Genomic DNA, 113,801 nt, shown 5'->3' with positions numbered 1-113,801 from the left:
CGATTGCGACGCGCTCGAGCCGGCTGGTGGACGCCCATTCGACCACCGTGCTCCGCATCGTCGGCGACATGGTGGAAGTGGCCGCTTTCACGTCCATGGGTGCGGAAGCGGACAAGGCGTTGCTCGGATCGTTTCCGCGACCGGTCGCGACCGATCCACTCCTCGAACTCGTTCGCGACGGTCAAGTGATGGAAATTTCCGACAGCGATTCCTCGTTGGGAATCAGGGCGGGGGTGAGGGCTATCGGCCGCGCTCGCGGATTCCGCAGTATCTTGTTGACGCCGCTGAACAGCGAGGAGGGGCTCATCGGTCTGATCAGCATCACCCGCAGGGAGCCGGGAGCGTTTGCCGAACATCACGTGCAGTTGCTGCGAACGTTTGCGGATCAAGCGGTCATAGCGATCAAGAATGTCCGCCTGTTCGATCAGGTGCAGGCGCGGACCCAGGAACTGTCGGCCTCGCTTGAAGGACTGCGCGCCGCCCAGGGTCGCCTGGTGCAGACCGAGAAGCTGGCGTCTCTTGGGCAACTCACCGCGGGAATCGCTCATGAAATCAAGAATCCGCTAAATTTCGTCAACAATTTCTCCGCGCTCTCGTCGGACTTGGTCGATGAGTTGAACGATACGCTGCAGGACGTGGCGCTCTCTGACACGGCCCGGGACGAAATCGACGAACTCACATCGATGCTCAAGGGCAATCTCGCGAAGGTGGTTCAGCACGGCCAGCGCGCGGATTCCATCGTGAAGAACATGTTGCTGCATTCGCGTGAAGGAGAAGGCGAACTGCGACCCACCGATATCAACGCGATGGTCGAGGAGAGCCTAAATCTCGCCTATCACGGGGCGCGTGGGGAAAGCCCCTCATTCAATATTACCCTGCGGCGCCATCTCGATCCAAATGCCGGTATGGCCGAGGTTTACCCACAGGAGATCACGCGTGTGCTTCTCAACCTCCTCTCCAACGGCTTCTATGCCGCCGCCAGGCGCAAGGAGGCCGACGGCGGTGAGGGCTTCGAACCGTTGCTGGACGCGACCACGAAGAGCCTAGGTGACCATGTCGAAATCCGGGTTCGCGACAACGGTGCTGGCATTCCGCCGAATGTCATGGAGAAGATGTTCAATCCGTTTTTCACCACCAAACCCGCCGGGGAAGGCACCGGTCTGGGCCTGTCGATGAGCCACGACATCGTGGTGAAACAGCATGGCGGAAAAATCGACGTCGCAACCGAACCGAACGGATTTACCGAATTCATCGTCACTCTGCCGAGGACGTTCGCATCCAGGTCCGGCGACCGGAATTGAGCATCTATGGCTTGTTTTCGACGCTGCCAAAAGTCGGGCACGTCAACCCGACGTACTGAGACACTCTCTGTCCCTATCGCTAGGGACAGACGTCGGCACCTGAGTTCGCTAGTCTGGCCTGGATCACACGAGAATCCAGGGAGCCTGCTGTGAGCACCGCGCCGCGCATCGATATCGACCCGGCCTCGTTCTGGGCCGATCCCTATCCGATGCTCGCGAAGCTGCGGAAAGAAGCGCCGATCGCCTTCGTGCCGCAGCTCGGCTCGACGCTGCTCAGCTGCCGCGACGACATCTCGATCTCGGAGAAGCAGATCGACGTGTTCTCCTCGCACCAGCCGGCAGGGCTGATGAACCGGCTGATGGGCCACAACATGATGCGCAAGGATGGCGAGGCGCATCAAATCGAGCGGCGCGCGATGTTTTCGACGGTGTCGCCGAAGACGGTGAAGGCGCACTGGACCGCGCTGTTCCAGGCCCACGCCGACCGCATCATCGATCGCATCGAACCGGGCGCGCGGATCGACTTCATGCGCGACTTCGCGCTGCCGTTCTCCGGCGAGTGCCTGAAGTCGATCACCGGCCTCACCAATATCAGTTTCCACGACATGGATGCGTGGTCGCAGGGCATGATCGAGGGCATCGCCAATTACGGTGGCGATCCCGCGGTCGAAGCGCGCTGCCATGCGGCGACATCCGGCATTGATGCTGCGATCGACGACATCCTGCCGGTGATACGCAAGAATCCCGATCAGAGCATCCTGGGCGTGCTCGTTGCCTCCGGCATGCCGATGGAGAACGTGCGCGCGAATGTCAAACTCGCGATCTCGGGCGGTCAGAACGAGCCGCGCAAGGCGATCGCCGGGACGGTGTGGGCGCTGCTGAGCCATCCCGAGCAGCTCGATCTCGTGCGCAAGGGCGAAGTGTCCTGGCTCCAGGCGTTCGAGGAATACGCCCGCTGGATCTCGCCGATCGGCATGTCGCCGCGGCGGATCGCCAAGCCGTGGTCGATCCGCGACGTCACCTTCGAAACCGACGAGCGCGTGTTCCTGATGTTCGGCTCGGCCAACCGCGACGAGAAGCATTTTGAGCGGGCCGACCAGTTCGACGTACGTCGCGACACCTCCAAGAGCGTGGCCTTCGGCGCCGGCCCGCATTTCTGCGCCGGTGCCTGGGCCTCGCGCGCCATGATTGCCGACGTCGCGCTGCCCACCGTGCTCGCCCGCGCCAAGGAGCTCGAGATTGCCGACGACGAGCCGGTGCGGATCGGCGGCTGGGCCTTTCGTGGGCTGCTCAATTTGCCGGTGAGATGGCTGCAATAGTTCGTAGCGTTTCTGTGCTTCGCACCAAGGCGATTGAGGCGCGCGCTTTCCTCAGTTCCGGCGTCATCGCCCGCGAAGGCGGACGATCCAGTACGCCGCGGCAGTCGTGTGACGCATCGACGTCTCTGGGATACTGGATTCCCCGCCTTCGCGGGGAATGACAGCGAGGCGGTGGAGAGAGCTTCGCGCCACAGCAGCTCCCACTCCGCCATCATGCCATCATGCCCCTGTTTTGCCCGACGGGGCAAACGACGACGGGTCAAACGACTTAGCCTCTCACCTAAGCCATTGATCCGGCTATCGTCGGCTACTGTGCATGGGGTTGTTTTTCACCTTTTACGTTCGGCCTGGGAGCATTGGCCCAAATCCGCGCGACTCTCACATTCGCGTGCGGAAAAAAATCCCTCTGCAGGAGCGCGGGCGCTTGAAAGATTAATCATGCGCTTGTCGCAAGCGCAGTGCTCGCATCGCTATTTTTCCGCCTGTCTCGACACCTCCGACAACCCGCACCATCATTCTCCAAACCTGAATGATGACGGCCGGGTGCGGCTGGGAGCTTGGAATGCAGCGTCGGGACTTTCTGAGACTGTCCGTTGGAACCGCAGCCGCGGCTGCTTTTGCGACGCGCGCAACCGCGCAGGGCGCGGTGAAGGAAATTCGTATCGGCTACCAGAAGACCGGCGTGCTGGTTATCACGCGCCAGCAGGCGACCTTGGAAAAACATTTCACCCCGCAAGGCATCGAGGTCAAATGGGTCGAGTTCTCATCGGGTCCGCCGATGATGGAAGCGATGAATGTCAGCAGCATCGATTATGGTGCGGTCGGTGATTCCCCGCCGGTGTTCGCCCAGGCCGCAGGCGCCGCGATCGTCTATGCCGCTGGCCAGCCCATCACTAACGGCCAGGGCATCCTGGTGCCGAAGGATTCGCCGATCCATGCGATCGCCGATCTGAAGGGCAAGCGCGTCGGCTTCACCAAGGGGTCCAGCGCCCATAACGTGGTGGTGCAGACGCTGGAGAAGGCTGGTCTCACCTATGCCGACATCACCCCGGTCTATCTGACGCCGCCGGACGCCGGCCCTGCGTTTGCCAATGGCAGCGTCGACGCCTGGGCGATCTGGGATCCGTATTTTGCGATCGGCGAGACCAAGCAGGGCGGCCGCATCCTGATCAATGCGCGCGAAGTGACCAAGACCAATTCCTTCTACATCGCCAACCGCGATTTCGCCAGGAACCACGGCCCCATCCTGCAACAGATCGTCGACGTGACGACCGCGACCGGTCAATGGGCCGAACAGCACCGCGACGAGGTTGCCAAATCGCTGGCCGCGGTGACCGGCGTCCCGCTGGACATCCAGACCGTCGCCGCCAACCGCTCGAACTTCGTGATCGGTCCCGTCACCGACGACATCGTTGCGACCCAGCAGGGCGTCGCCGATCGCTTCTACAAGCTCGGCCTGATCCCGAAGCCGGTCGTCATTCGCGACATCGTCTGGCGCAGCGCGGCGACCTGATCGTGCCGACCAATCTCCCCATATCAAAAGGTCTAGACATGAGGCGCATCGTTCAACGTCTGATCGCAGCCATCGTCCTGTCGATCGGCATCGTCGCCGCGGCGGTCGGCACGTCCTACGGCTAGTCATCGGAGTACATCCATGAGCCAATCCAAAAGCAACATCCTCTGGTTCCTGCCGACCCACGGTGACGGCCGCTATCTCGGCACCGGCATCGGCGGCCGCGAGGTCAACTTCAACTATCTGCGCCAGGTCGCGCAGGCCGCCGACCAGCTCGGCTATTACGGCGTGCTGCTGCCGACGGGGCGATCTTGCGAGGATTCCTGGGTCGTTGCCTCCAGCGTTGCGCCGTTCACCGAGCGGCTGCGCTATCTCGTGGCGGTCAGGCCCGGTCTGCAATCGCCGACCGTTGCCGCGCGCATGACGGCGACGCTCGACCGCATCACCAATGGGCGGCTGCTGGTCAACGTCGTTACTGGCGGCGATCCCGTCGAGAACAAGGGCGACGGCATTTTCCTCGGCCATGACGAGCGCTACGAAGTCACCCGCGAGTTCCTCAACGTCTATAGCGACCTGCTCGCGGGCAAGACGGTGAACGTCGAGGGCAAGCACATCCACATCGAGGATGGCAAGCTCCTGTTCCCGCCCGTGCAGTCGCCGCGGCCGCCGCTCTATTTCGGCGGCTCCTCGGATGCCGGCATCGATGTCGCCGTCGACGCTGTCGACAAATATCTCACCTGGGGCGAGCCGCCGGCTCTGGTCGCCGAGAAGGTCGCGAAGGTGCGTGAAGTCGCAGCCGCCCGCGGCCGCAAGCTCTCCTTCGGCATCCGGCTTCACGTGATTGTCCGCGAGACCAACGAAGAAGCCTGGAGCGCCGCCAACGAGCTGATCAAGCATGTCAGCGACGACACGATCGCCACCGCGCAGAAGAACTTTGCGCGCATGGACTCCGTCGGCCAGCAGCGCATGGCGCAGCTCCATGGCGGCAAGCGTGACAAGCTCGAGATCGCTCCCAACCTCTGGGCCGGCGTCGGCCTGGTGCGCGGCGGTGCCGGCACGGCGCTGGTCGGCGATGCCCAGACCGTCGCGGCCCGCATCAAGGAGTATCAGGATATCGGCATCGATACCTTCATCATGTCCGGTTACCCGCATCTCGAGGAAGCCTATCGCTTCGCCGAGCTGGTGTTCCCGCTGCTCTCGCTGGAGCAGCCCAGCAACGTGACCAAGCTCCACTTCAATGGTGGTCCCTTCGGCGAGACGGTCGGCAGCGATTACCGTCCGCAGCACCGGGTGTCGCAATCATGAGCCTCATCGACAGCATTTCGCTTCCGCGCAACTTCCGTCTGCCGCGCGTCGACGGGCTGATCCAGTGGATCGTGCCGCTCGGCATCGTCGTGGTCTGGCAGATCGCCTGCGTCACCGGCTTCGTGCCGACCCGCGTGCTGCCCGCGCCGAGCGACGTTGCGCTGGCCGGCTGGAAGCTGCTTCTCTCCGGCGAGCTCATCCGCAACATCTGGGTCTCGTTCTGGCGCGCCTCGATCGGCTTTCTGATCGGCGGCAGCATCGGCTTCGCGTTTGGCCTTGCCAACGGCCTGTCGCAGCTCTCGGCCAAGCTGACCGACACCACGCTCCAGATGGTGCGCAACGTGCCGCATCTGGCGCTGATCCCGCTGGTCATCTTGTGGTTCGGCATCGACGAGAGCGCAAAGCTGTTTCTGGTGGCGCTCGGCGTCTTCTTCCCGATCTACCTCAACACGCTGCACGGCATCCGCACCGTCGATCCGCAGTTGATCGAGATGGGCCGGATCTACGGCATGAGCAACAGCGAACTGTTCCGCCGGGTGATCTTCCCGGGCGCGCTGCCCTCGATCTTCGTCGGCATCCGTTTTGCGCTCGGCATCATGTGGCTGACCCTGATCGTCGCCGAGACCATCGCGGCCTCCTCGGGCCTCGGTTACATGGCGATGCAGGCGCGCGAGTTCATGCTGATCGACGTCGTCGTGCTCTCGATCCTGATCTACGCCCTGCTCGGCAAGCTCGCCGACAGCGCTTCCCGTGTGCTGGAGCGGGCGACGCTCTCCTGGCACCCCGCCTTCCAGAAACGTTGAGCAGAAATACTGGGAATCACATGCAGACAGCCCTTCGTACCTCCCTTCCGGAAGCCGAGCTCGCCAGCCGCGCCAATTTCGCGCCGACGGCCCGTGTGGTGCGCGAGGAGCGCCAAGAACGCCAAGGGCACCAGGTGCAGAGCAGCGGCCTGCCGCTCAGCATCCGCGGCCTGCGCAAATCCTTCGGCGACAACGAGGTGCTGCGCGGCATCGATTTGCACATTCCCGCCGGCCAGTTCGTGGCGATCGTCGGAAAAAGCGGCTGCGGCAAGAGCACGCTGCTGCGCCTGATTGCGGGCCTCGAGAAGATCGATGCCGGCAGCATCAGCTTCGGCGATGCGACGGTTCAGCCCGAGGACATCCGCGTGATGTTCCAGGAGCCGCGGCTGCTGCCCTGGGCGCGGGTGCTCTCCAATGTCGAGGTCGGTCTCGGCCGCGACCGTTCATCCAGCGATGCGCATGCACGCGCCGAGAAGGCGCTTGCCGAGGTCGGATTGACCGACAAGCGCGACCAGTGGCCCTCGGTGCTGTCAGGCGGACAGAAGCAGCGCGTCGCGCTCGCCCGCGCGCTGGTCTCCCACCCGCGCGTGCTCGCTTTCGACGAGCCGCTCGGTGCGCTGGACGCGCTGACCCGGATCTCGATGCAGCGGCTGCTGGAGCGGGTCTGGCGCGACCAGGGCTTTACCGCGATCCTGGTGACCCACGACGTCGCCGAGGCGGTGGCGCTGGCCGACCGGGTGCTGGTGATCGACGAGGGCCGTATTGCCCACGATGTCATGGTTAACACGGTCCGGCCACGCGAGCGCGGCTCGGTCGAACTCGCAGGCCTCGAAGGCTCGATCCTGAGCCATCTTTTGTCGGCGGAAGATCGTACCTAAATAGAGAGGAACCCCGCTTTCGGGGGTGCATGCCATGAATGTAGTCCCCCGCGATCTCATGACCGAAATTCCCGTCTCGTCTGCCGATTTCCGCGGCGCCATGCGCCACCTCACCGGCGGCGTCAGCGTCATCACTGCCGGGCGGGGCAGGGACATTACCGGCATGACGGTGACCTCGGTGACCTCGCTGTCGGTCGATCCGCCGACGCTGCTGGTCAGCATCAACCGCGACGCCTCGTCCTTCCCGCTGATCCGCCGCCACGGCGCCTTCGGCGTGAACATCCTCGCGGCCGACCAGCTCGACATCGCCGAGCGCTTTGCCGGCAAGGGCGGGCTGAAAGGCGCCGATCGCTTTGCAGGCAGCCAGTGGGTGACGGCGGTCTCGGGCGTTCCGCTGCTGGTCGGTGCATTGTCGGCGGTCGATTGCGAGGTCGAGGAGATCGTCGAGCGGCATTCGCATGGCATCGTCATCGGCCGTGTCAGGGACATCAAGAATTCGACCCGCAACGCGGCGCTGGCCTATTGGCACGGCCAGTATGTGGCAGTCGACCAGGACGAGGACGCCGCAAAGCTCGCGGACGTCAGCGTTCCCGCGCGCAGCCGGCGCGGCGTTTGAGCGGCTGCGCCACAGGCGGCGGAGGCTGGCCTTTTCTTCATCATCGCTCTAGAAGCGCTGGCTGAGCCTTTCCGTCCGGGAAGGCAATGGAGCGGAACGATGAAGCGCGTCGGGACCTGGGCCTTCTACGCCGTCGGCGCGCTGGCAATCGCCTATCTCGCGCTCTACGCCTATGCGATGTTTCGCGGCCAGCCGTTCGTGCCGGGCGACCCCATCCACATTTTTCGTAGGCCGGATGCGCCGAGTTATTCGTAAAGTTTTGCTCGGTCTCGTAGGGTGGGCAAAGCGAAGCGTGCCCACCACTTCTATCCAACGAAGATAAACGGTGGGCACGGCGCAAGTGCGCCTTTGCCCACCCTACGGCACCTACGCAGTCCGCGAATTCACCCCCGCAAAATCGCCAGCGCCAGCGCCTGCGCGCGCGGCACGATGCTGTCGAGCTCGAGATATTCCTCCGGCGAATGTGCGAGGCCACCGACCGGCCCGACGCCGCAGATGGTCGGCGTGCCGACCGCGGCGGTGAAGCCGGAATCGGCGCAGCCGCCGGAGAATTCGCCCTGGAGCGTGGTGAGGCCGGCCTGCTTTGCGGCCGCCTGATAGCCTTCGAACAGCGCCTTCGAGCTCTCGCTCTGCACGACCGGCACGAACTCGCCCTTGATGGTCAGCACAGCGCTTGTGCCGGGCACGGAAGGCGTGGCGACGATCCGTTCGATCTCGGCCATCACCGTGGCGCGATCGGCGGGATTGACGTAGCGCATGTCGATCTGGCCCTCGGCTGAGGGCGCCGTCGTGTTGACGGACTGGCCGCCCGCGACCAGGCCGACATTGAGCGTGATACCCTTGGTGAGATCGGTCAACGCGTGGATCTGGATGATCTTGTGCGCGAGCTCGCCGATCGCGCTGATTCCGGCGGCGAAATTGGCGCCGGAATGTGCGGCTTTGCCGGTGATGGCCATGTGCATGAAGATGCCGCCCTTGCGGCTGGTGACGACGTTGCCGGTCGGGCGGCCCGGCTCGGAATTGAACACCGCGCGCGCGGTGCGCCCCTCGCGCTCGATCACCGGCCGCGACGAGGGCGAGCCGATTTCCTCGTCCGAGGTGATCAGCAGCTTGATCGGGTGCGGGTTGCCGCCGAATTTGTGGAAGGCGGTGGCCACGAACACGTTCATGACGAGGCCGGCCTTCATGTCGGCGACGCCGGGCCCATAGGCGCGCTTGTCTTTGATCGTGAACGGACGGCGGGTGGCCTCGCCCTTTCCGAACACGGTGTCGCGATGTCCCATCAACAGCACCGGCTTCTCGTTGCTGCCGGGCTTTGCGACCTCGGCATGGAGGGCGTCGCCAAAGGTACCGTGGCTCTCCCGCCGGGAGGGAATGCCGTGCTCGGAAAAATGCCGCTCGAACCGCGCACCGACCGCATCGACGCCTTCCTTGTCATAGGACCCGGAATCGATGTCCACGACGTCGCGCAACAGATCGATCATCGCCTGCCGCTGCGACGCCAGCCAATCGGTGATTTGAGCTTCAGACATGTTCATCCTCGCGTGGTCCTCGGTGGCGCTTATAGGGCTTTGCGCGGGCGCGACCTAGTCGCCGGATGCGGTGCGGCCATGTGTTCAGTCCCGTAGCCCGGATGGAGCGAAGCGAAATCCGGGAATCCCGATCGCGAAGCGAACCCCGGATTGCGCTTCGCTCCATCCGGGCTACGAGACCTTTCCCCGTCACCCTGAGGTGCTCGCCTCTTCGGCGAGCCTCGAAGGGCGACGGCCCGGCTGCGTCAGTGGCCGTTCGTCCTTCGAGGGTCGGCATGCGCTGCATGCCGAGCACCTCAGGATGACGGGGTGGGCATGTACGTCGCGGCAGCAAAAGAAATGCCCGGGACCAGCCCGGGCATTCGTATCCTCATTATTTGCAGAAGCTCTACGCCCCCACCATCGGCATGCGCGGATACTCGCCGGGCGTGCCGGCGGGGGTGATCGGGATGCCGCCGTCGGAATATTCGTTGAGCTTGTTGCGCAGGGTGCGGATCGAGATGCCCAAGATGTTGGCGGCGTGGGTCCGGTTGCCGAGGCAGTGCTTCAGTGTTTCCAGGATCAGGTCGCGCTCGACGTCCGCGACGGTGCGGCCGACCAGGGCGCGGGTCACCTGCTCGGCGGCGAACGTGGCATGCGCCACTGCCGGCACGGTCTTGGCGAGATCGAGGCGGTCGCCATCCGGCGTGAGGATGGCGTCGGGTCCGATCTCGTCGCCCTGCGCCATCAGCACCGAGCGGTGCATGGTGTTTTCGAGCTCGCGGACGTTACCTTGCCAGCGGTTGGTGGACAGCACGCGGCGGGCGTCCGCCGAGATCGGGCGTACCGGCACGCCGTTGGCGTCGGCATATTTCTTCACGAAGTGCTGAGCGAGTTCGAGAATGTCGGCAGGGCGCTCGCGCAGCGGCGGGATCTTCAGGTTCACGACGTTGAGGCGGAACAGCAGATCCTCGCGGAACGTGCCTTCGCGCACGGCTTCCGCCAGATTGCGGTTCGAGGTCGCGATGATGCGGATGTCGACCGGAACCGGCTTGGTGCCGCCGACGCGATCGATCACGCGCTCCTGGATGGCGCGCAGAAGTTTCGATTGCAGTCGGACGTCCATCTCCGAGATTTCGTCGAGCAGCAGCGTGCCGCCGGTCGCTTCCTCGAACTTACCGATGCGGCGGGCGATCGCGCCGGTGAAGGCGCCCTTCTCATGGCCGAACAGCTCGGACTCCAGGAGATGCTCGGGGATTGCGGCGCAGTTGATCGAGATGAACGGCCGCTTGGCGCGTTGCGAGCGGGTATGGACATAGCGCGCCAGCACTTCCTTGCCGGTGCCGGATTCGCCGGTGACCATCACCGAGGCGTCGGAACCCGCGATCTGCTGGGCGAGCTTGACGACCTTCGCCATCGCTTCGTCGCGATAGATCAGCTCGCGGGAATCGTTGGCCACTGCGGCCAGTACGGCTGCGATCAGCTCCGGATCCGGCGGCAGCGGGATGTATTCCTTGGCGCCGGCATGGATCGCGGCGACCGCGGCGCGGGCATCGTTGGTGATGCCGCAGGCGACGATCGGGGCGTGGATGTGCTCGGCCTCGAGCCGCATCACGAGGTCGCGGATGTCGAGGGCGACATCGACCAGCAAGAGGTCGGCGCCCTTGCCGCCGCGCAGCACGCGCATCGCCTGATCGAGATCCTCGGCGTGGGTCACGGTGGCGCCGTTCTCCATCGCGATCTTGGTGGCGGTGGTGAGCTGGCCCTTGAGTGTGCCAACGATGAGAAGCCGCATGTCAGTCTCCTGTCCGTCTGTTCGCGCTGCCGCGCGTCATTCCCTGTATGGCGCTAGCCGCGTTCAGTTTTGATGATTTCCGTCATGGTGACGCCGAGCTTGTCCTCGACCAGCACCACCTCGCCGCGAGCGACGAGCTTGTTGTTGACGTAGATGTCGATGGCCTCGCCGACGCGCCGGTCGAGCTCGAGCACGGTGCCGGGTCCGAGCTTCAACAGCTCGCCGACATCCATCTTGGAGCGGCCGAGCACCGCCGAGACCTGCACGGGCACGTCGAACACGGCTTCGAGGTCGGCGGCGACGCGGGCCGCATATTCTTCCTCATTGTAGCTGACGTCGTTGCCGGTCGGCGGCATCGGGCCGTTGAGATCGGGCAGCGGGACCTGTCCATCGGTGTCACTCATGGCTTAATTCCCCCTGCGGGACGCGACATAGCGTCCGACCAATTCGTCCACCTTGGCCGCGATGGCGGTGCGCTCCAGCACGACGCCGCCATCGGCCCATTCGATCCGGCAGTCGCCGGTCGCAATCTCGGGCTCGGCCAGGATCACCAGCCGTCCTTCGAAGCCGCTCTGCTTGGCGAGCCGCTCGATCTTCTCGCGCGCGCTGTCATAGAGCGCGTCATTGATGCGGACGACGAGATGCGGCGTCGCGACCAGATGCGAGAAGCAGTCCTTGACCAGCGCCATGATCTCGCCGAGCGGCTCGGCGGCGACCAGGTCGGCGCAGAGTTTGCGCGCCACCGCGACCGCGACATCGACCGCCTCGGTCTCCATCTTGCTCTCGATATTGCCGATGCCCGCCGCAATGCCCCGGATGCCGATGTTGATTTCTTCCATGGCAAGCGCGACGCGGCGGTCGCTCTCCGCCTTGGCCTCGCGCTGGCCGGCGGCAAAGCCGTCCTGATAGGCACGCGCTTCGGCTTCCGCGACCTTCTGCGCGATCTCGGCCGCGGTCGCGGCCTTCTCGCGCGTCCGGTCGGGCGCGGCGAAGTCGGTATCGAACAGGAATTTTGCGGGCGCGCCCATCAATACACCAGCTCGTCGTCAGCGCGGTTCTTGGTCAGCATGATCTCGCCCTTGGCGGCGAGGTCCTTGGCGAGGTTGACCAGCAGCGCCTGGGCCTCGTCGACGTCGCGCAGCCGCACCGGGCCCATCGCCGCCATGTCGTCCTGGAGCATCTTGGCCGCGCGCGAAGACATGTTGCCGAAGAAGAAGTTGCGGACGTCCTCGTTGGCGCTCTTCAGCGCCACGCCGAGCTTGTCCTTGTCGACGTTGCGCATCAGGGTCTGGGCCGAGCCGGAATCGAGCTTCACGAGGTCATCGAAGGTGAACATCAGCGCCTTGATGCGCTCGGCGGATTCGCGATTGTCCTCTTCCAGCGAGGTGATGAAGCGGGTTTCGGTCTGGCGGTCGAAATTGTTGAAGATTTCCGCCATCACCTCGTGGGCGTCGCGGCGGCGGGTCTGCGAGAGATTGGACATGAATTCGGTGCGCAGCGTCTTCTCCACACTCTCGATCACCTCCTTCTGCACCGCTTCCATCTTCAACATGCGGTTGACGACGTCGAGCGCGAGGTCCTCGGGGAAGATTCCAAGCACGCGGGCGGCATGCTCCGGCTTCAGCTTCGACAGCACCACCGCGATGGTCTGCGGATATTCGTTCTTGAGGTAGTTGGCGAGGACCTCTTCCTGCACGTTGGAAAGCTTCTCCCACATGTTGCGCCCCGCAGGGCCGCGGATCTCGTCCATGATGCCGTTGACGCGCTCGGGCGCCAGATATTGCTGGAGCAGCCGCTCGGTGGCGTCGAAATTGCCCATCAGCGCGCCGGAGGCCGACATGCGCGAGACGAATTCGAGCAGCATGTCCTCCACCGTGTCGACCTCGACGGTGCCGAGCGTCGACATTTCCAGCGAGAGCTGGCGCACCTCGTCGTCGTCGAGCAGCGACCAGATCTTGCCGCCATATTGCTCGCCGAGCGCCAGCATCAGGATGGCGGCGCGCTTCGGCCCCGCCACCGCTTCGGTCTTGGCGCTGCCCACGCGGCTGCCGGCACGCTGACCGAGCGTGGAGATCACGCTGGTGATGTCGTTCGAGTTGGCGTTTTGCAGGTTGCCGGCCATGTCAGTTCACTTCTCGAATCATTTCGCGGGTTCGGTCAGCCATTGACGGATGATGGCGACGGTTTCGTTGGGGTTGCGCTCGGCGAGCTCGCCGACGCGATGAACGGACTGGGCGTGGACCTGGCCCTGAACGGTGGCGACGTCGATCGCGCTGGCGGCACCGCTCGGCAGCAGCGCCTGGCCGGCCGGCGTGTCCTCGTCCGAGGCGGCGGGGCCGGTGAGGGCGCCGGAAATGGCGGCGGCAACCTCCTCGGAGGCCAGGATGCGCTTGACCAGCGGCCGGATCACCATGAACAGCACGACCAGGCCGAGCAGCATCATCACGCCGAGCTCGACGAAGTACATGACATCGTCTTTGGTGAACTGGAGCATGCCGAGGAACCCGCTCGGCTCTGCGATCGGGGCGGTGGCGGGGGCATCGGCAAAGCGCAGATTGACGACCTCGACCTGGTCGCCGCGCTTCTGGTCGAAGCCGATCGCCGAGCGCACCAGGGTGGCGATGCGGTCGAGCTGCTCCTTGGTGCGGTCGGTGTAGGCGAGCTCGCCCTTGTCGTTCTTGGTGTAGATGCCGTCGACCAGGACCGCGACCGAGATGCGGTTGACCCGGCCGACCTCGGTCACCTCGGTCTTGGTGGTGCGGGAGATCTCGTAATTGTTGGTCTCTTCGGTCTTCTTGCTCTGGTCCTTGGCCGCCGCGCCGCTGTTCTGCTGGTTGCCGGGCAGCTCGTTGTTGACCGTGACCTGGCCGTTATTGTCGGCGGTCATGCTCTGCTCTTCGCGGGTCTGGCTCGAGCGCAGCACGCGGCCCTCGGGATCGAACTTGTCGGAGGTCTGGGTGACCTTGTTGAAGTCGAAATCCGCGGAGAGCTGGACGCGGGCGCGGCCGGAGCCGACCACGGAGGAGACGATGTCCTCGACCTGCTTGCGGATCCGCTTCTCGTAGGCGGTGCGACGCTCGTCGCCGACCGCCTGCTCCGGATCGGTCGCAGCACCATCGGCGAGCAAGGTGCCGGCCTCGTCGACAATCGAGACCCGCTGTGGCTTCAACCCGTTGACGGCAGAGGCGACGAGGTGGCGGATGGCACGGATCTGCTGCGCTTCCAGCGAGCCGCGGACCCGCACCACGATCGAGGCCGACGGCTCCGGCGCCTCACGCGAGAACAGCGGGCGCTCGGGCAGCACGAGATGGACGCGGGCGGCCTGGATGCGGTCGATGGCGCGGATGGTGCGGGCGAGCTCGCCTTCCAGCGCGCGCAGATGATTGATGTTCTGGACGAAAGAGGTGGTGCCGAGCGCGTCCGACTTGTCGAACACCTCGTAGCCGACCCCGCCGCCCTTGGGCAGGCCGCCCTCGGCGAGCTTCATCCGCAGCCGGGTGACCTTGTCCTTCGGCACCATGATGACGCTGCCTTCATTGCGCAGCTCGAACTGGATGCCTTGGCGCTCCAAGTCTTTGATAATTCCGGAAGAATCTTCGACGCTGAGGTCGGTGAACAGCGTCGTCATCTGCGGCGTGGTGACGCGCATGATGACAAAGGCAAAGAAGCCGATGAGCGCGGCGGTGACCGCGATCATCGCCCCGAACCGGGCGGCGCCGATACCCTTCAAAAATTCCGCAAGACCTTGCAAGCAACCGCCCCAACAGATTCGGCTGCTTTCCCTGGAAAGGCCGACTGGGCAATTATTGCCTAGGTGATGGTTTCGATATGGTTAACGAAGGTTAAGAGCTCGGACAAAAGTCGCGCCAAAAAGAAACATGAAAAAAATCGGCCTCGCATCGCGAGACCGATTTTCGTCAAAAGCCGCAGATTTCCGGATCGCTTACTGGCGATATTGCTGGATGCGGGTGGTGCGAAGACCCGCCAGACCGTGCTGGTCAATGGAAAACTGCCAGGAGAGGAATTCGTCGACCGTCAGGGTGTAACGGCTGCAGGCCTCCTCGAGCGAGAGGAGTCCGCCACGAACGGCGGCGACGACTTCAGCCTTGCGGCGGATGACCCAGCGTTTGGTGCCGGGTGCGGGCAGATCTGCAATCGTCAGCGGACTGCCGTCCGGCCCGATGACGTATTTTACCCTCGGGCGATGGGGTTCTGTCATGGCGTACTCACAAACTCTCAACCACTGAACTCACGCCATAACCGTACCCACGCCGGCTTAAAAATCCGCTAAGCCTAAGGCTTCAATACAATTCTCGTTGAAACTTGCGGGAACGCGACCGGCCGGCGGGCTGAACACATGGTTTCAGCCGGCCGGGCGGGGTCTTCGTAAATACTTTACTAACTTTCGCTGTCGTCCCGGCGTAGGCCGGGAGGCCATAACCACAGGGAGAAATTTGGCGAAGACTCGCAGTGGAGGAGTCTTTCGCGGTACTGCTACCTGCGTCTCATAGATACATCACGCGGTATGGGTCCCGGCCTTCGCCGGGACGACACTTACCTTAGCTGCCGGTGCTGCTGCTGGTGGCGACGATGCTCTTCACCTGGCTCAGCGTGTAGCTGTTGCCGTCGATCGTGAGCAGCGGCGGCGACTGGGTCAGGTCGACGGACGACACCGTGCCCTGCACCTGGGCCGCGATGCCGACGTTGTTGCCCGAGACATCCTTGCCCGTCGCCGTGATCGTATATTTTCCGTCCGGCCACTGCGTGCCGTCATTGCCCTGGCCGTTCCAGGTGAAGGGAACGTCGGAGGCCGCACCGGCAGTATATTTTCCGGTGAACACGGTCTGGCCGCTGGAATTGGCGATGGAAATATCGACGGTCGCGTCGGTCGGCACGTTGAGATGCCAGGTCGCCGACGAACTCGTCATGGTCGCGGTGGTGCCGTCGACCACGGCGGTCTTGCCGACGAAGCCCAGCGCCTGGGTTGCCTGCGTGGTCTGTTGCAGGGTGACGAGCTGGGACAGCGAATCGTTGGTCTTGAGCTGTTGCTCGACGCCGGCGAACTGCACCAGCTGCTGGGTGAACTGGTTGGTGTCGAGCGGATCGAGCGGGTTCTGGTTCTGGAGCTGCGTCGTCAGCAGCGTCAGGAAGGTCTGGAAATTGCCGGCGAGCGTTGCGCCGGTGGTCGAGCCCAGGCTCGAGCTCGACGAGGATGACGACGATGACGTCGAGGTCGTGCCGGAGACGACGGCAGGTGCGGTGGCGGAATTCGTGGTGGTCATTGGCGAATACTCCTCACACTCTGATGTCGACGCCGCTGCTCGATCCGAGCATGCGGCCGTAGCTGCGGCTCACGGGCGCCGCGGGAGTTGCATCTTCGTCGCTGATGATCAGCCGGCGGGCATTGCCGTTATTGTCGTTGTTGTTGCCGGAGTTCTGCCCCGACGAATTCTGGTCGCGCAGGCTGAACGAGAGCCCGTTGCTGCCGGTCTTCAGCCCGGCATCGTCGAGCGCGCGCTGCAATTGCGGCGCGTCCTGCTTCAGCAGCGACAGCGTCTCCGGCTTCTCGACGGTGAGATGCGAGGTGACCTGGCCGTTGCGGTCGACATTGATGCGGACGTCGATGCGGCCGAGATCGACCGGATCGAGGCTGATGTCGAAGCGGGTCTTGCCGGCGCGCGCGGCGGCTGCGATCTCGACCGGGATGCCGCTGATCGGCACCGCCGTCGATGTCGCCGCGGTCGCGGTGAGCGTCGCGGTGGAAGCGGTGGCAGTCGATGTCGTATTGGTCAGCGGCGCCTGCACGGCGTTGGCCGCCTGCGCGCTGCTGTCCGTCGCGCTAGCGGTAGCCTGCGCGTCGGCATGGACGTGCGTGGTGGGTGCGGCCGGCGTGGCATCGACAGTACGGTCGGCGGCACCGGCCTTTGCGTCGGTCGCATCGGCGTCGGCCTGCGGTTTTGCGGTCTGCGGATGCGCGGCGGCGTTGGTGGTCGCAGTCGCCGCGGCAGTCTGCGTAGTGGTTGAAGCTGCGGTCTTGCCCGCATCCTGGCCGATATTGGAGACGTCGCTCGCGCCCTGCCCCGTCGCGGCGGCCTTGAACGAGGTATTCGGCGTGCCCTGGTCGACCGCGACAAGCTGTGCGGCGTTCGCCTTGGCATCGGTTGCGGTGGCGTCGGTGGCCGTTGCGGCGGCATCGCCAAGCGCGGTCTTCGCATCGGTGGTCTTGGCATCACCGGTCTTGCCGGTCTTGGCGCCGGTGGCGGTCGCATCAAGCTTGGTGCCGGCGATCTGCGCCGCGGTCGAGGCGCTGGCGGCGATGCCGGCAGCCGCGATCGTCAGCGGCGAAGAGGCAGCGGAGGTAGCCTGGTTGGCGGCCGCGTTCGGATCGATCGGCACGACGGGCGCGGCAACGACAATCGCGTTCGGATCGGGCACGGCTTGCGTCGCCGTGGTCTGGGCGTTGGCCGAAGCATCGACCGCGGCGGCGAGGCCATCGGTGCCGTCGGTCTTGTCACTCTTCGAGCTGTCGGATTTGTCGCCCGACTTGGTGGCGGAGGCGTCGGACTTGTCCTTGGTCTTCCCGCTCGCCTTGGCCGGATCGGTCGTGGTGTCGGTGCTGGCCTGCGTCGTGGAATCGGTGCTGTCGCTCGCCTGGCTCTGCGAGGATTGATCATCGGTCGAGGAGCTGTCGCGCGTGCTCCGGTCGGACGAGGAGGAGGACGACGATGACGATGAGGAATCACTGCGTCGCGGAGCGGTGTCTTGGGTCGAGGACGACGCGCTGTTGCTGATCGCCTGGGTGTTGCTGTCGACCAGCGCACCGAAGGAATCGTTTGGGGAGCTGTTCGAGCTCTGCGATCGGGCAGGCTTCTGCTGCACGCTCGAAACCTGCGTGCTTGCAGCTACGTCTGACGTGACACCAACCACAGGCGATCCCTCAAAAACATCTTCGGACCAGGAGGTTAGCAAGGAGCGGGCCAGCTCCGCGCGAAGCCATTTTATATAGTAAAATCAATATCTTGATGAATCGGCGCCAGCGCCGCGAGGCCCCCTTCGGCCCCGCCATTTCTGCCGCCCCGGCAAGAATTGCCCTAAGCTTTGGGCCCGCGCGATTGCTTCACCGGAAGGCCGCCTATATTAAAGGGTGCTCTCAGCCGCTTTCGACCGGGCAAGTCAGCCCCCCGGGGGAACCGAAGTTCCCGGGGACCGCCGATGTCCCGGCTCAAGGCATCAGGAACCCATGCTCAACAGTCTGGATCTCGAAGGCCGTCCGCAGGACACCAGGGTCGTCGTCGCCATGTCGGGCGGCGTCGATTCCTCGACGACGGCTGCGCTGTTGAAGGCCGAAGGCTATGACGTCGTCGGCATCACGCTCCAGCTCTACGACCACGGTGCGGCGACCCATCGCAAGGGCGCCTGCTGCGCCGGCCAGGACATCCACGACGCCCGCGACGTCGCCGCAAAACTCGGCATTCCCCATTACGTGCTCGACTACGAGGACCGCTTCCGCGAGTCCGTCATCGATAATTTTGCCGACAGCTACGCGCTCGGCGAGACGCCGGTGCCGTGCATCGAGTGCAACCGCTCGGTCAAGTTTCGCGACCTCTTGAAGACTGCCCGCGAGCTGGGCGCCACTGCGCTTGCCACCGGCCATTACGTCGCCTCGCGCCGTCGCGACGACGGCTCGCGCGCGCTGGTGTGCGCTGCCGATGCCGATCGCGACCAGAGCTATTTCCTGTTCGCGACCACGCAGGAGCAGCTCGACTACTTACGCTTTCCGCTCGGCGACATGACCAAGCCCGAGACGCGCGAGCTCGCGCGTCGCTTCGGCCTCTCCGTCGCCGACAAGCACGACAGCCAGGACATCTGCTTCGTGCCGACCGGCCGCTACACCGACATCATCACCCGGCTGCGGCCGAATGCGATGGACCCCGGCGACATCGTCGATCTCGACGGTCGCGTGCTCGGCCAGCATCACGGCATCGCCAATTTCACCATCGGCCAGCGCCGCGGCCTCGGCATCGCGGCAGCCGCGCCGCTGTTCGTGGTGCGGCTGGACGCGGCCAACCGCCGCGTCATCGTTGGCCCGCGCGAGGCGCTGAGGATGCACCGCATCAGCTTGCGCGACGTCAACTGGATCGGCGACGGCGACATCGACCGCGCCATCGGCAATGGCCTCGAGATGTTCGTGCGCGTGCGCTCGACCCGCAGCCCCCAGCCAGCCTGGCTGCGCGGCAGCAACGGTCATTACGAAGTCGAGCTCATCGCCGGCGAGGAGGGCGTCTCGCCCGGCCAGGCCTGCGTGTTCTACGACGCGCCCACCGGCCAGGCCCGCGTGCTCGGCGGCGGCTTCATTCAGAGCGCCGCGGCAAAGGTCGCGAGCAGCACAGCGCGGCCACTCGCTGAAGCGGTTCGCGGGTAATCATGAGTTCGGATCGCGCTGCCGCAGCACCGGAAGTGCGCTCCCTCTCCCGCTTGCGGGGGAGGGTTGGGGAGGGGGCTCTCTCTACACGCGATATCTCGCGAGCGGAAAGAACCCTCACCCGGCGCTACGCGCCGACCTCTACCGCAAGCGGGAGAGGCCCAGACCGCGCCCGGGGCTGGCTTTGATCTCACCAATTAAACTCTAGAAACGCGCAGGGCAGGGGGCATGGCAGCAGACATCTCGCGGGCCGGGGTCGAGAAGGCCTATGGCCGCTGGGCTCCGGTCTATGATCTCGTGTTCGGCAAGGTGTTTGACGCCGGCCGGCAGTCGACCATCGCGGAGGCCGACCGCATCGGCGGCCGCATCCTCGACGTCGGCGTCGGCACCGGTCTCTCGCTGTCCGACTATGCGCGCACCACAAAAATCTGCGGCGTTGACATCTCCGAGCCGATGCTGCGCAAGGCGCAGGAGCGCGTGCGCGCGATGCGGCTGTCCAATGTCGAAGTGCTCTCGGTGATGGACGCCAAGAATCTCGCCTTCCACGATGGCTATTTCGACGCGGTGGTCGCGCAATATGTCATCACCGCCGTGCCCGATCCCGAAGGCACGCTCGACGAGTTCGTGCGCGTGCTCAAACCCGGCGGCGAGCTGATCCTCGTCAACCACATCGGCGCCGAGAGTGGTCTTCGCAAACTCTCCGAGCTCGCCTTCGCGCCGCTCGCCCGCCGCCTCGGCTGGCGCCCGGAATTCCCGTGGCAGCGCCTGGTCGATTGGGCCGCCAGGCACGGCGGCATCACGCTGGCCGAGCGCCGCCCGATGCCGCCGATGGGGCACTTTTCGCTGATCAGGTACGTCAAATCGTAATGTTGCAGGCCGGGAACATCGGGCCTGACCCGCGCGTTTCCCCTCCATGAACAAGACATCAAACCTCATCCTTGCGGGCTTCCTGATCGCCGCCTCAGGCGCCGCGATCGCGCAGGCCCCGCCCGCCTCGGCAACGCCGCCGCAAGCGACCGCGCCGCAATCCCCGCAACGCGCCGCCGACTGCGCGCCCCAGGACCGCCCGAACCGCGCCACCGCGCCCGACGGCACCACCACCGGCCAGTCCCGGGAACCGCTCGGCGACAAGCTCGCCAAAACCGACGGCGTGCTCTGCCCGCCCTCCGGCGTGGACCCCGAAATGCACGCCCCCGCGCCCTCGACCGACGGCGCCATGCCCGTGATCCCGCCCCCCGGCAGCCCCGGCGGCGACCCGACGGTCCGGCCGAAATAACGGTTCTTCCTTCGCCTCTCCCCGCGAGCGGGGAGAGGCCGAAATCCGCGCAAAAGCACGGATTTCGGGTGAGGGGGACTCTCCGCGAGTCTGGGGCCTGAGGGGCGCGATTCCGCCGCCAAAATCAGCCCCCAGCCACGCCCCACTTTGCTTGACAGCCCGCCGCCCCCTTCCTTATATGCCGCGCGTTCGCGAGATCGGCCTGTTTCGGCCCCCGCGTACCCTGTGGCGGGGTAGCTCAGCTGGTTAGAGCACGGGAATCATAATCCTGGGGTCGGGGGTTCGAGTCCCTCTCCCGCTACCAAAATGCCTCCCGCTCAGTCCCTGAAGTCATTGGCGAACCGAGCGATTCCAGTCCGCAAGGCTGGGTGAGGCACTGTCCGGCGAAGAGCCTGGAAATTCGCTGCGATAGTTCATTTCGTCAGATCAGGTCGTCGACCGTGAGCTTCAGGACCGTGGCGAGCTTTTTGAGCGTCGCTGCGGTGCCCGGCTTGTTCCCGGCCTCGATCTCGGAAATGAAGCCCTGCGCGACGCCGCTCGCCTTGGACAACGCGCCCTGCGTCAGGCCGCGCTTGTTCCTCCAGAAAGCAAGCGGGCTCTTGGTGGCCAACAGCTCCTTCGCCTCGGCGGAGGTTAAGGTCTCTATCTCGCCTCGCTCGATTGCCTTCCGGGAGCGCTCGGCAATTTCGCTGTCCCTCTGATCCTCGGCCGCCTCCACCAAGCGCTCATAATCTGCGGCCGATAGCACAACCATGTCCTCGCCGCTGGGACTCTTGATGCGCTGTACCTTGTTCATGGTGCTTTCCTTCAATCGTAGATCCCGCCGCGTGGTCCGACATCGTGAATGGTGACGGTGTCTTTCGTTTCCGAGAAGATCACCCGGAAGTCGCCGACCCGCAATCGGTAGTCCGGACGGCCCTTCAGCTTCTTGACGTTGTTTGCCTGCGCCGCCGGATTCTTTGCATAGGCGTCGATCTTCGCCATGATGGCGGCCTTGCGGTTCGAATGTTGCCGCAAGGCCCGAACCGCTTCGACGCTGTAAATGACGTCCTTCATGGAAGCATCAATCCCATGCCGCAACAATGCGGTCAATCCCAATAGAGATAATTAGTCAATCCCAATAGAGATGAAGCGAGATCCGGGCGCCCTTGCCAACAGATCGCTTTCTTCAGGCAACAGGCCGCCCCATTGGCTGACCATGTCAGGGAAAGGTCTCCGATCGCACCTTCCACCTATCGTGCCCAGGCGGCATGCGGTGCCGGCTTTTCATATGCGTCAGCAGCTTCGTAAGCTGTGAATTGTTTGGAATGGGCTCAGGCCCCGTAGGATGGGTAGAGCACTTGCGAAACCCATCATGCCTCACCGCGGTCAGAAGCGTGATCGGCCTCGCTTCGCTCTACCATCCTACGGGTTATCGACACGACACAGAGTCACCTGCAAGCAATTTCCAACTCGTCAGCGTCGCGAAGTGATTCATCCTTGTCGTTCGCCTTGGCGCTAACGAACTTCATGTTCACCCGAGGCGGTATCGCGAAATCCGCGTCCAGGTACGCCGTTCCCAAGCGCATAGTGCTCTGGATACGCTTTGCCGTCGCCGCGCTCGTGATGAGGGCGGAAATCAGTACGCCGCCGCTCGTTGCCTTTGCCGCGATTGCGTTCACTTTTTGAACGTCCGGATTACCGGTTGATTTCAAACGCAACCGAGCTTTCGGCGGCAGACCCCAGGTGATTTTGAGCGTGGTGACCTCATAACCCATCTGTTCGAGGATCGGCAGCGCGTCGCCGACTTGCTGAGTAAATGTGTTGAACTCCGTCATGACTCTGCCGGTCGCATCTGAAAGGTCTGGTAACGAGAGGTCGGGCATCGACGGAAGGGATACGGACGGCATTGAAGGCATGGCGGGTATCATGTCACGCGCTGACTTGGTTATTCCGTCGATCCGGCTAGGAGCGGAAGTCTCCTCACACCGGGCGCTGCAAGTGGCGACGGCCAACAAGACGAGTATCAATATTGCTCTCATCTCAAATTTCCTTGGCTAAATCGTTCGCAGACACTATAGAAATCTCTACAATTTTAGAAAGCAATCATGTTCGATGCAATTACAGAGGGCATCAGAAGGTGGCTGGTTGGCCGTTTTGCTTCGGCTATCAAGCATACGACGCGGGCTGAAGATCGGGTGCTCGCCATACAATGGCTCAACGAGTCGCGCGCTATCGTTGCCAGTGATCTGCGTCCTGTCGAAAAATTCAAGGAGCTGAATTCGCTGATCAACTCACGAACGGCTATCGTAGCGATTGCGAAGAGTGTTTCTGAAGCGGTTTCAAATTACCGGAAATCTGACCTTCCGTTGTCGATGAAGATCGCTCTGCCCGCGACATTGGCTGCTATTCCGTTGGTCGGCGGACATGCCGCCGGCATCGCAGCATTCGGCGGTGCGCTCGGGGTGCCGGTGCTGTTGCTGATTTTTCTCGGCACCGCGGGCATCACATCGATAATCGAAGCTGTCATTACAAACCCTGAGGTACGGCCTCATATTGCGGAGATCATAGAGGTCATAATCCAAGACGAACGGTTGCGCCGCACCAGTGCGCGAATGAAGGCTGCGATGAAGGAGCAGCCGATGGACCCAACTCGGTTCGCCGTGCCGGTCGAAGAGTTGGCCCTTCGGAAACATCTGCTCGGTATGGATCCTTTCAAGTTCGAGCGCCACACCATGAGCTTCTTCGAAGCCGCAGGCTTTGAGGCATGGGCGACGCGAAAATCGAACGACTTCGGTGCCGACGGCTTTGCTGTTCATCCTGATGGTTTGATGGTCATACAGTGCAAGCGGAATTCGACTGACAATAAGGTCGGACGGCCCACCATTCAGCAATTCAAGGGCGTCATCGAAGAGCAGGGTGCTTTCCGGGGCTACATCGTCACCACAGCCGCGTTTACTGAGGAGGCTATAGAATCGGCCGAGCTGTCGGATAGAATAGCGCTGGTTGATATGGACGCCCTGGTGCGGTGGCACGCCGAAGCGCCGACCTTCCAGTGACGTTTAAGAAATACAAGGATAGGTAGAGCTCTTGCGAAACCCATCAGGCTTCGTCGTTGTCTACATCAAAGTATGCGGTCCCAAGTCGCCGGCGCGTTAAAGCCGCTCCTGCAAGCTCGAGTCGTGCAGCTGCTCGTGCGGGTTCACTCGCTCTTCGTCTTGGATTTCTTCGTCTTGGGTTGCTTTTTTGGCACCGGGCCCGCGGCGGCTTCCCGCGCCAGCCGCTCTGCCTTCAGCCGCTCTCGATTCTGAGCGAAAGCCTTCTCGGCGACCGCGTGCTCGGACATTGCCTTCTCCGCATCGACCTGGCGGAAGGCCTTGCGTGCTTCACGCTCCGCTTTGCTGATGGGCTGCGGCGGTTGGTATTCACTAACTTCTTTTGTCATCTTTTCTCGATCCAAATGCTTCTCGAAAGTCGGGTCAATTCTTGCCTGTCGGCCCGGCATCTCGCGCCAGGCGCTCCGCCCTGAGACGCTTATGGTTTTCCTGGAACTCCGGATCGGCGTGGCTGTCCGCGATCGTTTGCCGCGCCCCGATTGGATTTTGCGCCTTTCGGTCCGCTTCATCCGCGACCTGCTGCTCGGCGGAGCGCTTCCGTTTAGTCATTGCTCGATCCTTGCACCTGCGATTGGTCCAGAAACCATGATTCCCGGGAACAATAGACGTTTGTCGCGCAGGCGGCGACCTCAAAAGTGCGGGGCGTCCGGCTCAACGGTCCCAGCGCACCGGCGAAACTGCCACATGAACGCTTCTGGTGGGGAGACTGCAAAGGGCGATAGACCCGCCCGAAACCTGAGGACATCGCCGGACACGGTCGGACCGCGCAGCGCTGTTTCTGCTTCCAGGAGCCTGAGCCGGAGGGCAATGGTTACATTGCGTCACAGCATGCTCTGCGCTAGAGGAATGGGAGATGACTTCAGAGGTAAGCACATGGCATATGCCTATAAGCTGAATGACGACGTTCGCCACCAGCCCCAAGGTCCACAAGGACGTGCAGCACTTGATCCAGCCATGATTTACACCATCGTTCAATGTATGCCGATCGAGGCAGATGGACGTCTTCGCTACCGTATCAAGAGCAAGTCGGAGAATGTCGAGCGGGTCGTAACGGAAGATCAGCTATCGTACTTTCAGTGATCTTGCGCGCTTGTTGGTAGGAGGAGTTTCGTCGTGCTGAATGATCGAGAAAATATCCTGAATGCGCTTCGCGAGAAGCCGCTCAAAGTCTACGAAGTCATGAAACGCGCCAATGTCGCGAACGAGGAGGCTTGCCAGTCCCTCCTGTTGAAAATGCGAGACGAAGGCTCGGTGAAGTTCGATATTCACAAAGGGCGATGGCTCATCGGATGAGCCGTGAATTGCGGCGACGGTCCAGGCATGTCGTCCTTTTCAACATGCCTTGCTTTTCAGCACGCCTTCCTTTTCAGAATCTCGTCCTCGTGGCTTAAGTCCTTTGCTTGGCCCGGCTGCCGGGCCACCGGAAGCGCAGCCGGCTGCTCGCCCGTCGGGCAAAATCCTGGCCTGTTTCGCCGCCCCGTCAATCCTTCCTCATAAAAATATTCCACTTTACCGAAATTCGGAAACGGCGTATCTCTCGGCCATCCCGGCTCATCCTTGAGGGGCGATCTTGTGTCGTCATTTTCGCGAGCCGGGCTTGCGGTGGACGCGGCAGCGTTGGGCGCGAAAGGTTAAGGGCAGGGCGGATTGCTCTCCGTGAGCCCAAAACTTCGTGCTGGATGAGCGGCGCTGTCAGGTTCGTCTCGTCTGTAAGTTTCGGGCTCCGTCGACAGGGCTGGGAAAACTGCGGCGAAATGGCGAGCCGTGCGTACGGCAAAACCGTGTGGTCCTGGCCGTCGTTGCTACGGCCAAGCTCTTGCGGATGCGGCAGTCGCGTCAACCGGCGCGGTGCCGGTGAATTTCGCTGGAGTGAGGGAGGCCAGAACGAACTCGGCTCCCGGGAGAGCACGGCATAAGCCGTCCAACCATCGCGCAGGGAAGGCCGAGTGATTGGCTACACCTGTATGCTGCTGTGCGGTCTCTTCTGCGCTACCTTTCGCGCAGCAGACCGCGGGTGCCAGCCGGCACCCGGCCTTCCCTGCGCCCTCTTGGCTCAAGTGGGTGGAGTGTCGAAGCAAAGCTCGGGCGAAATGCGCCGCGAGAACGCGAAGGCGTGTCGGCAAGTTGGAGTGAGCGTGGAGGATGGCCGACAGTGCCCCTGGCTCCGTCATTGCGAGCGGAGCGAAGCAATCCAGACTGCCGCCGCTGAGGAATTCTGGATTGCTTCGCTCCGCTCGCAATGACGATGTTGAGGCCAGGAGCCGGGCCTTCACCCTTCGAGACGCGCGTTCCGCGCTCCTCAGAATGAGGAGCCGGGAGAGTGCTCGGCCCACCCTATGCGCTACCTCAACACTCGACTTCACGGCAGATCGAGCTAGTTTCCCGTGGTCATTCCGACGCGCCGTGCAAGGAGACCTGCGAGTGCTCGATCATATTCTCAAATTCATGACGCTTGGGACCGTCATCGTTGGCAGTATCGCGATCTACACGGCGCTGCACACCAACAACCGGCGTCTGGGTGCCGATATCTTCCTGAGATATTCCGACCGGATCTCCGACTTGCGGCGTCGCCTCCCGGTCACCGCGTTCCTCGAACGCGGGGCGCCTGGCAGCACCGAGATCACTGCGGAAGAGCGGCGGGTCGTGCATGAAATCATCCACTCGATCTGCGAGCTCTATGAACTCAGGGTCCACGGCTTCTTTCCATCGCCGATCTGGAAGATCAGGGAGCCCGATATTGAGAGGCTGCTTTCGCTGCCACTCTTCCAGCAGGAATTGGCGAGCCTGGAAGACAGATTCAGGGGGCATCCACGCTTGGCGGATTGGCTGAAGTCAATCAGGCAGCGCAAGATGTAATGCGCGGGATGGGTGGAGCACTTGCATCATGCTCGTCGTTGCACTTCGTCCAACCATCACGTCCGGATCACGAACCCCTTCGCCAGATGATTTCTCACAAAATAGATCATCGCAATTCCGGGAACGAGCGCGAGAACAGTCATGGCCATGACGAGGCCGACATCCGTTCGGAAGCCGAATAGCGCGTTGATGGCCATGGTGATGGGTTTGCCGCCGGTCGTCGTCAGAATGCGGGCGAGCACCACCTCGACCCAGGAGAAGATGAAGCAGAAGAACGCGGTGACGCCGATGCCCGGTGCCACCGCTGGAATGAGATGGCGGAAGACAAAGCTGACGAGAGAGTGGCCATCCAGAAATGCCGTCTCGTCGAACTCGCGCGGCACGGCTGCGATGAATCCCTCCAAGATCCAGATCGATATCGGGATGTTGAAAACACAATGCACGAGAGCGATGCCGATCGGGGTGTTCTCCAGGCCGACCTGCGAGAACAGGACAAAGATCGGCAGTGACAGCACGACAGTCGGCGTGATGCGGAAGACCAGCAGCAGGAAAAAGATCTGCCGATCGCCGACGAAGCTGTAGCGTGCGAACGCGTAAGCCGCGGGCAAGCCGACGGCGAGGCACAGCGTGACGTTCAACACGACGTATATGATCGAGTTCTGAATCGCCTCTTTCAGAACAGGCGAATGGAGAATGTTCTGGTAGTTGACGAGGCTGAAATGCCCCTCAGTGATCCCGTCTCGTGGCAGGGTCGACACAAAGCTGATGATGATCGTCTGCGCCAGCGGCACGAGGACGAAGGCCCCCACCAGTGCGAATACGACAATCCGCCCCACCCATGACAGCGACTTCACCCGGCGGGCTCCATGGCGACCGGCTTCGGAGCGCTGGTTGCCGCCTTGAAGGTCCACGCGACCGTCATGACGATCAGGAAGTAGACAATCGAGCGGGCGGCGGCCGGTCCGTAGTTGAAAGCCTGGATTTCCTCGCCGAGGTCGAGGCTCAAAAATGCGGTGGCGCCATTCGGTCCTCCGGCATTGATGCGGAAGGCCTCGATATAGATCATGAAGCTATCCATGAAGCGGAGCAGAAGCGCCATCGACAGCACGGTCTTCATCTTCGGCAGCTGGATGAAACGAAAGATGTGCCATTGCGATGCGCCGTCGATGGCCGCCGCCTGGTAGTAGGCGGGCGGAATGCTGGAGATGCCGGCATAGGACAGTACGACGACCAGCCCCAGCCAATGCCATGTATCCATCACGACAAGCACGATCCAGGTGTGCAGGGCATTGAACTTGTAGTCGAAGCCGATGCCCAGCCATCCCAAACTCCGGCCGGCGAGACCGACATTGGGATTGATGAAGTTGAGCCAGATCATCGGAATCATGTTCCAGGGCACCACGAGCGGGATCGTGATCAGAACAAGGACGGTGCTGACGATGAATCGAGGCGATCGTTGCAGCAGCAGCGCGATCCAGATGCCGAGCGGCAGCTGGATCGACAGCACGATGGCCGAGAACAGAAAGCTTCGCCCCAGGCTGCTGTAGAAACGCTCCGAGGAGACGATGTTCCGGTACCAATCGACGCCGACCCAATAGGGATTGTTCAGGCTGAAGAGGTCCTGGAAGGAGTAATTCGTGACAGCGATGAGAGGGATGATTCCGACGAAGGTCATGATGACCAAAGCGGGAAGCAGCAGGAACCAGGCTCTGTTGTCGTATGGCTTCATTATCGAACGATTGCGATGGGCAAGAACGGTTAGCCCCAGAATGACGGAAGGAGCAGACGGCAGGACGCGCCCCGGGCATGCAAAAAGGCCCGATGGCTTAATTCCGTGCGACGGCGATCTCTTGTAGCCCGGATGGAGCGCAGCGAAATCCGGGACCTTCGCAAATTGGCTGCAATCGACCCGGATTGCGCTGTGCTCCATCCGGGCTACGAGCCATTGCCCGTCGATCCTGCTTCTCCCTCAGCTCCGATACCAGCTTCCCAGATTCCATGTCGTCACGTCCCACCCCGAGATGTCGGCCATCAGGCTATTGACGGCACCGCCGACGATGTTGCGCGAGAGGAGCGGCACGAGCACGTTGGCCTCGCAGAAGATCTCGTTGACCCTGATCAGCAGCGCGGCGCGCTTGACCGGATCGAGCTCCTTCTGCGCGGCCTTGTAGGCCTTGTCGGCCTCGGGATCGGACCAGCGCGAGACGTTGCGGCCGAGCCATTTGTTATCCTTGCTCGATATCTCCCAGGAGACGCACTGGTTGAGGAATCGCTCCGGATCAGGCTGCGGCTGCGTCGCGTTGTACATCTCCATGTCGCAATAGAATTTCGAGTAGGTGTCGGGGTTGCCGGCGTCCGACGAGAAGAACACCGAGGCGGTGACCGCTTTGATCTCGATGTCGATGCCGGCCTTCTGGCAGGATTGCTTGATGATGGCCTGTGTCTTCTGGCGTGGCGCGTTGATCGAGGTCTGGAAGACGTATTTGAGCTTGTTGCCGTTCTTCTCGCGGACGCCGTCCGCGCCCATCTTCCAGCCGGCATCGTCGAGGATCTTGTTCGCCTTCTCGACGCTGAACTCGTAGGTCAGCTTGCTCGACCTGAACTGCGAGGGCTGGTTGACGAAGCTTGCGGTAGCGATGCCGCCGCGGCCGTAGATGTATTTCTGGATCGCCTCGCGATCGATCAGCAGGTTGATCGCCTGGCGAACGGCCGGATCGGACAGGGTCGGGTGTTTGGTCTTGACGCTGGAACGCTCGCCGTCGACCTCGGTCCACGGGTCCGTCGTGTTGAGGATGATGAACTCGAGGCCGCCGGAGGTCGTGAACTCCACCTTGCCTTTGCCGCTGGCCTCCATGCGCTTGAGGACCTCGTCCTCCACCAGCAGGTTCCAGGCATAGTCGTATTCGGCGGTCTGGAGCACAGCGCGGGCGGCGGAGACCGCGTCGCCGCCACCCTTGATTTCGAGCGTGTCGAAATGCGGCTGGTTCTTGACGTGATAGTCGGGATTACGTTCGGCTCTGACCAGGTCACCCGGCTTGAACTCGACGAACTTGTAGGGACCGGTGCCGACCGGCTTCAGATTGCCCGGCGCGTCGCGCGACTTTGCACCGACATAGTCGCCGAAATGATGCTTTGGCAGGATCTGGCCGACCGAGCCGACGAAGGGGTCGGCCCAGAACGGCGTCGGGTCCTTGAAGATCACCTTGACGGTGTGGTCGTCGATCTTCTCGACCTTGATATTCTGGTAGGACCCCGTGGTGTACGCCGCGGTCGCGATATCCGCGGCGTAGGTCCAGGTGAAGACGACGTCATCGGCGGTGAAGGGCTTGCCGTCATGCCATGACACGCCCTGCTTCAGCTTCCAGGTGACGTTCATGCCGTCCGCCGCGAGGCCGCCGTTCGCCTTGGTCGGGACCTCGGCGGCGAGGCAGGGGATGAGGTTGCCTTCCTTGTCCCAGCCGGCGAGCGGCTCGAAGAAGATGCGCGAGGCGACCTGGTCCTTGGTGCCGAGCGCAAAATGCGGATTGAGCAAAGTGGGCGCCTGCCAGAGCAGCATCTTGAGCGGGCCGCCGCCGCCGGCCTTGGTCGGCTTGTAGGCAAGCGTGGCGTCCGCCATCGCCACGTCGTTCCAGATCAGGATCTGGCTCGCGACTGGCGCCGCGATCCCGACCGCAGCCAGTGTCTGGATGAACGAGCGGCGCGACAGCGTGCCTTGCTTCACCTCCGCGATGGCCTTGCGGATGTCGTTTTCGTTCATCAGATGAGCTCCACCTTCGCAAAGAAAAGTCGTCGCCGGCCGCAACTGACATGCACTCTAACGCGGGTCGTCGGGCCGCGTGGAGTCAAAGATGAGGCAGTTGGCGTGAAATGGTGCGCTTGCGATGAAAGGCCGCAATGACAATGTTGAAGCTGCTTGCCCTAAAGGGCTGCGATCTCCGCGAGGCCGCTATGCTCCGAGCCGCGGCCATGGTTAGGCCGTTGCCCTTAACGGGGCCGCCTCATTATAGTGTCCCCCGGAGCAGCCTGCGCGGCGCTCCGCGATGAGGACCACGCGATGGATGATACGATTGGCTTCCCCGACCCCGGCCTCGATTTGTCGGACGGTTTCAAGCCGCACACCTCGCATTGGGGCGTGTTCTCGGCCCGTAACAGCGCCACCGGGCTCGAGGTCCGGGCCTATGCCGGCGATCCCGATCCGAACGGTATCATCGACAATTTTCCGGGCGCCTTGCGCCACCAGGCACGCATCGCGCAGCCGGCGATTCGCCGCGGCTGGCTCGAACGCGGACCCGGTCCCGACGATCGGCGCGGCCGCGACGAATTCGTCTCGGTCAGCTGGGAGAAGGCGCTCGACCTGCTCGGCGATGAACTGGCGCGCATCCGCGACACGCGTGGCCCGGGCGCCGTCTTCGGCGGTTCCTATGGCTGGTCGAGTGCGGGCCGCCTGCATCACGCGCAGAGCCAGGTGCACCGCTTCCTCAACGTCGCGCTGGGCGGCTATGTGCGCTCGGTGAATTCCTATTCCTCGGGCGCGTCCTCGGTGCTGCTGCCGCAGATCCTGGCGGGCTATGAAGACATCACGAAGCGCAACGTCACCTGGGAGCAGATCGCGACTGAGACCGACATCGTGCTCGCATTCGGCGGCATGGCGCTGAAGAACTCGATGGTGGCCGGCGGCTCGATCAGCAAGCATGTCGAGCGCGGCGCCATGGAAGCGGCGCGCAAGCGCGGCTGCGAGTTCATCCTGATGAGCCCGCTGCGCGAAGATCTGCCCGTCGAGGCCGGCGCCGAATGGATGAGTTGCACGCCCGGCACCGACACTGCGTTGATGCTCGGCATCGTCCACACGCTCGTGAACGAGAACCTGCACGATCAGGCCTTCCTCGATCGCTACACCGAAGGCTGGCCGGTGTTCCTGCGCTACCTCACCGGCGAGAGCGATGGCCAGGCCAAGGATGCCGCATGGGCCGCCGCGATCTGCGGTGTCGATGCGGAGACGATCCGCGCGCTCGCGCGTCGCCTTGCCGGCAAGCGCGCGCTGATCACCGTCTCGCATTCGCTCCAGCGCGCCGAGCATGGCGAGCAGCCGGTGTGGATGGGCATGGTGCTGGCGGCAGCGCTCGGCCAGATCGGTCTTGCGGGCGGCGGCTACGGCTATTCGCTCGGCGCGATCGGCTATTACGGCCGCCGCGTCAACGACGTGCCGGGACCGACGCTGGGGCAGGGCCGCAATGCTGTCCGGGATTTTATTCCGGTGGCGCGCATCGCCGATATGCTGCTCAATCCCGGCACCACCTATCGCTACAATGGCGAGACGCGCACCTATCCGGACATCCGCATGGTCTACTGGGCCGGCGGCAATCCCTTCCATCACCACCAGGACATCAACCGCCTGCGCAAGGCATTCGCGAAGGTCGACACGCTGGTCGTGCACGAGCTCGCCTGGACCGCGACGGCGCGGCACGCCGATATCGTGCTGCCCTCGACCATGACGCTCGAGCGCGAGGACATCGGCTATTCCACCAACGATCCGCTGATGGTCGCGATGCACCGCATCGCCGAGCCGTTTGGTCTTGCGCGCGACGACTACGAGATTTTTGCCGATCTCGCCGATCGTCTCGGCGCCCGCGAACCCTTCACTGAAGGCCGCACATCAAGGGAATGGCTCGAACATCTCTACGAGCCGACCCGGGCCTCGCTCGCCAAGCGCGGCCTCGAGGCTCCGAGCTTCGACGAATTCTGGCAGCGCGGCAGCCTGGTCGTGCCGCAACAGCCCGACGATGGCGGCCGGCTGCGCAGCTTCCGCGAGGATCCGGTCGCCCATCCTCTGCCGACGCCGAGCGGACGCATCGAGATCTTTTCGGCGAAGATCGCAGGGCATGGCGATGCGGATTGTCCGGGCCATCCGGTCTGGCTCGCGAAGTCCGATATGCCGAAGCCCGGCGCGCCGTGCTTCCTCGTCGCCAACCAGCCGGTGACGCGCCTGCACAGCCAGCTCGACTTCGGCGGGCATTCGCTCGCCGCAAAACATCGCGGCCGCGAGGTCGCACGGATGAATCCGCGCGACGCTAATGTCCGCGGTATCAAGGATGGCGACATCATCCGCCTGTTCAACGAACGCGGCGCTTGTCTCGCCGCGGTGAACGTCACCGACGGCATCGCGCCCGGCGTGGTGCAACTGCCGACCGGTGCCTGGTACGATCCGATGGATCCCGAGGACGAAGCGCCGCTCTGCGTTCACGGCAATCCGAACGTGCTCACCCGCGACATCGGCACCTCGTCCTTCGCGCAAGGCTGCACCGGTCAGCTCACGACGGTGGAGGTGGAGAAGTTCACCGGCAATTTGCCGCCGATCCGCGCGTTCGATCCGGTTTAGGCTAACCGCGCGCGACCCGCTTCATCTCCGCGCGATACCAGTCGCCGATCTCGCTCGCGGTCATCAGCGCGACGCCGTCGTGGCCGATGACGTAATCGAGCAGCTGTTCGAGGTATTTGATCCGGTGCGGCACACCGGTGATGTAGGGATGGATCGAGATCGCCATCACGCGCGCATTGTCGGCGCCCTCGAGATACAGCCGATCGAACTGATCGATACCACGCTGCAAAAATTGGTCGGACGGCAGATGCTGGAGCGCGTGGACGACGATGTCGTTGGTCTCGACCGTATAGGGGATCGTCGTGATGGTGCCGTGCGGCGTCGCGATGTCCTGCGGCAGGTCGTCGATCACCCAGTCCGCGACATATTCGATGCCGTTGAGGCGCAACAGATCGAGCGTCTCTTCGGTCTCGGTCAGGCCCGGAGACTCCCACGAGCGCGGCGCGCGACCGGTGAACTTCGCGATCGTCTCGACCGATCGCTTGATCGCGTCGGCCTGGTCGGGAAGCCTGTGCATCGGGCCCTGCATGAAGCCATGGCCCATGAACTCGAAGCCGGCCTCGCGCGCGGCCGAGGCGACGCGGGGATAAGCGTTGCAGACATCGGCATTTGCAGCCAGCGTGACCTTCATATTGCGATCCGTCAGCGCCTTGAACTGTCGCCAGAAGCCCGCGCGCATGCCGTATTCATGCCACGACCAGTTCGGGACATCAGGCAGCAGTGGTTGTCCCATCGGCGGGCTCAGCACGACGCGCGGCATCGCGTTCTCGATCCGCCATTCCTCGACATTGAGGATCACCCACACAGCAAGCCGCTTGCCGTTCGGCAGCTTCAGCTTCGGCCGGTCGATCAAGGCCTGATAGGGAATGCGGTCACTGAGGGCCATCGCGAGCCTCCTGTCCTGCTAACGGCTGAAATTATCGTGTGCCGGCGGTGACGCGCGGCATCACCTGCTCGGCCATCAGAATCATCGAGCGGCGCGCGAGCTCGCGGTCGCTCCAGTCCTTGCCGGCGTAGAGCAGCGTGCCGAATTGCCCGACCTCCTCCTGAAGCCCCAGGATCTGGTCGGCGACGCTGTCGGGCGTGCCCCAGATGATCAGCTTGTCGCAGACGGATTCGAGCGTGATTTCGTCATCCCGCTGATCACTCCGCGTCTTGAACAGCTCGATGCGCCCGTTGCGCTTCAGCTTGGTGAAGAGGGAGCGATAGTAGTACACGTAAGGACTATCCGGATCGGTGGCATAGGCCTTCGCGGTCGCCATGTCGTTGGCGACGAACACGCTCTTGGCCACGCGCCAGTTGTTGGAATCAACGGTCCGGCCGACGCGCTTGCAGCCCTCGACATATCTGGGCCAGTGGCTTCTCACCCAGACCGGCATCAGGAAGTTGGCGGAGATCGGATCCCAGCCGCGTGCTGCGGCTTCCGTGACGCCCTTCGAGAACGGCGCGACGGCGGTGACCACGATCGGCGGATGCGGCCGTTGCAAGGGGCGGCCGATGAAGCCCTGGCCGATATCGGCCATCAGCGTCTTCTGCGTCGTGATGTTCCAGAATTTTCCCTCGATATTGTAGGGCGGCTCGCTCGCCCAGATTTGCAGGACCTGGTTGATCGCCTCGAGGAATATTGCGTTGCGATCGCGCTCGAGCGTGCCGAACAGCTCGGCGTCCGAGAGCAGGCCGCCCGGGCTGATGCCGAAGATCAGCCGCCCGTCCAGCATGTGATCCAGCATCGCGATGGTGGCGGCGACGGTTGCCGGATGGACGTTCGGCATGTTGACGGTGCCGGTGCCGAGCTTGATCTGTTTCGTCGCAGCTGCAATCCAGGCCAGGAACGCGATGCAGGAGGTGATGTTCTCGGCGCGGTCGGTGACGTGCTCGCCGACATAGGCCTCGCTGAAACCGAGTTCATCGGCGAGCAGGAACGCTTCGCGATCCTCCTGCAAGGACTGTTTCCAGTCCTTGTCCAGCGGATGGATCGGCATCGTGAAGAAGCCCAGTTTCATGGCCGGCACCTTATTGGTTTTGTCGGGGAATTCAGGCCTGCGTTCCCATCAGCTTGTCCACGGTGGTCCTCAGATGCCGCCGCATTGCTTCCATCGCCCGGATGCGATCGCGCTGCTCGATCGCGTCGATTAGCGCGTCGTGTTCGGCAAACGACGAATAATCCTCGGGCGGACGTTCTGGCCTGGTGTCGAGCCATCGCCAGACCACGGCGCGCCTGACGTCGTCGACTGTTTGATGGATCGCCGACAGCAGCGGATTGCCAGTCGCCTCCGCAATCAGACGATGCAGCCGTCCGTCCAGCGTCTCGTAGTCTTTCCACGTCTCGGCTTCGCGCATCTGCCGCGCCAGCACGCGCATCCCTTCGATCTGCTTGAAAGTGGCGTTGACCGCGGCAAGGCTTGCGATCTCCGGCTCGAGCACGAGCCTCGCCTCCATCGCATTGCGCGGGCTGGTGCTGTCGCGCAGCGCGTCGAGATTCGAAGTCGCAGCTTCCGCAGGCGCGCGAATGAAGGTGCCGCGACCGACCTCGCGAGAGAGGCGGCCGTCCAATTCCAGCCGCGCCAGCGCCTTGCGGATCTCGTTGCGCGAAACTCCGAACTGCGCCGCGAGTTGTCGCTCCGGAGGAAGGCGCGTGCCGGGACCGTCTTCCGTCAATCGAGCCAACAAATCGAACACCGGTCCAATCCTCTGTCGCAACCAATATCAACCAATCTCTATTTCACGCGCATTGTGTTCACGAATGCAAGACCAAAACGACAGCGCTGAAATTTTGGCGTTGACAGCAGCAGCTTTGAAAGCGAGGCTTCAACCAATCAAAAGGCCAATTGTCAAAATTGGTTGACCAATGGGTGAGGATCGTTGCGATGGTCGAGGCCTCTGGCGTTCGCACGTCAACCGACATGCCGATTCCTGAGACGATGAAGGCCTGGGTGCTGGGTGACCCCGGCCAATTGCGTTTGGCCGAAAAGCCCGTGCCGATGCCGAAGCGCGCCGAGGTGCTCGTGCGCATCGATGCGGTTGCGATTTGCGCCACGGATCTGGAGATCATCGAGCATGGCACGCCGGCACTGATCCAGGGCGGGCCGCCGTTCAACAAGAATTTCACGCCCGGCCACGAGTACATGGGCACGGTCGCGGCACTCGGCCCCGGCGTCGATGAATACAAAATCGGCGAGCGCGTCACGGTCGAGATCCATGCCGGCTGCGGCCAGTGCAAGCGTTGCCGGCAGGGCATGTACACCTCCTGCCACAACTACGGCCTGAACTACGGCAACGTCGACAAGGGCCATCGCGCCAACGGGTTTACGACGGATGGTGGCTTTGCCGAATACGCTGTCAACCACATCAACACGCTGTCGCGCGTGCCTGATGACATGAGCGATGAGGAGGCGACGCTGGTCGTGACCGCGGGCACCTCCATGTACGGCCTCACCGAGCTCGGTGGCCTCGTTGCCGGCGAGAGCGTGGTCGTCACCGGGCCGGGTCCGATTGGGCTTCTCGCGGTGGCCGTTGCCAAGGCGCTCGGAGCGAGCCCAGTGATCCTGTCGGGCACCCGCGATGCCCGGCTCGCCATCGGGACCAAGCTCGGCGCTGATCGCGTCGTCAACGTGCGCAACGAGGATCTCGTTGCCGTCGTGAAGGAGATGACCGGCCGCGGCGCCGATTATGTCGTCGAATGTGCCGGCACAGACACGGCGATCAACGAAGCCGCGAAGATGGTCAATCGCGGCGGAAGGATCTGCCTCGCGGCGTTTCCGCACGAGCCGGTGCTTGCCGATATCGGCGCGCTGGTGAAGAACAATGTCTACGTCTACGGCATTCGCGGTGAAGGCAAGAGCGCGACACACCGCGCCATGGCGCTGATGGCGGCCAAGCGTTTCGATGCCACGCTCATCCACACCCACACATTCCCGCTCACGGATCTGCCGATGGCGCTGCATTACGCGCGCAACCGCATTGATGACGCCATCAAGGTCGTCATCAAGACCCGCGGGGTGGTGACTCAGACCAAGAAGGAAGTGGCGTGACGACGCCGCCTGATCGGCGTCGCCAAAATAGCTCCGACAACGGCTAGCATCTGGAAGGAACCGGCTCATGTCTGACTCAAATCCCCGCGCGCACTGGCCCGTCGAAGTGCAGCGCGAATACGAGGAGGGGCGCAACAGTGGCTGTGTCGGCAGCGTGCTGGTGTCGGAGACCGATCGCGTCCGCGTCTGGCACCTGTCGATCGCGCCGGGAAAGCGCTGCGGCTTCCATCGCCACGTGCTGACCTATTTCTGGACGGCGCACAACGCGGGCAAGGCGCGCGGCTATTTCGAGGACGGCCGCATCGTCGACGTCGAGCACTACAAGGGCGAGACCAAGCATCTCGCATTTGGTGCGGGCGAGTATATGGTGCATGCGGTCGAAAACATCGGGACCACGGACCTCCTGTTCGCCACGGTCGAGTTCCTCGACAGTGCCAACCAGCCCCTAACGATCCCCGACAGCGTGCGGCTGAAGATTCCGCAGGGCGCCGACATCAAGATGGCATCCTAATAGACCAGGATCGGCACACAGGAATTCTTGTATGGGTATGAAAGCCAAGGCAATTCGCATGGCCGCGCAGGGCGGCCCGGATGTCCTGAAACTGGAGGCGGTCGAACTCGCCGCGCCCGGCAAGGGCGAGGTGCTGATGCGGCAGACTGCGATCGGCCTCAACTTCATCGACATCTATTTTCGCGACGGCTCCTATGCGCTCGATCTGCCGGCAGGCTTAGGTGCGGAAGCGGCCGGCGTGGTCGAGGCCGTCGGCGAGGGCGTGACCGACTTCAAGGTTGGCGACCGCGTCGCTTACGGCGGCTCGGCGCCGGGCGCCTATGCGACCCACCGACTGATGCCGGCTGCACGTCTCGTTCCCATTCCGCAATCCGTCAGCGACGAGGCTGCCGCGGCCGTGCTGATGAAGGGGATGACCGCGGAGTATCTCTTGAGCCGGTGTGTTCCGGTCAAGCCGGGGCAGCAGGTGCTGTTCTATGCGGCCTCGGGCGGCGTCGGCCTGATTGCCGGTCAATGGGGCAAGCATCTCGGCGCCCGCATGATCGGCGTGACCAGCGGCGGGGAGAAGGCGGCTTTGGCACTCGCGCACGGCTATGACGCCGTGATCGATCGCAAGACCGAGCAGATCCCCGAGCGCGTGAAGGCCCTGACCGGCGGCAAGGGTGTCGCGATCGCCTACGATTCCGTCGGCAAGGATAGTTTTGAAGCCACGCTCGCCTCACTCGCCCCGCGCGGGTTCTTCGTCACCTTCGGTGCGACCACGGGCGCGCCGCCGCCGCTCGAGGCGGCGTTGCTCCAGAAGAACGGATCTCTCTATTATACCCGCCCGACGCTTGCGACCTACATCGCTACGCGCGACGATCTGCTAGCATCGGCAGCCGCCGTGTTCGATCTGGTCGGCAAAGGCGTTATCAAGCCGATGATTGGGCACCGCTATACCCTGTCCGAGGCGGCAACTGCCCACCGTGATCTTGAGGCCGGATCAACTCGAGGGTCGTCGCTGCTGATACCCTGATGCTACCGATGGCGGCGGAAAAGTCCCGCCTCCATGCCACCGCCGAAACAAGAACAACAATTTCCATTGCGTGCGCAAACAGGAGGAGGCCGGGAGCGGATGGGACAAGTCGCGGGATTGTTGCTCGATTCCATCGTGTCCGGGATTCTCGTCGGTGGCTTCTACGCGGCCATGGCGGTCGGCATTTCGATCGCCTTCGGCATGCTCGGCATCAGCAACATCGCCCATCCGGCGCTCATCCTGCTCGGATCGTTCATCGTCTATGTGCTGAATTCCAAGTTTGGATGGGATCCGATCCTGGTCGGTGTGCTCGCGACCGTTCCGTTCTACTTCCTCGGCACGCTGCTCTATAGCGCCTATGAATTCGCATTCGAGCGGCGCGGAACGCAGTTGATCCGCGGCCTGGCGTTCTTCTTCGGCCTCCTCTTCATCACCGAGGTCGGGCTTCAGCTGATTTTCGGCGTCGATTATCGCCTGGTCGAGGCGCCCTATATCGGGCCGTCCTACAATTTCGGACCGATCTCGCTGCCGGTCCGGATGCTGATCCCGTTCCTGGCCTCGGTCCTGCTCCTGATTGGCCTGCAAATCTTCTTCACGCGCACCTTCACCGGGCGCGCCATCATGGCGGTGGCGCAGGACAAGTTCGCGCTTCAGCTCATGGGGGCCTCACCCGTTCGCGTCAAGCGCATTGCCTTTGGTCTCTCCACGGCCACGGCCGCGATGGCCGGCGCCTTCCTCATCATTCTCCAGCCGGTCGAGCCGTCGATGGGGCGCGACTATATCGGCAGGATCTTTGCGATCTGCGTTCTCGGTGGTGTCGGCTCGCTGCCGGGCACCTTCATCGCGGCCGTGATCGTCGGTGTCGCGGAGAGCATCACGGCGACATTCTACGGCCCGTCATGGTCACCCGCGATCGCATTCGGCTTTCTGCTGATCGCGCTGGTGGTCAGGCCGGCCGGCCTGTTCGGGAGAGCTTGATGTCCAATGGACGGTTCATCGCTCTCGCCTGTTTGGTCGGTATCGCGCTGGTCGCCGGCAGCATGTTCGTGACCAACGAGTACTACGTGTTCGCGGCCTATTTCGTGCTGCAATATGTCGTGCTGGCGACGGCCTGGAACATCCTCGGCGGCTATGTCGGCTACGTCAATTTCGGCACGACGGCGTTCCTGGCCATCGGCCTCTACAGCGCGGCGGCCCTGAATAAATGGCTCGATCTGCCGATCCCCGTGCTCATTCTCATTGCGGGCGTGCTGTGCGGAGGCGTTGGTCTTGCGATGGGCTATTTGACGATCCGCTTGCGCGGCGTCTACTTCACCATCGCGACGCTTGCGCTTTCGGTCGTCGTCCAGACCTTCATCACCAACTGGGACTATGTGGGCGGCTCGCGTGGCATCTACATCATGCGGCCGAGCGAGGTTCCGGTGTTCGGCAGCTATGTCGCCTATCTCTTCTTCCTGATGACGGTGCTTGCGGTCGCAGCCGTCGTGACCGCGCGCGTGATCGAGCGCTCGACCTTCGGCTTCGGCCTTGCCGCTATTCGCGACGATGAGATCGCGGCGGCTGCATCCGGCGTTCCGGTGTTGCGGCTCAAGCTGGTCGCCGCGGCCATCAGCGGGGCCCTGATGGGAATGGCCGGCGCGCCGCTGCCGTTCTATCTGACCTATGTCGAGCCGACCTCCTCGTTTAGCCTCGCCTACACCGTGAACAGCGTCGCGATGCCGCTGGTCGGAGGCACCACGAGCTGGCTCGGCCCGGTGATCGGCGCGGTCCTGCTCGGCACCATGCAGCAGGCCATGACCGTGTTGATCTCGTCATCGGTCAATCTGCTCGTGGTCGGCGTGTTGCTCGTGATCTTCGTGATCGCCGCGCCGAATGGAATCTTGGGATTGATCCGCTCCATGGGCGGAAAGAAGCCCGACCCCGAGACAAACCCTCTCGCCGCGATGCTGGTTGCCGAGAAGCGGAGCGGTCAATGACGATGATCGACGCGAACGCGACGGCAAGCGATCTGCTTCTGGACGCAAGGGGCATCACCAAACGCTTCGGCGGCTTCGTGGCGCTGAACAAGATCGATCTCGCGGTCCGGCCCGGCGAGCGGCTTGGTCTGATTGGTCCGAACGGTTCAGGCAAGAGCACGCTGACCAACTGCCTGTGCGGCGCGCTCCAGACCGATGGTGGTTCGATCTCGTTTGCCGGCAGGAGCATCGACAGGCTGTCGTCCTACCAGCGTGCGCGGCTCGGGCTCGGCCGCAGCTTCCAGCTGCCGCGTCCGTTCCACAGCCTGTCGCTGCTCGACAATCTCCGCATCCCGCTGGTCTATGCCGTCAATGCGCGGAGTGGCACCCATCTGACCGAGCAGCAGATCCGGACCCGCAGCACGGACTTGCTCGGCGAGTTCGGCCTCGGCGGCAAGCTGCACCGTCTGCCCGGCGATCTGACCCAGGTCGAGATGCGCAAGCTGGAGCTGGCGCGTGCGATGGCGACGGATCCGACGCTGCTGGTCTCGGACGAGGCGCTCGCTGGCCTCTCGCATTCGGAGGTCAACGAGATTTTGGCGCTGCTGCTCGCGCTCAACAAGCGCGGCGTCGCCGTGATCTTCATCGAGCACATCATGCGCGCGGTGATGGCGTTCTCAGAGCGGCTGGTGGTGCTCGTGGCCGGCGAGAAGATTGCCGACGGTGCGCCGAAGGACGTCATCGCCGATGAGCGGGTGATAGGGGCGTATCTTGGCCAGTAGCATTCGCATCGACAATATCCATGCCGGCTACGGTTCGGTTCGCGTCCTCCACAACGTGTCAATGAACGTCGCCGCGCGGGAGACGGTGACGCTGCTCGGCACCAACGGCAACGGCAAGAGCACGCTGATCAAGACCATCATGGGGGTGGTGCGCCCGACCTCGGGGCGCATTGTCGCGACCATCGACGGCAAGGAGCACGACCTCATCGGCAAGGAGACCGAGGAGATCATCGACCTCGGCGTGGCACTTGTCCCGGAAGGCCGCCGGCTGTTTCCACGCCTGACGGTCGAGGAGAATCTCCTGCTCGGTGCCTATCGTCCGACGGCGCGGGCGCGGCTGAAGGACAACATGGCCTATTGCTATGAGGCGTTCCCGCGACTTGCCGAGCGCCGCGCGCAGCTGGCTGGCACAATGAGCGGCGGCGAGCAGCAGATGCTGGCACTGGCGCGGGCGCTGATGTCGGCGCCGAGCATCCTGATTGTCGATGAGCCTTCGGTGGGCTTAGCCCCGCTGTTCGTCAGCCGCACCATCGACATGATCGCGCAGCTCAAAGAGCGCTATCATCTGACTGTGCTGATGGCGGAGCAGAATTTTACGCAGGCGATGCGGATCGCCGACAAGGGTTATGTGATCGTCCACGGGGAAATCGCGTTCCGCGGCGAGAGCGCCGAAGAAATGCAGCAAAGCGATCTGATACGACAGCATTACCTCGGCACGTAGAACGCGAAACAACAAACAAGGGAGGAAGGCATGAGGATGTTTCGGCTGAAAGCTTTAAGGGGCGTCACACTGGCGCTCTCGACAATGATTGCCGCGTATGCGTTCACCGACGCAGCGCGCGCGGCGGATCCGATCAAGATCGGCTTCGGCATGCAATTGACCGGGCCGCTCGCCGGCAACGGCAAGGCGGCGCTGCTCGGTGCGCAGATCTGGGCCGACGAGGTCAACAAGGCCGGCGGCCTGCTTGGCCGGCAGGTCGAGCTCGTGGCCTACGACGACCAGAGCAATCCCGGGCTCGTGCCCGGCATCTATTCGAAGCTGCTCGATGTCGACAAGGTCGACCTGCTGCTGTCGAACAACACCAACCAGACCGCGCCGGCAATGCCCATGATCATCCAGCACAAGCGGTTGATCATGGGAATGTTCGCGCTGGCGATCAACGAGCAGTTCAAATACCCGGGCTATTTCCAGATCCAGCCCTATGGACCGAACGGCAAGGATTCGCTGACCCGCGGTTTCTTCGACAACGCGATCGCGATGGACCCGAAGCCCACGACAGTGGCGCTGGTCGGAGCGGACGCGGAATTCGCCAAGAACGCGCTCGAAGGCGCCCGCGCGCAGGCCAAGCGGCTCGGTCTCACCGTCGTCTATGACAAGGTCTATCCGCCGACGACGGTGAACTTCACGCCGGTGCTGAAGGCCCTCCAGGCGACGTCGCCGGACCTGGTGTTCGTCGCGTCCTATCCGTCGGATACGGTCGGCATCATCCGGACCGCGCACGAGATCAATCTCGAGCCGAAAGTGTTCGGCGGCGCCATGGTCGGCACCCAATATGCCGCGATCAAGCAGCAGCTCGGCGAGGCCCTCAACGGCGTCGTCAGCTTCGAGCAGTATATCCCCGAGCCCACCGTCAAATTCCCGGGCATCGAGGACATGCTCAAGAAGTATCAGGCCAAGGCAGCGGAGGTTGGCGTCGACGCGCTAGGATACTACGTGCCGGCGTTCGTCTACTCGGCGCTTCAGATCCTCGGTGAAGCCGTGACCAAGACCGGCGGCGTCGATCAGCAGAAGCTGATCAATTACATCCACGGCAACACGTTCCAGACCGTGGTCGGCGATATCACCTTCGGTCCGGACGGCGAGTGGGTCGAGCCTCGCATGTTCGCGGTCCAGTTCCGCAACATCAAGGGCAATGACATCCAGCAATTCACCCAACCCGGCAAAGAGGTGATCATCTTCCCGCCGAAGTACAAGTCGGGCGACCTGATCTACCCCTTCACGAATGCGCAGAAGAACGCACAGAACTGACGCGTCGCCGGAATGGCGCGGGCATGCGCCATTCCGGACACCGTTCAGAACAAGAAACGAGACGTCATGACTGGAACGATCGGCATGCTCGGCATCGGGATCATGGGCTCCGCCATCGCGCGGAACCTGATCAAGGCTGGCTTTGCCGTTGTCGGATACGATCCCGTGCCGGCGGCACGGGATCGACTTTCCGAGATGGGTGGCGAAGCGCTAGCTTCGCCGAGGGATGTTGTGGAAGCTGCCGTGATCAGTTTTGCCTCGTTGCCGAGCGGAGTCGCGCTAGCCGAGGTCATCGAGGGTGCTGCCGGTGTCGTCCGCACAGGCGGCTCCGGGCAGATTCTGATCGAGTGTTCGACGCTCCCTCTCTCTGCAAAACGCGCGGCGCTCGTCGCGATGGAGGGCGCAGGAAAGACCCTGCTCGATTGCCCTGTGAGCGGGACCGGAGCGCAGGCGGCGACCGGCGATCTGGTGATCCTCGGAAGCGGCGACGAACAGGCTTTCGCGCGCTGCGGGCCGGCGTTCGCGGCGATGTCGCGGCGGCAGGTCTATCTCGGCCGCTTCGGCACTGGCAGCATCATGAAATACATCGCCAATCATCTCGTGACGATCCACAATGCTGCCGCGGCTGAGGCGATGCTGCTTGGCATGAAGGCTGGGATCGCCCCTGGCCTGATCTACGATACGCTCGCCGACAGTGCGGCGACGTCACGCATGTTCCAGATGCGCGGACCTCTGATGCGCGACGAAAATTACGACACGCCGACGGCCACCATGCGCACCCACCTCAAGGATCTCTCCATCATTTCGAGCTTCGCGGCCGAACTCGGCTGCGCGCTGCCGGTCTATGCCGCCGCGGAGCAGCTCTATCGCGCGGGCGAGGGGCTGGGCTTTGCGGCGCGCGACACCGCGTCGATCTGCGCTGTGCTCGAACGTATGAACGGCTTCGACCGTCACGGTGGCGCGAGCGCGTCCACAACTTCGTACCCTCAATCGTAAAGGAAGATCCATGTCCGCCTATTGGTGCGCACGCGTTCACGTGACCGATCCAGAGACCTACGGGAAGTACGCCGCGCCCGCGGGACCGGCGATCGAAAAACATGGCGGCGTGTTTCTCGCGCGCGGCGGAAAGCAGGTGATCCTCGAGGGAGGCAATTACGAGCGCAGCATCGTTGCGCGCTTCCCGAGCCTCGATGCTGCGGTCAAATGCTACAATTCGCCCGAATACAGCGAGGCGCTCAAGTACACGATCGGCTCGTCCGAGCGCCACATGGTGGCTGTCGAAGGCATTGAATAGCTCGGCGAAGAAAATTGTTTCGTGGCGTTTCTCTCTTGCGGTAGGAAACGTCGCGTTGCGAAGGCGCGCGGGCTAGCCGCAGTGCAGTTCAACTCGATCGGGACGCCCGCTCCAAGCTGCGCGTGTCGAAATGACGGAAACGACGCATCGCCCAAGGGCGGGAGAAAAAGGCGGAGCCGCGTCACCCGAGAAAGGTGGAACTGGACCGCCGCCTGACGGCAGGGTCAGGCGGCGATCCAGTGCGAGCTAGACGAACTTGGGGAAGTTGTAAGGCCGCACGCAACGCTAACCCGGCCTATGCAACCACATCAAGTTTCGCTGTGTTGCTCCGGCTAGAGATTCATTGCGGCCGCCGCAAAACGGCCACGAGATAGCTGCTTCAGATTGAATTGCTTCCACGCGCTTCGGCGAACGGTATGGTCAACGAAAACTGATTACTTGTTATCTTACTGGAATCCCGCATTGACCCGCGATGCGGCTGGCGTGAATGCGCGTGCCCCTTATGCGCGCTCGTCCGGTCCTGTTCCCGAAAAAGTGAACCCACTCCCTCTGAATCGATGTCCGCGCTCGCGCGCGCCTGCGGCGGCGGACTATTGCGTCCGCGCCGACGGTTTGCGACCATGTCGGCCGGTTCGGACTTAGGTCACTACGGCGCAACTGACCCGCGCGGGCGCCGGCGTCAGGTGCAAGACGGTGGGCTCGAGGAAGTGAGCGTGCTGAAGATGACGATCAATCGGACGGTCGGTGCTATCGTGATTGGAGTGGCATCGCTCGGTGCGTTCAGCCCGGCGAAGGCGCAGACAGGCCAGGCCGGTCCGCCGGCGGTCGGCGTGATGGAGACGGTCAAGCGGCCCATTACCGAGTCGAACGAGTTTTTGGGACGCATCGAATCTCCCAATCGCGTCAGCGTGGTCGCTCGCGTGACGGCTTTCCTGGAGAAGCGTAATTTCGTCGAAGGCGCCGAGGTGAAGACCGGCGATTTGCTGTACGAGCTCGAGCGGGGCCCCTTCGAAGCGGACCTTGCGGCCAAGAAGGCCCAGGTCGCGCAGTTGCAGGCAACGCTCGTGAACGCCAAGCTGACCACCGACCGCGCAAGAACTCTTCTGAGCGGCCCGGCCGGCCAGCAGTCGACCTACGATGCGGCCGTCGCCAATCAGCAAAGTCTCGAAGCCCAAGTGCAGGGTGCGCAGGCGCAGGTCGATCAGTCGCAGATCAACCTCGACTACACCCAGATTCGTTCGCCGATCGACGGGATGATCGGCCGCACGGCGGTGACGCAGGGCAACGTCGTTTCTCCGAGTTCCGGCGTCCTGACCACGATCGTCAGTCAGGACCCGATGTATGTCGTCTTCCCCGTGTCCGTGCGCGAGGCCCTGATCTTGCGCGAGCGCTATGTCACGCGCGGCGGCTTCAAGGCGGTCATAATCCGGATCCGCTTGTCAGACGGCCGGCTTTACGAGCAGACGGGTCAGCTCAATTTCGTCAACAACACCATTGCCCAGAATACCGATACGATCACGCTGCGCGGCACGATCCCGAATCCGCCGCTCTATGAGCGGTCTGCGACCCAGGGCGCGGTACGCGAGCTGACCGACAGTGAATTCGTGACCGTGCTTCTGGAAGGCGTTGAGCCGGTCGAGGTTTTGGCGATCCCCAGGGCGGCGGTGCTGTCGGACCAGCAAGGCGAATATGTCTATGTGGTCGGCGACGACAACAAGGCCGAGCAGCGGCGCATCCAGCTCGGACAGTCCACATCGACCGTGGCCTCGATTACGAGTGGTCTCAAGCTTGGCGAAAAGGTCATCGTCGAAGGCCTTCAGCGGGTACGGCCGGGGCAGCCCGTATCGCCTGGGCCGGCGAGCGCATTGTTGCAGTCCAGCATGAAGACGACGGCGGATGATACTGGCACCCAAAAGAGCCGCGATGGCATTGGACCAAAGCCCGCGGGTACGTCTCCATGATCTCGTCCGTCTTCGTCGACCGCCCGCGGCTTGCAATCGTCATCGCGTTCGTCATCACGATCGCGGGTGCGCTTGCGCTGTTGCAGATCCCGGTGGCTCAGTTCCCGGATATCGTGCCGCCGCAGGTGACGGTCAGCGCCACTTTTCCTGGCGCGTCGGCCGAGGTCGTGGAGTCCAGCGTCGCGCAGCCGCTGGAGGCGCAAGTCGTCGGCGTCGACAAGATGCTCTATATGAAGTCGACCAGCGGAAATGACGGCAGCTATACCCTGACCGTGTCGTTCGCGCTCGGCAGCAATCCCGACATCAATACGGTCAACGTCAACAACCGCGTGCAGAGCGCGCTCGCGCAGCTCCCGACGGAGGTGCAGGCACAGGGCCTGACCGTGCAGAAGAAATCCTCCGCCGTGCTGCAGTTCATCGTGCTCTACAGCAAGAGCGGCGCGCAGGATCCGCTGTTCATCACCAATTATGCCATCATCAACGTGCTGGACGCGATTTCCCGCACGCCGGGCGTCGGCCAGGCGACGCTGTTCGCCAAGCTGAACTATTCGATGCGAATCTGGTTCGACACCCAGCGCCTGACCAGCCTCAACCTGGCGCCTTCGGACGTGATCGCGGCAATTCGCGCGCAGAGCGTCCAGGCTCCGGTCGGCCGCATCGGGGCGCGCCCGATCAGTGATGAGCAGCAGTTCCAGTTCAACGTGCAGACGCAGGGGCGCCTGACGACCTCGACCCAGTTCGGCAACATCGTGCTGCGCGCCAATACGGACGGATCGGTGCTGCGCATCAAGGACGTCGCCCGGGTCGAGATCGGTGCCCAGAACATGGACAGCGAGTCGCGCATCGACGGCAATCCCGGTGTGCCGATCGGCATTTATCTGGCTCCCGGCGCCAATGCGGTGACGACGGCAAAGGCGGTGCAGGACACGCTCACCAGGCTGTCGGAGCGGTTTCCGCCGGGTCTCGCCTATCTCGTCCAGTACGACTCCACGACCTTCGTGTCCGATACGATCAAGGAAGTGCTGAAGACTCTCGGCGAAGCCTTCATTCTTGTCGTGATCGTCGTGTTCCTGTTTCTCGGCAATCTGCGCGCCACGATCATTCCCGCGGTCGCGGTTCCGGTCAGCCTGATCGGCGCCTTCGCCGTGCTGCTTGCGCTCGGCTACTCGGCCAACACCGTGTCGCTGCTCGCCATGGTGCTCGCGATCGGCATCGTGGTCGACGACGCCATCGTCGTGGTCGAGAACGTCGAGCGTGTGATGGAGGAGGAGCCTGATCTTTCGCCGGCGGACGCAACCAAGAAGGCGATGACGCAGATCACGGCGCCGATCATCGCGATCTCGCTGGTCCTGCTGTCGGTGTTCGTCCCGATCGCCTTCATCCCCGGCATTTCCGGAACGCTGTTCCGGCAGTTTGCGGTGACGATCAGCGCGGCGATGGTGATTTCCGCGCTGAACGCATTGACCCTGTCTCCGGCACTTTGCGCAGTGTTCCTGCGGCATACCGGCCCGCGGCGCGGCATCATGGGACGCGTGCTTGGTGGCATCGACTGGATTCGCGACCGCTATGCCGGTGGCGTGCGCCGGCTGTTGCGGATGGCTGCGCTGTCGCTCGTTGCGGTGCTGGTGTTCGCCGGCGGCATTTTCGGCGTATCGAAGATCACGCCGACTGGATTCCTGCCCGAAGAGGATCAGGGCGCGTTCTTCATCGCCGTGCAATTGCCCGACGGTGCCTCCGTGGCGCGGACCAGTGCGGTCACCAAACAGGTCGAGGCGCTCCTGAAGAAGATGCCGCAGATCGACCACGTGCTTGCGATCATCGGCTTCTCGCTGCTTGACGGCGGCAACGAGCCGAATGCCGCCTTTATCGTCGCGCGCATGAAGCCGTTCGCCGATCGCCAGACGGCGGCGGACTCGGTGCAGGCGACGATCCGGCGGACGTTCGGCGAGGGTGCGCAGATTCGCCAGGCCAACGTCCTTCCGTTCAACCTGCCTCCGATCATCGGTCTGTCGACGTCGGGTGGATTCGAATATCAGCTCGACGCGCTGGAAGGACAGGATCCGGCCGCGCTTGGCAGCGTGATGGGCGGGCTGATCGGCGCAGCCAACCGCGATCCCCGGCTGGCCCGCGTGTTCTCGACCTTCACCGCGACCAATCCGTCGATCTTTCTCGACATCGATCGGGCAAAGGCTCAGGCGCTCGGGCTCAACATGAGCGATGTCTTCACCGCGCTACAGGCGACGCTCGGCGGCATCTACGTCAACAACTTCAACCTGTTCGGCCGTACCTGGCAGGTCAACGTGCAGGGCGAGGCCGCCAATCGTGGCGACATCCCCGATATCTGGCAGATCTATGTGCGCAACGCGACCGGAGACATGGTGCCGATCCGTTCGATCGCGAGCCTGCGGATCGTGACCGGACCGCAAGTCATCACCCGCTACAACAACTTCCGTTCGGTGACGGTCAACGGTGGACCCGCGCCCGGCGTGTCGTCGGGAACGGCCATTGCGGCCATGGAGGAGTTGTCGAAGTCGACACTGCCGGCCGGCTACTCCTTTGAATGGACCGGAACCGCCTACCAGGAGCAGGCCGCCTCCGGGCAGACCGGAATCATTCTCGGCCTCGCGGTGCTGTTCGCCTATCTGTTCTTGGTGGCGCTCTACGAGAGCTGGACCATTCCAGTGCCGGTGCTGCTGGCGGTCACGGTCGGCGTGCTCGGCTCCTATCTCGCCATCAAGATTGCCGGCCTTAATCTCGACCTCTATGGCCAGATCGGCCTTGTGGTGCTGATTGCGCTGGCGGCCAAGAACGGCATCCTGATCGTCGAATTCGCCAAGGAGCAGCGCGAAGCGGGCCGTTCAGTAGTGGACGCGGCAATCCTGGGATCGCAGATGCGCTTTCGTGCCGTGATGATGACCTCGATTGCCTTCATCCTCGGTCTGGTGCCGCTGGTGGTTGCCACTGGCGCCGCCGAGATCAGCCGCAGGGCCGTCGGCACGGCGGTGTTCGGAGGCATGCTCGCAGCGAGCTCGATCGGTATTTTCCTGGTGCCGATGCTCTACGTGACATTCCAGAACTGGCGTGAAGCGGCAAAACGGCTATCGCGCAAGAAGCAGGCGCCGGAACAAGTTTAGCAATCTGGCCCGCGTCTGAAGCTATTGTCCGTTTGCGAGGGCGACGGCCGCCTCCACAGCATTCTCCAAAATCTCCTCGGACAATTGTCTATCGTTGACCGCGCGCGCCAATTGCAGCGCGCCGACCATGGTCGCATAGATCGTGATCGCCTTGCGCCGTCTGTCCGCTGAGGAGCCGAGCCTGATTTGCTCCGCCATTAGCATGATGATGTCGGAGACTTTCCCTGTGAACGCATCACGCGTCGGTTTCGGATGCCGCGCGATCTCGGCGACGAGCGCGGCGGTCGGGCAGCCGGTTCCGGCACGATCACGGTGTTGCGTCGAGAGGTAGTCGCGGATCGTGGTCTCGAGCGCGGCACCGCTCTCGAGATTGGCCTTGTGCCGCTCTTCACGCCGGGTGAGCGAATCCATGAGCACCTCCCGCACCAATTCCTCCTTGGAGGAGAAGTGCGTGTAGAAGGCGCCATTGGTCAGGCCCGCCTCCGACATGATCCCGGCAAGGCCGACCGCGGCGATGCCGCTCTCACGGAACTGCGCCGAGGCGACATCGAGAATGTGCCGGCGGGTTTCGTCCTTGTGTCCCTTTTCGTAGCGCATGGGCCTTGACTCCCTCCTGTGAAGCCCGGCTTGAGGCCAACGCCACAGGATCGTGAGCGATTTATCTATTGCATTATGATCATAATAATGAATTATGAACGTAATGCAATAGTCGCCTGATGGGCGCCGACCTCCAGGGAACAACAGGACTACAACGAATGTCAGTCGAGGACGTCGCCGCATCGCCGTTGTCCGCAATGGAGGCCGCAGTACGCCCCGCGGCTCCCCTTCGCCCTGTGGCAACGACCGTCCAGAGCGCGACCGAGCAGCGGCGGGCCGCGCTGCTGACGGCGCCGATCCTGCCGACCCTGCTCAAGCTCGCCGCGCCGACGGTGACCGTCCTGGTGGCACAGACCGCGGTCAACATCGCGGAAGCCTATTATGTCGGCTATCTCGGCACCGACGCGCTGGCTGGTGCCGCGCTGGTGTTCCCGATCTTCATGCTGATGACGATGATGTCGAACGGCGGGTTCGGCTCCGGCGTTGCCTCTTCGGTGGCGCGTGCGGTCGGCGCCGGTCGTCGCGACGACGCGGATGCCGCGCTGTTCCACGCCATTGTGCTCGCGATCATTGCGGGCGCACTGTTCACACTGGGTGCGGTCCTCGGCGGTCCCGCGCTGTTCCGCGCGCTCGGCGGCCGCGATGGGGCGCTTGCCGCCGCCATCACCTATTCTAGCTATCTCTTCGCCGGCGCTATCCCGGTCTGGATCGTCAATCTCCAGGCGGCGGCGCTGCGTGGCTCTGGCAACGTCAAGGTGCCCGCGTTGGTGACGCTAATCGGCGCGATCGTGACCATCCCGATCTCTCCGCTCTTGATCTTCGGCTTCGGGCCGGTCCCAAGCCTTGGCATCGGCGGCGCCGGCATTGCCTTCGGCCTCTATTATGGCGCGGCGATGCTGTTCTTGCTGCGCTACATGTCGTCGGGCGCAGCCGGGCTGACGCTGCGCATCGTGCCGTTGCGGGCAAAGATCTTCGGCGACATGCTGAAGGTCGGTATCCCCACCGCGTTCAACGCGGTGCTGACCAACCTCACCGTCATCCTCGTCACCGGCGCGGTCGGCCTGTTCGGCACCTCGGCGCTTGCGGGTTACGGCATCGCTTCGCGGCTCGACTACATCATGATCCCGCTGCTGTTCGGCATCAGCACCGCGACCCTGACCATGGTCGGTGTCAACATGGGCGCGGGCCAGACGGCGCGCGCGCAAAAGATCGGCTGGATCAGCGGCCTCGCCGGCATGATCATGACGGGGGCGATCGGCCTTCTGGTGGCGATTGCCCCGACCGCCTGGCTGCATCTTTTCAGCCATGACGCCGAAGTCGTGAACGAAGGCATGACCTATTTGCGCATCGTCGCGCCGGCTTATGTCGCGCTCGGCTTCGGCTTTGTCACGTCCTTCGCGGTCCAAGGCACGGGTCGTGCACTGGGCCCGCTCGTCGGTTCGATCGCGCGGATCCTGATCGCGGCCGGCGGCGGCTGGATCGCGGTTACGAGCTTTGGCGCTGGAATGACGGGGCTCGCCACCATGGTCACGGTGTCGCTCGCCGCCTACGCGGTGATCTGCGTGCTGATCATGCTGTCGCCGGCAACCTGGCGCACCGAGCGTGGCGCGTGATCCCGGATTTGTTTCCCATTTGACGCCTCACGGAGAAACGTTGCCCGCCGCGGGCGATAAATATGAACGTTCTTTTCATTGATTTCGTACTCCGGGCGGGAGAATACGGTTCCAACCGTTGTCACAGCCTTCACGGAGACCAAAGATGTCGTTTCGTTCCGCCCTGATCCTCTCAACCGTGCTCGCCGCATGGTCGGCTGCAGCTTCGGCCGAGACCATCAAGATCGGCGTGACGCCGGGGCCGCATGCGCAGATTTTCGAGGCCGTGAAGCCGGTCGCGGCCAAACAGGGCCTCGATATCCAGCTGATCGAGTTTTCCGACTATGTGGTGCCGAACGCCGCGCTCGATGCCGGCGATATCCAGGCCAATTCATTCCAGAATCAGCCCTATCTCGACAACCAGAAGGCCGATCGCGGCTACAAGATCGAGGCGGTGGGCCTGACCGTGAATTTTCCGATCGGCGTCTATTCGAAGAAGCACAAAACTTTCGCCGACATCCCCGACGGCGGCAAGGTCTCGATCCCCAATGATCCGACCAATGGCGGACGTGTGCTGCTGCTCCTGCGTGACAAGGGCGTGATCAAGCTGAAGGATGGTGTCGGCTTCAAACCCACGGTGCTGGACGTCACCGAGAATCCCAAGAAGCTGAAATTCATCGAGGTCGATGCCGCGCAGGCGCCGCGCGCGCTCGACGATGTCGACGCCGCCGCGATCAACACCAACTACGCGACGCAGGCTGGACTCGATCCCGTGAAGGATCCGATCCTGCGCGAGGACCCGAAGGGCCCCTATGTCAATTTGATCGCGGTGCGCGCCGCCGACAAGGACAAGCCGTGGGTCAAGATCCTGGTCGATAGCTATCACACGCCCGAGGTGAAGGAGTTCATCCTGACCAAGTTCAAGGGCGCGGTGCTGCCGAGCTGGTAGGCCGGAACGCGAGCCGCGCGACTGCGTCGCACGCAAGATCTACAATCGCGTGCGATCTTCGCCTTGTCCGCCCTCGCAGCCGTCCTTGCCGCGCGGTCGGCTGAGACCGATTGAGATCGGTGTGACACCGCGGATCGAGATTGCAGCAGGCAACCATCACACGCCGAAGATGAAAGAATTCCTCCTGGCTAACTTCAAGGCGCGATGCCGCCGAGTTGGTAGGCAAACTGCCCGCCGCCCTTGGGCGGAGGGATCCGGGCGAATTGGCAGCCTTGCGCATTGCCCGCTTGTCTCGGGCTCTCGCAACCGACATCATCCGGGCCGTGGCAATCCTCGCCCGGCAGGAATCGTATGAAACGTTTTGCAAACCTGAAAAGACTGGGGTTCTTCACGCGGCTGCTCGACGAGGCGCCGCCGGCCGATCGATATCGTTTTGCGGCCGAGCAGATCGTGCGCGCCGAGAAGGCCGGTCTCGATTCCGCATGGATCGCGCAGCATCATTTCCACGAGCGCGAGGGCGGGCTGCCGTCGCCCTTCACCTTTCTCGGCTATGTCGCAGCCCAAACCTCGCGCATCCGCCTCGGCACCGGCATCGTCACCTTGCCGCTGGAGAGCGCGGTGCGGGTGGCGGAGGATGCCACGGTGCTTGACCTTCTCTGCGATGGCCGCTTCGAGCTCGGCGTCGGCACCGGCGGTAACCCGTCGGCCTTTGCCGCCTTCGGCCTCGACAGCGCCCAGCGCAACGAGATCTTTGCGCGCAACCTGCAAGTCGTCCGCGCGGCACTGACCGGCAAGCCGCTCGACGGCGGCGACACGCTCTACCCGCAGCGGCCGCAATTGGACAAGCGCATCTGGCAGGCGACGTTCTCGGTGGCGGGCGGCGCGCGCGCCGGCAAGGCCGGCGACGGCCTGCTGCTGTCGCGCACCCAGCCGCGGAGCAAGGACGCGCCGAAGGCCACGCTCGCCGACATTCAGAACCCGGTCATCGACGCCTATCTCGAAGCGCTGCCGCCGGGCTGCGAGCCCCGCATCATGGCTTCGCGCAGCATCTTCGTCGCCGACGACCGCCGCGAGGCGATGCGGCTCGCCGACATTGGATTGCGGCGTGCGCTGCCGCAGTTCATGAAGGGCGGCCACCTGCCTCCGGGCGAGACGCTGGAGGAGATGATCAAGGCGTTCGACACCCATGTCGGCGCGGCCGACGATGTCATCGCCTCGCTGCGCGCCGACGCAACGCTGGAGCGGGTGACCGATCTGGTGTTCCAGGCGCATTCGGTCGATCCGCCGCACCCCTACATCCTGCGCTCGATCGAATTGGTCGCGGACAAGGTTGCGCCGGCGCTGGGCTGGACCAGAACAGCGCCCGATGTGGCCCTGGCGGGCTAGTCGGGATTTCAGGGAATGCATGAGGCTGACTGATGAGTACGAAGGATATCATCGACACGCTCGCCGGGATCGAACCGGGATCGGCGCTGGACGCGATCCGTGCGAAGCGCGTGCAGGCGCGCGACAACGCGCAGAAGAGCTATCTCTCTCTGTTCGAACCGATTGACGCCAGCGACTTCTCACTGACGGAACGCGCGGCGATCGCACTCTTCGTCACCGGCCTCCATGGTGAATCCCCGGTGGCGGCCTTCTATCGGGCGAAGCTTGCGGCGAGCGCGAATGGCGCAGCTCTGGTAGAGGCGATCGAGGCAGAGGTCGCGCGGGGCAAGACGTCGGGTCCGTATGGCTCGTTTCCGGCCGGCCCGCTGTCAGTCGAGAACACGGCCGGTTTGATTTATCGCGTCAGCGCAGAGCGCAAATCCGCCCTCGGCGCCCGGCTTGTCGCGGCGCTTGAACATGCGCACCTCCTGGTATTCCGGCCGCGCGACGCTGCGTCGGCCGACATGAAGGCGCTGCTTGGTGCCGGCTGGTCGAACACGGGCATCGTCACCTTGTCCCAGCTCGTCGCGTTCCTGTCGTTTCAGGTGCGGGTCGTCAGCGGTTTGCGCACGCTTGCCGCGGTCAACGCGCAAGAGAAGGCTGCATCATGAGCACCGTCAATCCGCCCGTCGTCTTCACCCAGGATGAGCTCGGCTGGGTGTCCTGGATCGAGCCGCTGCCGGAGGCGGAGCTGACCGAGCGGCATTTCGCCGGTCTGGTTGATCGCGCCCGTGCCAAGTCGGAATATTTCCGGCTGCTGGTGCGCGATCCCGAGGTGCTGGAAGCCCGCACCAAGACCGACAAGGACATCTTCTACAACGTCGCCGACGGCCTGCCGCGCGCCGAGCGTGAGCTCGCAGCCGCCGCGACCTCGCGCTACAATGGCTGCATCTATTGCGCGTCCGTCCATGCGCGGTTTGCCAGCACCTATTCCAAGCGCCGCGACGACGTGCAGCGGCTGCTCGACGAAGGCATCAAGGCCGATCTCGGCGAGCGCTGGAACGCCATCGTCAAGGCGTCGGTGGCGCTGGCCTCGACGCCGATCGCGTTCGGGCCGGACAATATCGCGGAGCTGCGGCATGCGGGTCTCGACGATGCGGAGATCGTCGATGTCGTCAACGGCGCGTCGTTCTTCAACTGGGCGAACCGGCTGATGCTGTCGCTCGGTGAACCCTCGAAATAGGCATCTTCACTGGCACGAGAATTGCCATTTGTTTGTAACACCTGACGGGATGGAGCCGTACATGAGCAACATCAATCGCCGAACCCTGGTCAAGGGCTCTCTCGCCGTGATGGCAGGAACGGCATTATCGCGCGCTGCCTTCGCTGACACCTCCGAGCCGATCCTGCTCGGCGTCAGCGGTCCGTTGACCGGACCGAATGCGCAATATGGCACCCAATGGAAGCAGGGCTTTGATCTCGCCCTCGACGAGATCCTCGCCGGCGGCGGCATCAACGGCCGCAAGCTCGCCTACAGCTTTGAGGACAGCCAGAGCGACCCGCGGCAATCGGTCGCGATCGCCCAGAAGTTCGTCTCCGATCCCAAAATCGTCCTGGAGCTCGGCGATTTCTCAAGCCCGGCCTCGATGGCGGCATCGCCGATCTATCAGCGGGGCGGGCTGGTGCAGTTCGGCTTCACCAATTCGCATCCCGATTTCACCAAGGGCGGCGACTTCATGTGGAGCACCTCGGTCAGCCAGGCCGACGAGCAGCCGCTGCTGGCGGCCTATGCCGTGAAGAAGCTCGGCCTCAAGAAGCTCGCGGTGCTGCATCTCAACACCGATTGGGGCCGCACCAGCCGCGACTATTTCGTCAAGGCAGCCAAGGAGTACGGCGCGGAGATCGCCGTCACCGAGGCCTACATCGCGGAAGAGCGCGACTTCCGCTCGACGCTGGTGCGTGTCCGCGACGCCAATCCGGATGGGCTGATCCTGATCTCCTATTATTCCGACGGTGCGCTGATCGCGCGGCAGGCACGCCAGGTCGGGCTGAAGCAGGTGATCTGCGCTGCCAGCTCGGTCTACTCGCCGAAATTCCTGGAGCTCGGCGGCGAGGCCGTCGAGGACGTCCATGTCGGCACGCGCTACTTCCCGGAAGATCCACGGCCCGAGGTGCAGAAATTCATCACCGGCTTCAAGAAGAAGTACAACGGGCTGGAGCCCGACGCTTTCAACGCCTACGCCTACGATGCGATGAACATGGCCGCCGCCGTGGTGAAGATCGGCGGCACCGATCGCCGCGCCATTCGGGATGCCTTCACGAAAGTAAAGGACGTCTCGAGCGTCATCTTCGGGACGGCGACGTTCGACGTCGAGAGCCGCCGCGTCAAGGGCGCCATGAACGCCGAGCTCGTCGTGCGCAAGGGCCAGTTCGCGCTTTGGGACGGCAAGCCGACCTGACATGATGGCCGGGGACGCATCCCCGGCCGCGTTTTCTCTTTACTAGGAACCTCGCTTGTCTTCCTGGCTCGACTACACGATTAACGGGTTGATCGTCGGTAATGTGTACGCCCTCGTCGCGGTCGGGCTCGCGCTGATCTTCGGCGTCAGCCGGCTGATCAATTTTGCCCAGGGCTCAATCTATCTGGTCGGCGCCTATATCGGCTGGGTCGCGGTGGTGCAGCTGCATACGCCGCTGCCGCTCACCATCATTGTGGTCGCGGTGGCGGCGGCGCTGGTCGGGCTGATCATCGAGCGGTTCGGTCTGCGTCCGCTCCAGAACTCGGTGCGCATCGCGCCGCTGCTCGCGACGATCGGCATCTCTTTCGTGCTCGACCAGCTGGTGATGCTGACCTTCTCGCCCAATCCGCGCGCGCTGCCGAGCCAGTTGCCGGATGTCCGCTTCCAGGTCGGTGGCGGTACGATCGGGCCGCTTGATCTGCTCATCGCCGGTGTCGGCATCACCAGTGCGCTCTTGCTGTTCGTGTTCCTGCGCTACAGCAAGCTCGGCTGGGCCGTGCGCGCCACCGCGCAGGACCGCGACGCCGCGATGCAGATGGGCGTCGACGTCAACCGCGTCAATCAGGCCGTGTTCGGCATTGCGGCTGCGCTCGGCGGCGTCTCCGGGCTGCTGGTCGGCATGTACTACAACCAGATCGACACCGCGATGAGCCTTCAGGCCACGCTCAAGGGCGTCGTCGCGGAAGTCGTCGGTGGCGCCGGCAATGTGCCGGGCGCGGTGATCGGCAGCCTGCTGCTCGGATTGGTGGAGAGCTACGGCGTCGCCGTGTTCGGCACCAGCTACCGCAATCTGTTTGCATTCCTGCTGCTGGTCGTCGTGCTGGTGCTGCGGCCGAACGGATTGTTCGCAAGCGCCCGGCAGGCGCCGCCCGAACCGCTCACCGGCACTTTTATTGCGCCGAGCCGGCCGGTACGCATTCCGCGCTGGGCCCTGCTGGTCGCGGTTGGCGTGTTTGCAGTCTTGCCGCTGCTTCCGGTGTCCTTCTACGTGCTCCAGACCCTGATCAATGCATGGTTGCTCGGCATGCTCGCGCTCAGCCTGACGCTGGTGGCGGGCACGATCGGCCAGGTTTCGCTTGGACATGCCGCGCTGCTCGCGATCGGCGCCTATACCTCCGCGCTGCTGTCGCTGACCTTTGCCGTTCCCGTGGGCCTCGCCATCATCGCCGGCGGCCTGATGAGCGCGGCGCTCGGCACCGCGCTGATCTCGCCGTCGTTCCGCCTGCGCGGACACTATGTCTCGATCGCGACGCTCGCCATCGGGGAGATCGTGTCGCTGGTGATCCTGAACTGGGAAAGCGTCACCCGCGGTCCGATCGGCATTTCCGGCATCCCGCCACTGTCGCTGTTCGGCTACGAGCTGATCAGCCCGACGTCGATCTACTGGTTCAGTTTTGCGGTCATGGTGGTGCTGGCGCTGCTCCAGGCGCGCCTGCTCTCATCGCATCTCGGCCGCAGCTTCCGTGCCATCCGCGACGACGACGTCGCCGCACGCGCCTATGGCCTCAGCCTGAACCGCTACAAATCGCTGGCCTTCATCTTCGGCGGATTTGCCGCCGGCGTCAGCGGCGGGATCGCCGCGCATCTCTATTCCTATATCAACCATGAGACCTTCAACACGCAGCAATCCATCCTGGCGCTGACCGTCGTGATCCTCGGCGGCCTCGGCAATGTCGTCGGCGCGATCGTCGGCGCGGTGGCGCTGGTCGGTCTGCCGGAAGTGTTCCGGATCGCGGCCGAGTACCGCATCCTGATCTACGGCATCGTGCTCCTGCTTCTCGTACGGTTCAGGCCGCAAGGCCTGCTGGGGACGATCTGATGGCGGACACGCTTTTATCCCTGCGCGGATTGACGCGCCGCTTCGGCGGCCTCACCGCCGTCGACGATATCGATCTCGACCTCGCCAAGGGCGAGCTCATCAGCATCATCGGCCCGAACGGCGCCGGCAAGACGACCCTGTTCAACCTTGTGACCGGGCTCGATCGGCCCGATGCGGGTGTGGTTCGCTTCGAAGGGCAGGACATCACTGGGCTTTCGCCGGAACGACTGGCGGCCCAGGGCATCGCGCGCACGTTCCAGCTCGGCCGCGTCTTCGGCAATCTCAGCGTGATGGACAATGTCCTGATCGGCGCGCATACGCGGTTGCGCGCGGTCAAGCCGACCGTGCCGGTGATCGGCCCGCTGCTGGAATTGGGATTGGCGCTGCTGCGACCCGCCAGCGTCAAGGCCGAGGAAGAGCGGCTTCGCGAGGAGGTGAAGGTCATCCTCGCTCGCTTTGGCGAGCGATTGCTGCCGCGCATCGACCAGCCCGCATACAGCCTCTCCTACGCCAACCGCCGTCGCGTCGAGATCGCGCGCGCGCTGGCGCTCAGGCCGCGGCTGCTGCTGCTCGATGAGCCGACCGCCGGCATGAACCCGAGCGAGACCGCGGAGATGCAGGGCCTCGTCGCCGAGCTGAAGGCGGAGGGCCTGACCATTCTCCTGATCGAGCACAAGCTGGAGATGGTGATGCGCCTCTCCGATCGCGTCATCGTCATGGACGAGGGCAAGAAGATCGCGGAAGGCGCCGGCGAAGCGGTGCGCAACGATCCCAAGGTGATCGAGGCCTATCTCGGCCACGGCCTGTCGGGTGCGGCTGAGCAGGAGAGCGCGGCATGACGAACGCATCTCCCGAGCCGCTGCTCGCGCTGTCCAACATCAACACGTTCTACGGCCAGGCCCAGGTGCATTTTGATCTCTCGATCAATGTTGCGCGCGGCCACATCGTCTGCCTGCTCGGCGGCAATGCCAGCGGCAAGTCGACGACGATGAAGATCATCCTCGGCCTGGTGAAACCGCGCTCCGGCGAAGTCATCTTCGATGGCGCCTCGCTGATCGGCCTGACCACGCCGCAGATCGTCCGCCGCGGTATCGCCTCGGTGCCGGAGGCGCGGCGGCTGTTCGCCGACATGAGCGTCCGCGAGAATATTTTGATGGGCGCCTTCGTGCGGAACGACCGCGAGGCGATTGCGCAGGATCTCGACAAAATGCTGACGCTGTTCCCGAAGCTTGGCCAGCGGCTGTCGCAGCGGGCCGGCTCGCTCTCCGGCGGCGAGCAGCAGATGGTCGCCATGGCGCGCGCGCTGATGAGCCGGCCGCGGATGATCGTGATGGACGAGCCGACCATGGGCCTGTCGCCGCTCTATGTCGATCGCGTGCTGGAGCTGATCAGGACCATCAACCAGGAAGGCGTCTCGGTGTTCATGGTCGAGCAGAACGCCAGCCTCGCACTCGAGATCGCGCATGAGGCCTATGTGCTCCAGACCGGCAAGATCGTGCTGTCCGGCTCGGCGCGAGCGCTGAAGGACGACCCCCGCGTCCGCGACGCCTATCTCGGCGGTGCCGAGGCAGCGTAAGGCGGCCATGCACGAAAACTGTCCCGGCCGCCGGGGATTGCACTGGCCAGTGTGATCATTCTATGAAAAGATCATACCGTTGACGCGATGGGCGTGCGGCGGACGGAATGATGTTCGTGACGAGGTTGTCCTTGCGGGCGGTTGAGCCCGGAGTCGTGCTGCTGTTCGGTGGGCTCATCGCCGCCAATGTCGCCGCCTGGGTATGGGCTTTCGCATTGTTCGCCGACCGGCCGGCAGTGATGGCCACCGCGCTGCTCGCCTGGGTGTTTGGCCTGCGCCACGCCGTCGATGCTGACCACATCGCCGCAATCGACAATGTCGTGCGCAAGCTGATGCATGCCGGCGATACGCCGCGAAGCGCCGGCCTCTATTTCGCGCTTGGCCATTCCACAATCGTCGTGGTCGCGACCATGCTGCTCGCACTCGGCGTGGTAAGCCTTGGCGGCGATAGCCTGCTCAGGGACATCGGCGGGCTGATCGGCACCTCGGTGTCGGCGCTGTTCCTGCTCGTCATCGCAGCGATCAATCTCGCCATCTTCGCCGGCCTGTGGCGGATTTTTTGTGTCGCGCGTGAGCAGGGCGTTCATGACGCAACCCGGCTCGATGCGTTGCTCGCCAGCCGCGGTTTTCTCGCGCGCTTGCTCGGGCCCATGTTCCGCCTAGTGACAAAGCCCTGGCACATGTTCCCGCTCGGACTGCTGTTCGGGCTCGGCTTCGACACCGCGACCGAGATCGGCCTGCTCGGCATCTCCGCGACCGAAGCCGCGCATGGCGCTTCGCTCGCGGATGTCCTGGTCTTCCCCGCTTTGTTCGCCGCCGGCATGGCGCTGGTCGACACCGCCGACTCCGCGCTGATGGTCAGCGCCTATCGCTGGGCCTTCGTCGATCCCCTGCGAAAGCTCTGGTACAACCTCACCATCACCGGCGCCTCCATCGCGGTCGCGCTGTTCATCGGCGGCATCGAGGCGCTCGGCCTGATCGGCGCTCGGCTGGGTCTAACCGGCGGCGTGTGGGCGCTGGTCGACGGTCTCAATGAGTCCCTTGCCAATTTCGGCTTCGCCGTGATCGCGCTGTTCGTCGTCGCCTGGCTCGTCTCGGTGGTGCTCTATCGCCGCATGTTTGCGGACGGCCGCGGTCCCGCGCCAAAAGTCCTGGAATGCGCCGATGCGACTGAGGCGGCCTGATCTCGGCCGCGGCTACGGCACGCTGACGGCATTTTCGGCCTTCGTCCTTCTCGCAGATAGCGGCAAGGCCTTCGCGCAAAGCAACAATGCTTCGCGCGAGTTGCCGCCGATCCAGGTCACCGGGGGCGAGATACCGCGTCACAAGAAACCGCCGGTGCCACGACGCGCCAGCAAACCCACCGCTGTGACGAGCCGTGTCGTGGCTCAGCCGACGGCAGCGCCGGGAGCGGACGCCGCCAGCGTTGCCTCCGGCGTAAAAGGTCCACCGGGCATGGCGAGCGAACTCACCGTCTCCGGCGAGGCGCTCAACGCGCGCACTGTCACACGGCCGGGCGAGGCGCTCGAAGCCGTGCCGGGGCTGATCGTGACCCAGCATTCGGGTGAGGGCAAAGCCAACCAGTATTTTCTGCGCGGCTATAATCTCGACCACGGCACCGATCTCGCGATCACTGTCGACGACGTCCCCGTCAACATGCGCACCCACGCGCACGGCCAGGGCTATGCCGATCTCAACTGGCTGATCCCGGAAACCATCGCCGCGATGGATGTGCGCAAGGGGCCGTATTTCGCCGACGAGGGCGATTTCGCCTCCGTCGGCAGCATTCACATCGGCCTGATCGACCGCACGGAAAAAGGCCTCGCGCAGGTGACCGCCGGCAGCTTCGGCTACCGCCGCCTGCTCGGCATGGACTCCGTCAAAGTTGGCGACGGTTCGCTGCTCGTCGCTGGTGAACTCGGCACCTATAACGGCCCGTGGGACAATCCGGACAATGTGAAGAAGCTCAACGGCCTCCTGCGCTACAGCCAGGGTACCGCGACGGATGGCGTGTCCGTCACCGGCATGGCCTATGCGAACACATGGAGTTCGACCGACCAGGTGCCGCAGCGCGCGATCGCGAGCGGTTTTCTCGACCGCTTCGGCTCAGAAGATTCAAGCGACAGCGGCAACACCAATCGCTTCGCGCTCTCAGGCCGTGTGGCGCAGAGCGACGATCTCGGCGCCTGGAAGGCCAACGCCTATGTCGTGAAGAGCCAGCTCGATCTCTTCAACAATTTTACCTACTACCTCAGCGATCCCGTGTTGGGCGACCAGTTCCACCAGCACGACGACCGCCTGATGGCCGGCGCCAACATTTCGCGCACGCTGAACGGCTCGTTCGCGGGCCTGCCGATGCAGACCACGATCGGCCTGCAATCGCGCTATGACGCAATTGATCTGGCGCTGAGCAACACGTTCCAGCGCAGCTTTCTCTCCAACATCCGCAGCGACAAGGTCGGCGAAGGCAGCGTCGGAATCTACGCCGAAAACACCGTGCGCTGGACCGATTGGCTCAGGACGACTGTCGGCTGGCGCGGCGACTATTATGCCGCCGACGTCACCTCACTGTTCAATTCCAACAACTCCGGCCGCGTCGATGCGTCGCTCGGCAGTCCCAAATTCAGGATGGTGCTCGGTCCCTTCAACCAGACCGAATTCTTCCTCGGCGCGGGCTACGGCATGCATTCGAACGACGCCCGCGGTGCGACCACAACGGAGGATCCGACCGATCCCGCCACAAAGCTGTCGCCATCGCCGCTGCTGGTGCGCACGCGGGGCTCGGAGGTCGGTGTTCGCACGAGGATCATTCCCGGCCTCGACACCTCGCTCAGCGTCTTCATCCTCGACCAGGATTCCGAGATCCTGTTCTCGGGCGACGCCGGCGATACCGAGGCAACGCGTGCCAGCCGCCGTTATGGTTTCGAGTGGACCAACCATTACCGGCCGCGATGCTGGATCGACATCGACGCTGATCTCGCGATGACGCATGCACGCTTTCGCGGCACTGACAGCGAGCAGGCCGCGCTCTATGCCTCGCTCGCTGGTTATCCCGCGGCGCAGATCGGCAACGCGCCGGGCAATTACATTCCGAACGCGCCGCCAATGGTGGCGTCCGCCGGCGTCACGCTCGGCGAGAAGACCGGTTGGTTCGGGGCCTTGCGCTGGCGCTATCTCGCCTCCAGCCCGCTGACGGAAGATAATGCGTTCCGCTCATCCGCGACCAGCATCTTCAACGGCCGCCTCGGCTATCGCACTGAGGACGGCTGGCGTATCCAGCTCGACGTGCTCAATCTCCTCAACGCCAAGGCGAACCAGATCACTTACGCCTATGGGTCGCTGCTCAAGACCGATACGCTCTACAATCTCTGCACTGGCGGCGTCGCGCCGATCGCGGTCTGCCAGAACGGCGTGATGGATTACGTGCTGCACCCGGTCGAGCCACTGACGTTTCGCCTCACCGTGGCCGGCGCCTTTTAAGCAGGCGCCGCGCTCGGAGCCGGCTCCACCGGCAGATCATCGGCATTGGGATCGCCCGGCGCGGTCGCCCAGGCCAGCTCCACCAGTGTCACGAACCTGCGGCCACCGCCGTCGAGCTGGCAGACGATGAGGCCCTGCTCTTCCATGTAGGTGAGCAGGCGCTGCGCCCGGCGCAGCGAATGCGAACCGTAGGCGCGCGCGATCGCGGCATCGCCCGGGCAGGGCCAGCCTTCCTTGGCCGCGCGCGCAATCATCATGAACACGCCCTGCATGTCGTCGGGCAGGATCGAGGCGCGCAGCGACACCTCCTGCCAGGCGTCATCCTCGGCGAGCTCGGTGCCGAGACCGGCCCGCGCATGCGTTATCATGCGGCGAAATTCGTTGAGGTCTGGCACGGCAGCGCCAAGGCCTTCGATGCGGCAGCGAACCACGAACTCCTGGTAGAGCACGCCGATGGCGCGGAAGCCGGCATCGGGCTCGGCCAGCACCGCCCGCAAAGTCCGGTCGACGCGCTCGCGCCGCTCCGCCAACGCCTCGGCGCTGACCGGCAGCTCGATCGGCTCGGGGCTGATCTCGGGCGCGGCGGCCTTCGCGGCCCGGAGCTGTTCGAGCAGGTCCGGTGCCGGCCGGCGCTGCGGCCGGCTGGCATCGGGGGGCGGCGCGGCCAGGATCACCGCGCGCGCATCCTCCAGCGCGGCTTCGGGCATCGGCATCAGCCGCGGCGTCGAATTGCGCGGGCTGGTGTCGGTCGGGCCGATATGCAAACGCAAGGGACGGCGCGATAGCGCAGGTCCCAGCGCCATGAACTGTCCACGCTCGAGCTCGCGAAAGGATTCGGCCTGCCGCCGCTCCATGCCGAGCAGATCGGCGGCGCGCGCCATGTCGATATCGAGGAAGGTCCGGCCCATCAGGAAGTTCGACGCTTCCGCCGCGACGTTCTTGGCGAGCTTTGCCAGCCGCTGGGTCGCGATGATGCCGGCGAGCCCGCGCTTGCGGCCGCGGCACATCAAATTGGTCATGGCGCCGAGCGAGAGTTTCCGCGCCTCGTCCGACACCTCGCCGGCGACGGCCGGCGCGAACAGCTGCGCCTCGTCGACGACGACGAGCATCGGGTACCAATGGTCGCGTGGCACATCGAAGAGACCACCGAGGAATGCCGCCGCGCGCCGCATCTGGTTCTCGGCGTCCAGCCCTTCGAGATTGAGCACGGTGGAAACGCGATGCAGCCGCGCGCGCTCGCCGGCGACCTGAAGGCCGCGCTCGGTATGGTCCTCGGCCTCGATCACGAGATGGCCGAAATGCTCGGCCAGCGTGATGAAATCGCCTTCGGGGTCGATGATGGCCTGCTGCACCCAGGGCGCGCTCTGTTCCAGCAGCCGCCGTAACAGATGCGATTTGCCGGAGCCCGAATTGCCTTGCACCAGGAGGCGGGTTGCCAGCAGTTCCTCGAGGTCCATGGCCGCCGCGGCGCCCGCAAGGGTCTGCCCCATCTCGATCGCAACCGTCATGTCCCGACTCAAACCCCTTCATTCGCGGACAGGGGCTTACCAACCCGGCTGGGGCGCGTCGAGCGGCACAGGGCGAATCACGCCCTGTTGCCCACGATGGATTTCAGGCCAGGTTCGATAACCGTAAAAGCGCGGGCCGGTAGGGCGGGGTGGGATCGTCGTCATCGTCGTCCGGAATCGCGCACGACCCGAATTCCTGCCTGATCCGCTCGATCTCGGCAATGCGTTCGTGCAGCCGCTGCAAATGCTCCGGCGATCGTGCCTTCCAGAACCGAAAGGTGTCGGCGGTGAGCGGCAGGAATGCCGTCCCGAACAGTGTCGGATCGGGGACGATGGTGCGTCCGAGCAGCAGGAACTTGTCGGCGCCGGACACGACGAGGGTGGCGTAACCGCGGTTGCCGATTCGCCTGATGCCGTTCAGCGACCATTCGGCGAGCTTGCTGAAATACGGCTCCTCGCGCCAGCGATCGGGGCAATGGTCATCGACGGTGACGTTGACCGCGTCCTGGCTGAAATGCACGATGATGCCCGATTTTGCGGGAAACCAGTCGTCGTCGAGATGACCTTGCAGCCAGGCGCAGACGAATGACCGGCACATCTGCGGACGGCGGTCGTAGATGGTGCATCCCGTGCCCGTCTGCCAATGCCTGCACAGCTGGTTCACCGGCTTGTCGACGGCGGCCACCTCGAGGATATCGCAGCAGGCGTTGCACGATCCGCATTGCCGGGTAAGCGGCGCGGCCTTCGGCAGACCGGTCGGCCTGAACCCCTGGCCATCGCGAACCAGGAGCTTCTGCTTCTCCAGCGCGTTCAACGCACGTTCAATTTTGAGACGGGACAGTCCGGTGGCGTCGATCACACCCTTCATCGTCGTCGCGCCTGCCTCCATCGCGCGGACGACGCTCAACATTGCCTGGTCCATTTTTTGTTGTTCTTGTTCTTCTCTTATTCTTTTTGTCGGCCGGGCGAACGCCAGTTTTGGAATCCATTTTCGAGAACGGGTATCCAAGACATGACGTGGCCGAGGAAATATTCGGCAACAGCATCTTGCGCGCGCGCATTGGCGAGACAAGACAACGAGCCCGACGCACGCGCATACAGCGCTTGCGCAAATGAAGGATCGCGCACGTCCGAGCGAGAGGTTGTTTGCACCGCCACAAGCGGGAACCTGATCTGCTTTGGCTCAATTCGCCCGGAAATGGCTCACTTTGGTCTCGCGCGTCGCCGCGATATGATGCGCAACATGCATTGGGCTCGCGCACTTGTGATATTTTCAGGTGAGCGCCTGTGGGACGCGCAAACGACACGATCGCGTGATCGATGAGATGCAATCGCACGTCGTCGGCGTCATGCGCCGCCGCGTACGACCAAAGTCGAGTATGCGGCGCGCGCTTTTATTGCGCGCCCGAACCGCCCTGCACGATCTTCTCGTTCAGCTTCTGGTCCACCGTCTCGACCGTGCGGTCGATCTCCGCATTGGGCGTGCCGATCTGATGCGAGATCAGCTTCACCAGCAGGTCGACACGCTCGATGAAGGGCGCGCCGCTCGCCACCGCGCGCGCCGCCGATGACGGCTTCAGCAGGCTTTCGGCGGCCTTGGCGTATTTCGCGAACGGCACCTGGTCCTGCGGATCGGCGCCGAGACGGCGGGCGATCGCGTCGACATGCTCGTAGATCGTCTGCGAGCGCGCGAGATCGCCGTGCACGGCGTCGCGGATCGACTGCGGCTCGTGCGGCGTGATGCAGCGGTAGTTGCCGGTGAGCAGCATCGACCATTTCGCCAGTGGCACGAACAGTGAGTCGAATACCTTCAGCTTCACCGGAACATCCTGTCCGGCGAGCGTCACCGCGTCGATGTCGGCTTCGAGCTCGCGCAGCACCTTGTTGTGCTTGTCGTCGGCGAAGGCCGAGGCCTTGAAGTTCGTGGGCAGGCCGACATGCAGCACGTTGGCTGCCTCTTCCGGCGGACGGAAGGCCTGCGGATCGGGCGAGCACAGCGTCACCAGCCCCGGCTCGAACCGCTCCCACACTTGCGCATTGGTGTAGGCCTCCTCGAGATCCATGTCCGCCAGCGCCGGGATCCGCTTCAGATAGGGCAGCGGCGGCATGTTCATGATCGAGAGGCACGGCAGCTTCGCCGCGGCGATCTTGATCATGAGAACGCGGACCGTGTGGTTGGCGTATTGCGGCTCCTGCATCGCAAGGCCGACCAGATCGTAACGGGAGAGGTCGACATCGGCCGGCGTCACCGCATCCAGCTTGCCGGGCAGGTCGCGCGAGAAGATGGCGCGGTGCACCGCTTCGTCGCGCAGCTTGATGCGCACCTCGGTGCCGTCGCGATTGATCAGCTCCGCGGTCTTGGCGCGGCAGACCAGGGTCACGTTGTGCCCGGCCATCAACAGCTTCGTGCCCAGCAGGGAGCCGTAGGAAGCCCCGAGGATCAGAATGTTGCGCGCCATGCTTCGTCCCTTGACAATTTTGCGGGTTTTTGGGCCCGGGACCATGATCCGGGGGCGGATTGGGGCGCATCTAAAGGAAAGTCCCCCACGATGGCAACTGGGATAATGCATACAAGGCGGCGCCGGGTATCCCGGCTAATGGGTGCCCGACGGGCAACACACCTGCGGGGCCGTCAAGCCGTGAGCGCAAATATATTCCACTTTACCGAAATTCGGATTTGTCGTATTTGTCGGCCATCCCGGCTCGACCTTGAGGGGCGATCATGTGTCGTCATTTTTCGCGTGCCGGGCTTGCGGTGGACGCAGCAGCGTCGGGCGTGAGATGTGCGGGCAGGGCGGATTGCTCTCCGTGAGCCCGAGGCTTCACGCCGACGAGCGGCGCTGATGGTTCGTCTCGCCAATATCTCGGTGGCTGTGTGCACCACGCCGTCGGGCTCTGTGGCGAACAAGCGAACGCGCGTACGGCAAAACCGTGTGGTCCTGGCCGTCGTTGCTACGGTCAAGCTTTCGCGGAGGCGGCATTCGCGTCAACCGGCGCGGTGTCGGCGACTTTCGCGAAGGTGAGGGAGGCCAGAACGAACTCGGCTCCCGGGAGAGCACGGCATAAGCCGTCAACCCATCGCGCAGGGAAGGCCGTGTGTTCGGCTTCACCTGTATGCCGCTGTGCAATTCCTTTTGCGCTACCCGCGCACAGCGGACCGTGGGTGCCAGCCGGCACCCGGCCTTCCCTGCGCCCTCTTGGATAAGAGGGTGGAGAGATCAAGCAAAGCTCGGGCGAAATGAGCCGCGAGAATGCGAAGGCGTGTCTGTCGTGATTCGAGAACGGATCGGTGTTGCAGCGATTGCCAATCCGTCACCGTCACCCTGAGGTGGCCGCTTCTTCAGCGGCCCTCGAAGGGGACGGTCCCGCTGTTGCCTCGCGCTGCTGCATCCCGGCCGTCCATCCTTCGAAGCTCGCAGCGCAGTGCAGATGCACTGCGCTACTCGCACCTCAGGATGACGGGGCCAATACTGTGGTCGGTCAAAAGAATGATGCCGTTGCGACATTTCCCGCAAGCTCTACCCGCAATATTCACCCGGATATTGCGCGCAGCCTCACCCCTGGCTCGCCACCCGTGCGCGGTCGAGGTGTTCCTCGATCTTCGGACGGTCGCGGGTACGCTCGAAACTTGTGCAGAGGAGCTCGGTTTCGTCGAGCGATACAGGCGCGCGATACAGCCGGCACATGAATTCAGCCGTGGCGCGTCCCTTGGCCGTGCCGGGGCTGCGCTCGGCCAGGAACATGCAGTCCCGGCAGATGCTGGCATCGAGCCGCTGATGGGCCGCATCGAGGTGATTGAGGATCTCGCGGAGCGAGTCGCGCAGCTTGACGCACTCCTCGGTGCCGAGCGCTGTGACCGCATTCACCACATGGTTGATCGGATCATGCTGGTTCAGGCATTTCTCACCCTGTGGGGTGACGTGGAGCACGACGGAACGCTTGTCCTCTTGCGACGGCTTGCGGACCAGGAAGGACTTGCTCTCCAGGGTCTTCACGATCTGCGATGCGGTCGCCCTGGTGGCGCCGATGAAGCCGGCGAGCGCAGACGGTGTGCGCGAGAACCGGTTGGCTCGTCCGAGAAAACGCAGCGCCATCCACTCCCGATCGCGCAATCCGTGTTGATCGCCTTCGAAATACCAGGCTCTGGCCGCCTGAACCAGCAGCTCGACTGCTTCACGTGCCAACGGCATGAATTCCTACCTCGCCCCGGGAATCACGTCTGCGGCGCCCCGAAGCCGCGTTCCGCCATGGCGCGCGAATCCTGCGAGAGACGCCAGACAGATCGAGGTGTGCGATGAGCACGCCGTGTCAGGCTCATGTGCGAAGATGTGGACTGCAAGGAACCTGACTTGGTCTGACGGGCGCCGTGGGATCCGGCGCGATAGGCCGCGTCGCTGATGGCATACCAACCGCGGCGTCGTCGCACGGGAGCCCGAGTTGCCGTCACGACCGGACGATGGATCGGAGTTGCTCAACCGAAGCCCCTGAGTTCAAGTCGCAAGCAAACGTTTCTTATCTTCCGCCGAAACGATGAATGAGCTTCTCAACAAAAGCAAGTAGAGACACTCTTTCGAGACAGGATGTCGTTGCAGACGATTGTAACGTTCAAGACAATCTCACTCTGCGGGACACATGATGGTGAATACAATGGCGCGATCTAGCAGACTAGATGCACGCAACTCTACGACGGTTTGATTGCACGCATATTGTTGTCCGCCGTTGATGCAGATTGATCGAAGCTTGTGCACGACAGGCGATGCGCATCGCGAAAGTCATCCACAACTTGCGCGATCTGCTTCGGAAATCGCCAATGGAACACCAAGGGAACTTGGTCGGATTACACGCGGCGGTTGTTGTAGCGTTGTATTCGAAGTATGGTCCACACATCGTTCTCACGACCGTGCCGACGGCTCATCCGAACGGCTGAGATTCGCGTGGTGAACATCGGCGGCAATCAAACGCATACGCAGTTCGTGCAACGCGACGACACGCGCTGATCGAGATGCGAGGCGCGCATGTCGCGTGCCGTCTCACCCTGCTAGTCGCCCTTGAGCATGTCTCTCAACTCGCGGAACGGATCGGCGCTCGGTGAGGCTGAGGCGTCTTGTCGCATTGCGTTGTAGATTCTCGGGACCATGTCGACCGCCTGGTCGAGGCCCGAATCACGCCCCGACTGATATCCGCCCATCAGGCGAAGATCGCGCGTGTCCTCATATTTGGCGATCAGGGTGCGCAATTTGCTCACCAGTTCGCGCTCTTCGGGGTCCCAGACGTTATGGGCGAGGCGGGAGACCGAGGCCAGCACGTCTACGGCGGGATAGCGTGCCTGGTCGGCGATGTGTCGGCTCAGCACGATGTGCCCATCGAGTGTGCTGCGGATGGTGTCGGCGATCGGCTCGTTGTGGTCGTCGCCATCGACCAGCACGGAAAAGATTCCGGTAATCGTTCCGGATCCCTCCTCGCCGGGCCCGGCACGCTCCAGGAGGCGCGGCAGGTCGGTGAAGACCGTTGGCGCATAGCCGCGCGCGACCGCGGGCTCGCCGGCGGCAAGCGCGACCTCGCGGGCGGCATGGGCGAAGCGGGTGATCGAATCGACCACGAGCAGGACCGATTCGCCCCGGTCGCGAAAATATTCGGCGACGGCCATGGCCGTCTTCGGCGCCAGCCGCCGCATCATCGGACTTTCATCTCCGGTCGATACGATGGTGACGGAGCGGTGGCGGTCGTTGCCGAGCACGTCCTCGATGAACTCGCGCACCTCGCGGCCGCGCTCGCCGACGAGCGCCAGCACGACGGTGTCGAAACCCTGGCTGCGGGCGAGCATCGCCAGCAGCGTCGATTTGCCGACGCCGGAGCCGGCGAAGATGCCGACGCGCTGGCCGGCGCAGATCGGCGCGAACAGATCGATGACGCGGACGCCGGTGCGCAGCGGCTTGTGGACGCGTGCCCGCTTCATCGCCGGCGGCGCCTCGGTCTCCGCGGAAACGGGCCGCGATCCCGGGGTGAGCGGGCCCTGTCCGTCCAGCGGCGCGCCGAGCGCATTGATGACGCGGCCCTTCCAGCTTGGATCCGGCGCGAACGACAGGGGCGGCATCCGGTAGGCGACCGAACCGAGGCCGCCGGCGAATTGCCGATCGAACGGTTTCGCGACGATGCCCTCGCTGTCGATCCGGATCACCTCGCCGATCTGGGGCTTGCCGCCCGAATTGACGCCGATCAGCTCGCCGAGCCTGACGAAGCGCGACAGGCCGGAGACGCGGAAATGCGTCGGCGCGATCTCGGAGATCGCGCCACTGACGCTTGCAAGCGGCGTGCTCTGCTGGAGCTCCAGCAGCGCCCACTCAAGTTGCCGAAGAGCGTTCAAGGAAACCGTCCACCCAAATTACGCGCGACGCGCAGTCTACTTGCTGGGATCGCCCAGCGTCCGGATTGCGTTGTTGAGCTCGCTCTCGGTGCCCTCGATCAGCGAATTGGTGCCGTCGAAGGCGCGCGAGGCCGACATCAGCTTCGTCAATTCCATCATCGGATTGGCGCTGGAGCCCTCGACATAGCCTTGCTTGAAGCCGTCCCGGGTGAAATCGGCGATGGCGGTCGCAGGCCGGTCGGGCGTGACGCCGGAATTTCCGTAGCGGTCGAGATTGGCGTCAGCGGGAATGTTGAACAGGCCGATGGTGCCGATCTCGTTGTTGTCCTGGGTGATCGCGCCGCTGCGCGAGATCGAGACCGGTCCGCCGTTCGGGTCGAGCGTGATCTGCGCGCCGCCGGAATCGATGACGGGGAAACCCGACACCGTCTGAAGGTCGCCGTTGGCGGCGATCTGGAGGCGGCCGTCGCGGGTATAGACCGTGCCATTCGGGCCGGCGAAGGCAATAAAGCCCTGTCCGACCACGGCGACGTCGAGCGGGTTGCCGCTCTCGGTGATATTGCCGGGCTCGCGCGAAATGATGTTGTCGCCGGGCGAGGAAAACGCGACCGGGTTCGCGCCCGCCTTGGACAGCACGGTCTCGAACTTCACCACGTCGGTGCGAAAGCCGGACGTGTTGACGTTGGCGACGTTGTTGGCGATCGTCTGGAGGCGCTTTTCGAGGGCGACCTGCGCCGATAGTCCCACATAGAGAGCGGATTGCATGACTTACCTGTTGAACCGGATGTTCTGAAGTGTCGTGAGCATGTCGGTATCCAGGCCGACCGACGCCGAGGCGCCGCCGATCAGGACCAGCGCCGGGTTGGTCGAAGTGTCGCTCTGGGCCTGGGTCGCGTCCCACATCGCCGCGAAGCGCTGCACGAATTTGGTGACCTTGGTCGGGTCCTGGAAATCGGTGAGATCGATCTTGTCCGTGATCATCTTGGCCTGGGCGTCGATGTCGGACGAGCTGATCGTCGCCGACCAGCCCATTGCGGTCTGGACCACCTGGGTCAGGGCCTTGTCGGCGAGGATCTGGTAGGGGCTCGTGATCGAGGAGGCCTTGCGCGTGAAATAGAGTGCGAGCCGCAGGCCCTCGTTCTGGTCGCCGGCGTTCTGCTCCATCGTCTGCGTGACATATTGGGTGGCCGTGCCGGTCGTGGCTGCGGTGGTCTGGGTCGCGTTGGCGCCGTTGGCGGCGAAATTGAAGGCCGTGGCGAAGTCCCGGTAGCGGGTGTCACTCAACTTATTGGCGAAGGCGTCCTTGTCCGTGACGCCCTCGGTCAGCACCTTCCGCATGAACGCCTTGGCATAAGTCATGTCGCTGAGGCCATAGGCCTTCATTGCGTAGGAGTAGAGCCGATAGTCACCCAGGAAGTCGTCGATCGTCTTCACGTTGCCGATATGGCTCAGGAAGTAGTCGGTGTCGCGGCTGACGTCCGGCTCCTGCGCCACCTGCGTCATCGACTTGCCCATGTCCTTGGTCAGTCTGGTGTAGTCCGCGATGGTGGATAGCATGGCACGCGCCCCTCTGGCCGCCGTTGCGACATCGTCCCAAGCTGCCGCCAATTGCTTGCGCGGGGCTGGCGACGCCGAAGCCAGCCTCGCGCAAGCGTCGCCGGCTAGATATTCCCGATGGGATCGGTGATGGAGCGGCGCGTTGGGCAGTTTCGTGGGGATCGTCATCACGGTAGCGGCGCTGCTTGGCGGTTTTGCCGCCATGGGCGGGCATCTGGGCGTGCTAATGCAGCCGTGGGAGTTCGTGATCATCATGGGCACCGCGGCCGGCACCTTCATCATGGCCAATCCGTGGAAGGTGGTCGTGGATACCGGGCTTGCGTGCATGCAGGCCGTCACCGGCGCGGTGCCCGGTGAGCGCTATTATCTCGATCTGCTCGGCGCGCTCCACGCGCTGATGCGCGAGTTGCGGGGCAAGGGCCGCAACGAGGTGGAAGCGCATATCGACGACCCCCAGTCCTCCGAGATCTTCAAGGCGTTCCCGAGTGTGCTCGGGGATGCATCGCTGCTCCAGTTCATCTGCGACTATGTCCGCCTCATCATCATGGGGAATGCGCGCACGCACGAGATCGAGGCGCTGATGGACGAGGAAATCCACACCATCGTGAAGAGCAAGTTGTCGCCCTATCATGCGCTCGTGGTGGTGTCGGAGGCGCTGCCGGCGCTCGGGATTGTCGCTGCGGTGCTTGGCGTCATCAAGGCCATGGGGGCGCTCGATCAGTCGCCAAAGCTCCTGGGCGGCTTCATCGGCGCGGCGCTGGTTGGCACCTTCGCCGGCATCTTCCTGTCCTACGGCATCATTTCTCCCTTCGCGATGAAGGTCAAGATGACGCGCGAGAAGCGCTGCCGGCCCTACATCATCGTCAAGCAGACGCTGCTTGCCTTCATGAACGGCGCCATGCCGCAGATCGCGGTCGAGCATGGCCGCAAGATGATTGCCAGCACCGAGCGGCCGTCGATCGACGTCGTCGAGAACGAGACGATTGCCGGGCCGAAGGCTGTCGTGACTGAGGCCGAACCGAAGGCTGCACGCGCATGATGATGGAAGACCTCGACGTCGATCAGCGGAAGCAGCTGCCGAACTACCTGCTGGATGCGGCCGGCATCTCGATCGAGCGTATGCCGATGCTCAATGTGATCTTCGATCGCATGGCGGCGTCGTGCATCGACAGCCTCCAGCCGATGGCGGGTACGCCTTGCTACTTCTCCGTCAACGGCATCACCAACGGGCGCGTCGGCGACATCATCAAGGACTACGAAGCCAATGCGGTCGCGGCCGTGCTCTACGCCGAGCAGTGGGACTCCAGGATTCTGATGGTTCTGGACCGCGATTTCGTCTTCACGATGGTCGAGGCGATGTTCGGTTCGGACGGCGCCGAGCCGCCGATGGACGTCGAGCGCTCCTTCTCGAACATCGAAATTCGCCTGGTCCAGGCGCTGTTCGAGCGTTTCGCCAAGGCGCTGCAATCCGCGTTTGCCGGCACCTCCAACGTGACCTTTCGCGTGGAACGGGTCGAGACCGCGATGGCCTCGCTGGCGATCGGTCGGAGCGGCAACATGTCGATCTGTGCCAACATCATGTTGCAGGCGCTCTACCGCGGCGGCCAGATGTTCCTCATCATCCCGCACTCCGCGCTCAATCCGCTGCGGCAGAAGCTCGCAACCGTCGTCGTCAGTGACGGCCGTGCGGCCGATCCGCGCTGGCGCGAGCAGATGGAGAGTGAGGTTCACCGGACCGAGGTGACGTTGAGCGCCGTGCTCGACGAGAAGATGGTGTCGCTCGGCGACGTCGTGAAGTTCCATGTCGGGCAGGTTCTCGAGCTCGAGGCGACGCCGCGTACGCTGGCGCGGCTCGAAAGCAACAACCAAGTGCTGTTCTGGTGCCAGATCGGCCAGCTTGATGGCTATTACGCCATGCAGGTGGCAGATCCCGTCGATCAGAAGCGGGAGTTCGTCGATGATATCCTATCTCGTTGATGCCGTGCTGTTGATCGCACTCGGCTTCACCAGCATACGGGTGACCAAGATGCACCGCGAGCTGGCGCGGCTGCGCAGCTACCAGGGCGAATTCTCGACCATCGTCCACGAGACGGCAGGCGCCTTTGATACGGTCATCACTGCGGCGCACGACTCCACCGCGAATCTCGGTCGGCTCGCCAACGTGCTGAGCACGAAGATCGATCAGGCCCACGAGGCGATCGCGGCGCTCGATGCGCGAAGTGGGCTCGCTCCGGCCGCGACCGCGAACGGTGCCGACGCGAACAAGCATTAGGATCGGGACTGACGGAAATTTACCATCGGAACGTCGCGGCGCTCCGGGAGCGGAAATACCAAGAGGCGATACCAAATGGCGCAATCCTTCGACTATGAATCTGCATCTGTATCGGGAGATACCGATACGTCTCCGCTGGAGCGGCTGGCGGAGATTGCCGCGCGCACCGCGGAGGAGACCGGCAAGTTCGCCAATGTCGATGCCATCCTGCGCATCCCCGTCACCATGCAGGTGGTGTTGGGTTCGGCGACCATCCCGGTGGCGAATTTGATGAAGCTCGGTCGTGGCGCCGTAGTCCCGCTCGATCACCGGGTCGGCGAGCCCGTCGACGTCGTGGTCAACGGGCGCGTTGTCGCCCGCGGCGAGGTCGTCGTCGTCGAAGAGGACAATTCCCGCTTCGGCGTCTCGCTGACCGAGATTGTCGGACCGCTGGGGCAGGGTGATACCTGACCATGGCGGCACAGGTCGGCATCGCTCCCATCAAGCAGCGAGGCGTTGCCACGCTGGGTGGAACGGAAAAGGTCGCGGCGCTCCTGCTGGCCATGGGCCGACAGGCGGCTGCGAGCGTGCTCCAGCAGTTCGAGCCGCAGGAGATCCGTATCGTCACCAAGGCCGCAGCCGAGCTGCGGCCGATCACCGCGCAAGAGCTCGAGGGGATCGTCGAGGAGTTCGCGCAGCAATTCTCGATGGGCGCCAACATCCTCGGCACCCTCGGTGGCCTCGAGGCCGTGCTTGGCGACGTGCTTCCGGCCGACCAGGTCTCGGCGATCATGTCGGACCTGCTCGGCAATTCGAGCCGATCGGTCTGGGACCGCGTCTCGTCGGTGTCGGAAAACTCGCTCGCGAGCTATCTTTCCAAGGAGCATCCGCAGACCGCCGCACTCATCCTGTCCAAGGTCAAGCCGTCCTGCGCTGCCAAGGTCATGAGCCAGTTGCCATCGAGCCTGCGCAACGAACTGATGCGGCGCGTGCTCAGCCTCAAGCCGATCGTCGACGATGCCATGAGGGTTCTGGAGAAGACGCTGCATGAAGACCTGACGCTGAACTTCGCCCGTAACCTCGGCGCGGACACCTACGCACGTGTCGCCGACATCATCAACAAGATGGAGCGCGGCCACATTGAGGACATGCTGAAGAGCCTGTCGGAGAAACGGCCGAAGTCGGCGGAGGTACTGAAGGAACTGCTGTTCACCTTCGACGACGTGATCAATTTGACGCCGAAGGCGCGCACCATGATCTTCGATCAGGTGCCGACCGACCGCATCGTCATCGCCCTGAAGGGGACCGACAAGCACTTCCGCGAGTTGATCCTGTCCTCGGTCGCCTCGCGCGTCCGTCGCGTCGTCGAGCACGAGCTGGCCATCGGCGAGCCGTCGAACCAGCGCGACGTGCTGGAAGCCCGCCGCGTGATCACCGACCTCGCGCTCGACCTCGCAGAGAAGGGTGAAATCGAGCTCAACCCCGAACAGGAGGATGAGCTGGTCTTCCGCTGACCGCTGAACGGGCATGGCAGAATCATCCGACCAGGAGAACAAGACAGAAGAGCCGACCGAGAAGAAAGTCCGCGATGCGCTCGAACAGGGCAAAATTCCGGTCTCTCGGGAGGCTTCCATTTTCGCCTCGATGGCGGCGCTGATGGTGATCCAGATGTTCCTGATCGGTCAGGGCGTGCAGCAATTGACGCCGACCCTGAAGAGCTTTCTCGACGATCCCGATGGCTTCCGTCTCCGCAACGCGGCGGACGCGCAGAACCTCCTCATTGTGGTGGGCCTCGAGGCATTGCGATTCCTGGTGCCACTGGTCGTCACCATGGCCGTGTTCGGATTGGCAGCGTCGCTGTTGCAAAACGCGCCCACTCTAGTGCTCCAGCGCATCATGCCAGACCTTTCGCGAATCTCCCCAGTGAGCGGGTGGAGCCGGCTCTTCGGTTCTCAGGGCCTCGTGGAATTTGCAAAATCGCTCTTCAAGCTGGTGTCGGTGACCGCAGTCGTCGCCTTCGTGCTCCGCTCGTCGGAAGCGAGGGCGTTCGAGGCGATGTACACCGATCCCGTGGCGTTGCCGGAGATGATTCTCACCATCGCAATGCGGATCGTCTCGGCGATCTGCATCGCGACCATCGTGCTGGTTGCGATCGATCTCGCCTGGGCGCGCTTCCACTGGCGGCGCGAACTGCGCATGACCAGGCAGGAGATCAAGGACGAGCACAAGCAGGCGGAAGGCGATCCGCTGATCAAGGCGCGACTGCGTTCGCTGGCGCGCGATCGGTCTCGTCAGCGGATGATCGCCTCCGTGCCGCGCGCGACGCTGGTGATCGCTAACCCGACGCATTTCGCGATAGCGCTGCGCTACAACCGCGAAGAAAGCGCGGCGCCGCTCGTGGTGGCCAAGGGCATGGACGTGATTGCCCTGAAGATCCGCGAAGTCGCCGAGCAGAACAAGATCCCGGTGATCGAGAACAAGGCTCTCGCGCGCGCCCTCTACGAGGCGGTGCAGGTCGACCAAGTCATTCCGTCCGAGTTCTTCCGGCCCGTCGCCGAGATCATCTACTTCCTCCAGTCGAAGCAATCGCCGCGAGCTGAGAAGGTTCAGTAGATTTCCGAGGACGGCGTTCCCTGCATCAGCCTGGGGAAAGCTTGCAGCCCTAGGGTTGTTCCGAACAGACCAGAATGGGACTGCCGTGGGACCGCTTTATCTCTTCGAACTCGCATCATCGCAGGCGCGCTGGCTCGAGCTTCGTCAATCGACCATCGCCACCAACGTCGCCAACGCGAATACGCCGGGCTTCAAGGCGCGCGACGTCGAGCCGTTCAACAAGGTGCTCGACGGAATGCCGGTCAGGCTGGCGACGACATCGCCGACGCACATGCAGCTCTCCCCGACCGAGACCGACACGCGGGCGACCGCGAAGAAGGATAGCTGGGATGTGGTTCACTCCGGCAACTCCGTCAGCCTCGAGCAGGAGATGATCAAGGGCAGCGACGTCAACCGCGACTACTCGATGAATTCGGCGATCGTGCGGTCGTTCAACCGCATGGTCCTGAGCAGCGCGAAGACCTGAGGTGAATTGATATGCTGGATGCTCTACAGGCTTCACTGACGGTCGCAAGCTCCGGGCTCGAGGCGCAATCAACCCGCATGCGCGTCGTCTCCGAAAATCTCGCGAATGCGAGCTCGACCGGACGCGCCGCTGGATCGGATCCCTATCAGCGCAAGACGATCACCTTCGATGCCGCAATGGACCGGGCTTCGGGCACGCAGCTGGCGAAGGTCAAGGAGATCGGGGTCGATACCACGCCTTATCGCGTGGAGTACGATCCGGGACACCCCGCCGCCGACAAGGCCGGCTACGTCAAGATGCCCAACGTCAACATGATGATCGAGATGGCGGACATGCGGGAAGTCAACCGGTCCTATGAAGCCAATCTCCAGGTCGTGAAGCAGGTGAGATCGATGCTCGGCATGACCATCGATCTCCTGAGGAGCTGACAATGTTAGAGGCGATTTCATCCACCGCGATCACCGCAGGACAGGCGGCGTCGCGCGCGACCGAAACGCAGGCCATTGCGCCTGCGGCGACGCCCACGGTCCAGTCCGGCGACGACGTCGGCTTCGATTCCGTGATGAAACAGGTGACCACCGATGCGATCGGTACGCTGAAGACAGGCGAGGCGGCGTCGATCTCGGCGATGCAGGGCAAGGAATCGACGCGCAAGGTCGTCGAGGCGCTGATGTCGGCCGAGCAGGCCTTGCAGACGGCGGTCGCGGTTCGCGACAAGGTCGTGCAGGCCTACCAAGAAGTCGTTCGTATGTCGATTTGATCTGAAGGAATCACACTGTGAAATCGCTCGCCATCGCGGCCACGGGCATGAATGCCCAGCAGACCAATATCGAGGTCATCGCGAACAACATCGCCAACATCAACACGACGTCGTACAAGCGGGCGCGTGCGGAATTCACCGATCTGTTCTACCAGATGGACCGCATGCAGGGCGTCGCGAACGTTAATGGCTCCTCGCCGATTCCGGAAGGCGCCAATCTCGGTCTCGGCGTCAAGTCGGCCGCCATCCGCAAGCTGCACATCCAGGGCGCGCTGACGCAAACCGGCAATCCCTACGACATGGCGATCAACGGCCGGGGCTGGTTTCAGGTGCTCGGTCCGAACAACGAGGTGCAATATACCCGCGCGGGCTCGTTCAACACCAATGCCAACGGCCAGCTCGTCACGATGGACGGCTACCTGCTGGATCCCTCGATCACAGTGCCTCAGAACACGGTGCAGGTCACGGTCAACCAGACCGGACAGGTGTTTGCCAAGCTGGACACGGAAGTGAACCCGCGGCAAATCGGCCAGCTCAATCTCGCCAACTTCGCCAACGAGGCGGGCCTCGAACCGCTGGGCAGCAATCTCTATCGCGAGACCACGGCGTCGGGCACACCCGTCGTCGGGCTGCCGGGCGATGCCGGCTATGGCAAGATCAATCAGCAATATCTCGAGGCCTCGAACGTCGATCCCGTCAAGGAAATTACCGAATTGATCTCGGCGCAGCGCGCCTATGAGATGAATGCCAAGGTCATCCAGGCGTCGGATGAGATGGCGCAGACGGTGTCGAAGAATCTCAGTCGCTAGTTCCGGTGTGTCGATGTTGAACAGGGTGGGCCTGATCGCGCGCGGGTTGGCCGCCGCGCTGCTGGTTCTCGTCTCCGCGCGGCTCGCCGCGGCGGACGAGCGCCGGCTTCCCGTGCCGGCCGTGTCGATCCGCGCCGGCGACCTGATCAGGGACGACATGATCACCGAGCGCGCCTTTGCGCCGAACGTGCTCGGCGTCGCCATGTTCATCGAAGGGCGTCAGGTTCTCGTCGGCCGCATGGCGCGGCGGGCGCTGCTACCGGGCCAGCCGATTCCGACCAACGCGGTGGAGGATCCCTGGACTATCGCCCGCGGCGCCATGGTCAAGGTCGTGGTCGAGGACTCCGGCCTGTCGATCGTGACCTATGGCGCTGCCATGCAAGCCGGTGCGCCGGGCGCGCTCATTACGGTACGGAACACCGATACTGGCGTGATCATCAGGGCCATCGTCCAGCCGGATGGTACCGTCAAGGTCGCGGACGGGTCATGACCAGATTCCTGATCGCGCTGCTCCTCATCGTTTCCGCCGCCAGCGCCCAGGCCGCCGTCCGCATCAAGGATATCGCGGACATCAAGGGGCTGCGCGAAAATCAGATCGTGGGTTACGGCCTCGTCATCGGTCTGAATGGTACCGGCGACACGCTGCGCAACGCACCGTTCACGGAGCAGTCGCTCCAGTCGATGCTCGAGAACATGGGCATCAATGTCAGGAACGATACCACCAGCACGACCAACCCGACGCGGCCGACGACGCTGCGCACGCGCAACGTCGCCGCCGTAATGGTGACCGCGGACCTGCAGCCCTCGATCGGACCCGGCGAACGGATGGACGTGACGGTGTCGTCGCTGGGAGATGCGACTTCGTTGCTCGGCGGCACGCTGGTGATGACGTCGTTGCGCGCGGCTGATGGCGCAGTCTATGCAGTGGCGCAAGGAGCGGTCACGGTCGCCGGTTACAGCGTCGGTGGCCAGGCCCAGAATGTCAGCCAGGGCACGCCGACCGCGGGCCGCATTCCAAATGGTGCGCTGGTCGAGCGCGAGGTGCAGGGAAGTCTCCATGAGATGGAATTCCTGGTGCTGGAGCTCAAGAATCCCGATTTCGTCACCGCAACCCGAATCCTCGACGCCATCAACCGCTATGCCGGCGGCCGCTACCGTGCCCAGATCGCCTTCGAGCGCGATTACCGGACGGTCGTCTTGTCCAAGCCGCGCTACATCGGCCCGGTCCGCTTCCTCGCCGAAATCGGCGAGCTGACCGTCGAGCCCGACACGCCGGCACGGGTGGTGATCAATGAACGCACCGGCACGGTGGTGATCGGACGTGACGTGCGAATCTCGACCGTTGCCGTCACCCACGGCAATTTGACAGTCCGCGTCACGGAGATGCCGGTGGTGTCGCAGCCGGCACCGTTCTCGCAAGGCCAGACGGTGGTCGTGCCGCAGACCGTGGTCGAGGCCAACGAGGCCGGATCGCAAGTGGCGATCCTGAGCGGCGTCGATCTCCAGCGCCTCGTGCGCGGGCTGAATCAGATCGGACTGAAGCCGTCCGGCATCATCGCGATTCTCCAGGCGATCAAGACGGCCGGCGCGCTCCAGGCTGAAGTCATCGTCCAATGATGCACAAGCGTCGTGCAAGCTTGGTCGCTCAATGCTCTGGTCCTGACCGAGAATCGCACGCGGCCCGATGTTGAAGCTGGATCACAAAGCGCAAGTCCTCCTCCTGGTCGCAGTGTCCGCGCTGGCGAGCGCCTCGCCCGTGCTGGCACTGGACGAGGCGAAGCCGTCGAAGCCGCTCAACCTGCTCTCCTTCGCGCGCGCACGCGCGCCCGGGCCGCAGAAGCCGAACGCACCGGTCACGTCGATTCCGAGCAACAATGTACGGGCAACGGCCTGGGCGGCCGAAGACTCTGGCCCTGCGATCACCGGTGCGGTGCCGACCTCGGAGATGCCCCCTCCGGCGCCAGCACCGGCACCGGTGCGCCCGGCCAAATCCGGCAGCGTCACGGCGCCGCCGAAGCCGGCGCCAGCCCAGGCCGCCGCGCCCGCGGACAACGAAGTCGCGCTGTTCTGTAGCAACGTCGCTGATCCCGCCGTCGACGCCAGGTTGGCCTGGCAGCTGAAGGAACTGGAGAAGGCCGAGACTCAGCTGCGGGAGCGGATTGCCGAAGTCGAGGCCAAGCGGGCCGAATACGAGAAGTGGATGGTGCTGCGCGACGACTTCCTGAAGAAGGCCGAAGCGAGCGTCGTCGAGATCTATTCGCGCATGAAGCCGGACGCTGCCGCCACCCAGATCGCCGGCATGGCCGACGAGACGGCCGCCGCCGTGCTCGCAAAGCTCAGCCCGAGGAGCTCGAGCGCGATCTTCAATGAGATGGAGACCGGGCGCGCAGCACATCTCGCCGACCTGCTCGGTGGAATGCGTCGCGTGGATGACGGAAAGACCAAGTAGATGAAGAAGCCGATCCTCATCCTGTCGCTCGTGACGTCGCTCGTGTTTTTGGCTGGATGCTCCCATGATCCGGCAGAACTCCTGACGGGCCCGAAACTGTCGCCCGTGGGCAGCGGGCTGAGGACACCGACCGATCCGATCCCGGTGACGCCCCGCATGCACACGCCCGTCAGCTATCGCTCGACCTGGGATGACGGCACTGATCTTTACCGCGATCCCCGTGCCCGGCGCGTTGGCGACGTCGTGACGGTGATCATCTCGATGCAGGACAAGGCCAAGCTCGACAACAAGACGGACCGCTCGCGCGATTCGCAGATTCAGTTCGGGCTGAACTGGCTGATGGACGCCGCAGGATGGCAGGACAAGGGCCAGACCAATGCCAACCTCAACACCAACACCCAGATCAAGGGCAACGGCCAGATCGATCGCTCCGAGGACATCAAGCTTTCCATTGCCGCCATCGTCACCGATGTGTTGCCGAACGGAAATATAATGATCAGCGGTTCGCAGGAGTTCGGTATCAACACGGAGATGCGCGTGCTCAACGTCGGAGGCATCGTGCGTCCACGCGATATTTCGCGAACAAACACCATCTCCTACGAGAAGATCGCCGAGGCGCGCGTGTCCTATGGCGGTCGCGGAAATCTGTCTGACGTGCAGCAGCCTGGATGGGGACATCGGATCTATGACGCCGTTGCACCGTTCTGAGGCTCAAGTGTCGCGGGGGCAGGGGGCGTCATGCGCCTGATCGCCGCCATCGTCGTGCTGACCCTGATCGCGATTGGTGTGGGCGCGGTTGCGGGCTTGCACCTGCTCGCGACCGCCGAACGCGTCGCCGACGCAAGGAAGGGCGCCACGCCGCCGCCGCTGGCGTCGAGCTACGCCGGCAGCGCCCGGCTTCGAAAGCTGTCTCCGATCGTGACCAACCTCGGCGCGCCGGCGAACAACTGGGCCCGGGTCGAGGCCTCCATGGTGACCGACAGCATGAGTGACGAGGACGCCGGTATTCTCGCCGCCCATATCAGCGAGGACATCGTCACGTACTTGCGGTCCGCGACGGTCACGCAGTTCGAGGGGTCGCGCGGGCTCCAGCATCTGCGCGACGACCTGTCCGAACGCGCCAACATCCGCTCGTCCGGGAAGGTCCGGGAATTGATCATTGAGACGTTGGTGATCCAGTGAAATTGAGAGTCTTGCTGCTCGCGTTGCTGCTGGTCGTACTGCCTGAGGTGGCGTTCGCCCAGATTCCCGACCTCAACTCGCTGCTGCCGCCGGGCAACGGCTCGACCAGCGGCCGCATCATCCAGCTGATGGCGCTGCTGACGGTGCTGTCGGTCGCACCGGGGCTGCTCATCATGATGACCAGCTTCACGCGGTTTGCCGTCGCGCTGTCGTTCCTCCGCGCCGGTCTCGGCCTTCAGACGACGCCGCCGAATCTCGTTCTGATCAGCCTTGCGATGTTCATGACCTTCTACGTCATGGCGCCGACCTTCGACCGCGCCTGGGAGACCGGCGTCCAGCCATTGATGAAGAACGAGATCTCGGAGGAAGAGGCTTATCTGAAGATCAGCGACCCGTTCCGCGAGTTCATGCTGGCGCATGTCCGCGACAAGGATCTTCAGACGTTCGAGTCGCTCGCCGCGGAAAGCTTTCGCAGGAAGTTCGACGACAAGCGCATCGACATGCGCGTCATCATTCCGGCCTTCATGATCTCCGAGCTGCGGCGCTCGTTCGAGATCGGATTCCTCATCATCCTGCCGTTCCTGGTGATCGACATGATCGTGGCGACACTGACCATGTCGATGGGCATGATGATGATGCCGCCGACGATCCTCGCACTGCCGTTCAAGATGCTGTTCTTCGTGCTGATCGATGGCTGGAACCTGCTGGCGTCAGGCCTGGTGCGGTCGTTCTCGTAACAGCAGCAGCTCGGCCGACGGGCTGGTTATGGTTAGCGAAAAGTAATATTAACCATATGATATCGCTGCGAAATTCAAGCCGATCTTAATCTGCGAGCAAGTTTCGGCGTGCTAGCAATGCGTCACGGCGGGTTGGACCCCACCCACTCCAGTCCAAAGGCATGATGCCGCCCCTCCGTACCGGTGAAAGCCCGGTATGTCCCCCAGTGAAAATGTAACGCGTACATCAAAGGGACATTCGCAATGTCAAGCCTTCTCACGAACTCGACTGCCATGACCGCGCTCCAGACCCTGCGGTCTGTCAGCTCGCAACTCTCCACCACGCAGAACCGGATCTCGACCGGCCAGCGCGTGGCCACCGCTTCGGACAACGCTGCTTACTGGTCGATCGCGACGTCGATGCGCGCCGACAACGCCGCGCTCTCCGCTGTCTCCGACTCGCTCGGTCTGTCGGCCGCGACCGTCGACACCGAATATACCGCTCTGACCTCAGTTGTGGGCGACAGCAGCGGCGGCCTGACCAAGCTCCAATCGTTGCTGGTCGAAGCCAAGACTGCCGGTATCGACCGCACCAAGATCCAGGCGGACGTCACCCAGATCCAGCAGCAGATGAAGGGTACGGCCGATGCGGCGACCTTCAACGGTGTGAACTGGTTGAGCACAACGGCGACCACGCCGACGACCGTCAACCTCGTGTCGTCGTACTCGCGCGTCGGCGGCACGCCGACCACGGGCTCCATCGGCCTGACCGTTGCCAACTACTCGCTCTATACCAGCAGCACGAACGGCATCCTGGATACGGTGAGCGGCGGTGCGTCGGTCAACACGATCGACATCTCCACGCTGACCGACTCGGCTACTGACCAGACCACGCTCGATGGCTACATCGCGCAGGTCACCGGTGCGATCAACTCGGTGGCCTCGGCGGCCGCCAATCTCGGCGCCGTCAAGAACCGCATCTCGACCAACACGGACTTCGTGAAGACCCTGATGGACTCGGTGGATCGTGGTATCGGCCAGCTCGTCGACGCCGACATGAACCAGGAGTCCACCCGCCTGGCGGCTCTTCAGGTCCAGCAGCAGCTCGGCGTTCAGGCGCTCTCGATCGCCAACAACAGCAGCCAGAGCATCCTGTCGCTGTTCCGCTAAGCTTCAAAGAATCCGGGGAGGGCCGCGCTTCTCGCGAAGCGCGGCCCTTTCATTTTGATGTGACGCTGCGCGCGCCGTAATTTTGGCCGCCCTGTTGCGGCCGGGGCACAGGGCCACAAGCCTCGCACAAGCTTCGCCCGCTAACGTTGCCGCTACGACAGATTGGGCCCCTCACCCGCTTTTCCGCGGCCCAAAGGCATGACGCCGCCCTGTCGTACCGGTGCAAGCCCGGTATGTCCCCAAACTCAATCCAATCTTCAAAGGGACATCAAAATGGGTTCTAGTCTCCTCACCAACTCCTCTGCAATGACCGCGCTGCAGACCCTCCGGAACATCAGCACGCAACTCTCCACCACGCAGAACCGGATCTCGACCGGCCAGCGCGTCTCGACCGCTTCGGACAACGCCGCCTACTGGTCGATCGCGACGTCGATGCGCGCCGACAACGCCGCGCTCTCCGCCGTCTCCGACTCGCTCGGTCTGTCGGCCGCGACCGTCGACACCGAATATACCGCTCTGACCGCGGTTGTTGGTGACAGCACCGGCGGCCTGACCAAGCTTCAGGCGCTGCTGGTCGAAGCCAAGACCGCCGGTATCGACCGGACCAAGATCCAGGCGGACATCACTCAGATCCAGCAGCAGATGAAGGGTACCGCTAATGCGGCGACCTTCAACGGAGTGAACTGGCTGAGCGCAACCGCGACCACGCCGGCGACGTTCAACCTGGTGTCGTCGTACTCTCGTGTTGGCGGCACGCCCACCATCGGTTCCATCGGTCTGACGATCGCCAACTATTCGCTCTATACCAGCAGCCAGAGCGGCATTCTGGATACCGTGAGCGGCGGTGCGTCGGTCGACACGATCGACATCACCTCGCTGACCGACTCGACGGCTGACCAGACCACGCTCGATGGCTACATCGCGCAAGTCACCGCTTCGATCAACTCGGTGGCCTCGGCCGCCGCCGATCTCGGCGCGGTCAAGAACCGTATCTCGACCAACACGGATTTCGTCAAGACCTTGATGGACTCCGTGGACCGCGGTGTCGGCCAGCTCGTCGACGCCGACATGAATGCGGAGTCCACCCGCCTGGCGGCCCTCCAGACCCAGCAGCAGCTCGGTGTTCAGGCGCTCTCGATCGCCAACCAGAACAGCCAGAGCATCCTGTCGCTGTTCCGGTAAGCTTCGGCTTTGAAATTGGCCGTGCTCCCAAGGGAGCACGGCCTCCGCCATGACCGGCGGATTTGGTGGCACAAGACGTGCCCGCAATTGACCTCCCGACGCCAGACTTCATGCAACATGCCGCAGTCGATCTCGCGGCCATGCGCCCGATCGTCCGTTTGTTGCCACTGAACTGATTGCGTCACCCAAAGCTCTTGCAAAATTGCAACGCCTCGAAAGCGAACTGACACGTTCGTGTCCTCACGCAACCTTCAGACAAGGTTCGCAGCGGAGTGTCGTCTACGTTCGCATTGGTACGAGGTCATATGCTCAGTCGCGCGCAGCTACAGCAGCTGCTCAACAATCTGCTGGAACTCGGGCCGCGACGTCTGATGGCCTTGGGGTTGATCGGCTTCGCCGTCCTCGTCACCGTCGTCGGCGGTGCCTATTATCTGAGCCGGCCCGAATTCGAGCCTCTCTATACCGGCCTCGCCCGCGAAGACGTGACGCGCATCGGCGCCGCGCTGCGCGAGCAGAACATCAACTTCGACGTCAACGCGGCCGGTGATACCGTCTCGGTGCGGCCGAGCCAGACCATGCAGGCGCGGATGTTGCTGGCCGAGAAGGGGCTGCCGACCAGCGCCAATTCCGGCTATGAGCTGTTCGACAAGATCGGATCGCTCGGCCTGACCTCGTTCATGCAGGAGGTCACCAAGCTTCGCGCGCTCGAGGGTGAGATCGCCCGGACCGTGCAGTTGATGAAGGGTGTCAAGGCAGCGCGGGTGCATATCGTGATGCCGGTGCGCGGTTCGTTCCGCGCCACGCAGCAGCCGCCGTCGGCGTCGGTCGTGCTGCGCACCGACGGCGCGATCGAGGCGCGCACCGCGCAATCGATTCGCCATCTCGTCGCGGCCGCCATTCCCGGCATGACGCGTGACAAGGTGACCGTGCTCGATGCCGACGGCACGATGCTGCTGGCCGAGGAGGACGAAGCCAGCGCCGCGCCGACCAAGATGGCGAGCCTCCAGAAGACGGTCGGCGGGATGGTGCAGGAAAACATCCGCAAGGCGCTGACGCCCTATCTGGGCCTGGACAATTTCGAGGTCAGCGTCGCGCCGCAGCTCTCGACTGACAAGCGGCAGACCAACGAGACCGTCTACGACCCGGAGACGCGCGCCGAGCGTTCCGTCCGCAACGTCCGCGAAAACGAGAAGTCACAGAACGCGGATCGCTCGACGCCGACCACAGTGCAGCAGAATCTTCCGGACCAGCAGGTCAACGGCGGCGGCACCAAGAACTCCAGCGAGGACAAGCAGCGTCGCGAGGACGTCACCAATTTCGAGGTCTCCTCCAAGACCACGACGACGGTGAGCGACGGCTATGCGGTCAAGAAGCTCTTCATCGCCGTCCTGGTCAACCGCGGGCGGCTCGTCGCCGATCTCGGCGACAAGAGCAACCAGGCCATCGTCGACAGCAAGCTCGCCGAGATCAGCCAGCTTGCGGCGACCGCGGGCGGATTGGACAAGGCGCGCGGCGATCAGATCCAGGTCACTGCGGTCGACTTCATCGAAGGCTCGCGCGAGCTCGCGCCGGTGCCGCCGATCAGCTTCGTCGAGATGATCAACAAGCAACTCGGCAGCGTCATCAACGCGGTGACAATTCTGGCCGTCGCCTCGATGCTGGTCTGGTTCGGGCTGCGGCCTGCGGTCAACGGCATCCTGACCCATCGTGCGGCGCAGGAGCAGACCGAGGCGGCCGAGGCCGCTGAGCTCGAAGCTGCCGCTGCCCTTGCATTGACCGATAGTCAGGACCCCGAGCTCAACCTCGTCGAAGACCTCGAAGGCAAGATGCAGCGAACCCCGCAGAAGCGGCTGGAGCAGATCGTTCGCCTCGACCAGATGCAGGCGGCAGCAATTCTTAAAGACTGGATGCGACGCGAGGAGGCGGCATGAACGCGGCAATCGGAAAGCTTCTCACCCAGTTCGACGCGAACGGTCGGGCCAAGTCGCCTCCTCCTCCGCCGCCCAAGAGCCAGGAGCAACTGGCGCGGCCAAAGGACATCCGGCGCGAGCTCCAGCCCCAAGCTCAGGTCCAGGCTCAACCGCAGCCTCAGCGGCAGCCCGAGCCGCAGCTTCAGGCTCCGAAGGCGGAAACTGCGCCGGTCAATCTCCTGGAAGACGCCTATCGTCGCGGCTACACCGCCGGCCTCGCAGAGGGCGATAGCAAGCTCGCCGAAGAGCGCGTCCGCAGCGCAATCCGGCTCGGCGAAGAACGAGCCAAATGGTCCGACCAGCAGGCGGTCGCGATCGTCAACGGCTTTGCCGCGGCGTGCCAGGAGATCGAGAGCAACATCGCAAGCTCCGTTGCGCGGATATTGCTGCCGTTCCTCGCTGATGCGGTCCGCGACAAGGCGATTGGAGCGCTGGTCGAGCAGATCGCGACGTTGACCTCCAATTCGCCCGTGCCGGTGTTCCGCGTGACCGGACCGAGCGATCTCATCAACCTGGTCAAGGCGCAACTCGACGCGACCAGCCGCTCTGCGATCGAATACCAGGCCGCCGACACCGTCGAGGTCCGTGTCCTTGCCGATCAGACCACGATCGAGACGCAGATCTCGACCTGGATCGATCGCCTGAAAGAGGCGCGCCGGTAGTCGGTCATGGAGGAAGTCAAGCACGAGCTCGTCATCATCCGCCGGCGCGGCGCCTTCGAGGACTCGAAGCCGCACGGTGGCGTTTGGAAGATCGCCTATGCGGACTTCATGACCGCGATGATGGCGTTCTTCCTGGTGATGTGGCTGATCAACGCGCTCAACCAGGACCAGAAGCAGGTGGTTGCGAGCTATTTCAACCCGATCCAGCTTGCCGAGAACGCGCCGGCGCCCAAGGGACTCAAGGATCTGAACAAGAAGGAGCCGACCACGTTCGAGGGTCAGGACGGCAAACGCCAGCCGTCCGGCCCGAACGAGGAGCGTCGCGGCGATTCACCGACGGCCGAGAAGCCGCCCTTCTACGAAGAGAAGGTCCTGTTTCGCGATCCCTATGCGACGCTCGCCGAAATCGCGGCCAGCTCGAACCAGGCCTCGGGCCAGCGCCGCGTCGGCGCACTGACATCGGCGGAAGAAGATGGCCTCAAGGGCGGCGACGCCTATCGCGATCCGTTCGATCCCGGCTACTGGAAGCTCGCTCCGGAAGCGTCCAAGGAGGCAGATCGGATCACCGAGGGCCAACCGAAGCCGAATGCCTCCGCGCGCGACAACGCGGCCGACACAAACCAGAGCGAGCCGCGCCGCGGCAAGACGGATGATGCCGGCGGCAGCGTGGCCCCCAACGCGGAGGCGTCGTCCGCAAGCCTGTCGCCGCTGCTGCCACCTGGACCGGCACCGTCCTCGGCCGCGCGCGAAGGCAGTGTTCAGCCGAACACACAGGCCAACCTTCAGGCCAACGCCGCGGCGCAGACGCAGCAACCGACCGTCAAGCAGCTTCAAGCCGCGATTGCCGAGGCGCTGTCGGACATCAAGGCCGGCGCCGGTCCGGTGGCCGAGGTCCGCCAGGTCGAGGAGGGCCTTCTGGTCAGCCTGACCGACGATGCGAGCTTCGGCATGTTCGCGGTCGGCTCGGCCGAGCCGCGGCCCGAGCTCATTCGCGTCATCGACAAGATCGGGCCGTTGCTGACGAAGCGCCCCGGCACGATCATCGTCCGCGGCCACACCGACAACCGGCCTTACAAGTCGGAAACCTACGACAATTGGAGGCTGTCCACGGCCCGCGCGCAGATGGCCTATTACATGCTGGTCCGCTCGGGTGTCGATGCGCAGCGGATCGAGCACGTCGAAGGCTATGCCGATCGGCGGCCGAAGCTCCCGAACGATCCGGCAGCCGCACAGAATCGCCGGATCGAGATCCTGATCCGGGAGAAGCGCCCTTGATCAGGCCGCTGCTCCGCGCCGCGCTGTTGCTGGTGCTGCCGTTCGCGGCGACGCACGCATTTGCCGAACCGGCGCCGCCGTCGAGCGAGCCGTATGAACTTGTCCGTTCGCTGCAAGCCGTGCAGGACGGCATCGCCAATGGTGACACCGCGGCGCATGGCAGCCACATCGCGCTGATCCGGCAGATCGGCGAGAAGCTTCTCGCCGCCGACGCGAGCGTGTGGAGCAATCCGCAGAACGGCCAGGCGGTCGTCATCTATCTGCTCAGCGGCGGCGCGCCGCAGGTCGTCCGCAAGCTGCCGCGCGACAAGTTGAATGTTGATGCGCGGCTGTTTGACGGCGCGCTCGCCTATGTCGAGGGACGTCAAGAGGAAGCGCGCGAGCTGCTCAAGGACATCAAGCCACGTACGATCCCGTCCGGCATGGGCGGTCAGGTCGCGCTGGTCCAGGGTGCGCTGTTCGCACGTTCCGAGGCATCGTTCGCGATCGAACGCCTCGACGATGCACGCCTGCTGCTGCCGGGCACGCTCGTCGAGGAGGCGGCGCTGCGGCGCGAGATCCTGCTGGTCGGGCAGGCGGAGGATTTCGACAAGTTCGAGTTCTTGACGCTGTCCTATATCCGCCACTACCGCAATTCGATTTATGCCGGCGATTTCTGGCAGCGCTTCTCCACCGGCATGACGCAATCGAGCCTCGCTCTGGACGATCGCCGTTTCGTGCGAGTCGCGGCTCTGCTGGAACAGATCGACCGCGCCAGCCGCCTCAAGCTCTACCTGGTGATCGCGCGCGCCGCGCTGGTGCGCGGGCGGCTCGCCGTGGCCCGGCTCGCGAGCGAGCGGGCGCTGACGCTCAGCGCCGATGCCACGGCGGATCGCGAGCGCGCGCATCTCTTTCGTGGTGCGTCACGGGCGCTCACCAACGAGTATGACGGTGGTTTCGCCGAGCTGAAGGCGCTCGACAGGTCGAAGCTGCCGGAGCGCGACGTCCTGCTCCTGAATGCAACCGTCCAGCTCGCGCTCGACGTCCGCAAGCCGATCGCAGGCCCGTCTGCCGGCGCTGCGGCCGACAAGCCTCCGCCCACGCCGGCGCGGATCGATCTCGCGTCATCGACCGCGATGCTTGCGCGGGCCCAGAAACAGCTCGGCGAACTGGAGCTTCTCACCAAGGATCGCCGCCCATGACCAAGCTTAGCGGAACCTCCGGACAGTCTTTCGCGGGCCTGGCCGAGAGCCTGACGCGCGGGGTATCCCGTTCGACGAAGGGCGCGGGCGCGACAGGCGCGAAATCGGCCGACGATTCCTCGTTCAACGACCTGCTCCACACCGTCTCGAACATGGCGAAGCGGGCGTTGAACGACCAGGGAAGTGAGGCGACCGCGAAGGCGGGGGCGATGCGCCCGCGACTGGCGCAATTGACCGAGCGCGACACACCGAAGGATGAGACGGTGGACGAGCGCACCGAGGAGACCAAGTTGTCGGACAAGCGAGACCCGGTCGATCAGGCTGCGAAGGTGGACGTCCCGAACAGATTGAGCCTTCCGGCGATCGTGGGGCAGGAACTTGCCGCCGCGCCGGCCGTGACGGTGCAGACGCCGCAATTGTCGAGCGACAAGAAGGAGACGTCGGCGCGGGACGAACGGCCCTCCACAGCGAAGCGCGAGGTTCAGAGCATCGGCGGGGCAGAGGCGGCGACGGCAGATGTCGCTCGATCCGCCGCCGCTCCATCGACCGTCGCGCCATCGACGGTCGCGCGTCCAGCTGCCGATGCATCTGGAGCACGCCCGCAGCCGGCCGCAGGCGCACGGGCAGCGGCGACCCAGCAGGCGATGCCGCAGGGAAGCGAAACTCAATCGGAAGCCATGCCCGCCACATCCGGCTTCGAAGCCGTCACGGCGAATGTCGAGCGCGCGGCAAAGTCCGCAGGACGCGACGCCTTGCCCGAGACGACCAAGGTGACGGTGGTTCAGCAGGAGACCCATCTGCCTCCCGTGCCGCAGTTCAACGCGATCCAGCAGGTCGCAAACGCCGTGGTGTCGGAGCTGAAGAGCTCGCCTGCGGCGGCTTCATCCGCCATGGCCGATCTCGCAGCATCCCAGAGCAACGCGCCCGACCAGCCGGTCAAGATCCTCACCGTCAATCTCGAGCCGGCGGCGCTCGGCAATGTCACCGTGCGCCTTCGTCTCGTCGGCACTGAGGTGTCGGTTCATCTTGCGGCCGAACGCAAGGACACCAGCCTGATGCTGGACCAGCAGCGCGACCAGATCCGCGACGTGATGCAGTCCGCGGGCTACGTGGCCGACGTCGCGCCTGTGCAGCACGGCTCGCTCGACCGATTCCAGGCCGGATCCGGCCAGTCGCAGCCGCAGCTCTCGGGCCAGCAACAGCAGTCATCCCAGTCGCAAGGCGGATTCGGCGGTGCGGGCTCGTCGTCCGGTCAATCGGACGGCGGAGCCAGGCAAGCCCGGCAGGAGCAGCAACCCAACCAGGAGGCGCGTCATGACCAGGACGTGGCGCCGCAGATTCGTCGCGGCCCTGTTTATCTGTAACGCCGGCGCCGCCGAGGCGGCGGCGACCGACACTGCCCGTCCCTGCGAGCGCGAGATGGCGCGCGCGTCGCAGCAGCACGGGATTCCGCTCGGCATTCTCTATGCCGTCGGCCTGACCGAGACCGGCCGGCGCGGCGCGCTCTATCCCTACGCACTCGGTGCCGAGGGGCAGACCGTGTTCGCCAAGGACATGGGCGATGCGATGGCGAATTTCGAAGCGATGCGCAACAAGGGCATCAAGCTGATCGATCTCGGCTGCATGCAGATCAACCACTACTATCACGGCGACAAGTTCGCCTCGGTGCAGGCGATGTTCGATCCCGCCAAGAACGTCGACTATGCCGCGCGCTTCCTGAAAGAGCTGAAGCAGCGCGAAGGAAGCTGGACCATGGCGGTGGCCCGCTACAATGCCGGCCCCAACAACCAGCCGGCCCAGAAGCGCTATGTCTGTCACATCGTCGCTCATCTCGTATCGAGCGGTTTCGGCGCGTGGACCGACAAGGCGCGCTCGTTATGTCAGCCTAAAACGACGTGAGGGTGACGAGATGAAGTTGTGCATCGTCACTGACCATCAGCCCCGCGCAAGCAAGATCCCTCATTGTCAATACAACTTTCCTAAGGAGCCCAATCCATGAGCCTGTTTGGTGTTATGCGCACCGGCGTTTCCGGAATGTCTGCACAGTCCAACAAGCTGTCGACAGTCTCGGACAACATCGCCAACGTCAACACGACGGGTTACAAGCGGGCGTCGACCGAATTCTCCTCGCTGATCCTGAAGAGCGGCTCGGGCAATTACGACTCCGGTGCCGTTGAGACGACGGTCCGTTACGCCATCTCCGATGCCGGCAATCTGCAGTTTACCACCTCGACGACGGACCTCGCGGTCCAGGGTAATGGCTTCTTCGTCGTGCAGGACCCTCAGGGCAACAGCTTCCTGACGCGCGCCGGCGCGTTCGTGCCCGACAGCCAGGGCAACCTCGTCAATGCTGCCGGCTTCAAGCTCATGGGCTACAACATCCAGAACGGTGCCACGCCCACTGTTGCTGCCAATGGCTTCTCCGGTCTTCAGGTCGTCAACGTCAACCAGATGACGCTGCAGGCGTCGCCTTCGACCAAGGCGACCGTGGCGGCCAATCTGGATCCGAGTGCAACCGCGATTGCAGCGCCGGCCGGTCCGGCCAACTACACGTCGAAGACGTCGATGGTGACCTACGACAATATCGGCAATGCCGTGACGCTCGATGTCTACGCCGCGAAGACTGCCGCAAATACCTGGGACATCGAGGTCTACAACGGCGCAACCGCGCTGACGACGAGCGGCCCTGCGACCACGTTCGCCTTCGACGTCACGGCGGCCGGCAAGGGCGCGCTGGCAGCAACCAGCCCGACCTCGCTCTCCGTGAATATTCCCGGTGGCTCAGCCTTCAACATGGACTTCTCGGCCATGACTCAGGTAGCCTCCAGCTTCGACTTCAAGGCGACCGTCGACGGTAACGCGCCGTCCGCCGTCGAGAAGGTCGACATCGACGACAAGGGCGTGGTCACCGCGGTTCTTCAGAACGGATCGCAGCTGCCGAGCTACCAGATCGCACTCGCCACCGTGCCGAGCCCGGATCACCTGACGCCCGAAGTCGGCAACGTCTATTCGACGAACCTGGACTCCGGAAACGTCCAGGTCGGCCTTGCCGGCCAGGGCGGTCTCGGGACCATCCAATCCGGCGCTCTGGAAGATTCCAACGTCGATCTCGCGGACGAGCTGACATCGATGATCGAATCGCAGCGGAGCTTCACCGCGAACTCGAAATCGTTCCAGACCGGTGCCGACCTGCTCGACGTCGTCGTCAACCTGAAGCGCTAAGTCCCCCAGCGCCGATCCCGGGTAAGAGCACGCCATGTCCCTTACGTCAGCCCTCGACTCCGCCCGCTCCTCGCTCATGGCGTCGGGCATCCAGTCGTCGGTCATTTCGCGTAACATCGCCGGTGCCAGTGCGACCGGCTATTCGCGCAAGATCACCGTGCTGGACAACCTTCCCGGTACCGGCGTCTATGTGGCGGCGATCCAGCGCGCCGCCAGCTCGGGCCTGTACAGCAACGTCCTGACCGCGACCTCCGCGGCGGCTACGCAGAGCGCGATCTATGACGGTCTCCAGCAGATCGCAACTGCCACGGTGGACGATCCGGAGCTCGACCAGTCGCCGACGGCGCAGCTTAATGCGCTGAAGCAGGCGCTCCAGCAATATGCCAATGCTCCGGACAACGCCACGCTGGCGCAGGCGGCCGTCACGTCCGCCAAGGACATGGCGACCGCGCTCAACCAGGCGACCCAGACCGTTCAGTCGGTCCGCGAGGGCGCAGACGCCGACATGAAAACGTCGGTTCAGAACATCAACCAGTTGCTCTCCCAGTTCCAGACCGTCAATACGGCGATCGTGAAGGGAACGATCGCCGGCGACGACGTGACTGACTATCTCGACCAGCGCGACAGCATCGTCTCGAGCCTGTCGCAGGAGGTCGGTGTCACGATGTCGATCCGCACCAACGGCGATGCCGCGCTCTACACCGACAGTGGCGTGGTGCTGTTCGACAAGACGGCGCGCTCGGTCAGCTTCGCCCCGACCAACGCCTATTCGCCGAGCACCACGGGCAACGCGGTCTATATCGACGGCGTGCCCGTGACCGGCCCCAATTCGGTGATGCCGATCAAGTCCGGCAAGCTCGCCGGTCTCGCTCAATTGCGCGACAATGACACGGTCACCTATCAGAGCCAACTCGACGAGATCGCGCGCGGCCTGACCAATACCTTCAAGGAAAGCGATCAATCGGGCGCGGCGCTGCCCGATGTTCCCGGTCTCTTCACCTATCCCGGCGCGCCGGCGATGCCCGCGAGCGCCACCGTCTCGGTGGGCCTTGCCGGCACGATCTCGGTTGCCGCATCGGTCGATCCGGCTCAGGGCGGCAACCCAAATCTGCTGCGCGACGGCGCGATCAGCGGCAACGCCGCCTACCAATACAACACCGCTGGCAACGCCGGCTACTCGACCCGGCTTCAGCAGATCATCGGCAACATGGATGTGTCGCAGCCGTTCGATGCGACCACGCAAGGCAAGCCGAACGGCAGCCTGATCGACTTCGCGTCGTCGTCGACGAGCTGGATCGAAAATCAGCGCAAGGCCGCCAACGACAGTTCCACATATCAGAGCACGCTGCTCGACCGTAGTACGGCGGCGTTGTCGAACGTCAGCGGCGTCAACATGGACGACGAAATGTCGTTGATGCTCCAGGTCGAGCGTACCTATTCGGCGTCGTCGAAGATCATCTCGACCGTCGACCAAATGTTGCAGAGCTTGCTGGCAGCCGTGGGGACAACGTCATGATGAGCGCAAACTATATCTCGACGCTGATGCTGTCGTCGTCGTTGAGATCCTCGATCACGAACAACCAGGCTGCGCTGAGCAAGGCGTCGACGGAGGCGACCACCGGCCGCTTCGCCGATGTCGGCCTCGAGCTCGGTGCCACGACGGGTGGCGACGTCAGCCTGCGGGCGGACATGAGCTTCGCCGATCAGCTCGTCGATACCAACGGGCTGGTCTCGGGTCGTCTCGACGTGACTCAAAACCGCATCACCGAGCTAGGCTCGACCGCATCGGACTTCCTCAAGGACCTGATCGCGGCCCGCAGCACCGACGGCGGCGGGCGGATCGTCCTGCCGCCTGCGTCCTCGAACCTCGAGGATCTGATCGGCGCGCTGAACGTCTCCTATAACGGCTCTTTTCTGTTCTCGGGCATCAACACGCAGAACGCGCCGATCACGGATTATGCCGCGGGCTCGGCCAGCAAGAACCAGGTCGATTCCGATTTCCTTTCGACCTTCGGCTTCTCGCAATCCTCGGCCAGCGTGAGCAGCATTACTCCGGCTCAAATGCAGAGCTTCCTCGACACCACCTTTGATGCCGAGTTCGCGAGCCCGGCCTGGAACACCAACTGGTCATCGGCCACCGACCAGACCATGCAAAGTCGTATCTCCACGACCGAGGTCGTTGATACGTCCGTCAGCGCCAACCAGACCGGCTTCCGCAAGCTCGCCGAGGCCTACACCATGATGTCCGATCTCGGGAACATAAACCTGAGCCAGACGACGTTCCAGACTGTCGTGGACAAGGCCATCGGCCTCGTAGGTAGTGCCATCGATGACCTCGCGACGCTCGGCGGCAACGTCGGCGTGGTCCAGCAACGGGTCACCACCGCCACGGACAAGCTCAACGCCCAGAAGGACATTCTGAACAACCAGATCGTCGACATGGAGAAGGTCGATCCGGCCGAAGCGTCGGTGCGCGTCAACACCTTGCAGACCCAGATCCAGACGGCGCTCGCGTTGACCTCGCAACTCCAGAAGATCAGTCTCATCAATTACCTCTGAGCTGGGCGGCCGTCGCTTTCTCATTCAGTTTTCTTGCAGCTTCCTTGCAGTTCCTGCGCAGAGTGGTCCGGATGACTTTTGAAGCCTACGAAACGGTCGTTGAAGACAGCGGCTACGAGGCGCGGGGGCGCGAGCGGCAGGCGCTCAGCCTCGGCATCGACCGGCTGGAGCGACTCGAGAAGGGGCGTTTCAGTATCGAGGATCTGGTCGAGAGCCTGCTCTACGTCCGGCGGCTGTGGACGATCTTCATCGAGGATCTCGCGCATCCGGAAAACGGACTGCCCGACAAGTTGCGCGCCGACATCATCTCGATCGGGCTGTGGGTCGTCAAGGAAGCGGATCGGCTTCGTGAAGAGAGATCGAACGACGTGGTGCAGCTCATCGAAATCAACCGCCTGATCCGAGATGCGCTCTAATGAAGATATCCTTGCGGGCGGGCGAACGGGTCTACATCAACGGCGCGGTGCTGCGCGTTGACCGCAAGGTCTCCGTCGAGCTCGTCAACGACGTGATGTTCCTGCTCGAAGGACAGGTCATGCAGGCGTCCGACGCCACCACGGCGATGCGGCAACTCTATTTCATTGTTCAGCTCATGTTGATCAACCCGACGAACGTTGCCGATGCTGCCGCGCTCTACGGGCAGCATTACGCCGCCCTCTGGGCGGTCTGCGAGAGCAACGAGATGCTGGAGGGGCTTGCCGCGGTCGACGAGCTGGTCGGCGCGACCCGCTATTTCGAAGCGCTCAAGCGTATCCGGGCGCTGTTCCCGGTGGAGCAGGCGATCCTGGCCGGCGCCACCACCGATTCCCCATTCGAGGCTGCCTGACAGCGGAGAGGCACATGAACGTCACCAGTGCGACCGATGCAACGAACAACACTTCGTCGACGACCGGATCCAGCTCGACCACGTCGAGCAACAGCGTCGACTACAACACGTTTCTTCAACTCCTCATCGCCGAGATGAAGAACCAAGATCCGACCAATCCGATGGATACCTCGCAATATATGAGCCAGTTCGCGCAGCTCTCCACGGTCGAGCAGGCTACGCTGACCAACTCGAAGCTCGATTCGCTGCTGTCCTCGCAGGCGCTGACGCAGGCGGACGGGTTGATCGGACGCAACGTCAGCTTCACGGATACGACCGGGGCGGCCGTTACCGGCAAGATCGCGTCGGTCTCGATCAACAGTGACGGATCTGTCGCGACCCTCGAGGACGGCACCAAGATCGCGGTCGGCCCCGGCCTCACGCTCAGCTAGGCCATGAACGAGCGGGATGCCCTCGACATCGTCCAGGCGGCGATCTGGACCATCATTGTCGCCTCCGGACCCGCGGTTGGCGCGGCGATGCTGGTTGGCACCTTCATCGCGCTGATCCAGGCCTTGACTCAGGTCCAGGAAGTGACGCTGACCTTCGTTCCGAAGATCATCGTCATTCTCCTGGTCGTTGCTGTCTCCGGCTCCTTCATCGGCGCGCACCTCTCCACCTTCACCGAAATGGTCTATTCGCGGATCGAGCACGGCTTCTGATCCGCGAGCCGCAGGCCACCACCCTCGCGTAAGCTTTAGGCGGCAGATTGCAAGGCGGACCCTGCTGCCGGTGACCCATGGCCAATACGTTAGCTGCTAGCCTGCCGACCCCACGACGACTGGGGGCCGATGCCTTTTTCGCAGGCGGTATCGTGGCCATGCTCACGATCCTGTTCCTGCCGATTCCCTCGATCCTGATCGATCTCGGCCTCGCCTTCTCGATCGCGTTGTCGGCGCTGATCCTGATGGTCGCGCTGTGGATCCAGCGGCCGCTCGATTTCTCGGCCTTCCCGACGGTGCTGCTGATCGCGACGATCCTGCGGCTGGCGCTCAACGTTGCGACGACCCGTCTGATCCTATCCCGCGGCGGGGAGGGCGAGCAGGCCGCGGGCCATGTCGTCGCCGGCTTCTCGAAGTTCGTCATGGGCGGCGACTTCGTCATCGGCCTGATCATCTTCGCGATCCTGGTCACGGTGAATTTCGTCGTGATTACCAAGGGCGCGACGCGTATCGCCGAGGTCGGCGCCCGCTTCACCCTGGACGCAATCCCGGGCAAGCAGATGGCGATCGACGCGGACCTGTCGGCGGGCTTGATCGACGACAAGGAAGCTCAGCGTCGGCGCCGCGAACTCGAAGAGGAGAGCTCCTTCTTTGGCGCGATGGACGGTGCCTCGAAATTCGTCCGCGGCGATGCCATCGCCGGCCTGATCATCACTGCGATCAATATCTTCGGCGGTATCATCATCGGCGTCACCCATCACGGTCTGACGTTGTCGCGCTCCGCGGACATCTACACAAAACTCTCCGTCGGCGACGGTCTGGTCACGCAGATGCCGGCACTGATCGTGTCGCTGTCGGCGGGCCTCCTGGTCTCCAAGGGCGGTACCAGGGGGTCGGCGGAGCAGGCCGTGCTGCGACAGCTCGGCGGCTACCCGCGCGCGGTGTCGGCGGCGTCGTTGATGATGTTCGTGCTCGCCCTGATGCCGGGACTTCCGATGGCACCGTTCGTGTTGCTCGGCGGTGCCATGGCTTTCGTCGGCTACTCGCTGCCGCGGCGGCAGGCGGCGCGGGAGCGGAAGGAGGAGGCGCACAAGGCTGACGAGCGGGCGCAGGCCGAAGCCAAGGAATCCGTCAAGGAATCGCTCAAGACCACCGAGATCGAAGTGTCGCTCGGCGGCCATTTGTCGGTCCATCTGCTGGGTTCGCGCAACGAGCTGGCGCATCGCGTCGGCAAGATCCGCAAGAAGTTCGCCAAGCAGTACGGCTTCGTCATTCCCGAGATCAAGCTGTCGGACAATCTGTCGATCGACCCCAAGGGGTACCAGATCCGGATCCACGATACGCGCGTCGCCCATGGCGAGCTGCGGCTCGGCGAGGTGATGGTGCTGGTGGACAAGGACGGCAAGCCCGACGTGCCGGGCGACGAGGTCATCGAGCCCGCGTTCGGAATGAAGGCACTGTGGGTGACGGAAGCCTTCACCGACGAGGTCAAGCGACAGGGCTGCAAGCCTGTCGACAATCTGTCGGTGCTGCTCACGCATCTGAGCGAAGTGACCAGGGCGAACCTCGCCCAGCTGCTGTCCTACAAGGACATGCGTGGCCTGCTCGACCGGCTCGAGCCCGAATACAAGCGCCTGGTCGACGATCTCTGCCCGTCGCAGATCTCCTATTCGGGCCTGCTGGCGATCCTGAAGATCCTGCTGGCCGAGCGCGTGTCGATCCGGAACCTTCATTTGATCCTCGAGGCGATCGCCGAGGTCGCGCCCCATGTGCGGCGCTCCGAACAGGTCGCCGAGCACGTGCGGATGCGTTTGGCCCAGCAGATCTGCGGCGATCTCTCCGACAACGGCGTGCTCAACGTCCTTCGTCTCGGCAATCGGTGGGATCTCGCGTTCCACCAGAGCCTGAAGCGCGATGCCAAGGGCGACGTGGTCGAGTTCGATGCCGACCCACGGCTGATCGAGCAGTTCGCGACCGACGCCAGCGCCGCGATCCGCAAATTCACCGAGGACGGCACCAGCGTGGTGCTGGCGGTGACCCCGGAAGCCCGTCCCTATGTCCGCATGATCCTGGAACGGGTGTTCCCGACGCTGCCGATCCTGTCGCATGTCGAGGTCGCACGCACCGCCGAGATCCGGGCGCTCGGAGCCATCTCGTGATCAATGGCCTTGCCGACAACGTGCTTGCCACCTTCATCGTGTTCTGTCGCATCGGCGGTTGCCTGATGCTGGTGCCCGGCTATTCAAGCGTCAACATTCCGCCCCAGATCCGCCTGTTCGTCGCGCTCGTCACGACGTTTGCGCTGGCGCCGATCCTGGTTGCGATCCTGAAGCCGCTCGTGGACAACGCACCGCCGCTGGCGCTTGCGTCACTGATCGGCACCGAGCTCCTGGTCGGCAGCGTCATCGGGCTCGGCGGCCGCGTGTTTTTTCTCGCGCTCCAGACCATGGCGACCGTGATGGCGAGCGCAATCGGGCTCAGCAACATCCCGGGAACGCCGGTCGGCGATACCGATTCGGCGCCGGCCCTGGTGCCGCTGATCATGGTCGCCGTCACCACGCTGTTCTTCATGACCGACCTGCACTGGCAGGTCCTGCGCGGACTGATGAATTCCTACGACGTCTGGCGCCCCGGCGAGAAGTTGAGCAGCGAGATGGCACTGAACCAGCTCGAGAGCCGCCTGTCGCAAGCGTTCGTGCTGACGCTGCGGATCACCAGCCCCTTCATCGTCTATTCCGTCATCGTCAATTTGGCGGTCGGCCTCATCAACAAGCTGACACCGGCGATTCCGGTCTATTTCATCTCGGTGCCCTTCGTCCTGTTCGGCGGCTTCCTGCTGCTCTACCTCACCAGCGACGAGTTGCTGACGCAGTTCATGCTCGGCCTGTCGTCGTGGCTGGCGGAATGACCGGCCATGACATCGCGCGCGGACAAGCTCGGCCGGATCGTCTCGCTCGTGAAGCTCCAGCTCCGGCTGTCCGAATGGCAGCTCGCGCATTTGCGGCAGCAGGAGCAGACCTTGCAGGATGAGCAGGCATGGCTGGTCGGAGCCCTGAACGAGGGGAAGCCGCCGGTGGGATCATCGAGCGAATCGATCGCGCGGCGCCTGACCAAGACCAGCGTCGGCGCGCGCGCCGTTCAGGAGCGGGCCTCGCGGCAGCTCGACCAGGTCCGCTCGGAGAACCGCCGCGTGAAGCAGCTCGAGGAAGTCGCCAAAGCGGCGCTCGCCGACAAGCGTCGCGACGCGGAGAAGCGCTCGCTCGAGGAGATGACGGGGATACATCCCGCCGTGCGCGACTGGACGCCACGGCCAGCCAGCCGGAATAAGACATGATCGTGACAGCGACGCCCGACCTCGTTCTCGACGTTCTCGAAGCCGGCGATCCGGTGACGCAACGCGTGGCGACTGCAAAGCTCGATGCCCTGAAATCGTCGGACACCGATTTTGCCGCCACGATGGACGCCGAGGTCAACAAGGCCGCGGCAACGGCTGCCGCCGATCAATCGGCGACGACGGTGCCTGAAGCGCAATCGGGGGTGGTGAACGGCGCGCCGGTGCAGGTGATCAAGAAGCCCGCCTCGGGTGAGGTGTATCGCAAGTTCGAGGCGTTCATCCTCCAGACCTTCGTCGAGACGATGTTGCCGAAAGAGTCGGAGGAGGTCTTCGGCAAGGGGACCGCCGGCAGCGTCTGGAAATCGATGCTCGCCGAGCAGCTCGGCAATCAGCTTGCCAAGGGCAACGGGATCGGCATTGCCAAGCAGCTCGCCGCTGCGCATCCGGCGACTCCCGGCGTCACGGGGAAGGCCGGATGATGGATCTGGAAATGGGTGACGAAGGTTGAGGGGTGAATTTCCTATGCAGGCAGAAGAAGGCGCGACAGCTCCGGTGATGGAGCGACAGGTCTTGGAGCAGCAGGTCTTGGACGCCGGGGCGATGACGGGTGCCGCGTCGGGCGATGCGCTATTGCCCGTGCTCCTGCCTATTGTCGGCAGCGACATGGCGTCCGACGGCATCGATGCGGCAAGGTCGGAAGGGGAAAGGTCGCATGAAGTGCGCGGCCTGTTGACGGCGATTCGCCGGCTCGAGAGTATTATCGAGGAGGAGACCGCTGCGCTCGCGACCGGCAAGAAGATCGATTTCGACGACTTCAGCGGGCGGAAGAGCCGCAGCATGCTGGAATTCGTCCGGCTGATGCGGGCGCGGATGCATCTTGGCGGTGAGACCGAGATCACCGAGGAAATCCAGCGGTTGCGCGAGAAGCTGGAGCGAAACCGGTCGATCCTCGAAATGCACTACGACGCCGTGCGCGAGGTCGCGACCATCATCGTCAGGGCGATCAAGGAGGCCGAGTCGGACGGTACCTATACCGGCCGCGCGGCGAAGGACGGAAAATGATCAGACTGGTGCTTGCCGGGCTCTGGGTATGCATCCTCACCGCAGGCACGAGCTATGCCGTGGCCTATTGGAAGGAGAACGGCAGCCTGCTGCCGGCGAAGGACGAATATCTCGACGGGCTGCAATACCAGAAGACACGAGCGCTGAGCGTGCCCATGGTCGAGAGCGGCAGCGTGCAGGGCTACATCGTCGCGCGATTCGTCTACACCGTGGAGGCGCGGACCATGCACCAGCTCAGCGTTCCGCCGGAGCCGTTCGTCGTGGACGAAGCCTTCCGCAGGATCTATGCGGATGAGCGCCTCGATTTCAGGAAGCTCGCCCGTTACGACCTCTCCATCCTCACCGCGGCCATCAAGCAGCGCGTCAATGAGCGGATGCAGGCCGACGTTGTCCAGGACGTCCTGGTCGAGGACTTCAACTACGTCTCGAAGGACGAATTCCAGCAGAAGCCTTAGCCCGTCGTGCTGTGAAGCCGCGCCGGTGTCGTGACGTTGCTGCCGTTGAAAACAAACCGGCCTCTGCGGGTTATCTCCGCAGAGGCCGGTGGTCGTTTCGTATCGTCGCCTTAGTGCTTCAGTTTCCTGCCGGGTATGCCGCCGGGGCGACATGTGTCCGGTTCAGGAGGATGCCGACCTCGTCGAGATCCTGCATCGGCTCGTCGATGGTCTCGCCGGCCGGGATGTTGAGCCGGTATCCGACGTAGCGCCGCGCGACGATCGCGTCGAAGCCGAGGCGGTCACGCAGTTTCTTGCGCAGCTTGCTGACGTGGCTCTCGATCACGCTCTCGTCGAACGTCGCCTCGAAGATACCGTAGACCGCGTTGAAGATCTGCGTCTTGGTGATCCACTTGCCGTGGTTGCCGACCATATATTCGAGAATGCGCAGTTCGCGGCGGGGCAGGGTGAGGGCGTGGCCGCCGATCTCGGGGTCGCGCCCGTTGAAGAAGACCTGGATCCTGGTCTCGCAGGGCCTCGGCAGGTCGCCGACCCTGCGGCGTGCGATCGCCGCGGTCCGCGCGAGGATCTCGCGAAGATGGATCGGCACGTGAACCACATCGTCCACGCCCGATTCGAAGAGCTCAAGCGTGTTCTTGAGCATCTTCTGGCCGCTCATGGCGATGATGGGAGCCGCGGACCGCTTGCGCATCGCCCGTGGCAGGCTTCCGCGGGCATCGCAGTCCCCCAGAAGGAAGGCATCGACGGCTGCCAGATCCGATTCATTGGCGGATTGCAGCCAGTCCCAGAATTCTCCGGAGGAGAAGCCGATCGACGATACACCCTCACGAACGAGCCCTCCAACGTAGCCGTTCGCGACGCTCTCGCGATCATCAACGATAATATACATCAGTCTTTCGCCCCTGTTTCGCACTTGCTGCGGCCGGGTCGTTGTTGTGATGCCCCGGCTCGGCAGCCATGCTGTTTGACGACACTCCTTCCCGCGAATCGTTGTTATGGTCTCGATTTTCGCGGGCAGCCCTACGCATTCAGTGCCTGCGCGTGCAGGCCTGCTACTTCGACTCGATACTGAACGCTTACTGTGTGAGGTCCGGCGGGTGTCTTACGGATCACCTCGCGGAGCGGATTGAGAAAGCGACTAGAACAGTTGCGCCAAGTTGCTCATCGCGGCCGAACGCTACTGAACTGTCTCGATCTCCTCGCCAACTGGCGAGAATCACTTGAGTAAGACCGTAACAATTGCCGATTTCCGATCAAGCGCGCGAAACAAAGCGGTTGCTACGCGTGCTTGATGCTGTTGGTTTGTTTCCAGTTGTTTCTTGATATATCCAAACGCATCAGTTGATTTGATTCTCGAACTAGTTTTGCACCGTGGCGGTTATAAAGTTCCGTACACCCGTACAATTACAGCTATTTTGGGTAGTGCCGCGCGTCCTCGCATTGAGGGATTTTCAACCCCGGATTGACTCTCCTGGTCGCGCAACGGCGTGCGACAATTCGACTCATGTATGGCGAAGCGACTCCAGCTTGGCGAAATCTTGGCGAGTGTGTGTCTTTCGAGTCGCACTCTCGCCTCGTGCATGGCGCGTTGGACTCATTCGACATCGTATCGCGCGTGACGAATAGTTATTGACGCGCACGGTTCAGGCAAGCTTCGACAACTAGCTTCGTTCGACAGATCGAAACGAACGGAGCATTTTCACATGTTGTCCGATGGAAAAACGCGTCCCAACGAGACCGCGGATATCTCTACAGCGGCGAAACCGGCGTCGGTGGCGCGCGATGCAAAGGACAATGCGGCGCGAACGGCAAAGTCCGTGACAGGCACCAAGCCTGCGTCGGCGGCAACAAGCGACGAAGTTGCGGCAAAAGCAGCGCTCGAGGGGTTGAAGCGTATTCGCGCCAAGGCACGCCTCGACAAGATGGCGATACCCAAGTCTGCGCAAGTTGTGATCAGGCCGGCCGTGATCGTGGCGAAGCCGCCGTCGCCCCGTCCGACATGGGTCGCGCCGCTCGCGACATTGGCGGTTGCCGCTATCCTGGTGGTCTGCGCCTGCACCGGTGTGATCGCCTATCTCACCACGCAACCGAGCCAGACCAACGTCGCGGCCAATGCCGAGATCAGAAATCTGCGCGACACGGTCGCGCAACTGCGCAAGCAATTGTCCGGCGTGTCCGAAAATCTCGATGGCCTGCGCACCGCGGTCGATTTCTCGAGCAAGGCGACCAGCGATCGCTTCGGCCGGTTCGCGGAAAATCTGGATCGCATCGAGCGGGTGAGCTCGTCCTCAACGGTGAAGCTCGACAAACTCGCCCAGGCGCAGGCTCAGGCGCCGACAACCGTCGCCTCGCAGCCGCAATCGCCAGCGATGCCAATGATGGCCTCGGTCGCGGCGCCCGAGACCACGGGCTCGGTGGCTCCGGCCGAACGCACTTCGGCACCGCGCAAGGCGGTCAAAGGCTGGTCAGTCCGCCAGGCTTATGAGGGCATTGCGATCCTGCAAGGCCCGAACGGCGTCGTCGAGGCCGTGCTGGGGCAGCAGGTGCCGAGCCTCGGCCGCGTCGAGGAGATCAGAAACGAGAATGGGCGTCTCGTGGTGGATACCAGCGGCGGCGCCGTCTATTCGCCGCGCAAGGGGACGCCGTGATTGGCGGACCCTTCTATTGGCGGTGATGCTCGAAGCTGGTGCATAGCAGGTCGATCTCCGCCTCCGCGATCGGCGCGCGAAACAGGCGGCAGGTGAACTCGACGGTCGTCTTGTTCTCGGCGGCGGTGCGATCCTCCCGGAGGAAGATACATCGCTTGCAGACGTCGGTATGGTGCCGCTGTTCGGCGGCATCCGCCTGGTCGAGCACGTGCCGCAGTGTGTCGCGAAAGCGGATCTTGCCGTCATCATCGAGCACGGCGATGGCGTCGACGAGACCGTTGACGGGATCGCGCGCCAAAAACTTCTTGCCCTGCTGCGTCACGCTCAGCAACACCGAGCGTTTGTCCTTGGCGGAGCGCTTCCGCTCCAGATAACCCAGCCGCTCGAGCTCGCCGATGATGAACGAGGCAGTGCCGCGCGTGGTGCCGACGTAGCTCGCCAGCGCCGAAGGCGTCCTGGAAAACCGGTTGGCACGGGAGAGGAAGCGCAGCGCCATCCACTCGCGATCGCGCATGCCATGCTTGGTGCCTTCGAACCACAGGATCCGCGCTACCTGTCCCAACAATTCAATCGCTTCGCGAGCCAAATTCATTTCAATGCCAGATCGGATAAAGCTTTATTCAATTGAGTCCTTGGTAGCGCAATCTATGCCGGTCAGAATGAAGCACGCGAGCGTTGCTTCGCTCGAAGCGGAAACACGTACAGCGCTTGGAAGAGCTTCTCCGTTCTGGAGATGGAACATTCGGGAGTGGAACTAGAGCGTCACACAGAAAGTTCGAGTAAATTGCACGGCTCAACTCTTCTGAAAATTTCAGTCAAATGGCGGAGACTCGCGGGTAAATCTCAGGCTGTGTGCGATGTCTGGGCAACATGATGTGTCGTTGCGGCCACGATCAAGCTCGATTGTTGCGGCGAAGCGTTTCGAATTGCGCGAAGGCGCGCACGGCCTGCAACGGGTGATGGCGCAACGGGTGGTGGGAGAACCGCCTTTTTCGGTTAATGGATGTTGCGACGCAGCGCGGCGAGGCGGTTAAATCGGGCACATTTTCAAATCGGGGAATGCCAGAGTGTCGTCAGAACAAACCAAGCCTTCCCAGGCCAAGCCCTTCAACGTTAAGCGCGCAGCATTGGCCGCCACCGTCGGCAACATGCTCGAGTTCTACGACTTCATCACCTACAGCTTCTTCGCCATCCAGATCGGCCACACCTTCTTTCCGACCGGAAGCGAATACGGCAGCCTGATGCTGTCGCTGGCGACCTTCGGCGCTGGCTTCATCACGCGGCCGATCGGGGGGATCGTGCTCGGCATCTATTCCGACCGGATCGGTCGGCGGCCCGCCATGCTGCTGAGCTTTGCGCTGATGGGGGCTGCGATCCTGACCATCTCGCTCACGCCGTCGTACAATTCGATCGGCGTTGCGGCGCCGATCATCGTGATCGCGGCGCGCATGGCGCAAGGCTTTGCTTTGGGCGGCGAGGTCGGGCCGACCACCGCCTATCTGATCGAAATCGCCCCGCCGGAGCATCGGGCCCTGGTGGTGGCGTGGCAGCCGGCGAGCCAGGAGATCGCCGCGACCGCCGGTGCCCTGGTCGGCGTCATCCTGAGCAAGACCATGACGCCGGAGATGCTGGATTCCTATGGCTGGCGGGTGGCATTTCTGATCGGTGCCGTTTGCCTGCCGTTCGGATTGTGGATGCGCCGGACGCTGCCGGAAACGATCCCGCAGGCTGAATCCGGTCGCGCGGCCGTCGATCGCACGAGTCATCTTTCGCAGGCCCGTCGTCACACTGGCCTCATCGCGCTGGCGCTGATGATTTTGGCCAGTGGCACGATCTCGACCTACGTCACGCAATACATGACGACCTATGCGCAGAACACGCTGCATGTGTCCTCGACGCTGGCCTTCGGCGTGTCGCTCGTCAGCAACGCCATTCAATTTGCGGGTGCGCTGTTTGGTGGCTGGCTCGCCGATCGCCTGGGCCGCAAGCCGGTCATGATCTGGCCGCAGCTCGCAACGCTGCTGCTGACTTATCCGGCCTTCCTGTGGATCGTGCATGCGCCTGGGGCGTTGTCGCTGCTGGTCGGCTTTGGCGTCCTCTCCGCCATCGGCTCGCTGCCCTTCACCGCGTTCTACGCCACCTTCACCGAGGCGCTGCCCCAGAACATCCGCGGCGGCGTGTTCGCCACTGTCTATGCGGTTGCGATCGCAAGCTTCGGCGGCACGGCCCAACTCGTGGTCACCTGGCTGCTCCATGTCACCGGCGATCCGCTGGCGCCGGCCTGGTACCTGCTGCTTGCGGCAATCGTCGGACTTGTCGCGATGAGCCTGATGCCCGAGACCGCGCCGGTGAAGAACCGCAAAACCTGACCGCGGGCGGCGCTCGCAGGCTGGTGATTTGCGTTTGGCCGGCAACTATTGGCGAATGCGTCGCCTGAAGGATCAGGCCAGGCATCAGAAAGGATCAACCGATGAGTATCGAAACGACCATGACGTCCGACGTCGTCGGGCTGATCAAGCCACCCCCGGTGTCGCGTCGCGGCTTCATGAGCGCCACTGCGGCCGTGGCCGCCGGCTACACGCTAGCGGCCGGGCCGGTCCGCGCCGAGGTCATCACCACCGACACCAATGGCCTCCAGGCCGGCGACGCCCAGATCAAGGTCGGCTCCGAGGACGAGATGCCTGCCTATTTTGCCCGCCCGGCCGGCAACACCAAGGCGCCGGTGATCATCGTGGCGATGGAGATCTTCGGCCTGCATGAATACATCAAGGACGTGACGCGGCGCCTCGCCAAGCTCGGCGCATTCGCGGTCGCGCCTGACTATTACTTCCGCAAGGGCGTCGACCTGACCAAGATCACCGAGATCAAGGACCTGCTGTCGGTCGTCAATGCCAAGCCGGACGCCGAGCTGCTGTCCGATCTCGACGCGACGGTGGCATGGGCGGGATCGCAGGGCGGTGACACCACGAAGCTGGGCATCATCGGCTTTTGCCGGGGCGGGCGCACCGTCTGGGAATATGCCGCTCACAGCGGCACGCTCAAGGCCGGTGTCGCCTTCTATGGCCCGCCGGTCGATCCAGCCAATCCGCTGTGGCCGAAGAGCCCGCTCCAGCTCGCGCCCGAGATGAAGGCACCGGTGCTCGGCCTCTATGGCGGCGCTGACACCGGCATTCCCGTCGCCCAGGTCGAGCAGCTCAAGGCGGCGCTCGAGCAGAACAAGAAGACGGCCGAATTCAAGATCTATCCGGAGGCGCCGCACGGCTTCCATGCCGACTACCGCGGCAGCTATCGCAAGGACGCGGCGGAAGATGCCTGGAAGCAGGCGCAGGCCTGGTTCAAGAAATATGGCGTGCTGAGCTGACGCTGGCTTTAGAGAGGGCGGCCCGATCGGCCGCCCTCTCTATTTCAGTGCGATGATCTCACTTCACCATCGCGCCATAGACGATGTCCTGCACCTGCTCGCGATAGTATTTCCTGAGCTCGCCGGGCGCCGCCGTTCCCACCACCACGACAAGCCTCTCCTTGGGATCGCAGAAGAACTGCGTGCCATAGGCGCCATTCCAGGTGAACTCGCCTGGATTGCCGGGAACCGACGACAGGCCTTCGCTGGTCCGGACCGCGACCGCGAGACCGAAGCCGAAGCCGGCGCGATGCGGCTCGACATTCGCCACGTTGTTCTTGATCTCGGGACCGAGGTGGTTGGTCGTCATGTGATGCACAGTCTTGGGCCCGAGAATGCGCTGGCCGTCGAGCTCGCCGCCATTGAGCAGCATCTGTCCGAAGCGGATGTAGTCGCCAACCGTCGCAAATGAGCAGGCGCCGCCGCAATCGAACCTGGTCGGCGTATCCAGCAGCTTGATGGCTTGCGGCTTGCCGGTCAGCGGATCGTTGGCAAACGGGCGGGCAAGACGCGGGCGCTGCGCGTCGGTCGGGTGGAAGGTCGCGTCCTTCATGCCGAGCGGCTGCCACACATTAGCGGCGAGATAGTCGCCGAGCCGCTGCTCACTCACCTTCTCGACGACGGCACCGAGCACATCGATCGAAAATCCGTATTCGAACTCGGTCGAGGGCTGATGCACCAGCGGCAATTTCGTGATGCGCTCGATGAAGGCCTGGGTGTCGCCCTCGAGGGCCGGTGCGGTGCCCTCAGGGTATTGCCGCGCCAGTACGCTGGAGCTGTCCGGGCGGCCGCCATACATCAGGCCGGACGTGTGCCGATACAGGTCGTGAATGTAGATCGGTGAGGCCTGCGGTTCGAGTTTCAGCGATCCGTCGGCCTGCTGGACGCCGACTTTCATGTCGGCAAATCCCGGATAGTAGTCGGAAAGCTTGGCCTGGAGCGGCAGCCGGCCTTGCTCCATCAGCGTCAGGCCCGCGACTGCTGCCATCGGCTTGGTCATCGACGCCAGTGCGAATATCGCGCCAACCGGCATCGTCGTGCCCTTGTCCGGATCGAGCATGCCGTAGGCCTTGTAGTGGACGAGCTTGCCGTCGCGCGCCACTGCAACGACCGCGCCGGGCACGCGCTTGGTGGCGATTTCGCGCGCGAAGAAATCGTCGAGCCGGGCGAGCCCTTGTTTGGAGAAGCCGACATCGTCGGGATTGGCCTCGGGCAGCGGTGCAGCGCGGGCAGCACCGAGCGTGATGACGGCAGCCGCCGTCGCGATCATCGCGATCGTCTTCTTCATTGTATCCTCCCAAGGCGAGTTTGTTTTGCAATGGCCCGCTCAGGGCCCAGATCACGTCTGCGCGGAATTGGAGTCAAGTGCGGGCAAAGCGGACCAGGGACGCGTCCGGAGACAGCGGAACCTCTAGCTCCCCTCGCCCGCGTTCCATAGCGCCGCGAGGCCCTGCCGATAGGTCGGATGAGCGAGCGTCATGCCAAGGTCGTGTTTCAATCTCGCGTTGGAGACCCGCGCATTGCCGGCATAGAAGCTGCGCGCCATTGCCGACATCTCGGCCGTCTCGAACGCCTCTTCGACTGGCGGGGCGATGCCCATCAGCCGTGCCGCATAGGCGATCACATCCTGCGGCGGCGCGGGCTCGTCGTCGCAGACGTTCCATAGGCCGCCGCCCTGATGGCGAACCGCGGCCATGATCGCGCTTGCGATGTCGTCGACGTGGATGCGGTTGAAGACCTGTCCCGGCTTGACGATGCGGCGGGNGGGCCGAGCCCGCGCGTAGCGTTGCCAGCGCATTGCGGCCGGGGCCGTAGATGCCGGCAAGCCGCAATATTGCGACATCGCCACGCGTCGTCTCTGCCCACGCTTCCTCGGCGGCGAGCCGCATCCGCGTGCGATCGAGAGCCGCCTGCGGCGGCGTGCTCTCGTCCACCAACGCGCCGCCGTGATCGCCGTACACGCCGATGGTGGACAAATAGATGACTTTTTGGCTGCGCTTCCCAGCCAGCGTGTCCGCGAATGCCGCAATTGCGGGATCGCCGTGGCTTCCGGGCGGGATCGACACGAGAAGGACATCGGCGTCGCGAACCTGCTCCACCGTCTCGCGATCCGGGCCGCTCCCGGAAAACGGGTGCGCCTCGATGCCGGCGATCGTCTCCCGGTTCGCGGGGTCGCGCACCGTGCCGGCGATGTGGGTGAAGGCGCCGCCGAATCTGGCGACGAAGTGCCGGGCGCTATAACCAAGGCCAAGGATGAAGAGCCGCATGCGTCTCCCGTGCTGATCGAAGTTCCGGCCGCGCCGCCCCGTGCACTCATAAGAGATTTTTGGGTCAGGCAGAAGATATTGCAATTTTACTCACCCGCCACCCCCGGGCGATGGTCTCTCGCTACAGGGTTCGAGGAGGCGTCGGTCATGCAGGCAGAAGCGGCCACCATAGCGCCATCTGGTGCGTCAGAGCTGATCCGACGCGCTCGCGCCCTGATCTTCGATGTCGACGGCACCCTGGCCGAAACGGAGGAGCTGCATCGGCAGGCCTTCAATGGAGCCTTCGACTGCCGCGGTCTCGACTGGCATTGGGACCGCGCCGTTTACAAGGATCTGCTGCGGGTGACGGGCGGCAAGGAACGTATCCGCGCCTATCATGCAAGGCAGCCGATCGCGCCGCCATTGCCGGACGGGGACATTGCGGAGCTTCACCGCATCAAGACCGCGCGTTACGCCGAGCTGGTCGAAACAGGCTGCTGTCCGTTGCGGCCGGGCGTGGCGGATCTACTCACGGCTGCGAGGGCGCGGGGGCAGCGTCTCGCGATCGCGACGACCACCTCGCACGGCAACATCGATGCGCTGCTGTCGCGCGCGCTCGGGAAACGCTGGGCTGCGGACTTCGACGCGATCGAAGCCGGCGACGACGTCAGGCACAAGAAGCCTGCGCCGGACGTCTATCTCGCGATCCTGGCGCGACTGAAGCTGAAGCCCTCGGACTGTGTCGCGATCGAGGATTCTGCCAACGGCCTGATCGCGGCCTCGCGCGCGAACATTCCCGTGCTCATCACCCGCAGCATATTTTTCCGGGACGATGATTTCAGCGATGCCCGGTTCGTCCTGGATGATCTGTCGGAGCTGGGATGCCCTCGCTGAGCGCGCGCCGCTTCAATGAAACCGCCGGCTCTGGCCTGATGGCTCCTCGTGGGTCTGCTCGACGATCTGGGCGATCGGGCTCGACTGGTGATGAACCAGGCGCCAGCCGTCGCCGACGCGCCTGAAATGATTGGCCGCGGCCAAGGCGGTGCCGTCGACGATCTCGATGCAGAGCACGCGCGCACTGTCGCCGTCGACGATCACCTGCGGCTCGGCGCAGACGATCTGCGGCCGCTCCGGATTTTGCAGGATGTCGCGCCAGCTTCCGATCACGGTGGCGCGCCCGATGATGGCCGGCCAGCCGGGATGGATACAGGAAATGGCGTCGTCGTCCGCCCACATCCGTTCCATGCCGGCAAAGTCGCCGGTTGAGAAGGCGGTGTAAAAGGCCGCGTTGGCGGCTATGACCTTGCTGTCCTTCGGCATCGCTCTCGGTTGAGCCAATGACGCGAAAAAATCAAGCGCGACTTCCGTTAGCCGCAGTGCAGCATCGGCAGCTGTTGCTGCCTGAATTTTCGTCACGTGGAAACGAGCATCTCCACCGCGCGTCGGGCACCATGCGCATAAAGACGCCCGAGCGCTGCGGTCACCGCCTCGCGCAAGCGCGGCTCGGCACCGAGTGGCCCAAACACTTTTGTCACGCCGAGCAAAGCCGGCGCGAGCC

116 protein-coding genes, 1 tRNA gene and 1 pseudogene (1 of these 118 only partly in view) are annotated in these 113,801 nt (G+C 63.6%); 83 read left to right on the top strand and 35 right to left on the bottom strand.

Annotation, left to right across the window (positions count from 1 at the left end; all coding sequences use genetic code 11):
• The 9 genes from UP06_RS40350 to UP06_RS41740 form a co-directional block, all read left to right on the top strand.
• On the top strand, positions 1-1,301 hold the 3' portion of the coding sequence (locus tag UP06_RS40350) for a PAS domain-containing sensor histidine kinase (RefSeq protein WP_245305605.1). The gene continues 832 nt to the left of window position 1, outside the view; 1,301 of the gene's 2,133 nt are visible here — the last part of the coding sequence; its start codon lies beyond the left edge, outside the window; its stop codon occupies positions 1,299-1,301.
• Positions 1,302-1,450: 149 nt separating this feature from the next.
• Positions 1,451-2,620, top strand: a complete 1,170-nt coding sequence (locus tag UP06_RS32480) for a cytochrome P450 (protein ID WP_045007785.1) — start codon at positions 1,451-1,453, stop codon at positions 2,618-2,620.
• Between the two features lie 562 nt (positions 2,621-3,182).
• Positions 3,183-4,133 (top strand): sulfonate ABC transporter substrate-binding protein, encoded by a 951-nt coding sequence (locus UP06_RS32475; RefSeq protein ID WP_045007811.1) that lies wholly within the window; start codon positions 3,183-3,185, stop codon positions 4,131-4,133.
• 2 nt (positions 4,134-4,135) lie between these two features.
• The gene (locus UP06_RS42485) at positions 4,136-4,258 is read left to right on the top strand and encodes a hypothetical protein (RefSeq protein WP_283806048.1); all 123 of its coding nucleotides are present in this window, start codon (positions 4,136-4,138) and stop codon (positions 4,256-4,258) included.
• Between the two features lie 16 nt (positions 4,259-4,274).
• Complete coding sequence (gene ssuD / locus UP06_RS32470) at positions 4,275-5,438, top strand: FMNH2-dependent alkanesulfonate monooxygenase (protein ID WP_045007784.1); 1,164 nt, start codon at positions 4,275-4,277, stop codon at positions 5,436-5,438.
• On the top strand, positions 5,435-6,241 hold the full coding sequence (gene ssuC, locus UP06_RS32465) for an aliphatic sulfonate ABC transporter permease SsuC (RefSeq protein WP_045007783.1): 807 nt from the start codon (positions 5,435-5,437) through the stop codon (positions 6,239-6,241). The genes ssuD and ssuC overlap by 4 nt, the downstream gene beginning before the upstream one ends.
• A gap of 20 nt (positions 6,242-6,261) precedes the next feature.
• Positions 6,262-7,119: an ATP-binding cassette domain-containing protein gene (locus UP06_RS32460; RefSeq protein ID WP_045007782.1), complete on the top strand. Its 858-nt coding sequence runs from the start codon at positions 6,262-6,264 to the stop codon at positions 7,117-7,119.
• Positions 7,120-7,153: 34 nt separating this feature from the next.
• On the top strand, positions 7,154-7,735 hold the full coding sequence (locus tag UP06_RS32455) for a flavin reductase family protein (RefSeq protein WP_045007810.1): 582 nt from the start codon (positions 7,154-7,156) through the stop codon (positions 7,733-7,735).
• Between the two features lie 99 nt (positions 7,736-7,834).
• Positions 7,835-7,990: a hypothetical protein gene (locus UP06_RS41740; RefSeq protein ID WP_045007781.1), complete on the top strand. Its 156-nt coding sequence runs from the start codon at positions 7,835-7,837 to the stop codon at positions 7,988-7,990.
• A gap of 128 nt (positions 7,991-8,118) precedes the next feature.
• Here UP06_RS41740 and UP06_RS32445 read toward each other — a convergent pair whose 3' ends face one another.
• The 9 genes from UP06_RS32445 to UP06_RS32405 all read right to left on the bottom strand — a co-directional run bounded on the left by UP06_RS32445 (position 8,119) and on the right by UP06_RS32405 (position 17,968).
• Complete coding sequence (locus UP06_RS32445; protein ID WP_045007809.1) at positions 8,119-9,267, bottom strand: M20 family metallopeptidase; 1,149 nt, start codon at positions 9,265-9,267, stop codon at positions 8,119-8,121.
• 388 nt (positions 9,268-9,655) lie between these two features.
• On the bottom strand, positions 9,656-11,041 hold the full coding sequence (gene flbD, locus UP06_RS32440) for a sigma-54-dependent transcriptional regulator FlbD (protein WP_045007780.1): 1,386 nt from the start codon (positions 11,039-11,041) through the stop codon (positions 9,656-9,658).
• Positions 11,042-11,094: 53 nt separating this feature from the next.
• A complete protein-coding gene (gene fliN / locus UP06_RS32435) occupies positions 11,095-11,445 on the bottom strand; it encodes a flagellar motor switch protein FliN (protein WP_045007779.1) in 351 nt (116 codons plus the stop codon).
• 3 nt (positions 11,446-11,448) lie between these two features.
• Entirely contained in the window at positions 11,449-12,069 is a 621-nt protein-coding gene (locus UP06_RS32430) for a FliH/SctL family protein (protein WP_045007778.1), read from the bottom strand.
• Positions 12,069-13,163 carry a flagellar motor switch protein FliG gene (fliG, locus tag UP06_RS32425; RefSeq protein ID WP_045007777.1) on the bottom strand — a complete coding sequence of 365 codons (1,095 nt, stop codon included), beginning with the start codon at positions 13,161-13,163 and terminating at the stop codon, positions 12,069-12,071. Before fliG ends, UP06_RS32430 begins: the two co-directional genes overlap by 1 nt.
• Positions 13,164-13,181: 18 nt before the next feature.
• Entirely contained in the window at positions 13,182-14,792 is a 1,611-nt protein-coding gene (gene fliF / locus UP06_RS32420; protein WP_045007776.1) for a flagellar basal-body MS-ring/collar protein FliF, read from the bottom strand.
• A gap of 192 nt (positions 14,793-14,984) precedes the next feature.
• Positions 14,985-15,260 (bottom strand): CtrA inhibitor SciP, encoded by a 276-nt coding sequence (gene sciP / locus UP06_RS32415; RefSeq protein WP_002714638.1) that lies wholly within the window; start codon positions 15,258-15,260, stop codon positions 14,985-14,987.
• A 340-nt stretch (positions 15,261-15,600) separates the two neighbouring features.
• Entirely contained in the window at positions 15,601-16,323 is a 723-nt protein-coding gene (locus UP06_RS32410; protein ID WP_045007775.1) for a flagellar hook assembly protein FlgD, read from the bottom strand.
• Positions 16,324-16,336: 13 nt separating this feature from the next.
• Positions 16,337-17,968 carry a flagellar hook-length control protein FliK gene (locus UP06_RS32405; protein ID WP_045007774.1) on the bottom strand — a complete coding sequence of 544 codons (1,632 nt, stop codon included), beginning with the start codon at positions 17,966-17,968 and terminating at the stop codon, positions 16,337-16,339.
• Positions 17,969-18,281: 313 nt separating this feature from the next.
• Here UP06_RS32405 and mnmA point away from each other — a divergent pair, with 313 nt between their 5' ends.
• The 4 genes from mnmA to UP06_RS32385 all read left to right on the top strand — a co-directional run bounded on the left by mnmA (position 18,282) and on the right by UP06_RS32385 (position 21,043).
• Positions 18,282-19,463 carry a tRNA 2-thiouridine(34) synthase MnmA gene (gene mnmA, locus UP06_RS32400; protein ID WP_045007773.1) on the top strand — a complete coding sequence of 394 codons (1,182 nt, stop codon included), beginning with the start codon at positions 18,282-18,284 and terminating at the stop codon, positions 19,461-19,463.
• 228 nt (positions 19,464-19,691) lie between these two features.
• A complete protein-coding gene (locus UP06_RS32395) occupies positions 19,692-20,330 on the top strand; it encodes a class I SAM-dependent methyltransferase (protein WP_045007772.1) in 639 nt (212 codons plus the stop codon).
• A 46-nt stretch (positions 20,331-20,376) separates the two neighbouring features.
• Positions 20,377-20,739, top strand: coding sequence for a hypothetical protein (locus UP06_RS32390; RefSeq protein WP_045007771.1), 363 nt, complete (start codon positions 20,377-20,379; stop codon positions 20,737-20,739).
• 227 nt (positions 20,740-20,966) lie between these two features.
• Positions 20,967-21,043, top strand: a tRNA-Met gene (locus UP06_RS32385).
• Positions 21,044-21,160: 117 nt separating this feature from the next.
• Here UP06_RS32385 and UP06_RS32380 read toward each other — a convergent pair.
• From UP06_RS32380 to UP06_RS32370, 3 genes are all read right to left on the bottom strand, one after another.
• Positions 21,161-21,535: a helix-turn-helix domain-containing protein gene (locus UP06_RS32380; protein ID WP_045007808.1), complete on the bottom strand. Its 375-nt coding sequence runs from the start codon at positions 21,533-21,535 to the stop codon at positions 21,161-21,163.
• Positions 21,536-21,546: 11 nt separating this feature from the next.
• Positions 21,547-21,795: a type II toxin-antitoxin system RelE family toxin gene (locus UP06_RS32375; RefSeq protein WP_045007770.1), complete on the bottom strand. Its 249-nt coding sequence runs from the start codon at positions 21,793-21,795 to the stop codon at positions 21,547-21,549.
• Positions 21,796-22,169: 374 nt separating this feature from the next.
• Positions 22,170-22,556 (bottom strand): hypothetical protein, encoded by a 387-nt coding sequence (locus UP06_RS32370; protein ID WP_156163375.1) that lies wholly within the window; start codon positions 22,554-22,556, stop codon positions 22,170-22,172.
• Between UP06_RS32370 and UP06_RS41195 the strand changes: the two genes are divergently transcribed.
• Positions 22,555-22,779 (top strand): hypothetical protein, encoded by a 225-nt coding sequence (locus UP06_RS41195; RefSeq protein WP_156163374.1) that lies wholly within the window; start codon positions 22,555-22,557, stop codon positions 22,777-22,779. The genes UP06_RS32370 and UP06_RS41195 overlap by 2 nt on opposite strands.
• Before the next feature lie 47 nt (positions 22,780-22,826).
• Positions 22,827-23,777 (top strand): restriction endonuclease, encoded by a 951-nt coding sequence (locus UP06_RS32365; protein ID WP_045007768.1) that lies wholly within the window; start codon positions 22,827-22,829, stop codon positions 23,775-23,777.
• Positions 23,778-23,920: 143 nt separating this feature from the next.
• On the opposite strand, the gene UP06_RS32360 is transcribed toward UP06_RS32365, so the two are convergent.
• Both UP06_RS32360 and UP06_RS32355 read right to left on the bottom strand, forming a co-directional pair.
• Positions 23,921-24,163 carry a hypothetical protein gene (locus UP06_RS32360; protein ID WP_045007767.1) on the bottom strand — a complete coding sequence of 81 codons (243 nt, stop codon included), beginning with the start codon at positions 24,161-24,163 and terminating at the stop codon, positions 23,921-23,923.
• Between the two features lie 34 nt (positions 24,164-24,197).
• On the bottom strand, positions 24,198-24,383 hold the full coding sequence (locus UP06_RS32355; RefSeq protein WP_045007766.1) for a hypothetical protein: 186 nt from the start codon (positions 24,381-24,383) through the stop codon (positions 24,198-24,200).
• A gap of 324 nt (positions 24,384-24,707) precedes the next feature.
• Between UP06_RS32355 and UP06_RS32350 the strand changes: the two genes are divergently transcribed.
• The 3 genes from UP06_RS32350 to UP06_RS32340 all read left to right on the top strand — a co-directional run bounded on the left by UP06_RS32350 (position 24,708) and on the right by UP06_RS32340 (position 26,690).
• Positions 24,708-24,914 carry a hypothetical protein gene (locus tag UP06_RS32350; RefSeq protein WP_045007807.1) on the top strand — a complete coding sequence of 69 codons (207 nt, stop codon included), beginning with the start codon at positions 24,708-24,710 and terminating at the stop codon, positions 24,912-24,914.
• A gap of 33 nt (positions 24,915-24,947) precedes the next feature.
• Positions 24,948-25,127: a hypothetical protein gene (locus UP06_RS32345; RefSeq protein WP_045007765.1), complete on the top strand. Its 180-nt coding sequence runs from the start codon at positions 24,948-24,950 to the stop codon at positions 25,125-25,127.
• 1,128 nt (positions 25,128-26,255) lie between these two features.
• Positions 26,256-26,690 carry a hypothetical protein gene (locus tag UP06_RS32340; protein ID WP_045007764.1) on the top strand — a complete coding sequence of 145 codons (435 nt, stop codon included), beginning with the start codon at positions 26,256-26,258 and terminating at the stop codon, positions 26,688-26,690.
• Positions 26,691-26,746: 56 nt separating this feature from the next.
• On the opposite strand, the gene UP06_RS32335 is transcribed toward UP06_RS32340, so the two are convergent.
• The 3 genes from UP06_RS32335 to UP06_RS32325 form a co-directional block, all read right to left on the bottom strand.
• The gene (locus UP06_RS32335) at positions 26,747-27,544 is read right to left on the bottom strand and encodes a carbohydrate ABC transporter permease (protein WP_045007763.1); all 798 of its coding nucleotides are present in this window, start codon (positions 27,542-27,544) and stop codon (positions 26,747-26,749) included.
• Entirely contained in the window at positions 27,541-28,422 is an 882-nt protein-coding gene (locus UP06_RS32330; RefSeq protein WP_197087439.1) for a carbohydrate ABC transporter permease, read from the bottom strand. The genes UP06_RS32335 and UP06_RS32330 overlap by 4 nt, the downstream gene beginning before the upstream one ends.
• 237 nt (positions 28,423-28,659) lie before the next feature.
• Positions 28,660-30,447 carry a peptide ABC transporter substrate-binding protein gene (locus tag UP06_RS32325; RefSeq protein ID WP_045007761.1) on the bottom strand — a complete coding sequence of 596 codons (1,788 nt, stop codon included), beginning with the start codon at positions 30,445-30,447 and terminating at the stop codon, positions 28,660-28,662.
• Between the two features lie 297 nt (positions 30,448-30,744).
• On the opposite strand from UP06_RS32325, the gene UP06_RS32320 reads away from it, so the two are divergent.
• Positions 30,745-33,066, top strand: coding sequence for a molybdopterin guanine dinucleotide-containing S/N-oxide reductase (locus tag UP06_RS32320; protein WP_045007760.1), 2,322 nt, complete (start codon positions 30,745-30,747; stop codon positions 33,064-33,066).
• A 1-nt stretch (position 33,067) separates the two neighbouring features.
• On the opposite strand, the gene UP06_RS32315 is transcribed toward UP06_RS32320, so the two are convergent.
• The 3 genes from UP06_RS32315 to UP06_RS32305 are packed head-to-tail and all read right to left on the bottom strand — an operon-like array spanning position 33,068 to position 35,745.
• Entirely contained in the window at positions 33,068-33,952 is an 885-nt protein-coding gene (locus tag UP06_RS32315) for a polysaccharide deacetylase family protein (RefSeq protein WP_045007759.1), read from the bottom strand.
• Positions 33,953-33,983: 31 nt separating this feature from the next.
• Positions 33,984-35,069 (bottom strand): LLM class flavin-dependent oxidoreductase, encoded by a 1,086-nt coding sequence (locus tag UP06_RS32310; protein WP_045007758.1) that lies wholly within the window; start codon positions 35,067-35,069, stop codon positions 33,984-33,986.
• Positions 35,070-35,100: 31 nt separating this feature from the next.
• Entirely contained in the window at positions 35,101-35,745 is a 645-nt protein-coding gene (locus tag UP06_RS32305; RefSeq protein ID WP_197087437.1) for a FadR/GntR family transcriptional regulator, read from the bottom strand.
• A gap of 188 nt (positions 35,746-35,933) precedes the next feature.
• Here UP06_RS32305 and UP06_RS32300 point away from each other — a divergent pair, with 188 nt between their 5' ends.
• From UP06_RS32300 to UP06_RS32245, 12 genes are all read left to right on the top strand, one after another.
• Complete coding sequence (locus tag UP06_RS32300) at positions 35,934-37,097, top strand: zinc-dependent alcohol dehydrogenase (RefSeq protein ID WP_045007756.1); 1,164 nt, start codon at positions 35,934-35,936, stop codon at positions 37,095-37,097.
• A 67-nt stretch (positions 37,098-37,164) separates the two neighbouring features.
• Complete coding sequence (locus UP06_RS32295; protein ID WP_045007755.1) at positions 37,165-37,608, top strand: cupin domain-containing protein; 444 nt, start codon at positions 37,165-37,167, stop codon at positions 37,606-37,608.
• Between the two features lie 37 nt (positions 37,609-37,645).
• A complete protein-coding gene (locus tag UP06_RS32290) occupies positions 37,646-38,623 on the top strand; it encodes a quinone oxidoreductase family protein (protein WP_156163381.1) in 978 nt (325 codons plus the stop codon).
• 99 nt (positions 38,624-38,722) lie between these two features.
• Positions 38,723-39,601: a branched-chain amino acid ABC transporter permease gene (locus tag UP06_RS32285; RefSeq protein WP_045007753.1), complete on the top strand. Its 879-nt coding sequence runs from the start codon at positions 38,723-38,725 to the stop codon at positions 39,599-39,601.
• Positions 39,601-40,599 carry a branched-chain amino acid ABC transporter permease gene (locus tag UP06_RS32280; RefSeq protein WP_045007752.1) on the top strand — a complete coding sequence of 333 codons (999 nt, stop codon included), beginning with the start codon at positions 39,601-39,603 and terminating at the stop codon, positions 40,597-40,599. The genes UP06_RS32285 and UP06_RS32280 overlap by 1 nt, the downstream gene beginning before the upstream one ends.
• Positions 40,596-41,360, top strand: a complete 765-nt coding sequence (locus UP06_RS32275) for an ABC transporter ATP-binding protein (protein WP_045007751.1) — start codon at positions 40,596-40,598, stop codon at positions 41,358-41,360. The genes UP06_RS32280 and UP06_RS32275 overlap by 4 nt, the downstream gene beginning before the upstream one ends.
• The gene (locus UP06_RS32270; protein WP_045007750.1) at positions 41,350-42,081 is read left to right on the top strand and encodes an ABC transporter ATP-binding protein; all 732 of its coding nucleotides are present in this window, start codon (positions 41,350-41,352) and stop codon (positions 42,079-42,081) included. Before UP06_RS32275 ends, UP06_RS32270 begins: the two co-directional genes overlap by 11 nt.
• A 30-nt stretch (positions 42,082-42,111) precedes the next feature.
• Entirely contained in the window at positions 42,112-43,389 is a 1,278-nt protein-coding gene (locus tag UP06_RS32265; RefSeq protein ID WP_045007749.1) for an amino acid ABC transporter substrate-binding protein, read from the top strand.
• Positions 43,390-43,455: 66 nt separating this feature from the next.
• Entirely contained in the window at positions 43,456-44,385 is a 930-nt protein-coding gene (locus UP06_RS32260) for an NAD(P)-dependent oxidoreductase (protein ID WP_045007806.1), read from the top strand.
• 10 nt (positions 44,386-44,395) lie between these two features.
• On the top strand, positions 44,396-44,683 hold the full coding sequence (locus UP06_RS32255) for a DUF1330 domain-containing protein (protein WP_045007748.1): 288 nt from the start codon (positions 44,396-44,398) through the stop codon (positions 44,681-44,683).
• Between the two features lie 722 nt (positions 44,684-45,405).
• Complete coding sequence (locus UP06_RS32250) at positions 45,406-46,644, top strand: efflux RND transporter periplasmic adaptor subunit (protein ID WP_045007805.1); 1,239 nt, start codon at positions 45,406-45,408, stop codon at positions 46,642-46,644.
• Positions 46,641-49,778, top strand: a complete 3,138-nt coding sequence (locus UP06_RS32245; RefSeq protein ID WP_045007747.1) for an efflux RND transporter permease subunit — start codon at positions 46,641-46,643, stop codon at positions 49,776-49,778. The genes UP06_RS32250 and UP06_RS32245 overlap by 4 nt, the downstream gene beginning before the upstream one ends.
• Before the next feature lie 21 nt (positions 49,779-49,799).
• Here the strand turns inward: UP06_RS32245 and UP06_RS32240 are convergent, their stop codons facing one another.
• Entirely contained in the window at positions 49,800-50,375 is a 576-nt protein-coding gene (locus tag UP06_RS32240; RefSeq protein ID WP_045007746.1) for a TetR/AcrR family transcriptional regulator, read from the bottom strand.
• Positions 50,376-50,533: 158 nt separating this feature from the next.
• Between UP06_RS32240 and UP06_RS32235 the strand changes: the two genes are divergently transcribed.
• The 11 genes from UP06_RS32235 to UP06_RS32185 all read left to right on the top strand — a co-directional run bounded on the left by UP06_RS32235 (position 50,534) and on the right by UP06_RS32185 (position 63,675).
• On the top strand, positions 50,534-51,988 hold the full coding sequence (locus UP06_RS32235; RefSeq protein WP_045007745.1) for an MATE family efflux transporter: 1,455 nt from the start codon (positions 50,534-50,536) through the stop codon (positions 51,986-51,988).
• A gap of 145 nt (positions 51,989-52,133) precedes the next feature.
• Entirely contained in the window at positions 52,134-52,916 is a 783-nt protein-coding gene (locus UP06_RS32230) for a MetQ/NlpA family ABC transporter substrate-binding protein (RefSeq protein ID WP_045007744.1), read from the top strand.
• Between the two features lie 351 nt (positions 52,917-53,267).
• A complete protein-coding gene (locus tag UP06_RS32225) occupies positions 53,268-54,302 on the top strand; it encodes a putative FMN-dependent luciferase-like monooxygenase (RefSeq protein WP_045007743.1) in 1,035 nt (344 codons plus the stop codon).
• A 32-nt stretch (positions 54,303-54,334) separates the two neighbouring features.
• Positions 54,335-54,952 (top strand): CMD domain protein, encoded by a 618-nt coding sequence (locus UP06_RS32220; RefSeq protein ID WP_045007742.1) that lies wholly within the window; start codon positions 54,335-54,337, stop codon positions 54,950-54,952.
• Complete coding sequence (locus UP06_RS32215; protein WP_045007741.1) at positions 54,949-55,524, top strand: alkylhydroperoxidase domain protein; 576 nt, start codon at positions 54,949-54,951, stop codon at positions 55,522-55,524. Before UP06_RS32220 ends, UP06_RS32215 begins: the two co-directional genes overlap by 4 nt.
• Before the next feature lie 61 nt (positions 55,525-55,585).
• Positions 55,586-56,740: an ABC transporter substrate-binding protein gene (locus tag UP06_RS32210; protein WP_045007804.1), complete on the top strand. Its 1,155-nt coding sequence runs from the start codon at positions 55,586-55,588 to the stop codon at positions 56,738-56,740.
• A 55-nt stretch (positions 56,741-56,795) separates the two neighbouring features.
• A complete protein-coding gene (locus tag UP06_RS32205) occupies positions 56,796-58,619 on the top strand; it encodes an ABC transporter permease (RefSeq protein WP_045007740.1) in 1,824 nt (607 codons plus the stop codon).
• Positions 58,619-59,458 (top strand): ABC transporter ATP-binding protein, encoded by an 840-nt coding sequence (locus UP06_RS32200; RefSeq protein WP_045007739.1) that lies wholly within the window; start codon positions 58,619-58,621, stop codon positions 59,456-59,458. The genes UP06_RS32205 and UP06_RS32200 overlap by 1 nt, the downstream gene beginning before the upstream one ends.
• A complete protein-coding gene (locus tag UP06_RS32195) occupies positions 59,455-60,195 on the top strand; it encodes an ABC transporter ATP-binding protein (protein WP_045007738.1) in 741 nt (246 codons plus the stop codon). Before UP06_RS32200 ends, UP06_RS32195 begins: the two co-directional genes overlap by 4 nt.
• Before the next feature lie 107 nt (positions 60,196-60,302).
• On the top strand, positions 60,303-61,379 hold the full coding sequence (locus UP06_RS32190) for a HoxN/HupN/NixA family nickel/cobalt transporter (RefSeq protein ID WP_045007737.1): 1,077 nt from the start codon (positions 60,303-60,305) through the stop codon (positions 61,377-61,379).
• Positions 61,360-63,675, top strand: a complete 2,316-nt coding sequence (locus UP06_RS32185; RefSeq protein WP_045007736.1) for a TonB-dependent receptor — start codon at positions 61,360-61,362, stop codon at positions 63,673-63,675. The genes UP06_RS32190 and UP06_RS32185 overlap by 20 nt, the downstream gene beginning before the upstream one ends.
• On the opposite strand, the gene UP06_RS32180 is transcribed toward UP06_RS32185, so the two are convergent.
• The 7 genes from UP06_RS32180 to UP06_RS32150 form a co-directional block, all read right to left on the bottom strand.
• Positions 63,672-65,183 carry an ATP-binding protein gene (locus UP06_RS32180; RefSeq protein WP_045007735.1) on the bottom strand — a complete coding sequence of 504 codons (1,512 nt, stop codon included), beginning with the start codon at positions 65,181-65,183 and terminating at the stop codon, positions 63,672-63,674. The two genes, UP06_RS32185 and UP06_RS32180, sit on opposite strands and share 4 nt — an antisense overlap.
• Before the next feature lie 103 nt (positions 65,184-65,286).
• Positions 65,287-66,105, bottom strand: coding sequence for a YkgJ family cysteine cluster protein (locus tag UP06_RS32175; RefSeq protein ID WP_045007734.1), 819 nt, complete (start codon positions 66,103-66,105; stop codon positions 65,287-65,289).
• 472 nt (positions 66,106-66,577) lie between these two features.
• On the bottom strand, positions 66,578-67,642 hold the full coding sequence (locus UP06_RS32170) for a ketopantoate reductase family protein (protein ID WP_045007733.1): 1,065 nt from the start codon (positions 67,640-67,642) through the stop codon (positions 66,578-66,580).
• Positions 67,643-68,737: 1,095 nt separating this feature from the next.
• On the bottom strand, positions 68,738-69,373 hold the full coding sequence (locus tag UP06_RS32165) for a MarR family winged helix-turn-helix transcriptional regulator (protein WP_045007732.1): 636 nt from the start codon (positions 69,371-69,373) through the stop codon (positions 68,738-68,740).
• Between the two features lie 848 nt (positions 69,374-70,221).
• Positions 70,222-71,547 carry a flagellar protein export ATPase FliI gene (fliI, locus tag UP06_RS32160; RefSeq protein WP_045007731.1) on the bottom strand — a complete coding sequence of 442 codons (1,326 nt, stop codon included), beginning with the start codon at positions 71,545-71,547 and terminating at the stop codon, positions 70,222-70,224.
• 36 nt (positions 71,548-71,583) lie between these two features.
• Positions 71,584-72,312, bottom strand: a complete 729-nt coding sequence (flgF, locus tag UP06_RS32155; protein WP_045007730.1) for a flagellar basal-body rod protein FlgF — start codon at positions 72,310-72,312, stop codon at positions 71,584-71,586.
• A gap of 3 nt (positions 72,313-72,315) precedes the next feature.
• On the bottom strand, positions 72,316-73,104 hold the full coding sequence (locus tag UP06_RS32150) for a DUF1217 domain-containing protein (RefSeq protein WP_045007729.1): 789 nt from the start codon (positions 73,102-73,104) through the stop codon (positions 72,316-72,318).
• 142 nt (positions 73,105-73,246) lie between these two features.
• Here UP06_RS32150 and motA point away from each other — a divergent pair, with 142 nt between their 5' ends.
• The 37 genes from motA to UP06_RS31965 all read left to right on the top strand — a co-directional run bounded on the left by motA (position 73,247) and on the right by UP06_RS31965 (position 103,949).
• A complete protein-coding gene (gene motA, locus UP06_RS32145) occupies positions 73,247-74,143 on the top strand; it encodes a flagellar motor stator protein MotA (RefSeq protein ID WP_045007728.1) in 897 nt (298 codons plus the stop codon).
• Positions 74,140-75,081 (top strand): flagellar motor switch protein FliM, encoded by a 942-nt coding sequence (locus tag UP06_RS32140; RefSeq protein WP_045007727.1) that lies wholly within the window; start codon positions 74,140-74,142, stop codon positions 75,079-75,081. Before motA ends, UP06_RS32140 begins: the two co-directional genes overlap by 4 nt.
• Positions 75,062-75,376, top strand: coding sequence for a hypothetical protein (locus UP06_RS32135; protein ID WP_045007726.1), 315 nt, complete (start codon positions 75,062-75,064; stop codon positions 75,374-75,376). Before UP06_RS32140 ends, UP06_RS32135 begins: the two co-directional genes overlap by 20 nt.
• A 75-nt stretch (positions 75,377-75,451) precedes the next feature.
• Positions 75,452-75,826 carry a flagellar motor switch protein FliN gene (gene fliN, locus UP06_RS32130; protein WP_045007725.1) on the top strand — a complete coding sequence of 125 codons (375 nt, stop codon included), beginning with the start codon at positions 75,452-75,454 and terminating at the stop codon, positions 75,824-75,826.
• A gap of 2 nt (positions 75,827-75,828) precedes the next feature.
• Positions 75,829-76,869, top strand: coding sequence for a flagellar motor switch protein FliG (locus tag UP06_RS32125; protein ID WP_045007724.1), 1,041 nt, complete (start codon positions 75,829-75,831; stop codon positions 76,867-76,869).
• A gap of 13 nt (positions 76,870-76,882) precedes the next feature.
• Positions 76,883-77,968: a flagellar biosynthesis protein FlhB gene (flhB, locus tag UP06_RS32120; RefSeq protein ID WP_045007723.1), complete on the top strand. Its 1,086-nt coding sequence runs from the start codon at positions 76,883-76,885 to the stop codon at positions 77,966-77,968.
• An 85-nt stretch (positions 77,969-78,053) separates the two neighbouring features.
• A complete protein-coding gene (gene flgB, locus UP06_RS32115; RefSeq protein WP_045007722.1) occupies positions 78,054-78,434 on the top strand; it encodes a flagellar basal body rod protein FlgB in 381 nt (126 codons plus the stop codon).
• An 11-nt stretch (positions 78,435-78,445) separates the two neighbouring features.
• Positions 78,446-78,862, top strand: a complete 417-nt coding sequence (flgC, locus tag UP06_RS32110; RefSeq protein ID WP_045007721.1) for a flagellar basal body rod protein FlgC — start codon at positions 78,446-78,448, stop codon at positions 78,860-78,862.
• Between the two features lie 2 nt (positions 78,863-78,864).
• A complete protein-coding gene (gene fliE / locus UP06_RS32105; protein WP_045007720.1) occupies positions 78,865-79,194 on the top strand; it encodes a flagellar hook-basal body complex protein FliE in 330 nt (109 codons plus the stop codon).
• A gap of 17 nt (positions 79,195-79,211) precedes the next feature.
• Positions 79,212-80,003: a flagellar basal-body rod protein FlgG gene (flgG, locus tag UP06_RS32100; RefSeq protein WP_045007719.1), complete on the top strand. Its 792-nt coding sequence runs from the start codon at positions 79,212-79,214 to the stop codon at positions 80,001-80,003.
• 13 nt (positions 80,004-80,016) lie between these two features.
• Positions 80,017-80,493: a flagellar basal body P-ring formation chaperone FlgA gene (gene flgA / locus UP06_RS32095; RefSeq protein ID WP_045007718.1), complete on the top strand. Its 477-nt coding sequence runs from the start codon at positions 80,017-80,019 to the stop codon at positions 80,491-80,493.
• Complete coding sequence (gene flgI, locus UP06_RS32090) at positions 80,490-81,620, top strand: flagellar basal body P-ring protein FlgI (protein WP_045007717.1); 1,131 nt, start codon at positions 80,490-80,492, stop codon at positions 81,618-81,620. Before flgA ends, flgI begins: the two co-directional genes overlap by 4 nt.
• 67 nt (positions 81,621-81,687) lie before the next feature.
• Positions 81,688-82,452, top strand: a complete 765-nt coding sequence (locus tag UP06_RS32085) for a MotE family protein (RefSeq protein ID WP_045007716.1) — start codon at positions 81,688-81,690, stop codon at positions 82,450-82,452.
• On the top strand, positions 82,453-83,160 hold the full coding sequence (gene flgH, locus UP06_RS32080) for a flagellar basal body L-ring protein FlgH (protein WP_045007715.1): 708 nt from the start codon (positions 82,453-82,455) through the stop codon (positions 83,158-83,160).
• A 30-nt stretch (positions 83,161-83,190) separates the two neighbouring features.
• A complete protein-coding gene (locus tag UP06_RS32075) occupies positions 83,191-83,634 on the top strand; it encodes a flagellar basal body-associated FliL family protein (protein ID WP_045007714.1) in 444 nt (147 codons plus the stop codon).
• Positions 83,631-84,371 (top strand): flagellar type III secretion system pore protein FliP, encoded by a 741-nt coding sequence (gene fliP / locus UP06_RS32070; protein ID WP_045007713.1) that lies wholly within the window; start codon positions 83,631-83,633, stop codon positions 84,369-84,371. Before UP06_RS32075 ends, fliP begins: the two co-directional genes overlap by 4 nt.
• A 243-nt stretch (positions 84,372-84,614) precedes the next feature.
• The gene (locus UP06_RS32065; protein ID WP_045007712.1) at positions 84,615-85,520 is read left to right on the top strand and encodes a flagellin N-terminal helical domain-containing protein; all 906 of its coding nucleotides are present in this window, start codon (positions 84,615-84,617) and stop codon (positions 85,518-85,520) included.
• 273 nt (positions 85,521-85,793) lie between these two features.
• A complete protein-coding gene (locus UP06_RS32060; protein WP_045007711.1) occupies positions 85,794-86,702 on the top strand; it encodes a flagellin N-terminal helical domain-containing protein in 909 nt (302 codons plus the stop codon).
• Positions 86,703-87,007: 305 nt separating this feature from the next.
• On the top strand, positions 87,008-88,633 hold the full coding sequence (gene fliF / locus UP06_RS32055; protein ID WP_045007710.1) for a flagellar basal-body MS-ring/collar protein FliF: 1,626 nt from the start codon (positions 87,008-87,010) through the stop codon (positions 88,631-88,633).
• Entirely contained in the window at positions 88,630-89,334 is a 705-nt protein-coding gene (locus tag UP06_RS32050; protein ID WP_045007709.1) for a FliH/SctL family protein, read from the top strand. The genes fliF (UP06_RS32055) and UP06_RS32050 overlap by 4 nt, the downstream gene beginning before the upstream one ends.
• Before the next feature lie 6 nt (positions 89,335-89,340).
• Positions 89,341-90,609, top strand: a complete 1,269-nt coding sequence (locus UP06_RS32045) for a MotB family protein (protein WP_045007708.1) — start codon at positions 89,341-89,343, stop codon at positions 90,607-90,609.
• The gene (locus UP06_RS32040; protein WP_045007707.1) at positions 90,606-91,790 is read left to right on the top strand and encodes a chemotaxis protein; all 1,185 of its coding nucleotides are present in this window, start codon (positions 90,606-90,608) and stop codon (positions 91,788-91,790) included. Before UP06_RS32045 ends, UP06_RS32040 begins: the two co-directional genes overlap by 4 nt.
• Complete coding sequence (gene fliK / locus UP06_RS32035) at positions 91,787-93,154, top strand: flagellar hook-length control protein FliK (RefSeq protein WP_045007706.1); 1,368 nt, start codon at positions 91,787-91,789, stop codon at positions 93,152-93,154. Before UP06_RS32040 ends, fliK begins: the two co-directional genes overlap by 4 nt.
• Positions 93,105-93,689, top strand: coding sequence for a transglycosylase SLT domain-containing protein (locus UP06_RS32030; protein WP_045007705.1), 585 nt, complete (start codon positions 93,105-93,107; stop codon positions 93,687-93,689). Before fliK ends, UP06_RS32030 begins: the two co-directional genes overlap by 50 nt.
• A 96-nt stretch (positions 93,690-93,785) precedes the next feature.
• Positions 93,786-95,012: a flagellar hook protein FlgE gene (locus tag UP06_RS32025; RefSeq protein ID WP_045007704.1), complete on the top strand. Its 1,227-nt coding sequence runs from the start codon at positions 93,786-93,788 to the stop codon at positions 95,010-95,012.
• Positions 95,013-95,046: 34 nt separating this feature from the next.
• Complete coding sequence (flgK, locus tag UP06_RS32020) at positions 95,047-96,528, top strand: flagellar hook-associated protein FlgK (protein ID WP_045007703.1); 1,482 nt, start codon at positions 95,047-95,049, stop codon at positions 96,526-96,528.
• On the top strand, positions 96,525-97,571 hold the full coding sequence (locus UP06_RS32015) for a flagellar hook-associated family protein (protein ID WP_045007702.1): 1,047 nt from the start codon (positions 96,525-96,527) through the stop codon (positions 97,569-97,571). Before flgK ends, UP06_RS32015 begins: the two co-directional genes overlap by 4 nt.
• A 71-nt stretch (positions 97,572-97,642) precedes the next feature.
• Positions 97,643-97,987 carry a flagellar biosynthesis regulator FlaF gene (flaF, locus tag UP06_RS32010; RefSeq protein ID WP_045007701.1) on the top strand — a complete coding sequence of 115 codons (345 nt, stop codon included), beginning with the start codon at positions 97,643-97,645 and terminating at the stop codon, positions 97,985-97,987.
• Positions 97,987-98,397: a flagellar biosynthesis repressor FlbT gene (gene flbT, locus UP06_RS32005; protein WP_045007700.1), complete on the top strand. Its 411-nt coding sequence runs from the start codon at positions 97,987-97,989 to the stop codon at positions 98,395-98,397. Before flaF ends, flbT begins: the two co-directional genes overlap by 1 nt.
• 14 nt (positions 98,398-98,411) lie before the next feature.
• Positions 98,412-98,828, top strand: a complete 417-nt coding sequence (flgD, locus tag UP06_RS32000) for a flagellar hook assembly protein FlgD (protein WP_045007699.1) — start codon at positions 98,412-98,414, stop codon at positions 98,826-98,828.
• A gap of 3 nt (positions 98,829-98,831) precedes the next feature.
• Positions 98,832-99,098: a flagellar biosynthesis protein FliQ gene (fliQ, locus tag UP06_RS31995; protein WP_045007698.1), complete on the top strand. Its 267-nt coding sequence runs from the start codon at positions 98,832-98,834 to the stop codon at positions 99,096-99,098.
• Between the two features lie 77 nt (positions 99,099-99,175).
• A complete protein-coding gene (gene flhA, locus UP06_RS31990; protein WP_045007697.1) occupies positions 99,176-101,257 on the top strand; it encodes a flagellar biosynthesis protein FlhA in 2,082 nt (693 codons plus the stop codon).
• Entirely contained in the window at positions 101,254-102,006 is a 753-nt protein-coding gene (fliR, locus tag UP06_RS31985; protein WP_045007696.1) for a flagellar biosynthesis protein FliR, read from the top strand. The genes flhA and fliR overlap by 4 nt, the downstream gene beginning before the upstream one ends.
• 6 nt (positions 102,007-102,012) lie before the next feature.
• Positions 102,013-102,432, top strand: coding sequence for a hypothetical protein (locus UP06_RS31980; RefSeq protein WP_045007695.1), 420 nt, complete (start codon positions 102,013-102,015; stop codon positions 102,430-102,432).
• Positions 102,429-102,911 (top strand): rod-binding protein, encoded by a 483-nt coding sequence (locus UP06_RS31975; protein ID WP_045007694.1) that lies wholly within the window; start codon positions 102,429-102,431, stop codon positions 102,909-102,911. Before UP06_RS31980 ends, UP06_RS31975 begins: the two co-directional genes overlap by 4 nt.
• Positions 102,912-102,954: 43 nt before the next feature.
• Complete coding sequence (locus tag UP06_RS31970; protein ID WP_045007693.1) at positions 102,955-103,494, top strand: hypothetical protein; 540 nt, start codon at positions 102,955-102,957, stop codon at positions 103,492-103,494.
• Positions 103,491-103,949: a hypothetical protein gene (locus UP06_RS31965; RefSeq protein ID WP_045007692.1), complete on the top strand. Its 459-nt coding sequence runs from the start codon at positions 103,491-103,493 to the stop codon at positions 103,947-103,949. The genes UP06_RS31970 and UP06_RS31965 overlap by 4 nt, the downstream gene beginning before the upstream one ends.
• A 118-nt stretch (positions 103,950-104,067) precedes the next feature.
• On the opposite strand, the gene UP06_RS31960 is transcribed toward UP06_RS31965, so the two are convergent.
• Positions 104,068-104,838 carry a response regulator transcription factor gene (locus tag UP06_RS31960; RefSeq protein ID WP_045007691.1) on the bottom strand — a complete coding sequence of 257 codons (771 nt, stop codon included), beginning with the start codon at positions 104,836-104,838 and terminating at the stop codon, positions 104,068-104,070.
• Between the two features lie 814 nt (positions 104,839-105,652).
• Here UP06_RS31960 and UP06_RS31955 point away from each other — a divergent pair.
• Positions 105,653-106,597: a hypothetical protein gene (locus UP06_RS31955; RefSeq protein ID WP_045007690.1), complete on the top strand. Its 945-nt coding sequence runs from the start codon at positions 105,653-105,655 to the stop codon at positions 106,595-106,597.
• Between the two features lie 13 nt (positions 106,598-106,610).
• On the opposite strand, the gene UP06_RS31950 is transcribed toward UP06_RS31955, so the two are convergent.
• On the bottom strand, positions 106,611-107,189 hold the full coding sequence (locus UP06_RS31950) for a MarR family winged helix-turn-helix transcriptional regulator (RefSeq protein WP_045007689.1): 579 nt from the start codon (positions 107,187-107,189) through the stop codon (positions 106,611-106,613).
• 475 nt (positions 107,190-107,664) lie between these two features.
• On the opposite strand from UP06_RS31950, the gene UP06_RS31945 reads away from it, so the two are divergent.
• Together UP06_RS31945 and UP06_RS31940 are read left to right on the top strand one after the other, a co-directional pair.
• Entirely contained in the window at positions 107,665-108,966 is a 1,302-nt protein-coding gene (locus tag UP06_RS31945) for an MFS transporter (RefSeq protein WP_045007688.1), read from the top strand.
• Between the two features lie 101 nt (positions 108,967-109,067).
• Positions 109,068-109,958: a dienelactone hydrolase family protein gene (locus tag UP06_RS31940; protein WP_045007687.1), complete on the top strand. Its 891-nt coding sequence runs from the start codon at positions 109,068-109,070 to the stop codon at positions 109,956-109,958.
• A 58-nt stretch (positions 109,959-110,016) separates the two neighbouring features.
• Here UP06_RS31940 and UP06_RS31935 read toward each other — a convergent pair whose 3' ends face one another.
• The 3 genes and pseudogenes from UP06_RS31935 to UP06_RS42275 form a co-directional block, all read right to left on the bottom strand.
• Entirely contained in the window at positions 110,017-111,285 is a 1,269-nt protein-coding gene (locus UP06_RS31935) for a serine hydrolase domain-containing protein (RefSeq protein WP_045007686.1), read from the bottom strand.
• A gap of 123 nt (positions 111,286-111,408) precedes the next feature.
• Positions 111,409-111,761: pseudogene (locus UP06_RS42280) on the bottom strand (NAD(P)-dependent oxidoreductase); the annotation flags it as partial.
• Between the two features lies 1 nt (position 111,762).
• Positions 111,763-112,264, bottom strand: a 502-nt coding sequence (locus UP06_RS42275) for a Rossmann-fold NAD(P)-binding domain-containing protein (protein WP_502691621.1), incomplete at its 3' end; no start/stop codon positions are given.
• A gap of 147 nt (positions 112,265-112,411) precedes the next feature.
• Here UP06_RS42275 and UP06_RS31925 point away from each other — a divergent pair.
• Positions 112,412-113,137: an HAD family hydrolase gene (locus UP06_RS31925; protein WP_045007685.1), complete on the top strand. Its 726-nt coding sequence runs from the start codon at positions 112,412-112,414 to the stop codon at positions 113,135-113,137.
• A gap of 12 nt (positions 113,138-113,149) precedes the next feature.
• Here UP06_RS31925 and UP06_RS31920 read toward each other — a convergent pair whose 3' ends face one another.
• Positions 113,150-113,563: a nuclear transport factor 2 family protein gene (locus UP06_RS31920; RefSeq protein WP_045007684.1), complete on the bottom strand. Its 414-nt coding sequence runs from the start codon at positions 113,561-113,563 to the stop codon at positions 113,150-113,152.
• 92 nt (positions 113,564-113,655) lie between these two features.
• On the bottom strand, positions 113,656-113,801 hold a 146-nt coding region (locus UP06_RS42745; RefSeq protein ID WP_045007683.1), incomplete at its 5' end, for a hypothetical protein.

Origin of the sequence: Bradyrhizobium sp. LTSP857 (assembly GCF_000938285.1) — a bacterium.
Lineage (GTDB): Bacteria > Pseudomonadota > Alphaproteobacteria > Rhizobiales > Xanthobacteraceae > Bradyrhizobium.
The sequence above is the reverse complement of the archived record's forward strand: the minus strand, read 5'-3'. Positions and strand labels throughout refer to the sequence as shown.

Coding starts and splice junctions, on each gene's coding strand:
- UP06_RS32475 (WP_045007811.1), top strand. CDS start 3,183: ATGCAGCGTCGGGACTTTCTGAGACTGTCCGTTGGAACCGCAGCCGCG.
- ssuD (WP_045007784.1), top strand. CDS start 4,275: ATGAGCCAATCCAAAAGCAACATCCTCTGGTTCCTGCCGACCCACGGT.
- ssuC (WP_045007783.1), top strand. CDS start 5,435: ATGAGCCTCATCGACAGCATTTCGCTTCCGCGCAACTTCCGTCTGCCG.
- UP06_RS32460 (WP_045007782.1), top strand. CDS start 6,262: ATGCAGACAGCCCTTCGTACCTCCCTTCCGGAAGCCGAGCTCGCCAGC.
- UP06_RS32455 (WP_045007810.1), top strand. CDS start 7,154: ATGAATGTAGTCCCCCGCGATCTCATGACCGAAATTCCCGTCTCGTCT.
- UP06_RS41740 (WP_045007781.1), top strand. CDS start 7,835: ATGAAGCGCGTCGGGACCTGGGCCTTCTACGCCGTCGGCGCGCTGGCA.
- UP06_RS32445 (WP_045007809.1), bottom strand. CDS start 9,267: ATGTCTGAAGCTCAAATCACCGATTGGCTGGCGTCGCAGCGGCAGGCG.
- flbD (WP_045007780.1), bottom strand. CDS start 11,041: ATGCGGCTTCTCATCGTTGGCACACTCAAGGGCCAGCTCACCACCGCC.
- fliN (WP_045007779.1), bottom strand. CDS start 11,445: ATGAGTGACACCGATGGACAGGTCCCGCTGCCCGATCTCAACGGCCCG.
- UP06_RS32430 (WP_045007778.1), bottom strand. CDS start 12,069: ATGGGCGCGCCCGCAAAATTCCTGTTCGATACCGACTTCGCCGCGCCC.
- fliG (WP_045007777.1), bottom strand. CDS start 13,163: ATGGCCGGCAACCTGCAAAACGCCAACTCGAACGACATCACCAGCGTG.
- sciP (WP_002714638.1), bottom strand. CDS start 15,260: ATGACAGAACCCCATCGCCCGAGGGTAAAATACGTCATCGGGCCGGAC.
- UP06_RS32410 (WP_045007775.1), bottom strand. CDS start 16,323: ATGACCACCACGAATTCCGCCACCGCACCTGCCGTCGTCTCCGGCACG.
- mnmA (WP_045007773.1), top strand. CDS start 18,282: ATGCTCAACAGTCTGGATCTCGAAGGCCGTCCGCAGGACACCAGGGTC.
- UP06_RS32395 (WP_045007772.1), top strand. CDS start 19,692: ATGGCAGCAGACATCTCGCGGGCCGGGGTCGAGAAGGCCTATGGCCGC.
- UP06_RS32390 (WP_045007771.1), top strand. CDS start 20,377: ATGAACAAGACATCAAACCTCATCCTTGCGGGCTTCCTGATCGCCGCC.
- UP06_RS32380 (WP_045007808.1), bottom strand. CDS start 21,535: ATGAACAAGGTACAGCGCATCAAGAGTCCCAGCGGCGAGGACATGGTT.
- UP06_RS32375 (WP_045007770.1), bottom strand. CDS start 21,795: ATGAAGGACGTCATTTACAGCGTCGAAGCGGTTCGGGCCTTGCGGCAA.
- UP06_RS41195 (WP_156163374.1), top strand. CDS start 22,555: ATGACTCTGCCGGTCGCATCTGAAAGGTCTGGTAACGAGAGGTCGGGC.
- UP06_RS32370 (WP_156163375.1), bottom strand. CDS start 22,556: ATGACGGAGTTCAACACATTTACTCAGCAAGTCGGCGACGCGCTGCCG.
- UP06_RS32365 (WP_045007768.1), top strand. CDS start 22,827: ATGTTCGATGCAATTACAGAGGGCATCAGAAGGTGGCTGGTTGGCCGT.
- UP06_RS32360 (WP_045007767.1), bottom strand. CDS start 24,163: ATGACAAAAGAAGTTAGTGAATACCAACCGCCGCAGCCCATCAGCAAA.
- UP06_RS32355 (WP_045007766.1), bottom strand. CDS start 24,383: ATGACTAAACGGAAGCGCTCCGCCGAGCAGCAGGTCGCGGATGAAGCG.
- UP06_RS32350 (WP_045007807.1), top strand. CDS start 24,708: ATGGCATATGCCTATAAGCTGAATGACGACGTTCGCCACCAGCCCCAA.
- UP06_RS32325 (WP_045007761.1), bottom strand. CDS start 30,447: ATGAACGAAAACGACATCCGCAAGGCCATCGCGGAGGTGAAGCAAGGC.
- UP06_RS32320 (WP_045007760.1), top strand. CDS start 30,745: ATGGATGATACGATTGGCTTCCCCGACCCCGGCCTCGATTTGTCGGAC.
- UP06_RS32315 (WP_045007759.1), bottom strand. CDS start 33,952: ATGGCCCTCAGTGACCGCATTCCCTATCAGGCCTTGATCGACCGGCCG.
- UP06_RS32310 (WP_045007758.1), bottom strand. CDS start 35,069: ATGAAACTGGGCTTCTTCACGATGCCGATCCATCCGCTGGACAAGGAC.
- UP06_RS32300 (WP_045007756.1), top strand. CDS start 35,934: ATGGTCGAGGCCTCTGGCGTTCGCACGTCAACCGACATGCCGATTCCT.
- UP06_RS32295 (WP_045007755.1), top strand. CDS start 37,165: ATGTCTGACTCAAATCCCCGCGCGCACTGGCCCGTCGAAGTGCAGCGC.
- UP06_RS32290 (WP_156163381.1), top strand. CDS start 37,646: ATGAAAGCCAAGGCAATTCGCATGGCCGCGCAGGGCGGCCCGGATGTC.
- UP06_RS32285 (WP_045007753.1), top strand. CDS start 38,723: ATGGGACAAGTCGCGGGATTGTTGCTCGATTCCATCGTGTCCGGGATT.
- UP06_RS32280 (WP_045007752.1), top strand. CDS start 39,601: ATGTCCAATGGACGGTTCATCGCTCTCGCCTGTTTGGTCGGTATCGCG.
- UP06_RS32275 (WP_045007751.1), top strand. CDS start 40,596: ATGACGATGATCGACGCGAACGCGACGGCAAGCGATCTGCTTCTGGAC.
- UP06_RS32265 (WP_045007749.1), top strand. CDS start 42,112: ATGAGGATGTTTCGGCTGAAAGCTTTAAGGGGCGTCACACTGGCGCTC.
- UP06_RS32260 (WP_045007806.1), top strand. CDS start 43,456: ATGACTGGAACGATCGGCATGCTCGGCATCGGGATCATGGGCTCCGCC.
- UP06_RS32255 (WP_045007748.1), top strand. CDS start 44,396: ATGTCCGCCTATTGGTGCGCACGCGTTCACGTGACCGATCCAGAGACC.
- UP06_RS32250 (WP_045007805.1), top strand. CDS start 45,406: ATGACGATCAATCGGACGGTCGGTGCTATCGTGATTGGAGTGGCATCG.
- UP06_RS32245 (WP_045007747.1), top strand. CDS start 46,641: ATGATCTCGTCCGTCTTCGTCGACCGCCCGCGGCTTGCAATCGTCATC.
- UP06_RS32240 (WP_045007746.1), bottom strand. CDS start 50,375: ATGCGCTACGAAAAGGGACACAAGGACGAAACCCGCCGGCACATTCTC.
- UP06_RS32235 (WP_045007745.1), top strand. CDS start 50,534: ATGTCAGTCGAGGACGTCGCCGCATCGCCGTTGTCCGCAATGGAGGCC.
- UP06_RS32230 (WP_045007744.1), top strand. CDS start 52,134: ATGTCGTTTCGTTCCGCCCTGATCCTCTCAACCGTGCTCGCCGCATGG.
- UP06_RS32225 (WP_045007743.1), top strand. CDS start 53,268: ATGAAACGTTTTGCAAACCTGAAAAGACTGGGGTTCTTCACGCGGCTG.
- UP06_RS32220 (WP_045007742.1), top strand. CDS start 54,335: ATGAGTACGAAGGATATCATCGACACGCTCGCCGGGATCGAACCGGGA.
- UP06_RS32215 (WP_045007741.1), top strand. CDS start 54,949: ATGAGCACCGTCAATCCGCCCGTCGTCTTCACCCAGGATGAGCTCGGC.
- UP06_RS32210 (WP_045007804.1), top strand. CDS start 55,586: ATGAGCAACATCAATCGCCGAACCCTGGTCAAGGGCTCTCTCGCCGTG.
- UP06_RS32200 (WP_045007739.1), top strand. CDS start 58,619: ATGGCGGACACGCTTTTATCCCTGCGCGGATTGACGCGCCGCTTCGGC.
- UP06_RS32195 (WP_045007738.1), top strand. CDS start 59,455: ATGACGAACGCATCTCCCGAGCCGCTGCTCGCGCTGTCCAACATCAAC.
- UP06_RS32190 (WP_045007737.1), top strand. CDS start 60,303: ATGATGTTCGTGACGAGGTTGTCCTTGCGGGCGGTTGAGCCCGGAGTC.
- UP06_RS32185 (WP_045007736.1), top strand. CDS start 61,360: ATGCGACTGAGGCGGCCTGATCTCGGCCGCGGCTACGGCACGCTGACG.
- UP06_RS32180 (WP_045007735.1), bottom strand. CDS start 65,183: ATGACGGTTGCGATCGAGATGGGGCAGACCCTTGCGGGCGCCGCGGCG.
- UP06_RS32175 (WP_045007734.1), bottom strand. CDS start 66,105: ATGGACCAGGCAATGTTGAGCGTCGTCCGCGCGATGGAGGCAGGCGCG.
- UP06_RS32170 (WP_045007733.1), bottom strand. CDS start 67,642: ATGGCGCGCAACATTCTGATCCTCGGGGCTTCCTACGGCTCCCTGCTG.
- UP06_RS32165 (WP_045007732.1), bottom strand. CDS start 69,373: ATGCCGTTGGCACGTGAAGCAGTCGAGCTGCTGGTTCAGGCGGCCAGA.
- flgF (WP_045007730.1), bottom strand. CDS start 72,312: ATGCAATCCGCTCTCTATGTGGGACTATCGGCGCAGGTCGCCCTCGAA.
- UP06_RS32150 (WP_045007729.1), bottom strand. CDS start 73,104: ATGCTATCCACCATCGCGGACTACACCAGACTGACCAAGGACATGGGC.
- UP06_RS32140 (WP_045007727.1), top strand. CDS start 74,140: ATGATGATGGAAGACCTCGACGTCGATCAGCGGAAGCAGCTGCCGAAC.
- UP06_RS32135 (WP_045007726.1), top strand. CDS start 75,062: ATGATATCCTATCTCGTTGATGCCGTGCTGTTGATCGCACTCGGCTTC.
- fliN (WP_045007725.1), top strand. CDS start 75,452: ATGGCGCAATCCTTCGACTATGAATCTGCATCTGTATCGGGAGATACC.
- UP06_RS32125 (WP_045007724.1), top strand. CDS start 75,829: ATGGCGGCACAGGTCGGCATCGCTCCCATCAAGCAGCGAGGCGTTGCC.
- flhB (WP_045007723.1), top strand. CDS start 76,883: ATGGCAGAATCATCCGACCAGGAGAACAAGACAGAAGAGCCGACCGAG.
- flgC (WP_045007721.1), top strand. CDS start 78,446: ATGCTGGATGCTCTACAGGCTTCACTGACGGTCGCAAGCTCCGGGCTC.
- fliE (WP_045007720.1), top strand. CDS start 78,865: ATGTTAGAGGCGATTTCATCCACCGCGATCACCGCAGGACAGGCGGCG.
- flgA (WP_045007718.1), top strand. CDS start 80,017: ATGTTGAACAGGGTGGGCCTGATCGCGCGCGGGTTGGCCGCCGCGCTG.
- flgI (WP_045007717.1), top strand. CDS start 80,490: ATGACCAGATTCCTGATCGCGCTGCTCCTCATCGTTTCCGCCGCCAGC.
- UP06_RS32085 (WP_045007716.1), top strand. CDS start 81,688: ATGTTGAAGCTGGATCACAAAGCGCAAGTCCTCCTCCTGGTCGCAGTG.
- flgH (WP_045007715.1), top strand. CDS start 82,453: ATGAAGAAGCCGATCCTCATCCTGTCGCTCGTGACGTCGCTCGTGTTT.
- UP06_RS32075 (WP_045007714.1), top strand. CDS start 83,191: ATGCGCCTGATCGCCGCCATCGTCGTGCTGACCCTGATCGCGATTGGT.
- UP06_RS32065 (WP_045007712.1), top strand. CDS start 84,615: ATGTCAAGCCTTCTCACGAACTCGACTGCCATGACCGCGCTCCAGACC.
- UP06_RS32060 (WP_045007711.1), top strand. CDS start 85,794: ATGGGTTCTAGTCTCCTCACCAACTCCTCTGCAATGACCGCGCTGCAG.
- fliF (WP_045007710.1), top strand. CDS start 87,008: ATGCTCAGTCGCGCGCAGCTACAGCAGCTGCTCAACAATCTGCTGGAA.
- UP06_RS32050 (WP_045007709.1), top strand. CDS start 88,630: ATGAACGCGGCAATCGGAAAGCTTCTCACCCAGTTCGACGCGAACGGT.
- UP06_RS32045 (WP_045007708.1), top strand. CDS start 89,341: ATGGAGGAAGTCAAGCACGAGCTCGTCATCATCCGCCGGCGCGGCGCC.
- fliK (WP_045007706.1), top strand. CDS start 91,787: ATGACCAAGCTTAGCGGAACCTCCGGACAGTCTTTCGCGGGCCTGGCC.
- UP06_RS32030 (WP_045007705.1), top strand. CDS start 93,105: ATGACCAGGACGTGGCGCCGCAGATTCGTCGCGGCCCTGTTTATCTGT.
- UP06_RS32025 (WP_045007704.1), top strand. CDS start 93,786: ATGAGCCTGTTTGGTGTTATGCGCACCGGCGTTTCCGGAATGTCTGCA.
- flgK (WP_045007703.1), top strand. CDS start 95,047: ATGTCCCTTACGTCAGCCCTCGACTCCGCCCGCTCCTCGCTCATGGCG.
- UP06_RS32015 (WP_045007702.1), top strand. CDS start 96,525: ATGATGAGCGCAAACTATATCTCGACGCTGATGCTGTCGTCGTCGTTG.
- flaF (WP_045007701.1), top strand. CDS start 97,643: ATGACTTTTGAAGCCTACGAAACGGTCGTTGAAGACAGCGGCTACGAG.
- flbT (WP_045007700.1), top strand. CDS start 97,987: ATGAAGATATCCTTGCGGGCGGGCGAACGGGTCTACATCAACGGCGCG.
- flgD (WP_045007699.1), top strand. CDS start 98,412: ATGAACGTCACCAGTGCGACCGATGCAACGAACAACACTTCGTCGACG.
- fliQ (WP_045007698.1), top strand. CDS start 98,832: ATGAACGAGCGGGATGCCCTCGACATCGTCCAGGCGGCGATCTGGACC.
- flhA (WP_045007697.1), top strand. CDS start 99,176: ATGGCCAATACGTTAGCTGCTAGCCTGCCGACCCCACGACGACTGGGG.
- UP06_RS31980 (WP_045007695.1), top strand. CDS start 102,013: ATGACATCGCGCGCGGACAAGCTCGGCCGGATCGTCTCGCTCGTGAAG.
- UP06_RS31975 (WP_045007694.1), top strand. CDS start 102,429: ATGATCGTGACAGCGACGCCCGACCTCGTTCTCGACGTTCTCGAAGCC.
- UP06_RS31970 (WP_045007693.1), top strand. CDS start 102,955: ATGCAGGCAGAAGAAGGCGCGACAGCTCCGGTGATGGAGCGACAGGTC.
- UP06_RS31965 (WP_045007692.1), top strand. CDS start 103,491: ATGATCAGACTGGTGCTTGCCGGGCTCTGGGTATGCATCCTCACCGCA.
- UP06_RS31960 (WP_045007691.1), bottom strand. CDS start 104,838: ATGTATATTATCGTTGATGATCGCGAGAGCGTCGCGAACGGCTACGTT.
- UP06_RS31955 (WP_045007690.1), top strand. CDS start 105,653: ATGTTGTCCGATGGAAAAACGCGTCCCAACGAGACCGCGGATATCTCT.
- UP06_RS31950 (WP_045007689.1), bottom strand. CDS start 107,189: ATGAATTTGGCTCGCGAAGCGATTGAATTGTTGGGACAGGTAGCGCGG.
- UP06_RS31940 (WP_045007687.1), top strand. CDS start 109,068: ATGAGTATCGAAACGACCATGACGTCCGACGTCGTCGGGCTGATCAAG.
- UP06_RS31935 (WP_045007686.1), bottom strand. CDS start 111,285: ATGAAGAAGACGATCGCGATGATCGCGACGGCGGCTGCCGTCATCACG.
- UP06_RS31925 (WP_045007685.1), top strand. CDS start 112,412: ATGCAGGCAGAAGCGGCCACCATAGCGCCATCTGGTGCGTCAGAGCTG.
- UP06_RS31920 (WP_045007684.1), bottom strand. CDS start 113,563: ATGCCGAAGGACAGCAAGGTCATAGCCGCCAACGCGGCCTTTTACACC.